Annotated in this window: 98 protein-coding genes and 2 pseudogenes (1 of these 100 running past the window's edge); 52 read left to right on the forward strand and 48 right to left on the reverse strand. The window is 63.0% G+C overall.

Translation table 11 applies throughout. From position 1 onward, the window contains the following. Nucleotides 1-102: 102 nt before the first annotated feature. Nucleotides 103-711, forward strand: a complete 609-nt coding sequence (locus EZI54_RS02640; protein WP_131478759.1) for a Yip1 family protein — start codon at nt 103-105, stop codon at nt 709-711. A 480-nt stretch (nt 712-1,191) separates the two neighbouring features. Here the strand turns inward: EZI54_RS02640 and EZI54_RS25260 are convergent. After that, nucleotides 1,192-1,368, reverse strand: a pseudogene (locus tag EZI54_RS25260) (helix-turn-helix domain-containing protein); the annotation flags it as partial. A 97-nt stretch (nt 1,369-1,465) separates the two neighbouring features. Between EZI54_RS25260 and EZI54_RS02650 the strand changes: the two are divergent. Then, the gene (locus tag EZI54_RS02650; RefSeq protein WP_131478760.1) at nt 1,466-2,308 is read left to right on the forward strand and encodes an SDR family NAD(P)-dependent oxidoreductase; all 843 of its coding nucleotides are present in this window, start codon (nt 1,466-1,468) and stop codon (nt 2,306-2,308) included. Here the strand turns inward: EZI54_RS02650 and EZI54_RS02655 are convergent. Beyond that, on the reverse strand, nt 2,277-4,868 hold the full coding sequence (locus tag EZI54_RS02655) for an EAL domain-containing protein (RefSeq protein WP_131478762.1): 2,592 nt from the start codon (nt 4,866-4,868) through the stop codon (nt 2,277-2,279). The genes EZI54_RS02650 and EZI54_RS02655 overlap by 32 nt on opposite strands. A 312-nt stretch (nt 4,869-5,180) precedes the next feature. On the opposite strand from EZI54_RS02655, the gene EZI54_RS02660 reads away from it, so the two are divergent. From EZI54_RS02660 to EZI54_RS02690, 7 genes are all read left to right on the forward strand, one after another. Continuing rightward, nucleotides 5,181-5,774: a DUF938 domain-containing protein gene (locus tag EZI54_RS02660; protein WP_131478764.1), complete on the forward strand. Its 594-nt coding sequence runs from the start codon at nt 5,181-5,183 to the stop codon at nt 5,772-5,774. Between the two features lie 42 nt (nt 5,775-5,816). Further along, nucleotides 5,817-7,493 (forward strand): dihydroxy-acid dehydratase, encoded by a 1,677-nt coding sequence (ilvD, locus tag EZI54_RS02665; RefSeq protein WP_131478766.1) that lies wholly within the window; start codon nt 5,817-5,819, stop codon nt 7,491-7,493. Between the two features lie 88 nt (nt 7,494-7,581). Continuing rightward, the gene (locus EZI54_RS02670; RefSeq protein ID WP_131478768.1) at nt 7,582-8,211 is read left to right on the forward strand and encodes a TetR/AcrR family transcriptional regulator; all 630 of its coding nucleotides are present in this window, start codon (nt 7,582-7,584) and stop codon (nt 8,209-8,211) included. A gap of 148 nt (nt 8,212-8,359) precedes the next feature. Further along, nucleotides 8,360-8,683 (forward strand): thioredoxin, encoded by a 324-nt coding sequence (gene trxA, locus EZI54_RS02675; RefSeq protein WP_131478770.1) that lies wholly within the window; start codon nt 8,360-8,362, stop codon nt 8,681-8,683. A gap of 120 nt (nt 8,684-8,803) precedes the next feature. Next, nucleotides 8,804-9,268, forward strand: coding sequence for a CopD family protein (locus EZI54_RS02680; RefSeq protein ID WP_131478772.1), 465 nt, complete (start codon nt 8,804-8,806; stop codon nt 9,266-9,268). A gap of 159 nt (nt 9,269-9,427) precedes the next feature. Next, nucleotides 9,428-10,369 carry a D-alanyl-D-alanine endopeptidase gene (gene pbpG, locus EZI54_RS02685; RefSeq protein WP_131478774.1) on the forward strand — a complete coding sequence of 314 codons (942 nt, stop codon included), beginning with the start codon at nt 9,428-9,430 and terminating at the stop codon, nt 10,367-10,369. A 27-nt stretch (nt 10,370-10,396) separates the two neighbouring features. Continuing rightward, nucleotides 10,397-10,888, forward strand: coding sequence for an asparaginase domain-containing protein (locus tag EZI54_RS02690; protein WP_131478775.1), 492 nt, complete (start codon nt 10,397-10,399; stop codon nt 10,886-10,888). Nucleotides 10,889-10,904: 16 nt separating this feature from the next. On the opposite strand, the gene EZI54_RS02695 is transcribed toward EZI54_RS02690, so the two are convergent. Further along, the gene (locus EZI54_RS02695) at nt 10,905-11,597 is read right to left on the reverse strand and encodes a pseudouridine synthase (protein WP_131478777.1); all 693 of its coding nucleotides are present in this window, start codon (nt 11,595-11,597) and stop codon (nt 10,905-10,907) included. Between the two features lie 700 nt (nt 11,598-12,297). Here EZI54_RS02695 and EZI54_RS25405 point away from each other — a divergent pair. Further along, a pseudogene (locus tag EZI54_RS25405) lies at nt 12,298-12,396 on the forward strand (VPDSG-CTERM sorting domain-containing protein); the annotation flags it as partial. 68 nt (nt 12,397-12,464) lie between these two features. On the opposite strand, the gene nudE reads toward EZI54_RS25405, so the two are convergent. Both nudE and EZI54_RS02710 read right to left on the reverse strand, forming a co-directional pair. Continuing rightward, nucleotides 12,465-13,019, reverse strand: coding sequence for an ADP compounds hydrolase NudE (gene nudE, locus EZI54_RS02705; protein WP_131478781.1), 555 nt, complete (start codon nt 13,017-13,019; stop codon nt 12,465-12,467). 4 nt (nt 13,020-13,023) lie between these two features. Continuing rightward, on the reverse strand, nt 13,024-14,214 hold the full coding sequence (locus tag EZI54_RS02710; protein ID WP_423226982.1) for a lytic murein transglycosylase: 1,191 nt from the start codon (nt 14,212-14,214) through the stop codon (nt 13,024-13,026). A 247-nt stretch (nt 14,215-14,461) separates the two neighbouring features. On the opposite strand from EZI54_RS02710, the gene EZI54_RS02715 reads away from it, so the two are divergent. Then, on the forward strand, nt 14,462-15,289 hold the full coding sequence (locus tag EZI54_RS02715; RefSeq protein ID WP_131478783.1) for a response regulator: 828 nt from the start codon (nt 14,462-14,464) through the stop codon (nt 15,287-15,289). Between the two features lie 15 nt (nt 15,290-15,304). Here the strand turns inward: EZI54_RS02715 and phoR are convergent, their stop codons facing one another. The 5 genes from phoR to EZI54_RS02740 all read right to left on the reverse strand — a co-directional run bounded on the left by phoR (nt 15,305) and on the right by EZI54_RS02740 (nt 19,705). Beyond that, a complete protein-coding gene (phoR, locus tag EZI54_RS02720; RefSeq protein WP_131478785.1) occupies nt 15,305-16,618 on the reverse strand; it encodes a phosphate regulon sensor histidine kinase PhoR in 1,314 nt (437 codons plus the stop codon). A gap of 60 nt (nt 16,619-16,678) precedes the next feature. After that, nucleotides 16,679-17,371: a phosphate regulon transcriptional regulator PhoB gene (gene phoB, locus EZI54_RS02725; protein ID WP_131478787.1), complete on the reverse strand. Its 693-nt coding sequence runs from the start codon at nt 17,369-17,371 to the stop codon at nt 16,679-16,681. Nucleotides 17,372-17,604: 233 nt separating this feature from the next. Further along, a complete protein-coding gene (gene ubiA, locus EZI54_RS02730) occupies nt 17,605-18,492 on the reverse strand; it encodes a 4-hydroxybenzoate octaprenyltransferase (protein ID WP_131478789.1) in 888 nt (295 codons plus the stop codon). A gap of 78 nt (nt 18,493-18,570) precedes the next feature. Further along, nucleotides 18,571-19,167: a chorismate--pyruvate lyase family protein gene (locus EZI54_RS02735; protein WP_131478791.1), complete on the reverse strand. Its 597-nt coding sequence runs from the start codon at nt 19,165-19,167 to the stop codon at nt 18,571-18,573. Next, nucleotides 19,148-19,705, reverse strand: coding sequence for a hypoxanthine-guanine phosphoribosyltransferase (locus EZI54_RS02740; protein ID WP_131478793.1), 558 nt, complete (start codon nt 19,703-19,705; stop codon nt 19,148-19,150). The genes EZI54_RS02735 and EZI54_RS02740 overlap by 20 nt, the downstream gene beginning before the upstream one ends. A gap of 267 nt (nt 19,706-19,972) precedes the next feature. Here EZI54_RS02740 and rd point away from each other — a divergent pair, with 267 nt between their 5' ends. Beyond that, nucleotides 19,973-20,140 carry a rubredoxin gene (gene rd / locus EZI54_RS02745; protein WP_123635153.1) on the forward strand — a complete coding sequence of 56 codons (168 nt, stop codon included), beginning with the start codon at nt 19,973-19,975 and terminating at the stop codon, nt 20,138-20,140. A gap of 76 nt (nt 20,141-20,216) precedes the next feature. Next, nucleotides 20,217-21,371 (forward strand): FAD-dependent oxidoreductase, encoded by a 1,155-nt coding sequence (locus EZI54_RS02750; protein WP_131478795.1) that lies wholly within the window; start codon nt 20,217-20,219, stop codon nt 21,369-21,371. A gap of 41 nt (nt 21,372-21,412) precedes the next feature. Here EZI54_RS02750 and EZI54_RS02755 read toward each other — a convergent pair whose 3' ends face one another. After that, nucleotides 21,413-21,787, reverse strand: a complete 375-nt coding sequence (locus EZI54_RS02755) for a hypothetical protein (RefSeq protein WP_131478797.1) — start codon at nt 21,785-21,787, stop codon at nt 21,413-21,415. Nucleotides 21,788-21,941: 154 nt separating this feature from the next. Between EZI54_RS02755 and tesB the strand changes: the two genes are divergently transcribed. Then, nucleotides 21,942-22,808 carry an acyl-CoA thioesterase II gene (gene tesB, locus EZI54_RS02760; RefSeq protein WP_131478799.1) on the forward strand — a complete coding sequence of 289 codons (867 nt, stop codon included), beginning with the start codon at nt 21,942-21,944 and terminating at the stop codon, nt 22,806-22,808. A 30-nt stretch (nt 22,809-22,838) separates the two neighbouring features. Here the strand turns inward: tesB and EZI54_RS02765 are convergent, their stop codons facing one another. The 3 genes from EZI54_RS02765 to EZI54_RS02775 form a co-directional block, all read right to left on the reverse strand. Further along, entirely contained in the window at nt 22,839-25,412 is a 2,574-nt protein-coding gene (locus tag EZI54_RS02765; protein WP_131478801.1) for an EAL domain-containing protein, read from the reverse strand. Nucleotides 25,413-25,647: 235 nt separating this feature from the next. After that, nucleotides 25,648-26,103, reverse strand: coding sequence for a flavodoxin (locus EZI54_RS02770; RefSeq protein WP_131478803.1), 456 nt, complete (start codon nt 26,101-26,103; stop codon nt 25,648-25,650). Between the two features lie 60 nt (nt 26,104-26,163). Next, the gene (locus EZI54_RS02775; protein WP_131478805.1) at nt 26,164-27,252 is read right to left on the reverse strand and encodes a GGDEF domain-containing protein; all 1,089 of its coding nucleotides are present in this window, start codon (nt 27,250-27,252) and stop codon (nt 26,164-26,166) included. A 385-nt stretch (nt 27,253-27,637) separates the two neighbouring features. Between EZI54_RS02775 and EZI54_RS02780 the strand changes: the two genes are divergently transcribed. Continuing rightward, complete coding sequence (locus tag EZI54_RS02780; RefSeq protein WP_131478807.1) at nt 27,638-29,203, forward strand: inorganic phosphate transporter; 1,566 nt, start codon at nt 27,638-27,640, stop codon at nt 29,201-29,203. Nucleotides 29,204-29,307: 104 nt separating this feature from the next. After that, nucleotides 29,308-29,574, forward strand: coding sequence for a hypothetical protein (locus EZI54_RS02785; protein WP_131478809.1), 267 nt, complete (start codon nt 29,308-29,310; stop codon nt 29,572-29,574). 181 nt (nt 29,575-29,755) lie between these two features. Here EZI54_RS02785 and EZI54_RS02790 read toward each other — a convergent pair whose 3' ends face one another. The 5 genes from EZI54_RS02790 to EZI54_RS02810 all read right to left on the reverse strand — a co-directional run bounded on the left by EZI54_RS02790 (nt 29,756) and on the right by EZI54_RS02810 (nt 35,065). Next, the gene (locus EZI54_RS02790) at nt 29,756-30,226 is read right to left on the reverse strand and encodes an Mpo1 family 2-hydroxy fatty acid dioxygenase (protein WP_131478811.1); all 471 of its coding nucleotides are present in this window, start codon (nt 30,224-30,226) and stop codon (nt 29,756-29,758) included. 125 nt (nt 30,227-30,351) lie between these two features. Then, the gene (panP, locus tag EZI54_RS02795) at nt 30,352-32,022 is read right to left on the reverse strand and encodes a pyridoxal-dependent aspartate 1-decarboxylase PanP (RefSeq protein WP_131478813.1); all 1,671 of its coding nucleotides are present in this window, start codon (nt 32,020-32,022) and stop codon (nt 30,352-30,354) included. A 263-nt stretch (nt 32,023-32,285) separates the two neighbouring features. Continuing rightward, nucleotides 32,286-32,624 (reverse strand): DUF503 domain-containing protein, encoded by a 339-nt coding sequence (locus EZI54_RS02800; RefSeq protein ID WP_131478815.1) that lies wholly within the window; start codon nt 32,622-32,624, stop codon nt 32,286-32,288. A gap of 82 nt (nt 32,625-32,706) precedes the next feature. After that, a complete protein-coding gene (locus tag EZI54_RS02805) occupies nt 32,707-34,413 on the reverse strand; it encodes an isovaleryl-CoA dehydrogenase (RefSeq protein WP_131478817.1) in 1,707 nt (568 codons plus the stop codon). Nucleotides 34,414-34,417: 4 nt separating this feature from the next. Continuing rightward, a complete protein-coding gene (locus EZI54_RS02810) occupies nt 34,418-35,065 on the reverse strand; it encodes a TetR/AcrR family transcriptional regulator (protein ID WP_131478819.1) in 648 nt (215 codons plus the stop codon). Between the two features lie 299 nt (nt 35,066-35,364). Here EZI54_RS02810 and EZI54_RS02815 point away from each other — a divergent pair, with 299 nt between their 5' ends. Next, the gene (locus EZI54_RS02815; RefSeq protein ID WP_131478821.1) at nt 35,365-35,595 is read left to right on the forward strand and encodes a hypothetical protein; all 231 of its coding nucleotides are present in this window, start codon (nt 35,365-35,367) and stop codon (nt 35,593-35,595) included. 209 nt (nt 35,596-35,804) lie between these two features. Continuing rightward, nucleotides 35,805-36,761 carry a lipase secretion chaperone gene (locus EZI54_RS02820; RefSeq protein WP_165495656.1) on the forward strand — a complete coding sequence of 319 codons (957 nt, stop codon included), beginning with the start codon at nt 35,805-35,807 and terminating at the stop codon, nt 36,759-36,761. Nucleotides 36,762-36,775: 14 nt separating this feature from the next. Here the strand turns inward: EZI54_RS02820 and EZI54_RS02825 are convergent, their stop codons facing one another. Then, nucleotides 36,776-38,917, reverse strand: a complete 2,142-nt coding sequence (locus EZI54_RS02825; RefSeq protein WP_131478824.1) for an FAD-dependent oxidoreductase — start codon at nt 38,915-38,917, stop codon at nt 36,776-36,778. A gap of 270 nt (nt 38,918-39,187) precedes the next feature. On the opposite strand from EZI54_RS02825, the gene hemB reads away from it, so the two are divergent. From hemB to EZI54_RS02845, 4 genes are read left to right on the forward strand one after another with little or no spacing between them, the layout of a single operon-like run. Further along, the gene (gene hemB / locus EZI54_RS02830) at nt 39,188-40,201 is read left to right on the forward strand and encodes a porphobilinogen synthase (protein WP_278248697.1); all 1,014 of its coding nucleotides are present in this window, start codon (nt 39,188-39,190) and stop codon (nt 40,199-40,201) included. Nucleotides 40,202-40,236: 35 nt separating this feature from the next. Continuing rightward, nucleotides 40,237-42,342 carry a polyphosphate kinase 1 gene (gene ppk1, locus EZI54_RS02835; protein ID WP_131478828.1) on the forward strand — a complete coding sequence of 702 codons (2,106 nt, stop codon included), beginning with the start codon at nt 40,237-40,239 and terminating at the stop codon, nt 42,340-42,342. Between the two features lie 5 nt (nt 42,343-42,347). Next, complete coding sequence (locus tag EZI54_RS02840; protein WP_165495657.1) at nt 42,348-43,253, forward strand: cobalamin-binding protein; 906 nt, start codon at nt 42,348-42,350, stop codon at nt 43,251-43,253. Continuing rightward, a complete protein-coding gene (locus EZI54_RS02845; protein WP_131478832.1) occupies nt 43,250-44,542 on the forward strand; it encodes a DUF945 family protein in 1,293 nt (430 codons plus the stop codon). The genes EZI54_RS02840 and EZI54_RS02845 overlap by 4 nt, the downstream gene beginning before the upstream one ends. Here the strand turns inward: EZI54_RS02845 and ggt are convergent. From ggt to EZI54_RS02865, 4 genes are all read right to left on the reverse strand, one after another. Beyond that, entirely contained in the window at nt 44,535-46,244 is a 1,710-nt protein-coding gene (gene ggt / locus EZI54_RS02850; RefSeq protein ID WP_131478834.1) for a gamma-glutamyltransferase, read from the reverse strand. The two genes, EZI54_RS02845 and ggt, sit on opposite strands and share 8 nt — an antisense overlap. Nucleotides 46,245-46,246: 2 nt before the next feature. Beyond that, nucleotides 46,247-46,495, reverse strand: coding sequence for a YfhL family 4Fe-4S dicluster ferredoxin (locus EZI54_RS02855; protein ID WP_131478836.1), 249 nt, complete (start codon nt 46,493-46,495; stop codon nt 46,247-46,249). A 151-nt stretch (nt 46,496-46,646) separates the two neighbouring features. After that, entirely contained in the window at nt 46,647-47,129 is a 483-nt protein-coding gene (coaD, locus tag EZI54_RS02860) for a pantetheine-phosphate adenylyltransferase (RefSeq protein ID WP_131478838.1), read from the reverse strand. Between the two features lie 147 nt (nt 47,130-47,276). Continuing rightward, on the reverse strand, nt 47,277-48,722 hold the full coding sequence (locus EZI54_RS02865) for a coniferyl aldehyde dehydrogenase (RefSeq protein WP_131478840.1): 1,446 nt from the start codon (nt 48,720-48,722) through the stop codon (nt 47,277-47,279). 268 nt (nt 48,723-48,990) lie between these two features. On the opposite strand from EZI54_RS02865, the gene EZI54_RS02870 reads away from it, so the two are divergent. Further along, entirely contained in the window at nt 48,991-49,686 is a 696-nt protein-coding gene (locus tag EZI54_RS02870; RefSeq protein ID WP_131478842.1) for a TetR/AcrR family transcriptional regulator, read from the forward strand. A 167-nt stretch (nt 49,687-49,853) separates the two neighbouring features. On the opposite strand, the gene yihA is transcribed toward EZI54_RS02870, so the two are convergent. Continuing rightward, nucleotides 49,854-50,516 (reverse strand): ribosome biogenesis GTP-binding protein YihA/YsxC, encoded by a 663-nt coding sequence (gene yihA, locus EZI54_RS02875; RefSeq protein WP_242674326.1) that lies wholly within the window; start codon nt 50,514-50,516, stop codon nt 49,854-49,856. Nucleotides 50,517-50,789: 273 nt separating this feature from the next. Between yihA and EZI54_RS02880 the strand changes: the two genes are divergently transcribed. From EZI54_RS02880 to EZI54_RS02890, 3 genes are all read left to right on the forward strand, one after another. Next, nucleotides 50,790-51,404, forward strand: coding sequence for a c-type cytochrome (locus EZI54_RS02880; protein WP_131478846.1), 615 nt, complete (start codon nt 50,790-50,792; stop codon nt 51,402-51,404). Between the two features lie 195 nt (nt 51,405-51,599). Continuing rightward, nucleotides 51,600-52,232: a thiol:disulfide interchange protein DsbA/DsbL gene (locus EZI54_RS02885; RefSeq protein WP_131478848.1), complete on the forward strand. Its 633-nt coding sequence runs from the start codon at nt 51,600-51,602 to the stop codon at nt 52,230-52,232. 35 nt (nt 52,233-52,267) lie between these two features. Further along, entirely contained in the window at nt 52,268-53,137 is an 870-nt protein-coding gene (locus EZI54_RS02890) for an endonuclease/exonuclease/phosphatase family protein (RefSeq protein ID WP_131478850.1), read from the forward strand. Between the two features lie 91 nt (nt 53,138-53,228). On the opposite strand, the gene rpmG is transcribed toward EZI54_RS02890, so the two are convergent. The 3 genes from rpmG to radC form a co-directional block, all read right to left on the reverse strand. Next, the gene (gene rpmG / locus EZI54_RS02895; protein WP_123635181.1) at nt 53,229-53,384 is read right to left on the reverse strand and encodes a 50S ribosomal protein L33; all 156 of its coding nucleotides are present in this window, start codon (nt 53,382-53,384) and stop codon (nt 53,229-53,231) included. Nucleotides 53,385-53,395: 11 nt separating this feature from the next. After that, nucleotides 53,396-53,632: a 50S ribosomal protein L28 gene (rpmB, locus tag EZI54_RS02900; RefSeq protein ID WP_092020087.1), complete on the reverse strand. Its 237-nt coding sequence runs from the start codon at nt 53,630-53,632 to the stop codon at nt 53,396-53,398. Nucleotides 53,633-53,841: 209 nt separating this feature from the next. After that, nucleotides 53,842-54,519 carry a RadC family protein gene (gene radC, locus EZI54_RS02905; RefSeq protein ID WP_131478852.1) on the reverse strand — a complete coding sequence of 226 codons (678 nt, stop codon included), beginning with the start codon at nt 54,517-54,519 and terminating at the stop codon, nt 53,842-53,844. A gap of 230 nt (nt 54,520-54,749) precedes the next feature. Between radC and coaBC the strand changes: the two genes are divergently transcribed. The 4 genes from coaBC (at nt 54,750) to argB (ending at nt 60,185) form a co-directional block, all read left to right on the forward strand. Continuing rightward, nucleotides 54,750-55,961 (forward strand): bifunctional phosphopantothenoylcysteine decarboxylase/phosphopantothenate--cysteine ligase CoaBC, encoded by a 1,212-nt coding sequence (coaBC, locus tag EZI54_RS02910; RefSeq protein WP_131478854.1) that lies wholly within the window; start codon nt 54,750-54,752, stop codon nt 55,959-55,961. Nucleotides 55,962-55,986: 25 nt separating this feature from the next. Next, a complete protein-coding gene (gene dut / locus EZI54_RS02915) occupies nt 55,987-56,448 on the forward strand; it encodes a dUTP diphosphatase (protein WP_131478856.1) in 462 nt (153 codons plus the stop codon). 66 nt (nt 56,449-56,514) lie between these two features. Then, entirely contained in the window at nt 56,515-59,163 is a 2,649-nt protein-coding gene (locus EZI54_RS25265; RefSeq protein ID WP_131478858.1) for a phosphomannomutase/phosphoglucomutase, read from the forward strand. Between the two features lie 125 nt (nt 59,164-59,288). After that, on the forward strand, nt 59,289-60,185 hold the full coding sequence (argB, locus tag EZI54_RS02925; protein WP_131478860.1) for an acetylglutamate kinase: 897 nt from the start codon (nt 59,289-59,291) through the stop codon (nt 60,183-60,185). 10 nt (nt 60,186-60,195) lie between these two features. Here the strand turns inward: argB and EZI54_RS24340 are convergent, their stop codons facing one another. Then, complete coding sequence (locus EZI54_RS24340) at nt 60,196-60,633, reverse strand: PilZ domain-containing protein (protein ID WP_165495658.1); 438 nt, start codon at nt 60,631-60,633, stop codon at nt 60,196-60,198. Nucleotides 60,634-60,892: 259 nt separating this feature from the next. Between EZI54_RS24340 and EZI54_RS02935 the strand changes: the two genes are divergently transcribed. Genes EZI54_RS02935 through argA form a run of 3 tightly spaced genes read left to right on the forward strand, consistent with a single transcriptional unit; the run spans nt 60,893 to nt 64,768 of the window. After that, nucleotides 60,893-62,272, forward strand: coding sequence for an acetylornithine deacetylase (locus tag EZI54_RS02935; RefSeq protein ID WP_131478864.1), 1,380 nt, complete (start codon nt 60,893-60,895; stop codon nt 62,270-62,272). Then, nucleotides 62,247-63,431, forward strand: a complete 1,185-nt coding sequence (gene argE / locus EZI54_RS02940; RefSeq protein ID WP_131478866.1) for an acetylornithine deacetylase — start codon at nt 62,247-62,249, stop codon at nt 63,429-63,431. Before EZI54_RS02935 ends, argE begins: the two co-directional genes overlap by 26 nt. Nucleotides 63,432-63,460: 29 nt before the next feature. Further along, nucleotides 63,461-64,768: an amino-acid N-acetyltransferase gene (gene argA / locus EZI54_RS02945; protein WP_131478868.1), complete on the forward strand. Its 1,308-nt coding sequence runs from the start codon at nt 63,461-63,463 to the stop codon at nt 64,766-64,768. Here argA and EZI54_RS02950 read toward each other — a convergent pair. After that, the gene (locus EZI54_RS02950) at nt 64,765-65,862 is read right to left on the reverse strand and encodes an aminopeptidase (protein WP_131478870.1); all 1,098 of its coding nucleotides are present in this window, start codon (nt 65,860-65,862) and stop codon (nt 64,765-64,767) included. The two genes, argA and EZI54_RS02950, sit on opposite strands and share 4 nt — an antisense overlap. A gap of 209 nt (nt 65,863-66,071) precedes the next feature. On the opposite strand from EZI54_RS02950, the gene EZI54_RS02955 reads away from it, so the two are divergent. Beyond that, nucleotides 66,072-69,839 carry a DUF1631 family protein gene (locus tag EZI54_RS02955; RefSeq protein ID WP_131478872.1) on the forward strand — a complete coding sequence of 1,256 codons (3,768 nt, stop codon included), beginning with the start codon at nt 66,072-66,074 and terminating at the stop codon, nt 69,837-69,839. A gap of 150 nt (nt 69,840-69,989) precedes the next feature. Beyond that, complete coding sequence (locus EZI54_RS02960; RefSeq protein ID WP_131478874.1) at nt 69,990-70,856, forward strand: phosphoribulokinase; 867 nt, start codon at nt 69,990-69,992, stop codon at nt 70,854-70,856. Between the two features lie 296 nt (nt 70,857-71,152). Here the strand turns inward: EZI54_RS02960 and EZI54_RS02965 are convergent, their stop codons facing one another. From EZI54_RS02965 to EZI54_RS02980, 4 genes are all read right to left on the reverse strand, one after another. Continuing rightward, nucleotides 71,153-71,998, reverse strand: a complete 846-nt coding sequence (locus EZI54_RS02965; RefSeq protein ID WP_131478876.1) for a pirin family protein — start codon at nt 71,996-71,998, stop codon at nt 71,153-71,155. Between the two features lie 38 nt (nt 71,999-72,036). Then, complete coding sequence (locus tag EZI54_RS02970) at nt 72,037-72,639, reverse strand: FMN-dependent NADH-azoreductase (protein WP_131478878.1); 603 nt, start codon at nt 72,637-72,639, stop codon at nt 72,037-72,039. A 154-nt stretch (nt 72,640-72,793) separates the two neighbouring features. Further along, nucleotides 72,794-73,582, reverse strand: a complete 789-nt coding sequence (speD, locus tag EZI54_RS02975; RefSeq protein WP_131478880.1) for an adenosylmethionine decarboxylase — start codon at nt 73,580-73,582, stop codon at nt 72,794-72,796. Nucleotides 73,583-73,863: 281 nt separating this feature from the next. Further along, nucleotides 73,864-74,286 (reverse strand): OsmC family protein, encoded by a 423-nt coding sequence (locus EZI54_RS02980; protein WP_131478882.1) that lies wholly within the window; start codon nt 74,284-74,286, stop codon nt 73,864-73,866. A 323-nt stretch (nt 74,287-74,609) separates the two neighbouring features. Here EZI54_RS02980 and crp point away from each other — a divergent pair, with 323 nt between their 5' ends. Next, the gene (crp, locus tag EZI54_RS02985; protein ID WP_004579976.1) at nt 74,610-75,251 is read left to right on the forward strand and encodes a cAMP-activated global transcriptional regulator CRP; all 642 of its coding nucleotides are present in this window, start codon (nt 74,610-74,612) and stop codon (nt 75,249-75,251) included. A gap of 195 nt (nt 75,252-75,446) precedes the next feature. Here crp and EZI54_RS02990 read toward each other — a convergent pair whose 3' ends face one another. After that, a complete protein-coding gene (locus EZI54_RS02990; RefSeq protein ID WP_131478884.1) occupies nt 75,447-76,511 on the reverse strand; it encodes a beta-N-acetylglucosaminidase domain-containing protein in 1,065 nt (354 codons plus the stop codon). A gap of 60 nt (nt 76,512-76,571) precedes the next feature. Next, nucleotides 76,572-77,138: a helix-turn-helix domain-containing protein gene (locus EZI54_RS02995; RefSeq protein ID WP_131478886.1), complete on the reverse strand. Its 567-nt coding sequence runs from the start codon at nt 77,136-77,138 to the stop codon at nt 76,572-76,574. 126 nt (nt 77,139-77,264) lie between these two features. On the opposite strand from EZI54_RS02995, the gene EZI54_RS03000 reads away from it, so the two are divergent. The 6 genes from EZI54_RS03000 (at nt 77,265) to EZI54_RS24345 (ending at nt 92,966) form a co-directional block, all read left to right on the forward strand. After that, nucleotides 77,265-78,440: a benzoate/H(+) symporter BenE family transporter gene (locus EZI54_RS03000; RefSeq protein WP_131478888.1), complete on the forward strand. Its 1,176-nt coding sequence runs from the start codon at nt 77,265-77,267 to the stop codon at nt 78,438-78,440. A 123-nt stretch (nt 78,441-78,563) separates the two neighbouring features. Next, a complete protein-coding gene (locus tag EZI54_RS03005) occupies nt 78,564-79,280 on the forward strand; it encodes a YebC/PmpR family DNA-binding transcriptional regulator (protein ID WP_131478891.1) in 717 nt (238 codons plus the stop codon). A gap of 119 nt (nt 79,281-79,399) precedes the next feature. After that, complete coding sequence (locus tag EZI54_RS03010) at nt 79,400-79,975, forward strand: NnrU family protein (RefSeq protein WP_131478893.1); 576 nt, start codon at nt 79,400-79,402, stop codon at nt 79,973-79,975. Between the two features lie 120 nt (nt 79,976-80,095). Continuing rightward, nucleotides 80,096-91,879: a putative Ig domain-containing protein gene (locus EZI54_RS03015; protein ID WP_131478895.1), complete on the forward strand. Its 11,784-nt coding sequence runs from the start codon at nt 80,096-80,098 to the stop codon at nt 91,877-91,879. An 8-nt stretch (nt 91,880-91,887) separates the two neighbouring features. Beyond that, on the forward strand, nt 91,888-92,343 hold the full coding sequence (locus EZI54_RS03020) for a hypothetical protein (protein ID WP_131478897.1): 456 nt from the start codon (nt 91,888-91,890) through the stop codon (nt 92,341-92,343). A 467-nt stretch (nt 92,344-92,810) separates the two neighbouring features. Continuing rightward, nucleotides 92,811-92,966: a hypothetical protein gene (locus EZI54_RS24345; protein WP_165495659.1), complete on the forward strand. Its 156-nt coding sequence runs from the start codon at nt 92,811-92,813 to the stop codon at nt 92,964-92,966. A 57-nt stretch (nt 92,967-93,023) separates the two neighbouring features. Here the strand turns inward: EZI54_RS24345 and EZI54_RS03025 are convergent, their stop codons facing one another. From EZI54_RS03025 to EZI54_RS03035, 3 genes are all read right to left on the reverse strand, one after another. Further along, a complete protein-coding gene (locus tag EZI54_RS03025; protein ID WP_131478899.1) occupies nt 93,024-93,668 on the reverse strand; it encodes a SagB/ThcOx family dehydrogenase in 645 nt (214 codons plus the stop codon). Between the two features lie 45 nt (nt 93,669-93,713). After that, nucleotides 93,714-94,145 (reverse strand): GNAT family N-acetyltransferase, encoded by a 432-nt coding sequence (locus EZI54_RS03030; RefSeq protein ID WP_131478901.1) that lies wholly within the window; start codon nt 94,143-94,145, stop codon nt 93,714-93,716. A gap of 94 nt (nt 94,146-94,239) precedes the next feature. Further along, nucleotides 94,240-95,946, reverse strand: coding sequence for a GGDEF domain-containing protein (locus EZI54_RS03035; protein ID WP_131478903.1), 1,707 nt, complete (start codon nt 95,944-95,946; stop codon nt 94,240-94,242). Between the two features lie 195 nt (nt 95,947-96,141). On the opposite strand from EZI54_RS03035, the gene EZI54_RS03040 reads away from it, so the two are divergent. The 3 genes from EZI54_RS03040 to EZI54_RS03050 all read left to right on the forward strand — a co-directional run bounded on the left by EZI54_RS03040 (nt 96,142) and on the right by EZI54_RS03050 (nt 98,747). Further along, nucleotides 96,142-97,242 carry a M14 family zinc carboxypeptidase gene (locus EZI54_RS03040; protein ID WP_131478905.1) on the forward strand — a complete coding sequence of 367 codons (1,101 nt, stop codon included), beginning with the start codon at nt 96,142-96,144 and terminating at the stop codon, nt 97,240-97,242. An 8-nt stretch (nt 97,243-97,250) separates the two neighbouring features. Next, nucleotides 97,251-98,036, forward strand: a complete 786-nt coding sequence (locus EZI54_RS03045; RefSeq protein WP_131478907.1) for an alpha/beta fold hydrolase — start codon at nt 97,251-97,253, stop codon at nt 98,034-98,036. Nucleotides 98,037-98,129: 93 nt separating this feature from the next. Continuing rightward, the gene (locus EZI54_RS03050; RefSeq protein ID WP_131478909.1) at nt 98,130-98,747 is read left to right on the forward strand and encodes a glutathione S-transferase family protein; all 618 of its coding nucleotides are present in this window, start codon (nt 98,130-98,132) and stop codon (nt 98,745-98,747) included. Between the two features lie 471 nt (nt 98,748-99,218). On the opposite strand, the gene trpC is transcribed toward EZI54_RS03050, so the two are convergent. The 6 genes from trpC to rpe all read right to left on the reverse strand — a co-directional run bounded on the left by trpC (nt 99,219) and on the right by rpe (nt 104,804). Continuing rightward, nucleotides 99,219-100,025, reverse strand: a complete 807-nt coding sequence (gene trpC, locus EZI54_RS03055; RefSeq protein WP_131478910.1) for an indole-3-glycerol phosphate synthase TrpC — start codon at nt 100,023-100,025, stop codon at nt 99,219-99,221. Nucleotides 100,026-100,049: 24 nt separating this feature from the next. After that, nucleotides 100,050-101,078 (reverse strand): anthranilate phosphoribosyltransferase, encoded by a 1,029-nt coding sequence (gene trpD, locus EZI54_RS03060; RefSeq protein WP_131478912.1) that lies wholly within the window; start codon nt 101,076-101,078, stop codon nt 100,050-100,052. 27 nt (nt 101,079-101,105) lie between these two features. Next, nucleotides 101,106-101,711, reverse strand: a complete 606-nt coding sequence (locus EZI54_RS03065) for an aminodeoxychorismate/anthranilate synthase component II (RefSeq protein WP_131478914.1) — start codon at nt 101,709-101,711, stop codon at nt 101,106-101,108. Nucleotides 101,712-101,721: 10 nt separating this feature from the next. Beyond that, nucleotides 101,722-103,209, reverse strand: a complete 1,488-nt coding sequence (gene trpE / locus EZI54_RS03070) for an anthranilate synthase component I (protein ID WP_131478916.1) — start codon at nt 103,207-103,209, stop codon at nt 101,722-101,724. 237 nt (nt 103,210-103,446) lie between these two features. Beyond that, nucleotides 103,447-104,130, reverse strand: a complete 684-nt coding sequence (locus EZI54_RS03075; RefSeq protein ID WP_131478918.1) for a phosphoglycolate phosphatase — start codon at nt 104,128-104,130, stop codon at nt 103,447-103,449. Beyond that, complete coding sequence (rpe, locus tag EZI54_RS03080; RefSeq protein ID WP_131478920.1) at nt 104,127-104,804, reverse strand: ribulose-phosphate 3-epimerase; 678 nt, start codon at nt 104,802-104,804, stop codon at nt 104,127-104,129. The genes EZI54_RS03075 and rpe overlap by 4 nt, the downstream gene beginning before the upstream one ends. Before the next feature lie 88 nt (nt 104,805-104,892). Between rpe and EZI54_RS03085 the strand changes: the two genes are divergently transcribed. Further along, entirely contained in the window at nt 104,893-105,939 is a 1,047-nt protein-coding gene (locus tag EZI54_RS03085) for a DUF3530 family protein (RefSeq protein ID WP_131478922.1), read from the forward strand. 2 nt (nt 105,940-105,941) lie between these two features. On the opposite strand, the gene EZI54_RS03090 is transcribed toward EZI54_RS03085, so the two are convergent. From EZI54_RS03090 to EZI54_RS03100, 3 genes are read right to left on the reverse strand one after another with little or no spacing between them, the layout of a single operon-like run. After that, nucleotides 105,942-106,700 (reverse strand): DnaJ domain-containing protein, encoded by a 759-nt coding sequence (locus EZI54_RS03090; protein ID WP_242674327.1) that lies wholly within the window; start codon nt 106,698-106,700, stop codon nt 105,942-105,944. Further along, nucleotides 106,697-107,383, reverse strand: coding sequence for an N-acetylmuramate alpha-1-phosphate uridylyltransferase MurU (gene murU, locus EZI54_RS03095; protein WP_131478924.1), 687 nt, complete (start codon nt 107,381-107,383; stop codon nt 106,697-106,699). The genes EZI54_RS03090 and murU overlap by 4 nt, the downstream gene beginning before the upstream one ends. Before the next feature lie 2 nt (nt 107,384-107,385). Continuing rightward, a complete protein-coding gene (locus tag EZI54_RS03100) occupies nt 107,386-108,402 on the reverse strand; it encodes an aminoglycoside phosphotransferase family protein (protein WP_131478926.1) in 1,017 nt (338 codons plus the stop codon). A 258-nt stretch (nt 108,403-108,660) separates the two neighbouring features. Between EZI54_RS03100 and EZI54_RS03105 the strand changes: the two genes are divergently transcribed. The 6 genes in view from EZI54_RS03105 to EZI54_RS03130 are tightly spaced (at most 50 nt apart) and all read left to right on the forward strand, a layout consistent with a single transcriptional unit that may run on beyond the window. Then, a complete protein-coding gene (locus EZI54_RS03105; protein WP_242674328.1) occupies nt 108,661-110,991 on the forward strand; it encodes an LPS-assembly protein LptD in 2,331 nt (776 codons plus the stop codon). 50 nt (nt 110,992-111,041) lie between these two features. After that, nucleotides 111,042-112,424 carry a peptidylprolyl isomerase gene (locus EZI54_RS03110; protein WP_479724281.1) on the forward strand — a complete coding sequence of 461 codons (1,383 nt, stop codon included), beginning with the start codon at nt 111,042-111,044 and terminating at the stop codon, nt 112,422-112,424. Then, entirely contained in the window at nt 112,421-113,422 is a 1,002-nt protein-coding gene (pdxA, locus tag EZI54_RS03115; RefSeq protein WP_131478932.1) for a 4-hydroxythreonine-4-phosphate dehydrogenase PdxA, read from the forward strand. Before EZI54_RS03110 ends, pdxA begins: the two co-directional genes overlap by 4 nt. Next, entirely contained in the window at nt 113,415-114,221 is an 807-nt protein-coding gene (rsmA, locus tag EZI54_RS03120; protein ID WP_131478934.1) for a 16S rRNA (adenine(1518)-N(6)/adenine(1519)-N(6))-dimethyltransferase RsmA, read from the forward strand. Before pdxA ends, rsmA begins: the two co-directional genes overlap by 8 nt. Before the next feature lie 15 nt (nt 114,222-114,236). Continuing rightward, nucleotides 114,237-115,037 (forward strand): symmetrical bis(5'-nucleosyl)-tetraphosphatase, encoded by an 801-nt coding sequence (locus EZI54_RS03125; protein WP_131478936.1) that lies wholly within the window; start codon nt 114,237-114,239, stop codon nt 115,035-115,037. Nucleotides 115,038-115,044: 7 nt separating this feature from the next. After that, nucleotides 115,045-115,343: the 5' portion of a DUF423 domain-containing protein gene (locus tag EZI54_RS03130; RefSeq protein WP_207389132.1), read on the forward strand. It continues 112 nt past the right edge of the window; only the first 299 of its 411 coding nucleotides appear in the window; the start codon lies at nt 115,045-115,047; its stop codon lies off the right edge, out of view.

The following is a 115,343-nucleotide window of genomic DNA, read 5'->3' on the forward strand; positions in this document are numbered from 1 at the left end:
ACAATTGTTAACCGGTTTTCCCGGTTTGATCTATGCTGAGATAGTGTTAAGGGGCACTGGAGGCCGTTTCGGCATCCGTCGAACAACGAGAGGGAGAGGGCTATGCTTCTCAAACATGCTTTCGGTCTGTTTACGCATCCAGACAGCGAATGGGCGGAAATCCGCAGGGAACACGAGACCCCCTGGCATGTGTTATGGGCTTACGTTCTGGTCCTGGCGGCCATCGGACCGGTCTGCGCCTACATTTCCACGGCGATGTTCGGTTGGACCGTGGGTAATGAGCGTCTGATCAAGCTGTCCAACATCAGTGCCATCCAACTCAGCGTACTGACCTATATCGCCATGCTGGTCGGTGTACTCGCGCTGGGCTGGATGATTGACTGGATGGCCAATACCTACGGCGCCAAGAGTGAAGACGACAAGTCCAATGGCATGGCCCTGGCGGCCTACGCGGCGACCCCGATGTTCCTGGCCGGCTTTGCCTTGCTCTACCCGGTGCCCTGGTTCAACGCCCTGGTCTTCCTCGCTGCCGCGGCCTACGCCGGATACCTGCTGTTCGACGGCTTACCGATCGTCATGGGGATCCAGCGGGAACGGGCCATCGTCTACGCCGGTGCGGTATTGACGGTTGCCCTGGTGATCCTGGTCACCACCCGTATCGGTTCTGTGCTGATCTGGAACTACGGCTTCGCGCCCCAGTTTATCGGTTGAACCGGCGTCAACGTCCTGGTCCGCCTGCGCCAGCCGGTCACGGGCGGCCCGGGCGATGCGGATTTCCTGCTCGGTGTAGTGACCCACCATGTTGGCCAGCCCGTCGGCCAGCTCAGCGAAGCTGATCGGCGGACTGGGATCCGTCAGGTGCCGGACCACCGCGAAGATGCCACCGTGGATCATGATGTAACTCATGGTGGGGATGTTGCGGATCTGCAGCGTCTCGGGGTGGTGCATCAGGTACTGGGTGACCAGGTCCGACAGCGCCTTCTGCAGGGGCTCCAGGTACATCTCGAAATCCAGTGTCATGGCGTGCTGCACGCAACTGAGATAACGCCCGTCGTTCTGTTGCAGGAATTCCCGGAAGGCCTGCAGCAGGGCCTTGACCGCCTCGGCAATCGGCATCCGAACGAGTTGGGGCACCCGGGGCTGGATCATGGCCACCGTGTCGGCCACGAAACGCTGGGACATCTCGCTGAAGACCGCCTCCTTGTTGTCGAAGTACTCGTACAGCGAACCCACGCCAACCCCGGCAATATCGGCGATCTGGCGGGTGGTCGTCGCGGCCGGACCGCGCTCGGCCATGGCAATGAAGCCGGCCTCGACAATGGCGTTGACGGTCGCCCTGGAACGTTCCTGTTGCGGTTTTCTCGCCATATTTTTTCCGAATTGAATCCGAACAAGTCTTCACTTTAGTTTTTCCACAGGCTGGGCTGATCGGCAGCCCTCACATCCCAATCAGTGTAGGTGGCCCATGTTCGGAAGTCGTTTGCCCCAGAAACCGGAGCCTCCGGTTTCTGCAGTCGTAACCGGTGCGGGGAGCGGGATCGGCCGCGCCTTTGCGCTGGAGATCGCCCGCCGTGGCGGTGCGGTGCTGTGTTCGGATATCAACGAGGCCAGCGCCCGGGCAACCGCCGACGACATCCGGGCGTCCGGTGGTGAAGCCCATGCGGTGGTCTGCGATGTCAGCAAGCTCAGCGCCGTGCAGAAGCTGGCCCGGGATGCCGAAGCGCTGCTGGCCGAGCCGGTCAGCCTAGTGGTCAACAACGCCGGCGTCGGCGTTGGCGGCATGCCGGTGGGGGAGACCACCATGGCGGACTGGAAATGGACGCTGGGCATCAACCTGTGGGGCGTGATCCACGGCTGCCATGTGTTTGCGCCGAAGCTGCGGGAACAGGGCTATGGCGGCATTATCAACGTCGCCTCCACCGCCAGCTATTCCGCGGCGCCGCTGATGGGGCCCTACAACGTGTCCAAGGCGGGAGCGCTGGCGCTCAGCGAAACGCTCTCGGCCGAACTGGCCGGGACCGGCGTCAGGGTGACGGCCCTGTGCCCGACCCTGGTCAAGACCAATATCGGCGCCAATGGGCGCATTACCGGCGACACCTCAAAGCTGTTCCATCGGCTGATGGACCGTTTCGGTGTCTCGCCGGACAGGGTGGTACGGATGACGCTGGACGCCCACCGGCGCGGCGATCTCTACGTCATGCCCCAGTTCGACGCCCGCCTGATCTGGCGCACCAAGCGCTTCGTGCCGCGCAGCTACGCCATGGGGGTGGGGTTGGTCAATCGCTTTGGACTGCGTCGTATCCACTGACGGACGACGAGGCCAGCGGTGCCGGCCGGCCCCAGAAGTAACCCTGCCCGCAGAGTCCGGGGTAGCGCCTGAGCCATTGGGCCACGGCTTCGGACTCCACGCCCTCCACCACAATCCGCAGACCCAGGGCCTCGCCCAGTTCCACGGCGGCGTGGAAGATGCGCTGGCGCACGGCATCGGTGGGAATATCGGTGAGGAAGCTGCGGTCGATCTTGAGTTCGTCCAGGTTGAAGGTGGCCAGGGCGCTCAGCGAAGAATAGCCGGTGCCGAAGTCGTCCAGGGCGATGCGGAAGCCGGCATGGCTCAACTTTTCCAACGTCTGGCGGGCCTGGTCCACATCCCGCATCACCGCGGTTTCGGTGATTTCCAGCATCAGGCGTTGGGGCGAGACGCGATGGCGGGCCAGGATCGCCAGGGCATCGCCGTGGAAGTCGGTACGGGCCAGGTCCCGGGCGGAAATGTTCACCGACACCGTAACCGGGCAACCGCTCTGGTGCTCCAGGGCGGCCAGATCCTGCGCCGCCCGCTCGATGGCCCACAGGGTGACGCCGTGGATGGCACCCACCTGCTCGGCGAACGGAATCCACTGGCCGGGGGTGATGGCGCCGTATTCGGGATGCTGCCAGCGGATCAGCGCCTCATAGGCAATCACGGTATCGTTCTGCAGGCAGATCTTGGGTTGATAATGCAACTGGATACCGCCGGTACGCAGGGCCCGGTCCAGATCCAGGATCAGGAAGTGCTGCAGGTTCTGCTTGCGCTCGGTGTAGGGGTCGTACACGTTGATGGTGACGTCGGTGGAGAGGGCGGCAAAGCCGGCCCGGGAAATCAGCTCGCTGCCGCTGCTGCCGTGTTCCGGGGCGTAGGCCAGCCCCAGCCGGGCCATCCAGCTGAAGGCATAGTGATCCTCGCTGAACGCCTGTTCCAGCCAGGTACGGACGTCGTTCCAGGGAATGCTGTCGACGTCGGTCCTCAGGGCGATGACATGGTTGAAGGTATCCACGGTGCCCAGGGGATGGCCGCGGAATAGGACCAACTGGCGCGGGAAGGTGGCTTCCAGGAAACGGCTGAGATGGGCGAGGTACTTGCGCAACAGGCTCTCCGCTTCCTGGTAGCCCAGAGCCCGCTCGATCTCACCGTAGCGTTCCAGGCGCAGCAGCCCCACCACAAACGGTGCATGGGAGGCGGTCAACTGATCCAGCGTCTGCTCGATGGCGGACCGGTCCGGGCGGCCGGTCACCCGGTGCGAGACCATCAACTGGTGGTAGTCCTGTTCCAGCCGGGCCCGCAAACGACGTTCCTCCACCACCTTGAGGGTGGCGTTGAGTCGCCGCCGTCGCTCTTCCACCAGCCGATAGCCGACAACCAGCGTTAGAAAGACGGCCGCGGCTCCGGTGCCCAGATAGAAACCCGAACTGGTGAGGGAGTTCACCGGTATCCAGCCCACCGTGCGCGCCATCGATATCGCCGCGCCGGCCATCAGCAGGAGCAGGGCGATGGTGAGATGGCGCGCCGCGGCGCTGGACCGCCAGCGCAGTAACGACAGGCCCAGGACCAGCGCCAGGGTGGCGCTGCCGGCCAGCAACACGGTCCCCTGACCGACCAGGGGGAGGCGCAGGGGAGCAACCAGCGCCAGCAGCAGCAGGATGGCGGCGGTGCCCTGGCACAGTAGCGTCGCGCGCCCGGTGAGGTGGAGGAAATGCCGGGCAAAGCCCAGCAGCGCCACTGCGCCCAGGGCCAGCATGGGGGTGAGCAGGTTGCCCAGCACCGGCCAGTGGGGCCACACCAGCCAGAGCCCAAAGCCGTCAACGCACAGTTGACTGAACAGGATGCTGGCCAGCAGGCACGTCAGCCAGGCGGCGGCCATGCTGCGCAAGGTCAGCAACAGGGCCAGGTCGAACACCAGGGCAAAGACGAGGACGCCGTAGATGGCGGCTTTCCAGGCAATCACGCTGCCGACATCGCTCAGCAGGTGTTCGGGATGGGACAGGTGCAGCGGGAAGAGCGTGGGGCCGGCGTTGACGACCTCGAACAGGAGCGTTTCCTGGCTGCGCGGCGCAAGGCGCAGGGGCCAGATCAGCGACGGCAGGTCCACCAGACGGTCGCGGAACGGGAAGCGGTCGCCGAGGGTCGGCAATGTGTGCGGCGTTCCGTCACCGGTGATTCGGGTTGCCCTCACCTGATCCAGCGATGGCGCCTGGATATCCAGGAGCAGGGGGATGGCCTCTGCGGTCGGGTTGTCGAGCCTGACGCGGAAAGTGGCGGGGCCATCCAGGTACCCCAGGCCGTTGTCGGTTGGCGCCAGCGTCTGCCAGCCCGCGTCCTGGTGCCAGGATCGATCCGCCAGTACCTGGTCCAGGCTGGCCAGCGTGTAACTGACCGGCGACCGGACCGGCTCCGTCGATGCCGTCGGCAACAGCGGCGGAAGTACAGGGCTGGTGGCCTCCGAGGTGGCAGTCGGCGTCAGGTTGACCAGGTAGCCGTAGGTACCGAGTAACAGGAACAGGGCCAGCGGAAGCCATATCCGGTAGCGATCCCGCGGCGTGTGCGGATCAGCCATGATGGCCTCGCTTTATGTTGGGGTGCTTCCGTTCCGGCATGGGCCCGTCCTGGACAGGGGATGTCCAACCTGTCGTCACCAGTTACCGTTCATTTACACACGGTAAAATGTTGTAACACGCTGAATTTGCGCATATTTTACTTCATTTAATGCTTTCTTGCATTGCCTCTTTTGAAGGGGCCGGAGCATGGCCCGCCGGTTCCGGGCCGTGCCTTTTCCTGTAAACGCCCGGGTGTCTGGCCTATCGGCGTATTAACCCGACGGCACACTGGGGTGTTACCCTGAGGCGATGTCCATTGGGAGCGAACCTGCATGAAGCCGGTTGCCGAACATTGCCTGCGGAACCAGGCACCGATCGCCGAAGCCCTGCACCCCTACCTGGAAGCGGGCGGCCGCTGGCTGGAACTGGGCAGCGGGACCGGCCAGCACGGGGTTTTCATTGCCGGCCGGGAGCCGCAGGTGCAATGGCAACTGAGCGATGTGGCCGAAGCCCATGCCGGCCTGCTGGCCTGGCAGTCGGACGCCGGCCTGCCCAACCTGCCGCCACCATGGGTGCTGGATGTAACCCGGGACGAACCGCCGCCCCGTGACTTTGACGGTGTGTTTACGGCCAATACGCTGCATTTTGTGGGCGGGCCGGTGGTGGACAGCTTGCTGTGCTGTGCCGCAGGAGCCCTGGTCGAAAGTGGCTGGTTTGCGGCTTATGGCCCCTTCAACCGGGAGGGGCAATACACCAGTGCGGGCAACGCCGCACTGGACGGGTGGTTGCGCGGGCGTGATCCCGACAGCGGCCTCAGGGATGAGGCCGAGGTGATCGGGTGGGCCGCGGACCACCACCTGGCGTTCGTGACGGCGCAGGACATGCCGGCGAACAATCGTCTGCTGATATTCACAAAGAAAGGATAAGCGCCGCCCGGACCGGACGGGTGTGGCGCAACGGGGGAGACTATGAGCGAAGACAAGCGTCGCCGTTATTCGGGTCCCGTGGTCGATGGCCTCGGGAAATCCGCCAGCCGCGCCATGCTGCGCGCGGTGGGCTTTACCGATGAGGACTTCAAGCGCCCGCAGGTGGGCATCGCCTCCACCTGGAGCAACCTGACCCCCTGCAACATGCACATCGACGGCCTGGCCCGGGAGGCCGCCAGTGGTGCCGACGAGGCCGGCGGCAAGAGCCTGATCTTCAACACCATCACGGTATCCGACGGCATCGCCAACGGCACCGAGGGTATGAAGTATTCGCTGGTGTCGCGGGAGGTGATCGCCGACTCCATCGAAACCGTGGCCGGTTGCGAGGGATTTGACGGCCTGGTGGCCATCGGCGGCTGCGACAAGAACATGCCGGGCTGCATAATGGGCCTGGCACGCCTGAACCGGCCGTCGGTGTTCGTCTACGGCGGCACCATCCAGCCCGGCGAGAACCATACCGACATCATCTCCGTGTTCGAGGCAGTGGGGGCCTACGCCAAGGGTGACATGGACCTGATCCAGGTGAAGCAGATCGAGGAGACGGCGATTCCCGGGCCGGGTTCCTGTGGCGGTATGTACACCGCCAACACCATGGCCTCGGCCATCGAAGCCATGGGCATGAGCCTGCCGGGCAGCTCGGCGCAGAATGCGGTCTCGGAAACCAAGGAAGCCGACTGCCGGGCCGCCGGCGCGGCGGTGCTCAACCTGCTGGATAGGGACATCAAGCCCCGCGACATCATGACCCGCAAGGCGTTCGAGAACGCCATCACTGTGGTTATCGCCCTGGGCGGCTCCACCAACGCTGTACTGCACCTGCTGGCCATGGCCAGCACTGCGGAAGTGGACCTGGAGATCGACGATTTCGTGCGTATCGGCAAGCGGGTGCCGGTGCTGGCGGACCTGCGCCCCAGTGGCCACTACATGATGTCGGAACTGGTGGCCATCGGCGGCATCCAGCCGCTGATGAAAATGCTGCTGGATGCGGGCATGCTGCACGGCGACTGCCTGACCGTCACCGGCCAGACCCTGGCGCAAAACCTGGCCGACGTGGCGCCCTATCCGGACGGCCAGGCGATCGTGCATGCCCTGGATAACCCGATCAAGAAAGACAGCCACCTGCGGATCCTGCGGGGTAACCTGGCGCCGACCGGCGCGGTGGCCAAGATCACTGGCAAGGAAGGCACCCACTTTTCCGGCCGGGCGCGGGTGTTCCATTCCGAGGAAGAGGCCCAGGCCCGGATCATGGACGGAACCGTGGTGGCCGGTGACGTCCTGGTGATCCGTTACGAGGGCCCCAAGGGCGGACCCGGCATGCGCGAAATGCTGACCCCGACCTCGGCGATCATGGGCAAGGGGCTGGGAAGCGACGTGGCATTGATCACCGATGGCCGCTTCTCCGGTGGCAGCCATGGTTTCGTGGTGGGCCATATTACCCCGGAGGCCCAGGAGGGCGGACCGATTGCACTGGTGGAGGATGGCGATACCATTACCATCGATGCCGAGGCGAACACCATCGAGCTGGCCATTTCCGACGATGAAATGGAGGCCCGCCGGGCCCGCTGGCAGGCGCCGGCCCCACGTTATCCGCGCGGGGTGCTGGCCAAGTACGCGCGGACGGTCAACTCAGCCTCCAAAGGCGCGGTGACCGACGCCTTCTGAGGGGAGTTAGCGGGGTGGGGGGATGGACGGATTCCCCCGCTCACCAATCCATTTGACGATAACTAGACGACTGGTCTAATATAAAAACATGATGAGTACGCTTTCCAGGCCCCAGGCCAAACCCGGCAATGAAACCCGGACCGAGCTGATCCGCGTGGGCAGCGACATCATCGCCCGGCGCGGCTTCAACAACACCGGCATCAACGTGGTGTTGAAGGAAGCTGGGGTGCCCAAGGGGTCTTTCTATTACTACTTCAGCAGTAAGGAAGATTTCGGGCTGGCGGTGATCGACGACTTTGCGGCCGCCTCGGATGCCCGGCTCGACAGCACGCTGGGGGACTCCGGCCAACCGCCGCTGGTGCGGATTCGCCGGTACCTGGACAGCGCCATTGCCGATATGGCGGCCTGCGATTTCTGCCGTGGCTGCCTGATCGGCAACCTGGGGCAGGAACTGGCCGGCCAGAACGAAGCCTTCCGGGAACGGCTGGACAGCATCTTCAGTGCCTGGCAGCGCCGGTTTGCCGACTGCCTGGCCGAGGCCCGCGACCGGGGCGATTTCGAAAGTCCCGTTGATCCGGATGCCCTGGCGCAGTTGCTGCAGATGGGCTGGCAGGGCGCGACCCTGCGGGCCAAGGTGAGCAAGTCGGTGGCCCCGATGGAGCGCTTCGCGACCCTGTTCTTCGAAACGGTGCTTGGCGTTCCCGTGCCCGCGGCCTGACGCTGCCGGGTGTGAGCGGCAGGGTTGCCGAATGAAATGAAAGGACGGTCCACCCTGACCGTCTTTTTTTGACAGAGTTCTGTAGTAGACCGGTCTATAAATCGTCGATGACCCAACGGCATCGGCTCAACACCGAGGAGGAGAAATCATGACTCAACCTGTTGCAGTCACAGTCGACACATTCGACAGCGAAGTCCTGCAGTCGGACAAGCCCGTGCTGGTGGATTTCTGGGCGGCCTGGTGCGGGCCCTGCAAATCCATTGCGCCCCTGCTGGAAGATCTGGCCGATGAACGTGCCGACAGTCTCCGGATTGCCAAGGTGGACGTGGATGCCCAGGGCGAACTGGCGGTGAAATTCGGCATTCGCTCGATCCCCACACTGATGCTGTTCAAGGACGGGGAACCGGTCGGCACCCAGGTGGGTGCGGTTGGCGCCGGCGCGCTCGACGCGTTCATCGCCGAACACGCCTGATCCGGGGCCGGGTAAGCCCCGGGCCATCCCGTGTCCCGGGGTTAGCCGGCGCATCGGCGGCCCCATCTGTCCGTCGCTATCTGGTAGAGTGCGATCAGTCCAAGTGAAGGAGTGATCACCATGGGATACCTGATAGCCCTGCATACCCTGGCGGCCGTGATCTGGGTCGGGGGAATGTTCTTTGCCTACATGGCGTTGCGACCGGCGGCGGCCAGCGTGCTGGAACCGGCCCAACGGGCTCCGCTGTGGTGCCAGACGCTGACCCGTTTCTTTGCCTGGGTCTGGGCCGCGATCGCCGTCCTGCTGGTGACCGGGCTGACGACCCTGTTCCTGTATTTCAACGGCATGGCCGGCGCCGGCTGGCACATCCACGTCATGATCGCCCTGGGTATCGTCATGATGCTGTTGTTCATGCACGTCTGGTTCGCGCCCTTCCGGCGCCTGAAGCAGGCTGTGGCCGCCAACGATATCCCCGAAGCCGGTCGCCGGATCGGGCAGATCCGGCGCTTTGTCGGGATCAACCTGATTCTGGGGCTGGTCGTGATTGTGGTCGCGTCCGGCGGGCGTTACGTATTCTTTGGCTGAAAGGCCCGTTGACCGGGCGGTTTGTTACAAACGCCCGGTCGGGGCTGAATTCTTTGGGGCATCCGTGTATAAACGTTGCCCCAGAGAATCGACAAAACCAGCCATCGAAGTCTGTGCTCCTTCCAACGCGCAGACTCCCAGCCCGGAGGTCAGGTCAGTATGCTATGGGGCGGATGCAGACCGCAGTTTCTTTTTCTTTTCCTGTGGCTGGGCCTGGCAGCCCGCGCCTGGGCCGCGCCGGATCCAGCCAACCTGGAACTGGCGTCGGTCAACGCCGCCGTCGCCTACATGGACGATGGGGACCTGATCTACAGTAAGCATCCCGACCGGTCCGTGCCGATTGCCTCGGTCACCAAGTTGATGACGGCGGTGGTGGTAATGGACGCCGGCCAGCCGCTGGACGAGTGGATCGAGGTCTACAAGCGCCACCGGGCAGCGCCGAACAACGGCTACTCCCGCATTCGCATCGGTTCCAGCCTGAAACGGGGCGACATGCTGCGGATCGCCCTGATGTCCTCGGAAAACCTGGCGGCCTACACCCTGGCCCGCCATTATCCCGGTGGTTTTGACGCCTTCGTGGGCGCCATGAACGCCAAGGCGCGGGAACTGGGGATGACCCACAGTCATTTTGTCGAGCCCACCGGCCTGTCGCCGAAGAATCACTCCTCGGCTGGCGACCTGGTGAAGCTGGTGCGCGCGGCTTTCAGGCATCCCGAGCTGCGCCGGTACACCACCACCGAATACTACACCGCCCACTTTCGCCAGCCGCGCTATTCGCTGGCCTTCGGCAACACCAATGTCCTGGTGCACCGGAAAAGCTGGCAGGTGGAGCTGAGCAAGACGGGGTATCTCAACGAGGCCGGGCGTTGCCTGATCCTGGTGACGCGGGTGGATGGCCGCGAGGTGATTTCCGTGCTGCTGGACTCCTTCGGGACACGTACGCCGATCGGGGATGCCGGCCGGGTCAAGCGCTGGCTGACCACCGGTCACGGCGGGGCCATTGCCAGAGCGGCCAGGGATTATGAGAATCGGCGCAATGCGTACTACGCTAAAGAGTCGACCGGATCGACGGCAACAACGACAGCCAAGGTCGATCCATAGCATGTTGTGAACGGGAGAACCGGGACCATGAGTGATAATGGACTGCTGGTGCTGACCACAGGCGGCACGATCGACAAGGTCTATTTCGATGCCAAGAGTGAATTCACCACGGGCGAGAGTGAATTCCCGGAGATTGCCCGGTTGGCCCAGGTGCAGATGCCCTATCGGCTGCAGTCGGTGTTCCGCAAGGACAGCCTGGACATGACCGATGAGGACCGGGAGGCGATCCGGGAGGCGGTGATTTCTGCCGTGGAGCCCCGGGTCCTGATCACCCACGGCACAGACACCATGGTGGAAACGGCCCGTCGGCTGCTGGATATTACCGGCAAAACCATCGTTCTGACCGGCGCCATGCAGCCCTCCCGAATGCGGCTGACCGATGCCCCTTTCAACGTCGGTTTCGCGCTGGGCGCCCTACAGAGCCTGCCGGAAGGGGTTTATGTGGCCATGAACGGTCAGATCCTCGACCCGCGCAAGGCCCGCAAGAACCGCGAGGCCGGTCGTTTCGAGACCGACTGATTCGCCGCGCGGTGTTTCAGCCAAAGCTGTCGATTTCTTTCCGGGTCAGGGCGCGATAGTCGCCGGGCGCCAGCACCGGATCCAGGCGGACGGCGCCGATGGCTTCCCGGTGCAATGCGTCCACGTGATTACCCACCGCCGCCAGCATGCGCTTGACCTGGTGGTAGCGTCCTTCGCTGATAATCAAGCGAAGTTGCCTGTCTCCCAACACCTCGACCTGGGCCGGCGCCGTCGGTTTCGGTTCCCCCTTGAGCGTCACGCCGTTGCGGAGGGAGGCCAGCATGTCCTCGGTCCAGGCCTCCGCCAGATCCACCCGATAGGTTTTGTTGCACCGCGACCGTGGCGACGTCACCCGATGCGACCATTGGCCGTCGGTGGTGAGCAGTAGCAGGCCGGTGGTGTCCCGATCCAGTCGGCCGGCCACATGCAGGTTGCGGCGTAGATCCGGCGGCAGCAGGTCAAGCACTGTGGTGTGTTCGCTGTCGCGGGTGGCGCTGACCACGTCGAGGGGCTTGTGGAGCATCAGGTAGCGCTCGCCGGTGAGGGCAACCGGCTCGCCATCGAGTCTCACGTCCTCCTCGCCGGAAAGTTGGGTGGCGGCCTTGCGGCAGACAACGCCATCAAGGGTCACTCGGCTGGCCATCAGGGCGCGGCGGGCGTCCTTGCGGGACAAACCGGTGCCGTTGGCAATCAGGAAATCGAGGCGCATGGGGGTATCGCTATTGTCGGTTCTTGGATAGTTGGCGTGGAGTGTACGGCATTCCACCGGAATTGGCAGGGATCACGCCCCTTACAGGGTGCGGCTCTTTTCTGTCTGGATTATTTACACCTGTTACATCAGGGTTTTTTAAATGGCTTATTAAACAATGGTTTAATTTTTGGCCTTCTTTTTGCTACCAGAGTTTTGCTAGCGTTCAGGATAAAAGAACTGCGAGGGAAGATGTATGCAAACGTTAATAAAATTAGTTGGCGCGGCCTTGCTGCTGGGTGCCGCAAGCGTCGTCAGTGCCACACCCATTACGTTGACGGACACAACAACGTTCACAGCGTCCGGCACCAATGCGCCTGAAGATTATGTGGATCACCACTGGGGCGACGTTAACAAGCTGGACGGCTTCAGTGACTGGGTGACCTGGAAGCATCAGTTCACCTTTGATCCTCCTGCCGCCAACCTGATCAGTGCCTCTTTGGCTATCTGGCTCCTGGACGATTCGGGGTGCTGGGATCTCATGGAGTATGGCTTCGGGTTTGGAGAAGACGGTACCTGGGATATTGGTGAGGTCGATTCCGGTGTGTATAACTACACCATCGATGTGGCCAGTCTCTGGGATGGTGTCTTCCAGGTCACTCTGGCCTCATTGGGCGGGGATTTCTACATCACCAAATCCAAGCTGACCATCGAGTACGAAGCGGTTGCCGCTTCCGTTCCCGAGCCCGGGACCCTGGCCCTTTTGGGGACCGGACTGTTGGGGTTAGCAGCTGCGCGTCGCCGGAAATCCGTGGTTTGACGAGTACTGCCTGATGGGAAACCGGTTGGGTGCATCGTAACCGACCGGTTTCCTGTCGTTCTTCCCATCTACCTGCCGCGACGTTGGGCAATAGACTCCCGCACCATATACAGCGCCGCAATCATCCGCGCCTCGGTCACATCCTCGCGCATCACCAGTGATTCCAGATCCGACAGCTTCCAGGTCAGCACCTCCAGCGGTTCGGGTTCGTCGCCTTCGAGCCACTCTTCATAGAGATCCCGAGCAATCACGACACGAATCTTGTGGCCCATGTAGCCGGGTGACAGGCTCATATCCTTGAGATGGGTCAGGGAGCGGGCGCCGTAGCCGATTTCCTCCCGCAATTCACGGTTGGCCGCCTGGCGCCAGTCCTCGCCGTGTTCGTAGGCGCCTTTGGGCAGGGTGAGCTGATAGGCCTCGAGGCCCGCACCGTACTCGCGAATCAGTACGACCGTATCGTCATCCAGCAGAGGGACGCACATGACGCCGGCGAGGGGCGGCGTGCGCAGTCTTTCGAACGCCCGTTCAACGCCGTTGCTGAAACGCAGGTGGACCGATTCGATGCCGAACAGGCGGCTGCGGGCGACCAGTTGGGTGTCGAGGATTTCGGGCTTGTCGTCCATGCCCTCAGCCCGCATCCGGATCGGTGAGTTTGACGTCCAGCGCCTCGAACAGGGTCTTGTCCGGGAAGCCGTCGGCGATCAGGTTCTGGTCTTTCTGGAAATCGCGGATGGCACTGCGTGTGGCCGGCCCCAGAATGCCGTCGGGCTTGCCGGCATCGTAGCCGCGGGCGTTCAGCGCTTTCTGGAGGCCCTCGACTTCAGTCCGGGAAAGGCGCGGCGCGTCCTCCGGTGGTGGGTTCTGCAGACCGCCGGCGCCGGCGATCCGGTCCGCCAGGTGGCCAACGGCCAGCGCGTAGTATTCCGAGCGGTTCCAGCCCATGATCACGTGGAAGTTGTGGTAGACCAGGAAGGCCGGACCCTCATGGCCGGCCGGTACCAGCAGGGCGGCGTTGATATCGGCTTTTGGCAGGGTATTGCCGAAGGCATCGGTCACACCCAGCTTGCGCCATTCGGTCAGGGGCTTGCCCCGTTGCAGGCCGGCCAGGCTGTAGTCGAAATCCTTCGGCAGCCGGACTTCACGGCCCCAGCGATAGTCGCCGTCCCAGCCCAGGTTCTGCAGGAAATTGCCGGCGGACATCATGGCGTCGGGGATGCTGTGCCAGAGATCCCGCTTCCCGTCGCCGTCGGCGTCCACCGCGTAGCGCAGGAATACCGATGGCATGAACTGCACGTGGCCCATGGCGCCGGCCCAGGAGCCTTCCATCTGCTCGCGGTCGATGGCGCCCTCGTCGATGATGCGCAGGGCCGAGATCAGTTCGCCGGAAAAGTAGTTGCTGCGCCGATGGTCGCAGGCCAGGGTGGCCAGGGCGCTGGGTACGGACATCTTGCCGAAATAGGTGCCGAAATTGGTTTCCAGGCCCCAGAAGGCGAGCAGGTAAGGCCCGGGCACCCCGGTTTTTGCCGTAACGCGATGCAGCAGGTCGGACTGGCTGCGCAGCAGCTCCCGGCCCTTGCTGATCCGATCCTCGTTGACCCGCCGGTTGAGGTAGTCGGCAAAGGTCGTGGTGAACTCCGGCTGGCGGCGGTCCAGCTCGATCACCCGGTCGAGCATGCTGACGTGGTCGAGGACATCCGCCGTGGTGTGCGCGGATATGCCTGCTTGCAGGGCGCGATCCTTGAGATTGGCGATACAATCGCTGAATGGGGTGGTTCCCTCATCCGTCTGGGCCAGGGCCGGGGAAAGGAAGCCGGCCATCAACAGACCGCCCAGGGTGCGCATGGCAGGTGTTCGTCGTGTCACAAAAGCGTCCTCTCGCTGCGAGTCCGGGGAATCCGCATGGTAGCCTGTTTTGGGTCGCGGAAAACACCGCCCCTTGCGGCCCCGGGTGACAATTTTTTAAGGAAACCGGGAATAATTCGGGTACGCTGCGGGGAGCGGTCCCGGGGTAGTCGGGGCTGTCTGGTCTATAGTTGTCATCAGTAATTGTTGAAGGGGCCGTAGTATGGCGACACTCAAGGCGCTGGTGGTCGATGACGCCAGCTTTGTGCGGGATCTGGTCAAGCGGACCGTCCGCACGCGTTTTCCGGTCATCGATATCACCGAAGCTGCCAATGGCAAGAAGGCGCAGTTCCTGATGACCCGGACGCCCTTCGATCTGATCCTGTGCGACTGGGAAATGCCGGAAATGTCGGGGCTGGAGCTATTGCGCTGGATGCGGAAGCAGGACCACTACCAGCGCTGTCCGTTCATCATGATCACCAGCCGCGGTGACAAGACCCACGTGATCGAGGCGGTCCAGGAAGGCGTGTCGGAATACCTGGGCAAGCCGTTCAGTCCCGACGGCCTCAGCAAGAAGATCATCAAGGTCATGGGACGTCGGCTGAAGGACGCCATGAGCTCGTCTGGCAAGTCGCTGGAAGGCCCGGCCGATGCGTTCAAGGAATCCGCCGCCCTGCTCACCGGCAAGCCGAAGGAGGCACCGTCACCAGCCCCCGAGCGCTCCGCTACAAGCAAGTCACGCAGTGTGGCCGCGATCCGTTTTGCCGATGCCGTGCTGCGCTGCGTGGTCAAGGACATCACACTCACCGAGATCCGCGTCATTGCCAAGCGCGATCAATCCTTTCCGGGCATCCTGGACCAGGCGGTGGTGGATATCGAAATCAACGAGGGCGAGGTGGCGCGGCTGAACGGCTACGTGCATCAGTTGCAGGCGGTCGAGAAGCGCCAGGACACCGACTTTGTCAGCCTGGTGATTCGTTTCGTCGACGAGGATCCCAAGAAGATGGAGGATCTGTCCCGATTCATTGCCCGCTTCCGCGCTGGCGGCTGATTCCCGGACGGGCCGTCAGGCCGTCTCGATGGGTGCCTCGGTAATGCGCTGGCGCGGGAAGTGGCAGATGAACTCGCTGCCTTCCCCGGGCTGGCTGTTGATCTCCAGCGACCCGTCGTGGTTGAGCAGCACATGCTTGACAATGGCCAGTCCCAGGCCGGTACCACCGGTCTGCTGGTGACGGCTGGGGTCGGCCCGGTAGAAGCGCTCGGTCAGGCGCGGGATATGCACCGGGTCGATGCCGATACCGCTGTCCTTCACTGACAGGTGGGCGCCTTCCCGGTCGGTGTACCAGCGCACCTGGATGGTGCCGCCGGCCGGCGTGTACTTCACCGCATTGAAGATGATGTTGGAAAACGCGCTGCGCAACTGGTTCTCGTCGCCGAACAGGTGATGCCGCTCGCCAATGTCCATCTCGATGACGTGTCCCGAATCGCCACTGACGGCTTTGGCGTCGCTGCAGGTCTGGCGGATCAGCGCGGCCACATCGGTCACCCGGTCGTCGATGTGCTGTTCACCGGTCTCCAGCTTGGCCAGCAGGATCAGGTCGGTGATCAGCGCTTCCATCCGCTCCGCCTGCTGGGACATGGTGCCCAGTGCCCGGCGCCACTTGGGCGGCACCTCATCGGCGTGATCCGACAGGGTTTCCAGGTAGCCGCTGATGACCGTCAGTGGCGTGCGCATCTCATGGGAGACGTTGGAGACGAAGTCACGCCGCATCTGCTCGAGTTGGAACAGGCGGGTGACGTCCTTGGCCACGATCAGGCGGTCATCGTCGCCGAACAGGCTGATCTGGATCTGCAGATGGATGTGCGGTTTGGCCGGTGAGCGCAGCTCCAGCGGGTCACGGTAATCCCGGGCATCGAAGTAGGCCTTGAAGGCCGGATTGCGGATCAGGTTGTGGATCGGTTGACCGCGGTCGGTTTCCCGGCGAAAGCCCAGCAGGTACTCGGCGGACCAGTTCCACCATTCCATGGCGCCATCGGCATCGGTCATGATGACTCCGTCGCGCATGGCATTGGTGGACTCCTGAACGCGGTTGATGCGGGTTTGCAGGAGGTCCAGGCTGCGCTGGTGGGCCCGGTGCATGCGGTGCAGCCCGTCGAAAACCTCGCCCCAGACCCCAATGCTGCCGGGGGCTTCGCTGTCTTCGTCGGGGTTGCTGAGCCAGTGGTGCAGGCGTCGCATCTGGATCAGCGTCCAGATGAAATAGCCGAACAGGCCCGCGGTCAGGCCGATGAAAGGGTGTCCAAACCAGAGGCCGACCAGCAGAAAGGCCAGCAGAACACCAATGATCAGGCGCAGATGATGCGACCAACTGTGCTGCATTGAGCGTTCCTGTCAGGGCGCCGCAGGGCGGCTGGTTGCGATTCGGTGACGGGGTGCCCGTCAGGCCGCCCGGGTGGAAAACCGGTAGCCGGTGCCCCGGACCGTCTGGATCAGGTGATCGTACTTCTCGCCCAGGGCCTTGCGCAATCGACGGATATGGACGTCGACCGTGCGTTCTTCCACGTAGACATTGCCACCCCAGACCTGGTCCAGCAGTTGTGCGCGAGTATACACCCGTTCCTGGTGGGTCATGAAAAACTGGAGCAGCTTGTATTCGGTCGGCCCCATGTCCAGGGCACCCGTGGGCGTACTGACGCGATGACTGGCGGGGTCCAGGTGCAGGCCGTCCACTTCCACCGGGGTCTCCACACCGGCCGGGGTGGTGCGGCGCAACACCGCCTTCAGGCGGGCGACCAGTTCCCGGGGTGAAAAGGGCTTGGTGATGTAGTCGTCGGCCCCGGATTCCAGACCCTGGACCTTGTTGTCTTCCTCCACCTTGGCGGTGAGCATGATGATCGGAATTTCCGCCGTGGTTTCGTCTTTCTTGAGCCGGCGCGCCAGTTCGATCCCACTGGTGCCGGGCAGCATCCAGTCCAGCAGGACCAGGTCCGGTTTCCTGTCCACGATTATGGCGTGCGCATCCAGCGCGTCGGCAGCTTCGAGGTAATCGTAGTCGGCCATCTCCAGGGCCACGGCGATCATCTCGCGAATCGATGCTTCGTCATCGACGATGAGAACTGTTTTTCCCGTCATGACATCCTACCTTGTCATCACCAGCGGTTGTGGAATCGCTGAAACAGGCTGCGCCGGGCTCCTGGACCGCTCGCTGCAGGTGCTGTGCGAAGGCGTGCCTGAATTCAGTCTGTTTCCGGAACGCTGGAGCGGTCGTCGCCCCGGTTCCTTTGTTGCTGGCTTATTACAACCTGACTTTGTTACAAGTATATGACAGATCGGCCGGTCATCGACTCGGGGCGCGCAGTGGCGCCCTAGCGCATCAGGGTGTCGAGGAACAGACCGGCAAACACGATGGCGCCGGCCCAGTTGTTGTTGAGGAAGGCATGGAAGCAGGCTTCCCGCTCACGCAAGCGGATCAGGTGCTGCTGGTAGGCAAAGAACACCGCCATACCGACCAGGCCCAGGTAATAGAGCACGCCCAGTTCCGCCTGGGAGCCGACCATGGCCAGGATCAGGATCACCAGGGCCTGCAGGATGCCCACGATGAGCCGGTCGGCGTCGCCGAACAGGATGGCCGTGGACTTGACGCCGATCTTCAGGTCGTCGTCCCGGTCGACCATGGCGTAGAGGGTGTCGTAGGCCACGGTCCAGAGCACATTGGCGGTAAACAGCAGCCAGGCCAGCCGCGTGACCTCATTGGCTTCCGCCGCCCAGGCCATGGGAATCGCCCAGGAGAACGCGGCACCCAGGAACAGTTGGGGCAGGTGGGTGAAGCGCTTCATGAACGGATAGATAAACGCCAGCACCAGGCCGCCGAACGACAGGTACAGGGTCAGCGTGTTGGTGAACAGCACGACCATCAGGAACGACGCCAGACACAGACCCAAAAACAGCATAACGGCCTCGGCGGGCGCGATCTGGCCGGTGGCCAGCGGCCGCGCCCTGGTGCGCTTGACGTGGCCGTCCACCTTGCGATCGGCAAAGTCGTTAATGGCGCAGCCGGCCGCGCGCATCATGAACACACCCAGTCCGAAGACCAGGATGTTGCCAAGGTCCGGCATGCCAGCGGCCGCCAGCCAGAGCGCCCAGTAGGTGGGCCACAGCAGCAGCAGGGTACCGATCGGGCGGTCGATCCGTAACAGCTGCATGTAGGCGGTCAGCTTGGCTTGCAGGTGCTCGGGCAGGAAATCGAGGGTCATGGCGGCTCGGCTTGTTGGCGTGAAATGGACGTCCGCCTGATTATAGCGAGGGGAGGCGTCGGGTTTGAAGCGCGTCACTCAGCGTGAACAGTGGCTGTTGTTGCCTTGCAGCAGGCGGGGCAGGAAGTATTCGCCGACCAGCAGCGCATCGCTTCCGCGATGGAAGCGGGACCGACGGCCCACCGCGGGCTGGCCGGGGGCGGGCTGGCGTGTCAGGCCGATCTGGAACGGGCCGCGCTGCCAGCGCCGCTGACTGAACAGGAAGGCGCCCAGTGGCCGCCCGCCCAGGTGGCGCAGACGCCGGCCGCGGCCCCGGAGCGTCGCCAGCGGGATAACGGTGCGAGCCATCACCCAGGGCTGGCCGTCGCCGCACAGCTGGACTTCGCGGATCCAGGCCAGTTGGCGGGACGGGATGTGGAGGGTGCGGGCCTCTTCCAGGGTCGGACGGGCGTAGCCCTCGCGCAGGACCTCCACGTGGAAACGCTCACGGCAGCGCAGCTGAAGGGCGCGGGTGAGCGACCCTTCCAGTTCCAGCCAGTAAAGCGCGTCACCGATGGGCTGAGGCCGGATCAACTGGGCGGCGGCGACGCCCGGGTACCAGCGGGCGGTCGGTACGCGGGGCAGCGCCATGGCGCCGGACGGCCGGGCAGAGATGTCAGAGTCCCTTGACGGCATAGATGCCGGGCGCGTTCCGCCAGTAGCCCTTGTAGTCCATGCCGTAGCCGAACAGGAAGCGGTCTTCCACATCCAGTCCGGTGAAGTCCGCCTTCAGGCCGGGCCTGGCCTTGCGGTCGTGTTGCTTGTCCACCAGCACGGCGGTCAGCACCTCGTCAGCACCCTGGGCTATGCAGTAGTCGGCGATGGCGTTGAGCGTGGTGCCTTCATCCAGGATGTCGTCGACGATCAGCACGGTGCGCCCGTGCATGTCCACATCCGGGCGCAGCTTCCATTCCAGGATGCCGCCGGTGGTCTCCTGGCGGTAGCGGGTGGCGTGCAGGTATTCCGCCTGCAAGGGGAAGCACAGGCGTGTCAGCAGTTGACCGGTCAGGATCAGTCCGCCGTTCATGACACAGAACAGCAGCGGGTCACGGCCTTTGAGGGTATCGGTGATGGCGGCGGCCATCCGCTCGATCGCGGCCTGGACCTCCTGCTCGGTGCAGAGACAGTCGGCCTCGTCGAAGACCTGTTGCAGTTCGTCGTGGGAGTCAGTCATACCGTGCACATCCTGTTTGGGGGGGAACACCGCCGGTGGCTCCCCAAAAGCTCGCCATTATACCCAAGCGGGGCGTCCGGGGGGAGGGTCGCCAGGCGCCGGTTTGTGGCCGTCCCGGGGAATAGCCTGTCCTGCTTGGCATTGGTCATCGCGTGGACAACGGGTATCATGTCGGGCCCAATGAATGGCCGTTGATCTGCATGTATTGCATGTCGGATTGTAGAACAAATATCATTCCCGACCCGTTCGGGAATTGGAGGAGTGACGATGAAAAAGTGGCAGTGCGTTGTCTGTGGCTGGATCTACGACGAAGCCGAGGGCTGGCCGGAAGACGGCATTGAGCCGGGAACCGCGTGGGAAGACGTCCCCGAGGACTGGGTCTGCCCGGATTGCGGCGTCGGCAAGGAAGACTTCGAGATGATCGAGATCGGCTGAACGCCGTCGAGCCGGTTCCGGCAGGCCACTTCCCGGCGCCGTGCCGTCCCCCCATCAATCAAAGGAGAGCCGTGGCATGAGTGAGAATGCCCCCATCGTCATTATCGGTACCGGCCTGTCCGGTTATTCGCTGGCCCGTGAGATCCGCAAGCAGGATAAGGAAGTCCCCGTCCTGATGATCACCGCCGACGATGGCCACAGCTATTCCAAACCCATGCTCTCCACCGGATTCACCAAGGGCAAGACGGCGGACGAACTGGCCCAGTCCGACGCGGCGGGCATGACCGAGCAGCTCAACATCGAGTTGCGCACCCACACCACCGTGACCGGCATCGACCCTGATAACCAGTGCGTACTCATCGGTGACGAGCGACTGCCCTACAGCAAGCTGGTGCTGGCCTGGGGAGCCGACGTGATCCGTATCCCGCTGGAGGGTGACGGCCAGGAGTTTGTCTATTCCATCAATGACCTGATGGATTACCGCGCCTTCCGTGGCACGCTGCAGGGCCAGTCGCGGGTGGCGATCATGGGCGCCGGCCTGATCGGCTGCGAATTTGCCAACGACCTGCGCAACGGCGGCTACGAAGTGGACGTGATAGCACCGTCCGATACCGCCATGCCGGGGCTGGTACCACCGGTGGCGGGCCATGCCGTGGTCAACGCGCTGAAAGGCGAGGGTGTGCGGTTCCATCTGGAAACCGTGGTGGAACACATTGCGCACCAGGGCGATGGCGTGCGGCTGACCCTGGCCAATGGCGAGACGGTGGACGCCGACCGGGTCATTTCGGCGGTCGGCCTGCGGCCGCGGGTGGAACTGGCGGAGGCCGCCGGGCTGGCGGTCGGCCGGGGCATCCAGGTCAATCGCCAGTTGCAGACCAGTGCCGACAACATCTACGCGCTGGGCGACTGCGCCGAGGTGGACGGCCACGTCCTGCTCTACGTACTGCCGCTGATGGCCTGTTCCCGGGCCCTGGCCAAGACCCTCACCGGAACCCCCACGGATGTGGCCTACGGCGTGATGCCGGTGATGGTCAAAACGCCCTGCTGCCCCACGGCGGTCTGCCCGCCGGCGCCGGAAGCCGAGGGTGAGTGGGAAGTCGAGCAGGACGGTAACAATGTCCGCGCCCTGTTCAAGGACGCCGAAGGCAATATCCTGGGTTTTGCCGTGACCGGCGACTACGCGCTGGAGAAGCAGGCCCTGGCCAAACAGGTGCCGCCGATCCACTCGTAGTGGGTCCGAATGCCGGGCGGCGTCGGCCGGCGCCGCCCGGATTACCAGCGATAGCGCAGCCCCATTTCCAGCCGATAATCCAGTCCCCTCAGCGCCTCGGGTAAACTGTCCATCAGGACGGGTTCGTGGGCACTGTTGAGTCGGGACTGGTCCTGCGCCTGCTGGTTGATCCGCACCGCTTCCCGCCGATCGACGAAGGCGTCCGGCCGCCCGGTCGTAACCTGGGGGCTTATGAGCGACCAGCCCCGGGAGTCATCGGCGTATTGGGGGGAGGCTAGCAGCGGAGGCAGACTGTCCGTCTGGCTGCCGCTATCGGCCTGGTCCGGCGAAACCGGCTGGATCACCGGTGGCTGGATACCGTCCTGGTGGTAATGCCAGTCGAGCGTGTCGGCCGGGCAGGCCAGGCAGACACCCATAAACGCGATCCCCGATCCAAACTGCTTTAAACTGTGTCCAGGCCAACGGCCGAAAAGGGCGTTTCCGCCGCGCCGGCGCCGCAGACCATTGCGTTGGCGGGACCGCTGAGGTAGAAAAAGCGCCTTTCGAGTTAAAGAATCAACAGGAGCAGGCATGCTGGATGTCACGCGTAAACTGGTCGAATTGCTGGATCTGGCCCCCATCGGTGATGACCACTTCCAGGGCGAAAGTGAGGACCTGGGGTTTCCCGCCGTCTTTGGAGGCCAGGTGCTCGGCCAGGCCCTGATGGCGGCCAGTCGTACGATTGAGGATCGGGCGGCGCACTCGCTGCATGCCTATTTCCTGCGTCCGGGTCATCCTGAGTTGCCTATCGATTACGAGGTCCAGCGGGTGCGCGATGGCGGCACCTTCTCCGTTCGCCGGGTGATCGCCCGCCAGGCCGGCAAGGAAATCCTCACCGGCTCCATGTCCTTCCAGGTGGAAGAGGACGGTTTCGATCACCAGGACACCATGCCCTATGCACCGGGTTTCGATACGCTCAAATCAGAGCACACTCTGTCCCTGATGATGAAGCAGTATATTCCCGAACACCTGAGGGACAAGCTGACCCGGGAACGGCCCATCGAGATCCGCCCGGTGGCGCCGGTCAACCCGCTCAAGCCAGAGCCGCGGCCACCACACAAGCAGGCCTGGTTCCGCGCCCAGGGCGATCTGCCGGACGACCCCGTGCTGCATCGGTGCCTGCTGGCCTATTCTTCGGATTTTGGTCTGCTGGGGACCTCTCTCAATCCCCATGGGGTCAACTTCATGAATCGTGGCATGCAGGTGGCCAGCCTGGATCACGCCATCTGGTTCCACCGGGATTTCCGCATCGACGACTGGCTGCTGTACGACACCGACAGCCCCAGCGCCTCGGGCGGGCGCGGCTTCAACCGTGGCAACATCTTCAACCGGGACGGTGTAATGGTGGCGTCCACCGCCCAGGAAGCGCTGATCCGCCGGCGCCGGGACAAGAAGTAGAGCCCAGGCCTGACGCGGGCCAGGCGTCAGTCAGGCCCGCCGCTGTTCCCGGTCGCCCTGGCGGGACAGCCACTTCAACAACGCTTCCATCGGCTGGGGCGATGCCAGGTGGAAACCCTGGATCATGTCGCAGTCCATGCCGGCCAGCAGCTCGGCGGTCTCCGCATCCTCCACCCCTTCGGCCACCACCTTGTAGCCCAGGTCGTGGCACATGTTGATGGTGGTCTGCACAATCACCCGGTCCTCGGCCTGTAACGTCAGGTCGGTGATCAGGGAGCGGTCGATCTTGATTTCCCGGGCCGGTAACCGCTTGATGTAGGACAGGGATGAGTAGCCCGAACCGAAGTCATCGATGGACAGCGGAATCCCCGTGTAATCGAGGGACCGCAGGGCACGGAGGGAGTTGGCCGGATCCAGCATCATCGAGGTTTCGGTCACTTCCAGGATGATCTTGCCGGTATGCTGGGGATGGCTGCTCATCAGGCGCTGGACGAACAGCGGGAATTCCTGCTCCCGTAGGTTGTTGGGCGAGATGTTGACCGACACGCTCAGCTGCGGGTAGCCCGCGGCCACCAGTTCGCTGCGGGCGACCATGGCCTTTTCCAGGACCCAGCGGGTCAGCGGCTTGATCAGGCCGGTCTGTTCCGCCACGGCAATGATCTGGTCCGCCGGCGTGGGGGTCTTGCGGCCGGGCCAGCGGATCAGCGCCTCGACCCCGACGATGCGCTCGTCCACCAGCGACTGCTTGGGCTGGAAGAACAGGGCCAGCTCGTCCTTGCGCAGGGCGTCCCGCAGGCTGGACGCCAGGGTGAGGCGGTCGGCGCTGTAGGAATCCTGTTCGGGGTGGTAGTACGCCAGCCCCCGGTCCCGGGCAATGTCGCTTTCCTGGGCGACGTAGGCTTTACGGATCAGCGTGTTGGTATCGGTGCCGTGGTCCGGATAGACGGCCACGCCGGCCAGGGGTTCCAGCGGTAACTGCATGCCCAGGTAGTCGATCGGAGTGCGGATGGCTTCCAGGCATTCGATGATCCGGCGTGGCTGGCGCCTGGCCTCGTCGGCATCGACGATAAAACCGAACGCGGCGGACTCCAGCGAGGCGGCATGGAAGCAGCGGCTTTCCCCCAGTTCGGTCGGATGCACGCCGGGCAGATCCCGGAAGATACCGTTGAAGCGCCGTGCCGCCAGTTCCATAACCCGGTCGGCATTCTGGTGGCCCAGGGTGCGGGTGATGGTATCGAGGTTGTTGATCCGGACGATGCCCACGGCATGCCGCTTGCTGCTTTCCCGGGCCAGCAGGTCCTGGAGCTGGAGCTCGAAGGAACTGCGGTTGGGCAGGCCGGTGAGCGGATTGTGCAGGGCCTGCTCCATCATGCGCAGTTCGGCCTTGCGTCGGGCCGCGAGGGCCCGCAACTGGGACTCGCGGGCGTTCACCTTGTCTTCCCGCTCCTGGTAGAGCCGCGCGGCCAGGGCGATGGTCAGCAACAGCGCTTCCAGCGCCGAGCCAATCTCCATGCCGAATTCAGTGACGAAGTTGGTCGGTATCCAGCCGTATTTGTTGGCGGCGGTCATGGCGCTGCCAAGGGTCAGCAGGCCCCAGGCAATGGTATAGAGCTTGGCCGGCCGGTTGCCGCGGAACCATTCCAGCGGTCCGATAAAGGTCAGCAGCAGGCAACTGGGAATCGCCAGTGCTACCGACAGGCGCATGGAGATATTGTATTCCAGCAGGAAGCTGCCCAGGATCGCCAGCAGGTTGATGATCATGCCGGCGCGCACCACGCGGTCCAGCCGCGGACTGCGACGGCGCAGCTCCAGGAAGGAGCGGGCGAACAGCAGCGAGAACAACACGGCGATGGGCACCGACATCATCATCGACTGGTTCTGCAGCCAGGGGTTGTCGGGCCACAGCACGGGGTAGGTGGCGCCGCGCAGGGACGACAGCAGGAACAGGTAGCCGAAGGTCGACAGCGCGTAGTACAGGTAGGTGGCCTCGCGCATGGCCAGGAAGACGAACAGGTTGAAGAAGATGACGGTGATCAGGATGCCGTAGTAAATGGCATGGGCCTGGTCGACTTCCGAGATGTGGTTGAAGAAGGCGTCGCGCTGCCAGATGGATATCGGCACCTGCAGCGCGCCATTGGTCTGGACCCGGATCAGGAACCGGTATTCGTGGCCCGGGTCGACGGTGTAGTGATACAGGAAGTGTGGGTGTCGCAGTTGGCGACTCGACATCGGCAGCCTGTCGCCGGTTTCCATCTCGCCCACCTGTTTCCCGTCACGCATCAGGTAGATGTGAACCGAGTCCAGTTGGGGATAACTGATTTCAAGGATCTGGTGCGGTGCCCCGGCAGGTGTGGGCACCTGGAAGCGGAACCAGGCGACGTCCTGGATATAGCCAAAGTTGGGCGTCTCCCCGCCAGCCAGCGACTGCCACTGACCGAGACGGTCGACCTGGACCGGGTCGCGGATGCCGGGCGCATCATCCGGGAACAGGATGTAGTCGATGGCAGGCTCGACATGGCCATCATGGACAAGGCCTGCACGTGCATCGGGCACAACGATAATCGCAACGCCCAGAAGGGCAAATAACAGAACGGTTCGAAGCACGGGTCTGGATCTTTGTTGTGGTTGTTGTGCTGGGAATAAACCGCTGTGACGGTCTACCCGGGCCCCGTATAGGCCTCAGCTAACGCGTTCGTCCTGACGCTTCAAGGGTGAGCAGGGTGTCTGGGTGCTGCTCTCCATGCCGATCAGTATGATCAGGTTTACAGATCGTCTCAAGTGAAATGACGTTGTGTTCAGTCATCGACCGTGGTTGGTCTTGCGGTCTGGGAAGCCGGTCTCAGATCCGGTCGATCTGCCGGGCCCATTCCCGGGCCCAGGGCAGCGCTTCGGCTTCCGGTTCGGTCGTTTCCAGGGCGTCGATGCGCAACGTTTCCCCCACCTTGCGGCAGGCGACTTCGTAGAGGGCTTCCTCCATCAGTTCGCCGGCACCGCAGAAGGTGTCGCCGTAGGAGCTGTCGCCCAGCACGATAACCCCAAACGGCCGGCCGGTCTGCATCGGCAGGGTATCGCGCAGGTGGGCGTAGAACGGCAGCAGTGAGGCCGGCACTTCCCCCTGGCCCGTGGTGGAGGTGCAGACCAGCAGGGCGTCGTCGTTGCCGGTCAGGTCATCCAGGGTCGGCTGTTCCAGTACGGTGACCTGGTGTCCCGCGGTATTGAGATCGTCGCGAATGGCGCACGCGGTCGTCAGGGCGCCGCCGAAAACACTGCCGACCAGGATACGGATCTGGGCCATGGGTGGGTTGCCTCGTATTACGGACTGGGGGCGCCATGGTAGCGGCTGCCCCGGGCCGGCTCAAGACGAGGCCGGAGAGCGGGTCGAGGGGGTGCGGACCCGGGGCGAGATGCGATTGCGACCGGATTCCTTGGCGTCGTAGAGGTTCTTGTCGGCCTGGCGCAGCAGGTGATCGATCGAGTCGCTCTGGCTGATCGAGCAGACGCCGGCGCTGATGCTGACCGGCAGACGCTGGGATTTATGGATAAAACCGTGCTGTTCCACCTCGTAGCGCAGCCGCTCGCTCAGGGTCAGTGCCTGCAGCAGGGAGGTGTCCGGCAGCAGGATCAGGAATTCTTCACCGCCCCAGCGGCAGGGCCGGTCGCTCTGGCGGCAGATGTTCTGCATCAGCTCGGCAAAGGCCTGGAGGACCAGGTCGCCGACATCATGGCCGTAGGTGTCGTTGATCTGCTTGAAGTGGTCGAGATCGATCAGCACCACGGAAAAGTGGTGGCCCGAGCGCTGGTACCGGGAAAACTCGTTGGCCAGCTGCAGTTGCATGTCACGCCGGTTGGGCAGGCCGGTCAGGGCATCGGTCCGGGCGGCCTGCTCATGGCTGGCGGCCAGGCGCATCAGCTCGTTGCGGGCGTTCAGGCGACTGGTTTCCAGCACGAAGCAGAACACCGACTCGAACAGCATGGTGGTGAAGAAGCGCAGTTGGAAGTTTGTCTCGTAGTGCGCCAGCACGAACGGGAGCTGGGGAAACTGGAACACCAGCAGGGTAAAGGCCAGGCAGGCCGCGAGCAGGATGGTACCGATCCGCAGGCTGGTCAGGTAGAACACCAGTGGCGGGAAGACATACAGCCACAGCGGTCCGGTGTTGCTCTCGCCGCCGGAGGCCACCAGGTAGACGAACAGGCCGCCCACGATGAACAGCATCCCGGTCTTGTTCCGGGCCCGGTTGCGGGTGATCCAGTAACTGACCAGGTTGACCACCACCAGACCGAAAAACAGGCCCAGGACAATGGCGTGGCGATGGTGGCCCGATTGCCAGGACTTAATGCTGATGCCCGCCAGGCAGATCAGGGCTGCCAACGATAGCCCGGTCAGGACACGGGAGACACTGACTTCCTCATTGGCATTGAAGTTCAGGTGCTTGCGTCGATTCATTGCGTCTCTGTTTTATTGTTGATGTCTGTGAAGACGGCGACGAGCAATCCGGGTTTGATAATAAAATGACGCCTTATTCATCGATTGTGCGCCAAGAAACAGTCCGATAAACAGTAGGTTCACGATCTTTCCGGTCATGAATTGTAAAATCTGCCGACCGCTGCGCCTGCCGGGGAGCGCGCACCTACTTTATCGGGAATGTGTCGGTCGAAAAGTGAACAGCGTTGCAATGGCTGACTTCACCGGCACATGGTCTCGGTCACGGGGCCGGTGGAATCCGGACGGCGACCCGGTGTTTGTTACCGCGGTAATGCCCGGATATTTCATTTCTGCGACGAACTCCCTATAGTGGCGCCACCTGACATTGTCTTAATGGTGATTCCGCATGCCCCAGAACGTGTCTTTCATGGACAGCGCCCTGACCAGTAAGCAGACCGAGCGCTTCCGCCTCGGCATCAGCCTGTTCTTCCTGATGATTGTGTGGCTCTTCGTGGGCCAGATCGGCGAAGGAATGCCGGGTAATAGCCTGTTGATGGCTGCCGCTGTGATCGGTGGCTACATGGCCCTCAATATCGGTGCCAACGACGTGGCCAACAACGTCGGGCCGGCGGTTGGATCCGGTGCCTTGTCGCTGGGCGGGGCGATCCTGCTGGCGGCGATTTTCGAGGCCAGCGGTTCCCTGATTGCCGGCGGAGACGTGGTCTCCACGATCAAGAAAGGCATCATCAGCCCGGCCAGTTTCACCGATGTCCAGACGTTCGTCTGGCTGATGACGGCCGCCCTGCTGGCCGGTGCCCTGTGGCTGAACCTGGCGACCTGGATGGGGGCGCCGGTGTCCACCACCCATTCCATTGTCGGCGGGGTGCTCGGTGCCGGGATTGCCGCTGGTGGCTGGGGTGTTGCCAACTGGGGCGTGATGGGCGCCATCGTGGCCAGTTGGGTGATTTCCCCGGTACTCGGCGGGTTGATTGCCGCGTTTTTCCTGTACGTGATCAAGCAAACGGTGCTGTACCAGTCGAACATGGTGGCCGCGGCCCGCAGGATGGTGCCCTGGGTGGTGTCGGTCATGGCCTGGGCCTTCGGCACCTACCTGATGCTCAAGGGCGTCAAGCACATCATCAAGGTGGATTTCCTGGAGGCGGCCCTGGTCGGTCTGGGCTTCGCGGCCGTGGTGTTCGTGCTCATGCGGCTGTTGATTCGCCGTCGGGCGGCGACTATGACCAACGGTGAGGAAGGGGTGAACAACCTGTTTACCTGGCCGCTGATCTTTGCGGCGGCGTTGCTGAGCTTTGCCCACGGGGCCAACGATGTAGCCAACGCCATCGGTCCGCTGGCGGCGATCAACGAGGCACTGGCCCACGGTGCCGTGGCGACGGCGGCCAGCATTCCACTGTGGGTCATGATGGTGGGTGCCATTGGTCTGGCGCTGGGGCTGACACTGTTCGGACCACGCCTGATCAAGACCGTCGGCAGCGAGATCACCGAGCTGGATAAGACCCGCGCCTTCTGTATTGCCCTTTCGGCGGCCATCACGGTGATTATCGCTTCCCAGCTGGGGCTGCCGGTCAGTTCCACCCACATTGCCCTGGGTGGGGTGTTCGGCGTGGGCTTCCTGAGGGAGTATCTCAAGCGCAGCTACGCCAGCCAGCTGCATACGATCATCGAGAACCACGATCCCGAGGATCGGGAGCGCCTGGAAGGTTTCCTGTCCCGTTTCCGGGAGGCGACGGTCGAAGAAATGGCGGTGATGCTCAAGGGCGCCAAGAAGAACAAGTCGGAAGTGCCGCTGTCCAAGAAGGAACGCAAGCGTCTGAAGAAAATCTACCAGGAGGAGCTGGTCAAGCGCTCCCAACTGGTACGCATCGCGGCGGCCTGGATCATCACCGTGCCAGCCTCGGCGGCCATGGCGGCAGTTCTGTTTTTCACGGTTCGTGGCATCATGGTGGGCTAAGCTGTAAGAAACGGCCGGCGCGATTCGCGCTTGCCGTGATAGCGCGGGTTATTTAGTGTGGCAGGATCCCGCTTTGCGGGCGTTGACAGGATCTGGAGTTGTTTATGAGCACTGCATCCGAAAGCCGTCAGGCACGCATGATTGAGGAATTGCGGGTCTTCATCAAGAAGGTCCTGAGTGATCCGACCGTGGCGGTCAAGTGTGTGGAGATCGCCCGGCGTTACAAGGACGATCCCGATGCCAACCGGAAGATCGCCGAAGAGATCAGCGCCAACACCACGGTGCGGATTCCGGAGAACTGGAGTGAAGCGGACCGGATGTTCCTGGATATCCTGCGGGATGTGCTGGACGACGAGGCGGCTCTTTATTGAAGATAGGATCTTTTTGAAGCATAACGGCGCCCATTCGGCGCCGTTTCTGTTTGGGCAGTGTTCTGGAGACTGGTGGCGTGGTGCCAGAAGCGGCCGGATGCCCTCGCTTCCGTCACACGAGAGGGCCGTCCGCGGCCGCCAGGGCGTGGGTTGTGGCTAGCATCGCTTTTGCAACACCCTCTCAATACCGGATGCCCAGACTCCGGTAGATAAACCCCATCAACCAGGCTGGTCCGATCAGCAGGAACTGGATATCCTTGAAAAAAGACGGTTTCTTGCCTTCGATGTGATGGCCGATGAACTGGAAGACCCAACTGACCACAAACAGGATGATTGAGGCCGCCCACACCGGCATCAGACCGGTGTGTTCGAAACCGGCAATCACCAGCGCCATCAGTACGCTGAACAGCGCCATGCCGACACCCAGGGCGGGCGACAGGCGAATGTACCAGAGTGTCGTCACCACCAGGGCCAGGGTGCCCCAGTTCAGGTAGGGCACGCTGTCGAAGGCGGCCGGTGTCGGGATCGACCAGAGCAGGCCGATGATGGTGGTGAAGATCACCGGCACGGCGACCCAGTGGATCGCCTTGTTGGTGGGGTTGCGATGGCTCTCGCCATACTCGTCAAACCACTGGTCCGCTGTCTTGCGCATGGGATCTCCTTGGGCGTTCTTATCAAGCCGTTCGGGCTTTTTCTTATCCCACGAGTATAACGCTGCGGCCGATGGGGACCATAGCCACAGTGACAGGGTGGTCTGGCGGATGGGTGATGGCCGGTTTAAGCCCGGTTGGCCCGGGGCGCGTCGAGTACCGCCCGGGTCAGGTTGTGCAGGACTTCCATCTCATCCCGCGCCTCCTCGTGACCGGCGAGCTCGGCCTGCTCGTCGAGGATGTCGCGCAGGATTTCCTGGGTGGTCAGCGGATTGGCCAGCACCACCCGGAACACCACGCAGGGGTAGCGGTGGTGGCGGGCCGGTTCCAGCCGGGTCCGCGAGACGAAGGCCTTGCCGTGTTCCCGCTGGGTCTTCTGCAGGAACTTGGTGATGCGGTTGAGCGAGGCGTTGATGCGCTCGGACTGCAGGGTGTCGGCGCGGGCGAGGGCTGCCTGGGTCTCGGCCGGGCAATAGCGGTAGGTGAGGATGTTGAGCTCCGGCCGGGTGACCAGCTCGAAATCCGGCCGCTCCTCGATCATTTCGGCAAAGCGCTTGGCTTTCTCGATGCCCTGGTCGATCAGCAGTTCATAACCTTCCCGGGCCAGGATCTTGAGGCCGGACTGGATCAGCATCGCCATCCCCGGGCGCGACCCTTCCAGCGTGGTACTGCCCAAATCCCGGGAGCCCTTGCGGATGATGTACTGGGCATGGTGCTCGATGGCGCCGACCAGGGCCGGATCGCGGAACACCACCAGGCCGGCGCCCATGGGGACATAGAGCTGCTTGTGGGCGTCGAAGGTCACCGAGTCGGCCTTTTCGATCCCCTTCAGCAACGGGCCGTAGGTGCGGGAGAAGAGCGTCGGCCCGCCCCAGGCCGCGTCCACGTGGAAGTGGGCGCCGAACTCGGTGGCGATGTCGGCCATTTCCTCGAGCGGGTCCACGTTGCCGGTCTCGGTGGTGCCGGCAATGCCGCAGATGGCCAGGATCCTGACCTTCTGGGCCTGGAGTTCCAGGCACTTCTCGCGCAGGGCATCGGTCTGGATGCGGTTGTCGTCGTCGGTCGGTACCGAAATCAGCGAGCTGCGGCCCAGGCCGAGCACGTCGGCGGCCTTGCTCAGGGAGTAGTGCCCGCGCTTGGACACCAGCACGGCGGCGCCTTCGTGACCGTAGTAACGCAGCGCCCGGAACAGCCCTTCCTGGTGGATGCCGCGGAAGCTGCCTTCGGCCGGAAACGCATGGTTGCGGGCGACCCACAGGGCGGTCAGGTTGGCGATGGTGCCGCCGGAACACATGGCGCCCAGGGCATAGCGCGGGTCGTGCATCCACTTGCGGTAGTAGGCGCTGTCCTCGTTGTAGACGAGTCGATGGATCATGCCCAGCACCTGGCGTTCCATGGGCGTGAAGGCCTTGGAGGTCTCGGTTTTCACCAGGTTCTGGTTGAGGGCGATCATGATCTTCGACAGCGGCAGCATGAAATAGGGCAGCGCCGAGGTCATATGGCCGATGAAGCTGGGGGACGCGGTGTGCACCGAATGGGCCACCAGCTTGTCGAGCAGGAACTGGGTCTGCTCGGACACGAAAACCGGCTTTTCGGGGACGGCGGACTCGCTGAAGTCCTTGACCACGTCGCCCAGGTCGCGCTCGATGGCGACGATGTGTTCCTGCAGGAACCCCGCCAGGTTGCGGGAAATATCCTGGTCGATCCGGCTCAGGGTGGAATCCGGCGCCTCGGGCACCGTGAAGACCCTGTACATGGCTTCCAGTGAAGCCTGGGCCGTTTTTTTCTTACCGGTCATACGCGCCACACATCTTGCAGTGGTTGATGCGGTTCCGGCCGGATTCCTGCCGGCGGAGACATCGCGATTCGGGGGTTGCCCGTTTCATTATTACAGCGTCGGGGCCGCCGGACGGCTGCTTTCGCGTCCCTGGATAAGGAAGTGTCGCGACAGGAGCCGGACACTACGGGGCTGCGTAGTATAAGACGACGACACATAGGACGCCAGACTGCGGGATGGGCCGGCGCAACGCAAGCGACCTGTCGCTGGGCCGTCAGGGGGTGTCAGAGCATTTCCCGCTGTACATCGAGCACCGGCGCGTCGATGCGCTGCTCGATGGCCTTTTCCACCTGGTCGAGGCGTTGCTGGATCAACTGGGTGGAGGTGCCCAGTGCGGCAATGGACCAGGTGGCGCGGTCGAGGGCGTCAAGATCGCCGGTTTCCACCACGGCCAGGTCCGGCTCCTTGCCCCAGACCGCGCGCATGGGCGCAAAGGTGCGGCGTTTGCTCTTGATGTCGTCGCAACCGTAGAGCTGGAAGTGCAGGGTGAGGACGCCCAGGTGGGGCGTGATCACCGGGTGGTCGCTGGTTTCGGCCAACAACCGGCGCAGGGCTTCGGACATAGGGACTCCGCTACAGCTGGAAACCGGGCGGGCCAGGCGACCCGCCATCGGTGTGGGGCATACCCCTTGGGGGCACCAGCCCTCAGTCTACAACAGGCGTGGCCCGCTCGATAATAGCCGCGGCATCGACGCCGGAGGGCAGGTTGCCGATATTCAGCCCGCCGTGGCTTTCCAGGCGGCCGGCGCAGAACGCGTCGGCCACCGCCGGCGTGCTGTGACGCAGCAGCAGCGAACCCTGCAACGCCAGCGCCAGTCGGTCCACCAGGTTACGGGCGCGGAACTGGGTATCGTCGGTGCGGCCGAAATCGCTCTGCAACTGGGCCAGGAAGCGGTCGAAGCGGGCATCGGATCCCCTGGCCAGGGCCACTTCGGCGAAGAAGGCCTCCAGGCTGTCCGGCGACTTCTGCAGGGCGCGCAGGGTATCCAGGCATTGCACGTTGCCGCTGCCCTCCCAGATGGCGTTGACCGGCGATTCCCGCAGCAGGCGCGGCATGATGCAGTCTTCCATCACCCCGCTGCCGCCGATGCATTCCATGGCTTCGTAGGCGTGGTTGGGCGTGCGTTTGCAGATCCAGTACTTGCCCACCGGCGTGGCGAGGCGGGTGAACAGGCGCTCCTGCTCGTCGTCCTGGTTATCCAGGGCGCGGGCGACGCGCAGGGTCATGGCCAGGGCCGCTTCGCTCTCCAGCGCCAGGTCGGCCAGCACGTTCTGCATCAGCGGCTGCTGGTCGAGCCGCGCGCCGAAGGCCTCGCGGTGGCGGCAGTGATGCAGGGCCTGGGCGGCGGCCTGGCGCATGCCGGCGGAACTGCCGATCATGCAGTCGAAGCGGGTCATGGCCACCATCTCGATGATGGTCGGCACGCCACGGCCTTCCTCGCCCACCATCCAGGCCAGGGCGCCGCGCAGCTCGACCTCGCTGGAGGCGTTGGCGACGTTGCCCATCTTGTTCTTCAGGCGCTGGATCTGCCAGGGGTTCTTGCTGCCGTCCGGGCGCCAGCGCGGCATCAGGAAACAGGACAGGCCGCCCGGCGCCTGCGCCAGGACCAGGAAGGCATCGCACATCGGAGCGGACACGAACCACTTGTGGCCGACCAGCTCGTAGGTCTCGCCGGGACCGCCGGAGCCCAGCGGGAAGGCGCGGGTGCTGTTGGCGCGGACATCCGAGCCGCCCTGTTTCTCGGTCATGGCCATGCCGATGGTGACGGCGGACTTCTGCTCAGCCGGGATGTTGCGCGGATCGTAGGCGCGGGCGGTGATCTTCGGTGCCCAGGTTTTCGCCAGCTCCGGCTGTTTGTTGATCGACGGCATGGCGGCGAAGGTCATGGTCACCGGGCAGCAGTGGGCGGCTTCCACCTGGGAGTGCATGTAGTACTTGGCCGCCCGGGCCACGTGGGCGCCGGGGCCGGGATCGGTCCAGGGGCTGCTGTGCAGGCCGTGGGTCAGGGCCATGTCCATCAACTGGTGATAGGCCGGATGGAACTTGACCAGGTCCTGGCGGTGGCCGAACCGGTCATGGGTGTGGAAGACCGGCTTGTTCTCGTTGGCCAGGAAGCCCAGCTCGATGATGTCGGAACGACCGGTGAGCGCGCCATAGGCGGCCAGCTCGTTGTGGGCCCAATCCGCTCCTTCACGTGCGATGCCCTCCTGCAGGGCCCGGTCCTGCTCGAACAGGCTGTAGTTCTCCAGCGCCGGTGGCTGGTTGCGGACCTCGTGCGTGGTCGCCAGGAAGCGGTCGTAGCCTTCCGGGGCGTCGGTGTGCTGTCGGGCAGAGGAATCGGGTGCGTTCATGGCTCTATCTCCGTTGGCCGGTCACCCCCTGCAGGCAGAACGTGATGATCGGCTCGATCAGGGTCTGTATCTGCCCGTCACTCAGGGTGGCGGGCTGCTCGGGCAACGTCGGTGTCCGCTGTGTCGGCGACAGGGGACCGACGAGGCTCTCGGCAATGGCTCCGACCAGGCAGGTGGCGCTCAGGCGGGCGTCCTGCGGTGGTAGCGAGCCTTCTTCAATACCTTCGCCGATGGCGCGTTCGAAGTGCTCGGCATACGCCCGGCGGTACTCGAGACGCTCTCCCTCGACCCGGGGATCGACCGGCTCGGCAATCAGTGACCAGGCCATCACCGGGCCGTGCAGGGCCCGCTCGGCAAACTGCCGCAGGGCGCGCTCCAGGCGTTCGGCAGCATGGCCCGGGCCGGCCAGGGCCTCCGCGACCTTATCCACCTCGCGCTCGGTCGCCCGGCGGAAAACCTCCGCAAACAGTTCGGTCTTGGACTCGAAGTGGCGATACACCGTCCCGGTGGCCACCCCGGCCATTTCCGCCACCTGGTTGATCTGGGCGTTACGGAAACCGCCCTCCGATACGCTTTGCAAAGCGCAGTCGAGAATGCGTTCACGCACTTCGGCTTTCCGCAGGCGCATCTTTTCTGTTTCACGGTAGGCCATGGTGTCTCCTCACAAGAAGTGAATCACTATTCATTCTTTGTGTCAATCGTTGCCGATAACGCTGCCAGGCGCGTCACTGCGCCACTCCAGCCAGATCGGGCTATGTCCGGATTTTTCGTTTACAAAAAGTTACAAAAAAAGGCTTGGTGGTGAATGGTGTTTGCAATGAATCGGGATTATATAGTCGGCAAGGCACGGCAGTCGCCGAACAGGGCACTGGTTTCCGCGGCCGAGACGGGTCCGATTTCTGAGCTGAAATGCTGGACCACAGGTTTGTTTTCGCTGGTGGAGGTGAAGCCATGAGTGAATTCGACGAAAGCAATCTGGAAAGCTCAAGCAATAGCAGTACCTGGGACTCTGACGCCGAGGATACGCATACAGTCGCCGGTCGAGCCCGCATCCGGGCAAAACTGCAGGCCGACATTGATGAATTCCTGAGCAGAGGCGGCCAGATCACCGAACTGGACACAACACTGCGCTCGGACGCGCCACGGCGGGCGGAACCCGGTTTCAATAACCGCACGGTCTGAACGTCCCCGTTGCCCCGCAGGATAGCCGTCCTGCGGGGTATTTCGTGTCCGGATGCGTCAAACTGTGCACCGTACAACGCTGCCGCGCCGTACCCGTTGTTATGATGGCCGTCATTCCGTGATGGCATAACAACTCGAATGGCACTATGGCTTCCAACCGACGTTATCTTCCTGTTTTTGTTGGCATTATAGCTGTTTTCGGCATCACTGTGCTGAACCTGCGCCCGGGTGGTCAGACCCCGGCTCCGGGCCCGGTCGCCTCATTCTCTTCCGGCCAGGCCCCCGCTGAGGGCGCCGCTTCGCGGTCGGCACAGGCCGGCACGGCGCCGGTTGCCGCCGTGCCGGACACGCTGCCGGGCTCCCTGGAGGGTACACGACCGCCGGGCGACTGGAACCGGGTGGATGACGCGGGTCATCTGTTGCCCACTCCGGACCTGCGAGGCCTGTTCGAATACTATCTGGCGGCGCTCGGGGAAGAATCCCTAGATCAGTTGGTGGCACGCATCCGGCAAGCGTTGCAGGCCCTGCCCGAACCGGCCCGCAGTGAGGCGCGGCAACTGCTGGGGGACTACCTGGACTACAAGCTGGCAGTCGGCGAGCTGGAGGCGCGTACCGGCGCCGGGGCCGATATGGCCACCGCCGAGAACGCCCTGGCGAGCATTCGCGACCTGCGCCGCAAGTATCTGGGGGAGGTGGCCGCGGATGCCTTCTTTGCCCGGGAGGAAGCCGTCGACCGCTACCAGGCGGCCCGCCGCGAGATCCTGGCGCGGGACGACCTGACCGACGCCCAGCGCATAGCCCGTCTGCAGGCCGCGGAAGCGGCACTGCCGGAGTCGCTGCGCCGGGCCAGGGAGGAGAGCCGGAAGTTCATTGATTACGAAACACAGCTGCGGGCCTTGCAGGCCGATCCGGACGCCAACCAGGCGGCGATCAACCGGCTCAGGGAGACCACCTTCGGCGCCGAAGTGGCGGAACGCCTGGCCCGGGTCGAAGCCGCCCAGGCCGACTGGGACCGGCGCTGGTCCGACTACCGGGCCGATCTGGCCCGCCTGGACGCCGCCGGTCTGGCCGGACCGGAACAGAAGGATGCGGTCCAGCGTCTGCGGGACCGGTACTTCAGTGATCAGGAGCAGATTCGGGTCCAGGCGCTGGATTCCATCCAGTAGCCCTTACACTACCCTCATGAGCCGCGCCGCAAGCGATGGAAACGGGCCAGCCACTGCAGGGCGCCTTCCGGCGCATGGGCCTTCTTCCAGTTGCCGGCGGCGAACTTGTTGGCCTCGGACAGGGTGGGGTAGACGTGGATCGTTCCCAGGATTTTGTTGAGGCCGATGCCCTGCTTCATGGCGGTGACGAACTCGGTGACCAGCTCGCCCGCCTGCGGGCCAACGATGGTGGCGCCCAGGATCCGGTCCTTGCCCGGCGGCGTCAGCACCTTCACGAAGCCTTCCGCCGCGCCTTCGGTGATGGCCCGGTCCAGTTCATCCAGGCCGTAACGGGTGACTTCCACGGCGATGCCCTGTTCCCGGGCTTCCTGTTCGTTCAGGCCCACCCGGGCCACTTCCGGGTCGGTAAACGTGGTCCAGGGCAGGACCCGGTAATCCACCCTGAAGGTCTTGAAGCGGCCGAACAGGCTGTTCACCGAGGCGTACCAGGCCTGGTGCGCGGCGGCATGGGTGAACTGGTAGGGCCCGGCCACATCCCCGCAGGCGTATATGCCCGGCAGACGGGTTTGCAGGGTCTCGTCCACGGCGACGGTGCCGTTGGGGTTGCGCTCAATGCCCAGGGCCTCCAGCCCCAGGCTGTCGGTATTGGCCTGGCGGCCGACGGCCAGGAGGAGGGCATCGAAGTCGAGCCGCAGGGTATCACCGTCCCGCTCACACACCAGGACCGACATGTCCCCGTCCTTTTCGAAGCGCACCGCCCGGGTGCCGGTATGCAACTGGACGCCCTCGCGCTGCAGGCTGTCGGCCACGATCCGGGCGGCATCCTCGTCCTCCCGGGGCAGGATGCGCGGCGCCATGTCCACTTGGGTCACGGGAACACCCAGTCGCACAAAGGCCTGCGCCAGTTCGCAGCCGATCGGGCCCCCGCCCAGGACCAGCAGCTTCCGGGGCGCCTCGCGCAGCTGCCAGATGGTGTCGGAGGTGTAGTACCCGACCGTCTCGATACCCTCGATGGGCGGGACGAACGGCCGCGCTCCGGTGGCGATCACGATGTTGCGGGTGGTCAGCGTGCGGCCGTCCACCTCCACCCGCCACGGATCGACGATGCGGGCTTCACCCTCGATACAGTCGACACCCAGTTCGGTGTAGCGTTCCACTGAGTCATGCGGCTCGATGGTCCGGATCACCGACTGGACCCGCTCCATGACGGCCCTGAAGTCCACACGGACCTCGCCGGTGTGGACGCCGAAACGCGCCGCGTCGCGGGCGTCGTGGGCGGCCCGGGCGCTGCGGATCAGGGTCTTGCTGGGCACGCAGCCGGTATTGAGGCAGTCGCCGCCCATGCGGTGCTTCTCGACCAGGCTGACGCTGGCGCGGGTGGCGGCGGCGATGTAAGCGGTCACCAACCCGGCCGAGCCGGCGCCGATGACCACCAGGTTGCGGTCGAACGTGGCCGGTTTGCTGAACGGTTTGAGGGACCGGCGGCGCTTGATGCCGTTCATGACGCTGCGGGCGAGCAGGGGAAAGATCGCCAGTAACGCGAAGGAGCCGATCAATCCCGGTGACACGATACCGCCCAGGCTGTCCACCTGGCCGAGCTGGGTGCCGGCATTCACGTAGACGAACGTCCCCGGCAGCATGCCCAACTGGCTGACCCAGTAGAAACGGCGCACCGGCATGGGGGTGAGCCCCATTACCAGGTTGATGACGAAGAACGGGAAAACCGGCACCAGTCGCAGACCGAACAGGTAGAAGCTGCCATCCCGCTCCACGCCCCGGTTGACCGCCCGCAGGGAATCGCCGAAACGGCGCTGGACCGTGTCGCGGAACAGCACGCGGGACGCCAGGAACGCCAGGGTGGCGCCGATGGAGCTGGCGAAGGACACGATCACCAGGCCCGCCCCCAGACCGAACAGGGCGCCGCCGAGCAATGTCAGCACCGCGGCGCCGGGCAGCGACAGGCCGGTGACGGCAATGTAGGTCAGGAAGAAGATCAGGCCGCTGAGCCAGGGATGGGACGCAACCTGAGCCTGCAGCAGATCGCGCTGGTGGGTGATGTAGTCCAGACTGAGATAGCGGCCGAGATCGAAGGCAAAGTACGCGACGACCAGGGCGACAATAGCGACCAGCAGCAGGGTCTTGCGGGACGAGAGCATGTCTTCGGGTTCCTTGTGATTGACGCGGATAGGTGGACACCACCTACAGACCAGCAGTTGCTGTCAGGCTAAGGTCAGACTGTCACGATTCTATCCGGATTCCTGAACTTTCCCGTAGCCTGTGGCGACCGGTTGTCCTAAGACGGTCACATTTCACCGGTACGCTCGCTATAATGCGTTGAAATAGTGCGGGATACGACCCGATGGTATTCCAGGATCAGGTCCGGAGGAATTCCCCACTGCCGTAGCATGCATTCAGGAGGTCTCGCTGTGTTTTCATCGAACCAACGTCTTTACCCCGCCACCCGCCTGCGCCGTAACCGGAAAGACGATTTCACCCGCCGCATGGTTCGCGAGTACCGACTGAGTGTCGACAACCTGATCTATCCGGTGTTCGTGCTGGACGGCGAGAACCAGCGCGAGGCCATTCCCTCCATGCCGGGCATCGAGCGCCTGAGCATCGACCTGCTGGTGGAAGAGGCCCGGGAACTGGTCGGGTTGGGGATCCCCGCCATTGCCCTGTTTCCGGTGACGCCCCCCGAACTGAAGAATCTCGACGGCTCCGGTGCCTGGGATCGCCATGGCATCGCCCAGCGCGCCACCCGCGCCCTGAAGGAAGCCTGCCCGGAGCTGGGCGTGATCACCGACGTGGCGCTGGATCCGTTCACCTCCCACGGCCAGGATGGCATCCTTGACGACGACGGCTATGTGCTCAATGACGTGACCGTGGAAGCGCTGGTGCGCCAGGCCCTGTCCCACGCCGATGCTGGTGCCGACATCGTGGCCCCGTCCGACATGATGGACGGTCGTGTCGCCGCCATCCGCGAGGCACTGGAAGAGGCCGGGCACATCAACACCCGCGTATTGGCCTACTCCGCCAAGTACGCCTCCGGCTACTACGGCCCGTTCCGGGACGCGGTGGGCTCCGCCGCCAACCTGGGCAAGGGCAACAAGGCGACCTACCAGATGGACCCGGGCAACAGCGACGAGGCCCTGCATGAGACCGCCGTGGACCTGGCCGAGGGCGCCGACATGGTGATGGTCAAGCCGGGCATGCCGTACATGGACATCGTCTACCGGGTGAAGCACGAACTGAAAGTGCCCACCTTTGTCTATCAGGTCAGTGGGGAGTACGCGATGCACATGGCCGCCGCCCAGAACGGCTGGCTGGACGCCGACACCGTGATGATGGAAAGCCTGCTGTGCCTGCGCCGGGCCGGGGCCGACGCCATCCTGACCTATTTCGCCAAACGCGCCGCGCAACTGCTCAAAGGGAGCGGTTGAGCCGACACACCAGATCCAACGGGACACCGAACACCATGACCACCGAAACGGAAGCCACCACGGAAGCGGCCCTGCCGGTCGAACAGCTGCCGGACCTGAACGCCAGCGAGAATTACTTCAACCGGGAGCTGAGCCACCTGCAGTTCAACTACCGCGTGCTGCAGCAGGCGATGGACGAGACCCATCCGCTGATCAACCGGCTGATCTTCTGCTGCATCTTCAGCAGCAACATGGACGAGTTCTTCGAGATCCGGGTGGCGGGTCTGCGCCAGCAGATGAAGTACGGTCGCGAGAGTGTCGGTCCCGACGGCCTGCTGCCCGAGCAGTTGCTCAACGAGATTTCCCGGGTGGCCCACGACTACATCCACGAGCAGTACGACATCCTCAACAACGTACTGATACCGGCGATGGAGCAGGAGAACATCCACTTCGTCCGTCGCCGCGACTGGACGCCAGCCCAGGCCGAGTGGGTGGCGCGCTACTTCGAGGACGAGATCCTGCCGGTGGTCAATCCCATCGGGCTGGATCCCTCGCATCCGTTCCCGCGACTGGTCAACAAGAGCCTGAACTTCATCGTCGAGCTGGACGGCAAGGACGCGTTCGGCCGGGAAACCGGCATGGCCATCGTGCCGGCGCCGCGCTCCCTGCCGCGGCTGGTGCGCCTGCCGGACGATATCTGCGACGGCGGCGACAACCTGGTGTTCCTGTCCTCCATGATCCACGCCCACGCTGACGAACTGTTCCCGGGGATGGAGGTGGATGGCTGCTACCAGTTCCGCCTGACCCGGAACGCCGACCTGGAGCTGGAAGACGACCTGGAGGACCTGGCCTCGGCCCTGCGGGGTGAACTGCTGAGCCGCCGCTTTGGCGATGGCGTGCGGCTGGAGGTGGCGGACAACTGTCCGGAAGAGCTGACCGGTTTCCTGCTCAAGCAATTCGGCCTGACCGAACGCGAGCTGTATCGGGTCCACGGACCGGTGAACCTGACCCGGCTGATGGCCGTGGGCAGCCTGGTGGACCGCCCCGATCTGACCTACAGCGGTTTCTCGCCGGCGGTGCCGCGCCAGATCCGCAACAAGGAAATCATCTTCGACGCCATCCGCCAGCAGCCGATCCTGTTGCTGCACCCCTATGAAAGCTTCACGCCGGTGATCGATTTCCTGCGCCAGGCGGCGAAGGATCCGCAGGTGCTGGCGATCCGCCAGACCCTCTACCGCACGGGTGCGGACTCGGAAATCGTCGAGGCGCTGATGGACGCCGCCCGGCGCGGCAAGGAAGTCACCGCCGTGATCGAGTTGCGGGCCCGCTTCGACGAGGCGGAAAACCTGGAGCTGGCCAGCCGCCTGCAGGAGGCCGGTGTCATCGTGGTCTACGGCGTGGTGGGCTACAAGACCCACGCCAAGATGATCCTGATCGTGCGCCGGGAGGACGGCAAGCTCAAACGCTACGTGCACCTGGGCACCGGCAACTACCATGCCGGCAACGCGCGCCTGTACACCGACTACAGCCTGCTGTCGGCGGACGACGCCCTGGGTGACGACGTCAACAAGCTGTTCCAGCAGCTCACCGGCATGGGCAAGGCGCTGAAGATCAAGAAGCTGTTCCATGCGCCGTTTACCCTGCACAAACGCCTGATCGAGCTGATCGACCGCGAGGCACTGATGGGCGAGCACGGTCATATCATCATGAAGACCAACGCCCTGACCGAGCCGGAAGTGATCCGCGCCCTGTACCGGGCCTCCCGGGCCGGCGTACGGGTGGAGCTGATCATCCGCGGCATCTGCTGCCTGCGGCCGGGCGTACCGGGACTGTCGGAGAACATCCACGTGCGTTCGATCATCGGCCGTTTCCTGGAACACACCCGGGTCTATTACTTCGGCCACGGCGGCAAACCCGAGGTTTACTGCTCCAGCGCCGACGCCATGGTCCGCAACCTGATGAACCGGGTGGAAGTGGCCTTCCCGGTGGACGACAAGGAACTGGCCGAGCGGGTGCGCGCGGATATGGAAACCTACCTGGCCGACAACTGCCAGAGCTGGGAATTGCAGGCGGACGGGTCCTATATCCAGAACAGTCCCGGCGAGGGTGAAGAGCGTCTGGCCTCCCAGTTGTTGCTGCTTGATCGCCTGACGGCCAAGTGATGGCCATGCCGGCCCGGATCCCCCCGGTGCTATGGGGGCTGTTGCTGTGGGGCTGGGCGAGCGTCTGCCTGGCCCTGTCGGCAACCGACGATGGCGGCGCAACCGTCACCCTCGAGGCGCCTCCCCAGCGCATCGTCAGCCTGGCACCGCACACCACGGAACTGCTGTTTTCGCTGGGCCTGGGCGAGCGCATCGTCGGCGTCAGCGAATACAGCGATTACCCGCCCGCCGCGCGCGACCTCCCCCGTATCGGCAGTCACGACCGTTTTGACCTGGAGCGCATCCTGTCGCTGCAGCCGGATCTGGTGGTCGCCTGGCAGAGTGGTAGCGGGCCGGACGTCATCAACCGCCTGCGCGATTTCGGCCTGCCGGTGTTCGCCCTGGAGCCTGACTCCCTGGCCGCTGTCCCTGACGATCTCGAGCGCCTCGGCCGCCTGGCCGGCCGCGACGACATCGCCCGGGACAAGGCCTCGAACTATCGTCGCGAACTGGCGCGCCTGACGCAGACCTATCGCGACCGGTCCCCGGTGCGGGTGTTCTACCAGGTGTGGGACAGTCCGCTGATGACGCTGGCCGGGGACCAGTATGTAACCGACGCCATCCGCCGCTGTGGCGGGCGCAACATCTTTGCGGATCTGCCGGGCAAGACCGCGACGGTCAGCGAAGAGGCCGTGCTGGAACGCCGTCCCCAGCTCATCCTGGCGGCCGGTGACGATACCGGGGCCGATCTGTTCCAGCGCTGGCGTGCGCTTGGCGCGCTCCCTGCGGTAGAGTACGATCAGCTCGTCCTGTTACCCCCGGATACCCTGTCGCGGCCCACGCTGCGACTGGTGGACGGCCTGGCGAACCTGTGCCGGGCCATCGACGGGGCCAGGCAGACGATTCATGAATCAGGAGACAGCAGTACATGAAAAAATGGATTTTAGCTGGCGTACTGGTGCTGGTTGTTATCGTGGCCGCCCCTTACGGCGTGGGCGTGCTGACCCAGCAGCAGTGGGGCGAGGCGGTGAGCCGCGTGAACCATGACCAGCCCCTGGTGCATATGGTGACCGACCGTTACGACCGGCACTTCTTCGGTGCGGATATCCACGGTGAGATCGAGGTGATGGATCCGGAGACCGGGGAATCCCATCGTATTCCCTATACCGGTGACGTGTCCCACGGCGTGCTGAGCAGTTCCGTCGAGCTCAAGCCGGTAGCGGACAGCGAGCCGATGCTCAAGACCCTGTTCCCCAAGGAGCTGCCCAAGGTCACCCTCACCACTTGGCTGTGGGGCACGCTGGAGGCGGATTTCAGCGTTCCGGCGATCGACCTGGTTGATGACGATACCGGCGAGACCCTCAACTCGGCCGAAGCCTACGGCTGGGCCAAGGTGACCGACGCCGGCGATCACGTGGAGCTTAACCTGAACTGGCCGGGCATGGTCGTACGCAGCGATGCCATCCGCGCCAGCTTCGACAACCTGCAGCTCAGCCAGGAAGGCGACCGGGTGGCGGGTAGCCTGTGGTCCGGCGATGCGGCGCTGACGGTGGAGAAGGTCGGTTACGTGGAAGGGGACCAGGCGGACGTCAGCCTGGAGAACCTGCAACTGACCGGCAATACCCAGCCGGAAAAGGACGACACCCGCGTGTCCTCCCACTCGGCGCTGACCCTCGATGCGGTCAAGGTGGGCGATGCGAGCTACGGACCGCACCGGATTGAGTTCAACCTGGATAACCTGGATGTGGACGCCTGGCTGAACTTCCAGTCCGTGGCCACCGAAATCCAGATGATGCAGGCCCAGCCGGACCCGACCCTGTCGCAGCAGGCCCTGTTCCAGAAGCAGATGATGCTGATGCAGCGGTTCAGCAGCGCCGCCAAGGCGGTCGCGGCCGCCGGCCTGACGATCGGGATGCCCACCATCGACCTGAAGTCCGCCGATGGCGACATCCAGGGGCACTGGTCGCTATCCCATCCGGAGGTGCCCAAGGCCAAGCAGGCGGACATGCCCCTGATCGTGCAGCAACTGACCGGTGAGCTGGAGCTGTCCGTGCCGGTGGCTCTGCTGGAGGAGGATCCCGACCTGTCCCGCAACCTGCAGGGACTGGTGCAGCAGGGTATCCTCAAGCGGGATGGCGACGTCTATCGCATCAACGCCAGGCTGGACAAGATGATGCTCGACATCAACGGCCAGTCCTACCCGCTGCCGCCGCTTATCTGACCGGCTTCACCACCGCCTGGCCGATCCCGCGCGGGTCGGCCGCGGCGGTGGTTTCCCCGCTCTCCCGATCCCGCAGGATCAGCTGCATATTGCCGTAATGCCGGCCCACGTCCCGCAGCTCATACCCCATGGCTTCCAGTGCGGTCTTCTGTTCCGGCGTAAAGGTGTCCGGTTCGTGCTGGATCACGTCCGGCAGGTACTGGTGGTGGAAGCGCGGATCCGACACCGTGGCTTCGGCCGACTTCCCATCCAGCACATCCAGTAACCCGAGATAGACCATGGTAATGATCCGGCTGCCACCGGGTGTGCCGATAATCGCCGTGCGGTCATCGCTGGTCATGATGGTGGGGGTCATGCTCGAGAGCGGGCGCTTGCCGGGCGCGATGCTGTTGGCCTCGCCGCCCACCAGACCGTAGGCGTTGGGGACGCCGGGTTTGATCGCAAAGTCGTCCATCTCGTCGTTGAGCAGCACGCCGGTGCCCGACGACAGGAACGCCGAGCCGAACGGCAGGTTGATGCTCAGGGTGGCGCTGACCTTGCGCCCGTCGGCGTCCATCACCGACAGGTGGGTGGTGTGGGTGCCGCTGTCCAGGTCGCCTTCCAGGGACTGGCTGGGGGTGGCCTGCCCGGGCTTCAGGTTGGCCATGCGCTTGCCCAGGTAGGCGGGATCCAGCAGGTGTTTGACCGGGATGTCGGTGTAGTCCGGATCGCCCAGGTAGATCGCCCGGTCGCGGTAGGCCCGACGCATGACTTCCACCAGGTAATGGGTGCGGGCGACCGGATCGTCCGCCGGCGTGTCGGGAAACACCTCGTCGAACGGGCGTTGCTGCATCATACCGAACATCTGGGCCAGGGCGATGCCGCCGGAGGAGGGCGGCGGCGTGGTCCAGAGGGTGGCGTCGTCATAGTGGATGACCACCGGCTGGCGCTCGACGATGGTGTAGTCCTTCAGGTCCTGGAGCTGCCAGATACCGCCGGCGGCCTGCACGTCGGAGACCAGTTGCTGCGCGACCGGCCCGTCGTAGAAACCGTCCCAGCCGCGATCGGCGAGAGCTTCCAGCGTATCGGCCAGGGCCGGCTGGCGGATCAGGGCGCCTACGGGAGGCACCTTGCCATCGACCAGGAAGGTCTGCCGGGTGGCGGGATAACGCTGCATGACCTCGCGCCGCCACTCGGCCAGTTCGTGGTAGCGCTGATCCACATGGAAACCCTGGCGGGCGATGCGGATGGCGTCCTGCAGGTTGGCCCGCAGGGGGCGCTCGGCGTAGTGCTCGTTGATGTAGGCGAAGGCACCGGGCTGGCCGGGGATGCCGGCGGCCAGCGGGCCGTTGATCGACAGCTTGTCGGGGTGGACCTCGCCGTTGGCGTCCAGGTACATATCACGGGTGCTGGCGGCGGGGGCCTTCTCGCGGGCGTCGACCAGGGTGGTTTGCTGGTCGGGTTGCTGCAGGAGCCAGAATCCGCCGCCGCCCAGACCGGCGCTGTAGGGCTCGACCACGGAAAGGACGGCGGCGGTGGCAATGGCCGCGTCAAAGGCGTTACCGCCTGCTTCAAGGGCGCGCAGCCCGGCCTGTGTGGCCAGGGGGTGAGCGCTGGCGACCGCCAGGCTGCCCGGCTGCTGTGGGTTGGTCGCGGCACAGCCGCCCAAGAGCAGCAATACCGTGAAGAGAATGCTTATCCGTGGCGTCCGTGCCAGTGTCATGGTCAGGCTCCTGTCAGGCGATGGTATTTTTCCATCAGTTGATCTTCGGATTCCTTGTGCTCGGGATCCAGTGGAATGCAGTCCACCGGGCACACCTGCTGGCATTGTGGCTCATCATAGTGGCCAACGCACTCGGTGCACTTGTTGGGATCGATGATATAGATCTCGTCGCCGGGTGAGATCGCCTCGTTCGGGCATTCCGGCTCACAGACGTCGCAGTTGATGCATTCGTCCGTAATCATCAGGGCCATGGGTTTCCCTCGAAAATGCGGCAGATAAGGATGGGGCGTCGTGACAACCGCATACGGCCGTCACCTCACCTTGAATGATGACGTTATTTTACCGGAATTTGGCGATAACTGTGAGTGTCGATGGCGGCTGCCCCGGACAGCCGCGCGGCCATTACGACGTGGCGAATTTCTTTTGCAGGGCCTCCGCCACAACCGGCGGTACGAACTCGGTCACATCGCCGCCCAACGAGGCAATCTCGCGGATCAGGCTGGAGGAGATATAGGACAGGTGGTTGGCCGGCGTCAGGAAGATGCTTTCCACGTCCGGCGCCAGCCGGCGGTTCATGTCGGCCAACTGGAATTCGAATTCGAAATCGGACACGGCACGCAGGCCACGGATCAGGATGTTGGCGCCCTGTTCCTGCACGAAATCGGCGAGCAGCTTGCTGAAGCCGACCACACGGATATTGGGCATGTCGCTGGTGGACGCCTCGATCAGGCGGATCCGTTCATCCAGGGACAGCAGGGGGTTTTTCTTGGTGCTGGCGGCCACCGCAACGATGACGGTGTCGAACAGCCGCGAGGCCCGGGCGATCAGGTCGACGTGGCCGTTGGTGACCGGGTCAAAGGTCCCGGGGTAGACAACAGTGTTCATGGCATGCCCTCGCTGACGGTAATGCTGCGCGATAGTAGCCCGACTCTACAGGCTTGTTCAAATCCGGGCTAGCTGCGCGCGTCGGAAGCGCGTCAGGGAAGGATGTCCGGGCGCCGCGGTCCGGGCCCGGAAGGGTGTCGACGTCCCTCAGCGGATAAACATCCGGTACACCATCTTGTGGAACGGGGTATTGTAGGGCGGATAGACAAAACGGCCGCTGTTGATTTTCTGCCGGCCGTAGACGGATTTGGCGTGGGAGAAGGTGAGGAAGCCTTCCTTGCCGTGATAGTGCCCCATGCCGGACTCGCCGATGCCGCCGAAGGGCAGGTCGTCCTGGGCCACATGCATCAGGGTATCGTTGATGCACATGCCGCCGGCGTGGGTGTTGGCGATGACATGGTCCTGGGCGTCCCTGTCGTAGCCGAAATAGTAGAGGGCCAGGGGCCGGGGCCGTTCGTTGATGAAATCCAGCGCCTGGTCGATGCTGCCATAGGTGACCACCGGCAGGATCGGCCCGAAGATCTCCTCCTGCATCACCAGCATGTCCTCGGTGGGATTCAGCACCAGGTGCATGGCCAGCTTGCGGGTGCCGTCGCCCAGGTTTTCCGCCGCCGGGTTCACCTCGATGACTTTTGCCCCCTTGCTGCGGGCGTCGTCGAGGTAGCGCACCAGGCGTTCGTACTGGCGTTCGTTGATGATGGCGGTGTAATCGTTGTTGTCCCGCAGGGTCGGGTACATGTCGGCAAACCGGGTGCGGAATTCGTCAACGAAGGTCTGCAGACGATCCGCGGGACACAGCACATAGTCGGGGGCCACGCAGGTCTGACCGGCGTTGACGGCCTTGCCGAAGGTCAGCCGCTCGATGGCATCGCGCATCGGGACATCGTTGGAGATGATGGCCGGGGACTTGCCGCCCAGTTCCAGTGTCACCGGTGTCAGGTTCTCGGCGGCCGCGCGCATGACGTGGCGGCCCACGGCGGTGGAACCGGTAAACAGCAGGTGATCGAATGGCCGGGCCGTGAAATCGGCAGCCACGTCCGCCTCGCCGGTGATGACGCTGACCAGGTCCAGGGGGAACTTGTCCTCAATAAGTTGCTTGAGCAGGGCCGAGAAGTGGGGCGTGTACTCCGACATCTTCACCATCACCCGGTTGCCGGCGGCCAGCGCGGAGGTCATGGGACCGATCGACAGCAGCATCGGATAGTTCCAGGGCACCACGATGCCCACCACGCCGACCGGCTGGTAGACCACCTTGTTGCTGGCCGGCTGGAACAGCATCGAGACATGGCGTTTGGATGGCTTCATCCAGTCGCTCAGGTGCTTGAGCGCGAAGTTGATGCCCTGGACGGCGGGCATGAGTTCCGCGATCCGGGTTTCGTCGGCGGAGCGGCAGCTGAAATCCTCGTCGATGGCCGCGATCAACCGATCCTCGTTGGCCAACAGCAGGCGCTTAAGCCGCTTCAGGTTCTCCTTGCGCTCCGTGAGCGAGGGCGCTGGGTTCCGGCGGAAGGCCTGGCGCTGTTCCTCGAAAATCCGGGCGGTCTGCTGGATCTGCTTCTTGCTTTCGGTCAGGTGAACGACGCTTGCGGTCATGGTGACTCTCCTCGCCTCAGTGGCCCGATGACAGTCCGGTCAAGGCCGGAACAGGCGGCCTGAACGCGGTGCGGCACAAGGCATGCGTTGAGGCTGATCGGGTGTTCAAATATTGTTCGATTTGTGTTTGAGGCTATTATTAGAGTATATACTCTAGGGAGTCAAGGATCTCATCTGGCCGCTTGGGCCAATGTGTTATCCAGCGCTTGCGGCATAGCATGAGTGCCGAAAAACCAGTGCGTTCCATACACAACAATTAGCCTGCTTCATGAAAACACGCGACAAGATTCTGTTAACCAGCCTGGACCTGTTCAACGAGCGGGGTGAACGCAACACCACCACCAATCACATCGCAGCACACCTGGGCATATCGCCGGGCAATCTCTATTACCACTTCCGCAACAAGTCGGACATCATTTACGAGATCTTCCAGGAGTACGAAAAACTGGTGGATTACTACCTGGAAATCCCGCAGGACCGGCCCCTGGGGCTGGACGACATGATGTTCTACCTGGAGTCGGTGTTCGACGGGCTCTGGAGCTACCGTTTCCTGCACCGGGACCTGGAGTTCCTGCTCGGTAACGACGCGCGCCTGCGGGAGGACTACCGCCAGTTCACCGGCCGCTGCCTGGCCTCGATCAAGCAGATCTTCTCCGGCTTGACCGACGGTGGGTTGTTCGAGGCCCAGGCCGACGAGCTGAAAGACGCCATGTCGCTCAACGTCTGGCTGGTGATTACCAACTGGATGGCTTTCCTGAAAACGGCCCATGCCGGCGACAGTACCGACAGCATCACCAAGGACCAGCTCAAGCAGGGAATATTCCAGGTGCTGACCCTGGAGATGCCCTACCTGCGGGACGCCTACCGCGAAGAGGTGATGTCGATCCGGGAGCGCTATCGGCCGGAACTCATCGGTACCGGTGACGAGGACAGCGTGTTGTCCGGGTTTTCACGGATGAGATAGGTGCAGATCGCAAGGAACTAACGGGAGAACATCCGGTCTCAGTTATCGGACGTGGACCAGAACGGATTACTGGTTGCGTCTTCCTGAGCGCCAAGCTCAGGTTTTAGCTGAAAGCAAAACCCTGACGTTCTCCCGGCTCCTGCAAGCCGGGAGCTTTTTTTGTCGGCTCACGGGGCCACCGTCAGAGGTTGTTCCTGCGCTTCCAGCCAGTCCGTCAACGCGTTCCGCGCCTGGTCCAGCCCCTGTTTCTTCAGGGCCGAGAACTGAATCAGGTGTTCCAGGCAGTCCACGCCTTCCAGCGCTTTGCGAATCTTCAACATCGCCTGTTTGGCCTGTCCCGACTTCAGCTTGTCCGCCTTGGTGGCCAGGATCATCAGCGGCAACTGGCTCTGCTCGCACCACTCGATCATCATGCGGTCAAAATCCTGCAGCGGGTGGCGGATGTCCATCACCAGCACCAGGCCACGCAGGCTCTCGCGGCGGGACAGGTAGTCGTCCAGGTGCTTCTGCCAGTCCTCCTGCATCTCTTTCGCCACCTTGGCGTAGCCATAGCCCGGCAGGTCCACCAGCCGGCAGCCCGGACGGTTGAGCGAGAAGAAGTTGATCAGCCGGGTGCGCCCCGGGGTCTTACTGGTGCGTGCCAGTTTGCTGTTGACCGTGATGGCATTGATGGCGCTGGATTTGCCGGCGTTGGATCGCCCGGCGAAGGCGACCTCGCTGCCATCGTCCGGCGGACATTCCGACACCCGGGAGGCGCTGGTCAGGAAGCGGGCGCTGTTATAGGCAATGGGCTTGAGCTCGGGGGCGTCGGGAGAAACGGAGTCAGACACGATCAGAAAGGTTCCGGTCATTGGTTCATGGACGGGTGGACCGCTTTCGGTGGTTCAGGTTCGTTAGCATCACTATTGAATTGAACGGTGCGGTTCCAGCAACTAATGTATAGTATCACACCAGTTCAGCGGGAACGGCGGAGGCTGGCACTCTGCCGGAAGTGCTGCTATTACAAGAAGCTAAGGAGCCTTTTGGGGCGTTCTGGCCACAGGGGCTCGCAGGGCGCTTGCAGAAGCGCCACAGGACTTCCTGATTGAGAGAGCGGGGCGAGCATGAAGAAACGGATCACAGGCATCGTTCTGGGCCTCGGCATGGCCCTGGCGACTGCGGCGCATGGCGCCGGTGACCCCAAGGCCGGCCAGTCCAATGCGGCAGTCTGTGCCGGATGCCACGGCCAGAACGGCGCACAGCCCGTGCAGCCGGTCTATCCCAAGCTGGCGGGACTGGGTGAAACCTACCTGTACAAGCAGTTACAGCACATCAAGGCGGGTGAGCGCCAGATCCCGGAGATGACGGGGCTGCTTGCCAATTTTTCGGACCAGGACCTGCTGGACCTGGCGACCTACTTCGACCAGCAGCAGACGCCGATCGGCAAGGCCAACCCGGATCTGGTAAAGAAGGGTGAGCAGCTCTATCGGGGGGGGAACCTCGCCAGTGGCGTGCCCGCCTGCGCCGGGTGTCACAACCCGCAGGGGCTGGGCAACGAGCCGGGCGGTTTTCCCCGCCTGAGCGGCCAGCATCCGGATTACGTCGTCAAGCAGCTCAAGGCCTACCGTGCCGGCGATCGCAGCACTGGTTCCATGAGCCAGATCATGATGGATGTCGCCTCGGGCCTCACCGAGGAGGAAATGGAAGCCGTGGCCAGTTACGTCTCCGGCCTGCACTGACAGGCATCGGTTGACCACCGCTACCGGGACCCTCGCCACGGCGGGGGTTTTTCATTTCCGGCGCCGACGTTGCGTGACCCCGGCTCAGCCGTAATAATGCCCTCGACTTCATCGGTCCGTGCCTGCGGTACCGGACGAACTTTTCCGCGGGTCTGTGGTCTCAAGCCCCTGCGACGACAACTACAGGAGTGAATAATGTCGACATTCTGGAAAGGCTGGCTTTGCGCACTGCTTCTCCTGCCGCTGGCGGCGACCGCCCAGGCGGCACAGTGGCAGGAAGGTCAGGATTACGAGCGGCTGAGCTCGCCGCTGCCCACCCAAAATCCCGACCATATCGAAGTCACCGAAGTTTTCTGGTATGGCTGCCCCCACTGTTACGCGTTCAAACCCCTGATTGAAGACTGGGCCTCGAAGAAGGCGGACGACGTCGATTTCGTGCTGGTGCCGGCAGCCCTGGGTCAACTCTGGGATGTCCACGCCCGCGCTTTCTTCACCACCAAGGCCATGGGGGTGTTCGACAAGACCCACGATCTGCTGTTTGACGCCCTGGCACGGGATCACAAGCGTCTCACCAGCGGCGAGAAAATCGCCGATTTCCTGGCCGACCACGGTGTGGACAGGGATGACTTCATGAAGACGTTCAACAGCTTCGGCGTGAATGCCAAGATGCAGCAGGCGGAAGCCTATGTCCGGGGTGCACGGATCACCGGTGTTCCGACTATCATTGTGAATGGGAAATACAAAGTCAGTGCATCGATGGCCGGCAATCATGAGAACATGATCAAGGTGATCGATTACCTGGTCGACAAGGAGCGTAACGCGCAGTAACGCCTTGTCGCAGGCGGCTCGAAGGTCAGCAGGGCATGTACGAGCGAATCCGCAAACAGTTCAACGAGTTGCTCGGTAATACGCCGGTACGGGGTACCACTGTGGGTGCCTGTTCCGGCACCGATCACGTGCCTGATTTCGAGCCGCACCGGCACATTCGCCTGCTGACCTACAACATCCAGGTCGGCATCAGCACCTCCTCCTACCACCATTATTTCACCCGCAGCTGGCAGCACATCCTGCCCCACCGCCGGCGTATCGAGAATCTGGACAAGATTTCCCAACTCCTGCGCAACTACGACGTGGTGGCACTGCAGGAGTGTGACGGCGGCAGTCTGCGCAGCGGGTTTATCAACCAGGTGCAGTACCTGGCCGAGGCCAGCGGCATTCCCTACTGGTACCAGCAGCTCAACCGCAACCTGGGGCGGCTGGCCCAGCACAGCAATGGGCTGCTCAGCCGCTTTCGCCCGCTGGATGTGACCGAACACAAGCTGCCGGGACTGATTCCCGGACGGGGGGCCATCGTGGCCCGCTACGGCGATCCCGGGGACCCGCTGGTGCTGGTGATGATGCACCTGTCCCTCAGCGCCCAGGCCCAGAACCGGCAATTGGGTTTCATCCGCGACCTGATCAGCGAATACCAGCATGTGGTGCTGATGGGGGATATGAACAATCACGCCGAACAACTGCTGGGTAACACGCCACTGTCGGAAACGGACCTGGTGCCGCTACCGGAGACCGCCCACAGTTTTCCCAGCTGGCGGCCCGAGCGGGCGCTGGACCATATCCTGGTGAGTCCGTCGCTGGAAATCCGCCGCGCCGAAGTGATCAACCACCCGGTCTCGGACCACCTGCCCATCGCCATGGACATTGCCCTGCCGTCCGGTTACGTTGCGAAGTTCTGAGGCGTTCATCGGACGCGCCCTGATTCATACGGGCACAAAAAAGCCGACGGTCACCTGGTGAGCGTCGGCTTTTCCTGGAAGCGGATCAGAATTACTTGATCTTGGCTTCCTTGTAGGCAACGTGCTTGCGAACAACCGGATCGTACTTCTTGATCTCGATTTTCTCAGGCGTGTTGCGCTTGTTCTTGTGGGTCGTGTAGAAGTGACCCGTACCTGCAGATGATACCAGCTTGATCTTTTCGCGCATGATGCGGCTCCTTATACCTTCTCGCCGCGGGCACGGAGGTCGGCCAGCACAGCGTCAATGCCTTTTTTGTCGATGATACGCATACCCTTGGTAGACACGCGCAGCTTAACAAAGCGCTTTTCGGATTCTACCCAGAAGCGATGGTTCTGCAGATTCGGCAGAAAACGACGCTTGGTGTGGTTCATCGCGTGAGAAACGTTATTACCGGTGACCGGTCGCTTACCGGTAACCTGACAGACTCTGGACATGTTTGCCTCCGACCTGAGCTCTTAAGTCCTGAAATACAGAATTCGTTATTTCGCGCCTCTGGGTGCTCGCCAGACGCCGCCAGAAAGGGACGCTTTTATACCAGAACGACCAGCCCAACGCAAAAAATTGTTGGGAATTTGGCCAGTTTTTTCGGGCATCACTCATAAGGCCCCGTCAAACAGGCTCGAACGGCGGTATTTGGGCGACCTCACATGAGGCCGCGTTCGGCCAGCGACACCACCTCACCATGCCCGACCACCATGTGATCCAGCACCCGGATGTCGACCAGTTGCAGGGCTTCGGACAACCGGCGGGTCAGGCTGATGTCCGCCTGGCTGGGCTCGGCCACGCCGGAGGGGTGATTATGGGCGAAAATCACCGCCGCTGCATTATGGTCCAGCGCCTGGCGGATCACTTCCCGGGGGTAGACGGCGGCACCGTCGATGGTCCCCCGGAACAACTCTTCGTAACGGATGATGCGGTGGCGGTTGTCGAGGAACAGGCCGGCAAAGACTTCGTGGGGGTAATGGCCCAGCCGGCTGCTGAGGTACCGGCGGGTATCGTCCGGTGAACGCAGCGGATCGCCCTGGTGCAGGGGCGCGTCCAGGACCCGCCGGGCCATCTCCATGGCCGCCTGGACCTGCGCGTACTTGGCCGTGCCCAGGCCATGGATCTGGCAGAAACGGTTGGCCGAGGCCGTCATCAGTTCCCGCAGGCTGCCGAATTCGGCCAGCAACGCGCGTGACAGGTCCATCACCGGCTGGCCGGCCGTGCCGGTGCGCAGGAAAATGGCCAGCAGTTCGGCGTCGCTGAGGCTGTCTGCGCCGTGTTTGAGCAGGCGCTCCCGTGGCCGTTCGTCCGTCGGCCAGGCGGTGGTTGTGGTCATCCCGATTCCCTCCGGGTTAGTTCGCCCTTGGTTCGCGCCCGTCCCGCCCGATTGTCAGGTGGTCGATCCGCAGGCGGCGTGGCTTCCTTTATTGATAGACACAGATGGCGAATCCGTTTCCGCCGGGCAGCTTACCACGGCTGCCGGACTGTCGGGAGGGTGGCTGTGGTGCTATCTTATGGCGTTCACGGTGGCCCCGTTGTGTGAACCGGAAAGAGATGGGAGAGGGCATGGCGCAGAAAAACATTCTGCTGGGCGTTACGGGCGGTATTGCCGCGTACAAGAGCGCCGAACTGGTGCGGTTGCTGAAAAAGGCCGGACATGCGGTGCAGGTGGTGATGACGCACGGCGCCGAAGCCTTCATGGCGCCGCTGACCTTCCAGGCCCTCAGTGGTGAGCCGGTACGGACGTCGTTGCTGGATCCCGAGGCGGAAGCTGGCATGGGCCATATCGAGCTGGCCAGGTGGGCCGATGTGGTGATGGTGGCGCCCGCCTCCGCCGACTTCATGGCCCGTCTGGCCCAGGGCATGGCGGACGATCTGCTGACGACGGTGTGCTGTGCCACGACGGCGCCGATCATCCTGGCCCCCGCCATGAACCAGGCCATGTGGGGCAATGGCCGGACCCAGCGCAACGCCCGTCTGCTGGCGGACGATCCGCAGGTGGAACTTTGGGGGCCGGATGCCGGCGACCAGGCCTGCGGCGACGTGGGACCGGGGCGGATGCTGGAGCCGGATGCCCTGGCCGGTCGCCTGCTGGACCGGCTGGATGGCCCGAAGCCCCTGGCCGGCAAGCGTGTGGTGATCACCGCCGGCCCCACCCGGGAGCCGATCGATCCGGTGCGTTATATCACCAACCACAGCTCCGGCAAGATGGGCTACGCCCTGGCCGGCGCAGCCCGTGACGCCGGTGCTGACGTGGTACTGGTCAGCGGGCCGGTCACGCTGGATTGCCCGCCGGGGGTGCGCCGTGAGTCGGTGAACACCGCCGAAGAGATGCTGCAGGCCGCTGAGGCCGCCGTCGAGGCCGGCTGTGACCTGTTCATTGCCACCGCCGCGGTGGCCGATTACCGACCCGAGACCTGTGCCGGCGACAAGATCAAGAAGTCCCGTGGCAGCATGAGCCTGGCGCTGGTGCGCAACCCGGACACGTTGGCCACCATCGCCGCCCGCGCTGACAAACCCTTTACCGTCGGCTTCGCCGCCGAAACCCGGGACGTCGAGCACTATGCCCGGGACAAGATGGCCCGCAAGCAGCTTGATATGATCGTTGCCAACGACGTCTCGCGTCCGGGCCTGGGTTTCAACAGCGATCACAATGCCGTCACCGTGTTCTGGCAGACTGGCAGCCGGACGTTCGAGCCGGCCAGCAAGCCGGCCCTGGCCCGCGACCTGCTTACGCTGATCGCACAACAGGCGTTCCCTTTGGACGCCAACGTTTAACGAACGACAGATTAAGGTGTACTGAATGACCCGACAGACCTTCCAGGTCCGCATCCTCGACGAACGCATCGGCCGCGACATCCCGATGCCCACCTACGCTACCGAAGGCTCTGCCGGCCTGGACCTGCGGGCGTGCCTGGACGAGCCGCTGACGCTGGAACCCGGCGACACCAGCCTGCTGAAGACCGGCCTGGCGCTGCACATCGGCGACCCGTCGCTGGCCGCGATGATCCTGCCCCGATCCGGGTTGGGGCACAAGCACGGCATCGTGCTGGGGAACCTGGTGGGCCTGATCGATTCCGACTACCAGGGCGAGCTGATGGTGTCCTGCTGGAACCGCGGGCAGACCACATTCACGATCGAGCCCGGCGAGCGGGTCGCCCAACTGGTGCTGGTGCCGGTGGTGCAGGGGGATTTCGAGATCGTCGCCGATTTTGACGAGAGCCTTCGCGGGGACGGTGGATTCGGCTCGACCGGGACCGCCTGAGTTCGCTGGTCGCGACGGCGATCTATACTGGCTACATCAGGATTCAAGAAGAACAATGGGATAACTATGAAGCTTGGCAAGAAGAAGACCCCAGAAGCCGAGAACGAGGCAGCGCAGCCCAGGGAAAAAAGCAAGAAGGCCAGCAACTCCAAGGCAGGTAACGGCCCCAAGCTGAAAGGTCTGGCCAGCGTTGCCGGCCAGCAGGCCGCGGTCGTGCTGCTGGCGGGGATCGCTGCAGCGGCGCTGCTTTATTACCTGGTCCTGATACCGGCCCATTCGGAGCGTCAATCCCTGCGCGCCGAACACGTGGCCGACATGGCCAGGGAGCGCATCGATCAGCGCCTGGCGATACTGGAACAGGTTGTTACCGGGTATGCCCGTCAGAGCCATGTGCGCCAGGCACTGAGCGATCCTGCCGCGATGCCGCAGGTCGTCGGTGACCTGAAGCAGATGCTGCCCGGGACCCGGGCGTCGTTCCTGTTCCCCTATGGCGGGATCAACCGCCGGCCCGGTCAGGGCTTCGAGCTGAGTTTCGTCAACCTGGACCTGGCCAAGCAGGCCGAGTCCGGTCGTGAGGTCCATCCCGATGCGTTCCCGCGGGACGGCCAGTGGTACATCCAGTTTGCCGCGCCAATCACCGATCCCGGCAGCCATGCGGTCAAGGGCACCTTGCTGGTGGTGTTCGACCCGTCCGTGATGACGCCGGCCCTGGCCGTGAACGATGCTGAACTGGGCGGCCGTCTGGAGTTGGTGCAGAGCGTATCCGGCAGCAGCAAGACGGTGGTGGCCAGTGGCAGCGGCGGCGGTCAGGCGATCAGCCGGACCCTGTCGTCGCCCAACTGGTCGGTCGAATTCAAACCCCAGCGCGATCTGCCCCCCCTGGTGGATCCGCTCCTGGCCCTGATTGTTGTGGTGGTACCGTCGGTGATCGCCATGATCCTGGTCTGGGTGCTGCTGGGGCGGGCCCGATCCGATCTGCGCCGCGATGCGGCCAGGCTGATCCAGTGGGCCCACAAGGCATTCGCCGGCGAACGGATCAAGGCGCCGCCCTACACGTGGGATCTGGTGGCCACGATCGGTGAAGTCCTGGGCCGCCTGGCGCAGGCGGTGGACAAGCGCATCGCCAAGGCCGATGAAACGGCCCGGCAGGCGACCCGCAAGGCCGCGCCGGCGACCGGGCAGAGCAAGGCCAAAGCCAAGGCCAAGAGCAGTGAAGAACCGCTGTTCGAGGACAACGACATGCTCGATATCGATATGTTGGACAGCGACGAGGATGTGCTGGGCCTCGGCGGCGGCAAGGGTGAGGATCCCTTCTCGGTGGAGGAGGCGCCGGCGGTTTCCGTCGAGATTTCCCCGTCCATCTTCCGCGCCTACGACATCCGCGGCATTGTCGGTGAAACCCTCGACGGCCAGGTGGTGCACGAAATCGGCCGCGCCATCGGCAGCGAGGCCCAGAGCCGCCAGGTGACCGACATCTGCATCGGCTACGACGGCCGCCATTCCAGCCCGGAACTGGCGGATGCGCTGGCCCGCGGCATCATGAGTACCGGCTGTAACGTCATCAACATCGGCGCCGTGCCGACCCCGGTGCTGTATTTCGCCACCCACGAACTGGGCACCGGTTCCGGCGTCATGGTGACCGGCAGCCACAATCCGGCCAACTACAACGGCCTGAAGATGATGCTGGCCCAGGACACCCTGTCCGGTGACGACATCGAGAAGCTGTATACCCGTATCCAGACCGGCGACCTGGTCCAGGGTCAGGGGCAGTATTCCGAACAGGACGTGCGCCGGCCCTACCTGGATCGCATCGTCGGCGACATCGCCGTGGCGGCACCGCTGCGGGTGGTGCTGGATGCCGGCAATGGCATCGCCGGCGAGCTGGCGCCGATCCTGGTGGAGGAACTGGGTTGTGAGGTGATACCGCTGTTCTGCGAGGTGGACGGCAACTTCCCCAACCACCATCCGGATCCGGGCAAGCCCGAGAACCTGACGAGCCTGATCGAGAAAGTGAAGTCCGAGAGGGCCGATATCGGCCTGGCCTTCGACGGCGACGGTGACCGCCTGGGTGTGGTCACCAACACCGGCAAGGTCATCTGGCCGGATCGCCTGCTGATGCTGTTTGCCCGGGACGTGGTCTCGCGCAATCCCGGTTCGGATATCCTCTATGACGTGAAATGCACGCGCCGGCTGGCGTCGGTGATCAACGAGGCGGGCGGCCGCCCGATCATGTGGAAAACCGGCCACTCCCTGATGAAGGCCAAAATGAAGGAAACCGGTGCCCTGCTGGCCGGGGAAATGTCTGGCCACATCTTCTTCAAGGAGCGCTGGATGGGCTTCGACGACGGCCTGTACGCCGCCGCCCGCCTGTTGGAGATCCTGGGGGTGGAAGACCGGGACAGCGACGACGTCTTTGCCGAATTCCCCGAGGACATCAGCACCCCGGAGCTGAACGTCACCGTCACTGACGAGAACAAGTTCGGCATTGTCGACAAGCTCAGTGCCGAGGGCGAATTCGGCGACGGCAGCGTGTCCAACATCGACGGCGTGCGGGTGGACTATCCGGACGGCTGGGGCCTGTGCCGGGCGTCCAACACCACGCCGGTACTGGTGCTGCGCTTCGAGGCGGAAACCGGCGAGGCGCTGGAACGCATCAAGACGGTGTTCCGCGAGCAGTTGCTGAAGGTCGCGCCGGACGTCGTCCCCGAGTTCTGATCGGCTGCCCGGCTGCGGACCCATTGCGTCGCCGCAGCCGGGGTTTACAATAGTGCCCTACAAACCCTGTGACGCCGGCCGATAAGCGCCGGCGCATTCCCCGCAGCGCAAGAAGGTTGATTTCCATGGCATTGGATCGTGATACCGCAATGCAGGTGGCCTCGGTACTGAGCAAGGGCCTGCCCTACATCCAGCGTTTTACCGGCAAGACCGTGGTGGTCAAGTACGGCGGCAATGCCATGGAGAACGATGACCTGAAAAGCAGCTTCGCCCGGGACATGGTGCTGATGAAGACCGTCGGCATCAATCCGATCGTGGTCCACGGTGGCGGCCCGCAGATCGGCGACCTGCTGGAGCGGCTCAACATCAACGCCCGGTTCGTCAACGGCATGCGCGTGACGGACAGTGAGACCATGGACGTGGTGGAAATGGTCCTGGGCGGCCAGGTCAACAAGCAAATCGTCTCGCTGATCAACCAGCACGGTGGCACCGCCATCGGCCTGACCGGTAAGGACGCGAACCTGATCCGGGCGCGCAAGCTGGAAGTGGTCGACCGCTCGCCGGAAGTGACCCGCACCGAGATCATCGACATCGGCCACGTGGGCGAGGTGGAGTCCGTCAATACGGAAGTCATCAACCTGCTGACCCGCAGCAATGTGATTCCGGTGATTGCGCCCATCGGTGTCGGCCGCGACGGCACGTCCTACAACATCAACGCCGACCTGGTGGCCGGCAAGGTGGCCGAAGCGCTGGACGCCGAGAAGCTGATCTTGCTGACCAACGTGTCCGGCCTGAAAAGCAAGGAGGGTAAGGTCCTGACCGGCCTGAAGGCCAAGCAGGTCAACGACCTGATCGAGGACGGCACCATTCACGGCGGCATGTTGCCCAAGATCCGCTGTGCGCTGAGCGCCGTGGAGAATGGTGTGGCTACCTCGCACATCATCGATGGCCGGGTCGCCCACGCCACGTTGCTGGAAATTTTTACCGATGAGGGCGTGGGGACGCTGATCTCCCGCAACTGACCGGTTCGGCCTACTCGTCGGACCAATCGCCCTGGGCAAACTGGTGGGCGTAACGGTCGATCCATTCCCGCGCGGCCTGCTCGATGGTCAGGTCGCGCCCCTCCCGGACCCGCATATCCCGTCGGTACTGCTCAATCTGGCAGATCTGCTCGACCATCCGCACCTGGTAGGCGTCGCCCGGACTGTAGAAGGCGATACCGATTTCGAAGTCGCCGTCTTTGGGTTCGCACCAGACCACCTGGCCTCGCACATGGAGCGGATTGGGGCAGCAGCGGATGATCAGGTCCACCTCCTGATCCCGCGAGTAGGGCACGGGGGACGAGAAGGACAAGCCGCCACGGCTGAGGTTACGGACGGCACCGGCGCAGACGGAATGGCTGGCCGGGGAGACTTCCAGGGGAATGTCGGCGGGATGCCGGATGTAGGCGCGTTCGTTATTGTGCCTCATGGACAGAGTCCGTCCTGTGTCGCGTTGATGACGGCAAAACCGGTGTACCGAAAAGCCACGGCATTCCCTGTCACATCGATCCGGGTTTTTTGAGCGATTCCCTTGCCAAAGTATAGGACCTGGGACAGTCTGGTGTCTTGTGTCTCTGGTGTGAATAGGATGATGGCGCCTCTGGTATATGCAGAACCGACTCCGGCACCCGACCTGTGCGGAGACGGGCCGGGCATGGATCAAAGGCTCCCAGGAAAGAGTAGTCGGCATGAAAAAGCTGTTGTTGTCCCTCGTTTGTCTTCTCCTACTGGCTTATGTCGGATTCAAGGGGGCTGCCTGGTACCAGGTGCACAGCCTGCTGGAGCGGGCCCACGATGCGTTGGAAGAGCAGGGCGTCCTCACCTGGGGACGGATCGGTTCCAGTTTGTCGGGCCATGTGTCGGTCTACGACCTCGAATTCCAGCCTTTCCTGTTGACCCAGCCGGTGCGCGCCACTCGTGTGACCTTCTCGGCGGATGCCGTCCCGGAGCTGCTGGATGCCCTGAGCGGTGGTCCCCTGCCGGGGCACTGGACGCTGCGGGCCGAGAACCTGCGCCTGCAGCTGGCGTCGCCACTGCTGCGGGACTGGGTGGGGCCGCGTAATGCCGCCATTAGCGCCGGCCTGATCAACATCCCGTGCGGCCATGGATCGCTGGGCCTGGCGAGCCTGATGTCCCTCGGCATCGGGCAGGTGGCCGGCGACCTGAAGGTGGAGCAGGACAACATGCTGGATGACGCCGGTGGCCTCAATGTCGATATCCAGGCCGGTAAGCTGGGCAGTGCCGACATCCGGCTGCCGGGCCTGCGCCTGGATCGCACGCTGGACGAGGGCGGCAGCCTGCAGGATTACAGTGGCCCGGTGGCCGTGGAACTGCGTGACGGGGGCTTCATGCGCCGCCTGGCCGCTTACTGCGCCCGGGCGGCGGATATCGGTCCGGAAGAGTGGGCTGAACAGGCGACCCGGACGTTCAGCGAGCAATTGCAGGCGACCGGTTACCAGCCCAGCGACCAGCTCAGGGCGCTCTACAAGGTCTGGCTGCGTGACGGGGGCGAGCTGAAAGCGACATTGACCGCCGGCGAGCCACTACTGGGCCTGCCCGAACGTGACCGGCCGGCGGGCAAGGGGCCGGTCGACCCCAACATTGGCGGTTTTGACGTGTTCTACAATGGCGCTCGGGTGCCGGACCTGTTCGTTCGCTACCTGCCGCCGGCGCCGGTCCAGCCGGTTGTGGCCAACGGGGCAACTGCCCCGGAGGATGGTGACGGGACCGACAGCGCAGCCTTCCGGCCGGCCGACCCCGAACAGGCGGCCCGCTGGCCGGACCGTCGGGTCCGGGTGACGCTGAAAAGCGGCCGGGTGGTGGATGGCCGCCTTTCCGGCGTGACGGATAGCCAGCTTGAGGTCACGCGCCTGGTGGATGGCGGCGAGGTCGCCTATCCACTGGCCCGGTCAGCCATTACACTGTTTGAAGTATGGCGTCGTACGGGCGATGCCGGTATCGAGCCGGCGCCCGAGACCGAGGGCGCGTCACCGCTCCACGCGGTGGCGCCGACGACCACCGATGATGCCGGGAATACACCCTATGACAGCGACCAGAGCCAGCAGTGAATCGAATGTGCCGGGCATCCAGGGGATGCTCGAACGCCTGATTTCGATCCCGTCGATCAGCAGTGCCTCGCCGGAATGGGACCACAGCAACGAGGCCGTGGTGAACACCCTGGCGGAATGGCTGGAGCCGCTGGGCTTTGCGGTCGAGATCATGCCGGTGCCGGGTATGCCCGGCAAGTTCAACCTGATCGCCACGCTGGGCAGCGGACCGGGCGGGCTGGTGCTTTCGGGCCACACCGATACCGTGCCGTTCGACGACCAGCGCTGGCAAAGCGACCCGTTCACCCTCACCGAGCGGGATAACCGCTGGTACGGCCTGGGAACCTGCGATATGAAGGGGTTCTTCGCGTTGGTGATCGACGCCGTCCGGGGGATGGCCGACCAGCCCTTGCGCCAACCCCTGATTGTGCTGGCCACTGCCGACGAGGAAAGTTCCATGAACGGCGCCCGGGCGCTGGCCGAAGCCGGACGACCCAAAGGCCGCTATGCGGTGATCGGCGAGCCTACCGGACTGAAGCCGGTGCGCATGCACAAGGGCATCATGATGGAGCGGCTGGTGTTCGAAGGGCAGTCCGGGCACTCGTCGGACCCCGCGCTGGGCCGCAACGCGATGGAAGGCATGCACGCCGCCATCGGCCAGTTGCTGGCCCTGCGCAGCGACTGGCAGGCGCGCTATCACAACCCCAACTTCAAGGTGGAAATCCCCACCCTGAACCTGGGCTGCATCCACGGTGGCGATAACCCGAACCGGATCTGCGCCAACTGTGAGTTGCATTTCGACCTGCGGCCCCTGCCGGGAATGGATATGGCGGCCCTGCGTCAGGCCATTCTGGACAAGGTCGAGCCGGAAGCCCGCAGTCGCGAACTGGGCCTGCGTTTCGAGCCGCTGTTCGACGGTGTGCCGCCGTTTGAGACGGCCGCGGATGCCGAACTGGTGAAAACCTGTGAGCGACTAACCGGCCACACCGCCGAGGCGGTGGCGTTTGCCACCGAGGCGCCCTGGCTGCAGAAGCTGGGCATGGAAACCCTGGTGATGGGGCCGGGCCACATCGACCAGGCGCACCAGCCGGACGAATACCTGGACCTGTCCCAGGTAAAGCCGGCGGTGGACATCCTCAGTCGTCTGGTCCGGCATTTCTGCCTGGATGACACTGAATAGACCGTACATGACATTGGGAGACAACGCGTTTGAAATCGAATGACTGGCTGCACGGATTTCGCCATTCATCCCCTTACATCAATGCCCACCGGGGGCGAACCGTTGTCCTGACCCTGGGCGGGGAAGCGCTCGCCCATGAGAACCTGATCAACATCATCCACGACATCACCCTGCTGAGCAGTCTGGGGATCAAGCTGGTGGTGACCTTCGGCGCACGTCCACAGATCCAGCAGCGGTTCGACCAGGCGGGCCTGGACTCCCGTTTCCACGACGGCCTGCGGGTGACACTGGAGGACCAGCTGCCGCTGGTGATGGAAGCGGTCGGCGCCCTGCGTGCCCACCTGGAAAGCCGTCTGTCCATGGGGCTGATCAACTCGCCCATGCACGGCGCCCGCATCCGCGTCAGCAGTGGCAACCTGGTCACGGCGCGGCCGGTGGGGGTGCTCAACGGCGTGGATTTCGGCTATACCGGCCGGGTACGGCGGGTCGACGTGGAAGGCATCGAGACCCTGCTGCGGCTGGGTCATATCGTGCTGCTGCCGCCGCTCGGCTACTCGCCGACCGGGGATGTGTTCAACCTGTCCTACGAGGACGTCGCCAGCCAGGTGGCCTCGGCACTCAAGGCCGAGAAGCTGATCATCTTCACTGGCGAAGACGGCGTACTCGACGAGTCCGGCCAGCTGATCCGCGAACTGACCGTGCGCCAGGCCCGGGAACGGCTGGCGGACGGCGACCTGGAAGGCCACGCCGCCGACCTGTTGCGAGCCGCCTGCGAGGCCTGCGTGCGCGGCGTGCGGCGCAGCCAGATCATCAGCTACACCCGCGACGGCGCGGTATTGCAGGAACTGTTCACCCGGGACGGTTCCGGCACCCTGGTCAGCGACGACAACTACGAGCAGATCCGCGGGGCCCGGGTGGAAGACATCGGCGGCATCCTGGAGCTGATCCAGCCGCTGGAAGAACAGGGCATCCTGGTCCGCCGGTCCCGCGAGCTGCTGGAAACGGAGGTCGACCGCTACACGGTGGTGGAACGGGACGGCACCATCGTGGGTTGCGCGGCGCTCTACGAGTACCCGGCGGAGAAGGCGGGCGAGCTGTCCTGCTTTGCCGTCGATCCCTCCTACCGGCGGGCCGGTCGGGGTGACGACATCCTCGCGGTGGTCGAGCGCAACGCACGCAGCCGGGGTCTGGAGCGCCTGTTCGTGCTCACCACCCAGACCGAGCACTGGTTCCGCGAGCGCGGCTTCGAACCCTCCAGCGTCCAGTCGCTGCCGGGCCCCAAACTGGCCAGCTATAACACCCAGCGTAATTCCAAGGTGTTCGTCAAACGACTTTAGTGCCCGGTCTGATGGCCCCCTGATTCGGCCACCGCCGGCTGCCAGCGCTGGTCGAGGGCGTCGAGCTGGTCCCGGCGGGACGCCCCGGACGCATCCGCCAGGGCCTGCACCCGCCGATAGAACGCATGAAAGTCCCCGTGGCTGTCCGCCAGCAACTGGCGGAAGGCCGGCACGTCGCTGTTGTATTGCCGGAACAGACCCAGGACCGCATTGTTGACGTGCGCGATCACCCCGCCCAGCGGACCCGGTTCCGGCCAACCCGCCTCGAGCTGACGGTACGCCGCTTTGAGGTCACCCAGCAGGGCGGCCTTGCGGGCCCGCATGGCCCCTTCCGCCATCTCGTGCCGGGCATACAGGGCTTTCAGCTGGTCGGCCGTCTTCTCGATCAGCGCCAGCGTCTGGGCCCGCCGCTCCAGCCGCGCCTGGGCCTGCTGATACTTGTCCGGCTGCCCGGTCGCCCTGAGCCAGCGCTTCAACCCCTCCAACTGCACGGCCGTGGCGAAGCTCTCGTTGAAGCGGGTATCGCCGGCGACGTAGACCTGCTTGTGGGCCAGTTCGTGGAAGATCAGTTCCACCATCCGGTCGTCCGGCAGGCGGGTAAAGCCCGAGTGGATGGGATCGTCGAACCAGCCCAGGGTGGAGTAGGCGGTCACACCGCCAATGAACGTGTCGTCGCCTTGCCGGATGAATCGCTTCTGTGCGGCGCGGGCGTCCTCCAGGTGGAAATAACCCCGGTAGGACTGGCAGCCGACGATCGGATAGCACCAGGTGTGTGGGTCCAGTGAGAATTCCGGTGCCACCATGAGGTTGTACACGACGTAGGGTTGATCCAGCGCGACGTAATCGGAGAAGGTGTCCCCTACGGGCAGGGCCAGTTCGTCCCGGGCAAAGTCGCGGGCCCGCTGGGCCAGCATCAGTTTATGGCGCAGCTCCGGGGTCGTTGCCGGGGCGTCCAGGACGTCCTCGATGGGTTCGCGCTGCCAGAGTAGGGACATCTGCCCGCTGGCGGCCTGCCGGTAGTAGTTGAACGCGTTGCAGCCGGACAGGCCAAAGATCAGTAGCAGAAATAGATAGATCTGGCTAAGCTTTCCCATGTTGAGTCCTGTTCGTAACGATCGACCGAGCCAGAGATGGCGCCGGTTTGTAAAAGCTTGTCAATGCGACCGGCAGGCCCCGTTCCAGACACTATAATGGATCATGGATCGACTGCTTCATGATGTGAAGCAGGAGCCGATGGCAGGCGGAGTATCCTACTCGGGCAGTCGGACGCCCCCTGCTTCTACTTTTGTATCTTAGGGATTTGATGGAACGACGCGCCAGTCCTCGCCGACCGATCAAACTTGCCGCGCAGTTGCAGGCCACCCCGGACCAGGCGTGGCCCTGCCAGATTGCGGACTTCTGCGCGGAAGGCCTGTTTATCCGGTTCTCCGCCGACACGGACCGCCGGGTCCGACGCGCCCTGTCCGAACAGTCGCCCGAGGAACTGGTTGTCCGTTTCCGCGGTGCCGACGGGCGCAGCTCCCATAGCCTGCATGTGCGAGTGGCCCGCATGATCGAAGGTGCCATTGGTGTGTCCTTCACCCGCTCCAATCCGGATGCGGTCAATGCCATGCTGACCCAGTGCAGCACTCACCGGGAACAGGAACGCGCCCATCTCAAGCCGCCCAGCGAACGGGTGCAGTTTGTCCTTCACCAGTGTGCCAGGACGGTGGTCCAGCATATCGAACCGTTGATGGCCGAATGCCTGCCGCGGATGGTCAGCGCCCTGAAGGAGGCGGCCCAGCACGCGGGGTCCGACCAGCAGGCTAACGAGCTGATGGACGCCTCCGGCCAGTTGGCGGCTCGTCAGCGCGCGGTCTGGCACCAGATGATGCTGGCCCTGGAATCGCCCCTCAAACCGGAACGTCAGGGGATGCCGGGCTCCGAGCTGTCCCTGGTGGACAAGGGCGAGTTCGAGGACTGGCTGACCATCAAGGTGATGGTGACCAAGGCCGATACCCTGTACCGGGGGGATCTGCTGCAGCTGCGCATGCGGCTGGACAAGCTGGGTGTGACCAACGCCACCGGGCACCATAATCCGCTGGGGCCTTCGCTGGTCTGCGAGGCGTTCCACGGCAGCCTGCAGCACCTGAAGGTGAGTCGCGAGGTGGAGAAGGTCTGCCTGCGTATCTTCGAGCAGGCTGTGCTCAAGGCGCTGGGGCCCCTGTACCAGGAACTCAACCGGATCCTGATCCGCCATGGCATCCTGCCGGATCTCGACCTGAGCAAGTACCTGAGCGACCGCGCGCCCCGCCAGGACGATGCCCAGCCCAAACCGGCTCCGCCGCCAACGCCCGAGTCCAGGCCTGAGGCCGGCGCGGCAGCACCTGAGGGCACTGCCGGACGGGAACCCGCGGCGCCTGGGACGGAGCGATCCCGCGCCGGTACGGACAGCTTCCGCAGCCATTCCCAGAGCGCCCAGAATGCATTCGCGACGGTTCGCAACCTGTTGGCCACTCTCAGCGCCAGTCGTCTGGAGCGCGGTGACCGGCAACCCCTGCCGTTTCCGGCCAACGCCCGGCCATTGTCGGCCGGCGAATTCCAGCGCGAACTGCAGGGGCTGCAACGGATCCAGGCCGAGGCGCCGGAGTCCGAACCGGCCGAATCCCTGCGCGAGCGCGTGGTGGAGCAGGTCAGGGCTTCGGGGGAAGTCGGTCTTGACGAACAGCAGCAGGAGTCGCTGGACGTGGTGGACCGGTTCTTCCGCAGCGTGACCGACAGTCCGCGCCTGAACGACTCGGCGCGGCGTCAGTTACGCCAGTTGGAAGTGCCGGTGCTGAAAGTGGTGTTGCGGGACAGAGCCTTCTTCGATGATCAGGCCAGCCCGGTGCGTGGCGTGATGAACCGCCTCGCCCAGCTCGGGGTGAAAGGCGGGCGGCTCAACCCGGTGGTCCAGCGCCGGGTGGATGAGATGATCCAGCGCATCGTGACCGAATTCGAGCAGGACACCCGGGTATTCGAGACCATCCAGGGTGACCTCGACAACCTGATTGAACGTCAGAACCTGGTCTACCGGCGCAACGTCGAGCGGGTCACTGCGGCGGCGGAAGGGGCGCAGAAGGTTTCCGAAGCCAAACGGGCGGTCAGCGAACTGCTGGATCAGCGTCTCGGCGGTAAAAGGGTGCCCAAGGCGGTGGTCAGCCTGCTCAATGGCGGCTGGCGGGATCTGCTCTCGCTGACCTGGATTCGCCAGGGGGCGGACAGCCCGTTGTGGCAGGATTACCTGTCGGTCCTCGATTCCCTGCTGGCCTATGGGGAGGACCCCGAGGCCAATGTCAATCTTCCGGATCTGCTGCGGGTGATCCAGGACGGGCTGGCGTCCATTTCCAGCAATCACATGCCGTCGGCACAGATCCGGGATGAGCTGAAAGCCTTCCTGGTCAAGCGCGGTGTCGAATCGTCGGAATGGGTGGATTTTCCCAAAGCCGAGACTCCGGAGCTGGCACCGGAGGACAAGGCCAGCGAGCGTCAGAAACGCAGCCTGCAACGCTGGATCGGCCGGGCCCAGCGACTGCAGCCCGGCGACTGGCTGCGCAACCAGGAAAATCCCAAAGAGCCATTCTATGTGCGCCTGGTCTGGATCGCGCGTGAGTCCAGCCGCTTCGTCTTCGTCAATCACCAGGGGATGCGGGTCGTCGAATTGGAACTGGAGCCGCTGGCGCGCCAGCTCCAGCAGGGTATCCTGGTACCGGACGGCCAGTACGAGCGGCCGTTGGTGGATGAGAGCATCGACCGCATGGTCAAGCAGGTTTACGACCAGCTGTCCTGGGTCTCCACCCACGACGAACTCACCGGCCTGCTGGCGCGGCGGGAATTCGAACGCCTCCTGGAGCAGCAACTGAGTCAGCCTTCGGATACGGCCCGGGCACTGGTGGAAATAGACTTGCGGCAATTCCGCCTGCTCAACGACACGGCTGGTTACAAGCGGGGCGACGACGCCCTGGCACGGGTTGCCGAGTGCCTGCGCCGCCATGTGTCAGAGGACCAGCCACTGGCGCGTCTCGGTGGCAATGAGTTTGCCTTCCTGTGCGGCGAAGACCAGGCGGAACGCCTGGCCAGGGGCATGATCGAAGACATCGAGGCGCTGGATCTCGGTTTCGACGGCCGCCATTACCGGGTCAGTGCCTGCGCTGGAATCGCGCCGGTGCTGCCGGCGCTGGTGACGGCCGAGCGTTGGCTGCGAGCAGCGGATGAAGCCACCAAGGAGGCCAAGCGCCAGGGTAATGGTAAGATCGCCACCTATCGCCTGGATTCGGAGGTGCAGTCGCAACAGGAGCAGATTGCCGCACGCATTGCCGGCCTGGGCAACCTGGACGACGAACAGGTGCTGCTGCGCTGCCAGAAGATCATCCCGCTGCACCCGGCAGCGCGCATGCCGACCCAGTATGAAATCCTGATCAGTATGTACGACGATGCCGGCAACCTGATCACGGCGGCCGAGTTCGTGCGCATGGCCGAGCGCTACAACCGGATGCAGGCGGTGGACCGCTGGGTCGTCGGCCATATGCTGGACACCCTGCGCGACAGCCGTTCCGGTGCCGGCAAGCTGGAGGGGGTGTGCATCAACTTGTCCGGCTATTCGCTCAACGACGAATCGCTGCTGGAATTCATCTACGAGAAGCTGAGCGAAAAAGACGCACCCATCGAACGCTTCTGGTTCGAGATCACCGAGGCGGCGGCGATCCACAACCTGCAGGAAGTGGCGGATTTCATGGCGGAGATGAAGGAACTGGGCTGCCGGTTCTGCCTGGGCAACTACGGCAGTGGGCCGACATCCTACCAGTATATGCGTGCCCTGCCGCTGGACCTGATCAAGCTCGATGGCGCCTTTACCCGCAACGTGACCCACAACGAGGCCGACCGGGCCATGGTCCGGTCCATGGTGGACATGGCCCACTACATGGGGCGGGAGGTGATCGCCTCGCAGGTGGAAGACCGGGGCACCCTGGATGCCCTGCGGGGGCAGGGTGTGGACTACGCCCAGGGCTACATCATCGAGAAACCCCAACTGCTGCATAACGTGCTGAGCTGACAGCGCGCTCCATCCCCGCTATGCTGCCCACCTTGGGCGTTGTCGAAAACGCACTGGTGCGGACATCGACCCGGCGTCGATAACACCCGGATTCCACAGACCTGTACAGGCCCGAGACGTCCCGCAGTGCGCTGCCGGGACCGGAGCGATATGTCAAAACGTCATCCCATTATTGCCGTTACCGGTTCGTCCGGCGCCGGTACCACGACCACCGGCCGGATCTTCAGCCGGATCTTCGCCAGCGAGGGCATCCGTGCCGCGCGGGTCAGCGGTGACAGCTTCCACCGTTACACCCGCGACCAGATGACGGTGCTTGCCGAGAAAGGCCGATACGGTCAACGCAACCACTTCTCCCTGGACGCCAACCATGTCGATCGCCTGGAAGGGCTGTTCTACGACTACAGCGTCAGTGGCAGCGGCCAGTACCGCACCTACGTGCACGACGAGGATCTGCACCTGATCCGCCAGGGGTACGAGCCGGGCACCTTCACGCCCTGGGCGCCGTTGCCGTCCGACACCGACCTGCTGTTTTACGAGGGGCTGCATGGCGGCATCGTCAGCGAGCACTACAATCTCGCCCAGTATGTCGACCTGCTGATCGGCGTGGTGCCCATCGTCAACCTGGAGTGGATGCAGAAGATCTACCGGGACACCAACGAGCGTGGCTATTCCCAGGAGGCGGTGGTCAAGACCATCATTAACCGGATGGACGCCTACGTCACCGACATCGTGCCCCAGTTCTCCCACACCCACGTGAACTTCCAGCGGGTGCCGATGGTGGATACCTCCAACCCGTTTGTAGTCCGTGAGGTGCCCAACGACGACGAGAGCCTGATCGTCATCCGCTTCCGCGATCACCGGGATATCGATTTCCCGTACCTGTTGCAGATGATTCCCAACAGCCACATGTCGCGGCACGACACGCTGGTGATTCCGGGGACCAAGTTGCCGCTGGCGATGGATTTGATCGTGCGGCCGATGGTGCTGGAGCTGATGGCGCACAAGCAGTTCGCATAGGGGGGAGGAGCGTCTGAGGCAACGAAGGGCTGCGTTGTGCAGTACTCGCTCGTTCACCTACCAGGTAGGTATGCCTCACTCGCTGTGTGCTGTACGCCTTGCCCTTCGTCGCCTCAGACGCTCCCGGAACTCACGATAGGGCAACAGGCCAATGCGCCTCCTTACTTCTCGTTCCCTGAATTTCTATGACGCACAAAAAGCGCACAGGTCGAAAACCTGTGCGCCAAGGGGGATCACGCAGGGTTCGTGATCGACCATGAGCGGTCAGGCGGTCAGGCGGTCAGGCGGTCAGGCGGTCAGGCGGTCAGGCGACCGTCGCGGTAGTCCTGCAACGCCTGTTCGATCTCCTCCCGGGTGTTCATCACGAACGGCCCGTACTGGACGATCGGTTCACCGATGGGCTTGCCGGCGATGAGCAGCAGTTGCGCGCCGTCTGCGCCGGCGGTGACGGTGATGCGGTCGCCGTCGCCCAGCACGTTGGCGGCGCTGCGCTGGAGAGCGGTGTCGCCCAGGCGGGCATCGCCTTCATACAGGTACAGCATCCCGTTGTGGCCTTCCGGCACCGGCAGCGTGACCTGCCCACCGGCGTCCAGGTGGATGTCGGCATAGATCGGCTGGGTGCTGCGGTCGGCGACGGCGCCGCGACGGTTTTCGCCGTCGATCGTGAGCTCACCGGCAATCAGCTTGATGCGGCCGCCATCGAAGGCAATGTCCGGGATCTGCTCCGGCTGGATGTCGCGGTAGCCGGCATCGGTCATCTTCTCCGCCGCGGGCAGGTTCAGCCACAGCTGGAAGCCGCGCATGATGCCTTCTTCCTGCTGGGGCATTTCCGAGTGGATGATGCCGCGGCCAGCGGTCATCCACTGCACGCCGCCGTTGCGCAGGTCGCCCCGGTTGCCCAGGTGATCTTCATGGAGCATGTGTCCCTCGATCATGTAGGTCACGGTCTCGAAACCCCGGTGCGGATGCGACGGGAAGCCGGCGATGTAATCCGCGGCGTCGGCCGAGCCGAACTCGTCCAGCATCAGGAAGGGGTCGAGCCGTACCGAGGGATGCTGGCCCAGCGACCGCTTGATGCGCACGCCAGCCCCGTCGGATGTCTCGGCACCCGGAATAACCTGTCTGAGGGTACGTTCTGTCATGACTGACCTCCTTCCGCGAGGGTAAAGGACGGCCTGGATCAGGCCGTCAGGGTTTCAATAGTACGCCCGGCTTCCTGCAGGGCACTCTCTTTCTTTTCGTCACCCATGTTCAGGCCCTCGGCGTAGACGAAATGCAGGTCGGTCAGACCCAGGAAGCCCAGGAACGAACGGATGTATGGCGTTTGCGAATCGTTCGGCGTGCCGGCATAGATACCGCCGCGAGCGGCCAGTACGTAAACCGGACGGTCTTCCAGCAGACCCACCGGGCCGTTTTCGGTATAGCGGAACGTCACTCCGGACCGGGCGATGTGGTCGAAGTAGGCCTTCAGGCCGGATGGGATACCGAAGTTGTACATCGGCACACCCATGACGATCACGTCCGCGCCCCTGATTTCCTGGATCAATGAATCTGAATAATCCACCACCTGCTGCTGGTCGCCATCGCGGTCATCGGCACCGGTCAGGAAGGCACCGAAACGGGATGCGTCCAGGTGCGGGACCGGCTCGGCGGCCAGGTCGCGATAGGTGGTCTGGATCTCGCCGTGGGTTTCACGGAGTTGATCCAGCGTGCGTTTGACCAGTTGGGATGACTGACCGTCCTGGCCAAAGATGCTTGCGGTAATGACAAGAATGTTTTTCATGTTCAATGCCTCCGGTGCGATGCGAAAGGTACGAGGCTATTGAACTGCGCGAGGGCAAAAGATGAAAACGGAGAATTCTGGAAGGTTTATTCAGAAAATTTGATGGATGAGGTCGCGCGCCCCGGAGGGCGCGGCATAACCGGTGTGGCGGCGCTTACTCCACGTTGCGGGAGTAGAAGATTTCCAGCATTTCCCGTTGCAGGCGCTCGGAGATGGACTGCGCTTCCTCCGGATCCAGGTCGCTGGCATTCACGCCGAACACGTAGTTGTCCAGGTTGAAGTTCTTGAGCTTCATCTTCGTGTGGAACAGGTTTTCCTGGTACACGTTGACGTCGATCATCTGGTACGCGTTCTGCGTATCCTCGCTCAGGTAGTTCTGGATCGAGTTGATGTCGTGGTCGATGTAGTGCTTCTTGCCGTTGACGTCGCGGGTAAAGCCCCGGACCCGGTAGTCCACCGTCACCACATCGGAATCGAAGCTGTGGATCAGGTAGTTCAGCACTTTCAGCGGTGAAATCAGGCCGCAGGTGGACACGTCGATATCGGCCCGGAAGGTGCTGATGCCCTCGTAGGGGTGGCTCTCCGGGTAGGTGTGGACGGTCACGTGGCTTTTGTCCAGGTGCGCCACGATGGCGTCCGGCAGCGGTCCCGGGGATTCTTCGTTGTCCGTGGAACCGCCGATCTCGTGCTCGGCGATCAGCATGGTGACCGACGCGCCGTGTGGCTCGTAGTCCTGACGCGCAATGTTGAGGATGTTGGCGCCGATGATCTTGACCACGTCCGACAGGATCTGGGTCAGGCGTTCGGCGTTGTACATCTCGTCGATGTAGTCGATGTACGCCTTGCGTTGCTCTTCGGTCCGCGCGTAACAGATGTCGTAGATATTAAAGCTCAGAGACTTGGTCAGGTTATTGAAACCATGCAGCTCAAGTTTGGTTTCCATCACAGCCCCCCCGGTTAAGGAGATGAATGACAGCGGACACAAGCGCAACTGTGCCGCCAAGGCCGCCACCGGTGTCTGACCAGGATTGCTCACCTTTTGCGCAGACCGGCGGAGAGGGAGCGTATTATGCCTATCCGGTCTGTGGATGGATAGATCGCCCGCCCCCTTTTTTGTAGCGGTTTCCCGCAGTCCGTTCCCGGGCCGTTCAGCACCCGGTGACGGTCATCAAACTGTCAGGAAAACAGTGTAGTACCTGTTTCGGTATTTCTTCGATTCGGCGTTCAATCCGCCTCACGGATCTCGTAATCGTGGGTGATTTCCACGCCGGCCTTTTCCAGCATGATGGAGGCCGAGCAGTACTTTTCGGCGGACAGCGCCACCGCACGTTTTACAAGATTTTCCTTCAGGTTACGGCCAGTCACGATAAAGTGAAGGTGGATGCGTGTGAACACGGCCGGTACCGCGTCGGCCCGCTCAGCGGACAACTCCGCGTGGCAGTCGGTGACGTCCTGGCGGGATTTCTGCAGGATGCTCATGACATCGAACGACGAGCAGCCACCCAGACCCATCAGCAGCAGCTCCATGGGCCGCGGGCCCTTGTTCTCGCCACCGTGATCCGGCGGGCCGTCAATCTGGACGCTGTGACCGGTGCCACTGGTGGCGCGGAAGCTGACACCGCCGGTCCAGTCGATGGTTGCTTTCATAGTTCGCTCTCCTGTGGATAAAGGCGCATGCTACCACAGCCGCGGCAACAGGCGAGCGATCGGGCATGCCCGGCGCAAGTGGCGGAAAGTCTGGACATTTGTTCTATACTCGAAGAGCAGCCCCATCGGGCCAAGTTGCCGGACCACAGCCTTCCTGTTATAAGTGGCTCGCCACTATCGGCATGCCGGCCGGATCGTCAGAGCAAAGACTCTGGACAGGGGAGATCCGGGCACACCGGGCAACATAACAACGATCAGCCCACATGGACGCTGGGTTATTACAACAACACCGGGATTGGCCATTAAGGAGGCACAACAGCATTATGGCAACTATTCTCAGACCGGTTGAGCAGAAGACCAAGCACCTCGACTATTTCCTGTCACAATGCCACCGCCGTCGTTATCCGGCGAAGAGCACCATTATCTACGCTGGCGACAAGAGTGATTCGCTGTTCTACATCGTCAAGGGTTCCGTCACGGTCATCATCGAAGACGACGACGGCCGCGAGATGATCATGGCGTACCTCAACGCTGGGGATTTCTTCGGCGAGATGGGGCTGTTCGACAACATGGATTCGCGCAGCGCCTGGGTCAAGGCCAAGACCGAGTGCGAAGTGGCGGAGATCAGCTATACCAAGTTCCGCGAGATCGCCCAGCAGGACCCGCGCGTGCTGTACTTCATCGGCGAGCAGATGGCCACGCGGCTGCGTCAGACCACCCGCAAGGTGGGCGACCTGGCGTTCCTCGACGTGACCGGTCGCGTGGCGCGCACGCTGCTGGACCTGTGCAAGGAGCCGGATGCCATGACCCATCCGGACGGCATGCAGATCAAGATCACCCGCCAGGAAATCGGCCGCATCGTCGGCTGCTCGCGGGAAATGGTCGGCCGCGTCCTCAAGACCCTGGAAGACCAGGGGCTGGTGCAGGTCAAAGGCAAGACCATGGTGGTGTACGGCACGCGGTAGCGCCGACCCATGGTTTTGGGAAAAACGGGCTACGGCCCGTTTTTTTGTGGGTAGCTGTCGTGGGAGCCTCTGTACATCTCCTGATGTAGCAGACGCTTCAGCTTCTGAGCAGGCCGCAGGCCTGCCGATACCGCCAGGGGGCCTGCGGCCCCTCCGAAGCTAAAGCGTCGGCTACACAAAACGGCGGCATTTCCCCTACTGCGTCTGCACCGCCTCGTCGCTGATCCGGTAATACCCATCCAGCCAGGCGATGATCTCCTTTGCACCAGGGTGGTCGCTGTCACCGAAATGGCGCCGCAACCGGGCTTCCCGCTCCCCCAGTCGATCCAATCCCACATCCTGCAGGGCCATGATGTCCTGCTCCAGGTATGCGCCCAGTTCCTCGCCCATGACTTCCCGGGCGGCCTTGCGAAACGCGGCCATGTAGCGGTAGTTCTCCCGCTGGCGGTAGCTGGCGGCCAGGGTGATGGCGGGGATGCAACTGAGCGTTGGCTGCAGGGCCGGGTTGATGGCGTGACCGGCCAGGTGCTCGCCAATGCTGGCGTGGCGGCCGGTAAACCCGCGCAGGTGCAGGAACCGGGACATGCGCGGACCGTCGTTGACCGGGTAGTTGTCCCACAGCAGCGGCTTGCGGTGCAGCAGGCCGGCGACCTGGAGCAGGTTGCCCGGCGAGATTTCCCGGGAACACACTTCTTCGCCGGTCCAGAAGACCTCCACGGTGGATGGCAGGTTTTCGCCCAGGGTTTCCAGGTAGCGGGCCGGGCGTTCGCCGAACACGCGGTCCAGCACCGGATCGTCGGAATAGTAGGTGGGGCAGACGATCAGCCGCTCGGCGCCGGAGCGGTGGTGGATCCAGTCGATAATGTCCAACTGTCTGCGCGCCAGCTCGGGCGTGCTGCCGTCCATGTCGTCAAACAGGATGGCCAGGTCGTCGATGCCCAGGCTGTCGAGGAAGGCCAGTTTTTCGGTCAGGGCCTGGCGGGCCTGCTCGTCGAACTGGCGATACACCTCGAACGGGCTCAGGCCCACGCCAAAGCGCATGCCGTGGACCTTGCAGTGGCGGGCGAACCGGCGCAGGGCGTCGGCCTCCTCCACCGGATGCAGCTCGTCCCAGCGCCGTCGCAGGAAGGCGTCGGCCTTGGGCGCGTAGAGATAGAAGCTGTAGCCGTGCGGGGCCAGCCGGGCCACCAGGTCGGCGCGGGCCTTCCAGCTCCAGGGCCGGCCAAAGAAGCCTTCGATGATCCCGAGGGGTGTTTTCATGCCATTCCTTTGTCGTGCCGTATCCGTCTAGGTTAACAGGCCGCCGGTCTCCGTGCGCTCCTAACGGGTGCCCGCCGGGTAGTGGATCAGGTTGTGGAACACGGCCGGTGTTTGATGCGGATTGCGGTAGCCGTGCGGCCGATCGGCCGCAAACCGGCTTGCCTCGCCGCTGGCCAGTGGATGCCAGTGACCCTCCACCAGGACCTCCATGGCGCCATCGATAACGGTGACATGCTCGATCACGCCGGGTTCATGGGATTCGGACAAGTGCTCGAGACCTGGCGGCAGTGTCAGTTCCATCAGCTCGAAACCAAAACGGGCCTCGAAGGGAAACAGCGCCCGTACCCGAAGATCATCCCCGGTCAGGTCGGCATCGCCCTCATCGTTAGAGACGAACACCGGTGCATCCAGGGGCGCGGGCAGGGGGCTGATGAGCCCGGAGAAGGCGGTGTTGAAGCCGGTGGCGATTTTCCACAGGGTCGCCACGGTCGGGCTGGATTCGCCCCGTTCGATCTGGCCCAGCATAGCCTTGCTGACACCGGTGGCCTCGGCGGCCCGGTCCAGGCTCCATTGCCGCTGCCGGCGCAGTTCGCGCAGGGTGGTGGCCAAGTGGCTGACAATGTCCATGGTGTCGCGTCCTTCCTTTGCGGTATGCCATCGGGTTCCAGTTGTGCGTTATAGCGCACAAGTGCTAATGTCACCGCAATCGTGCGCTATAACGCACGCGTTGTCCATCCAGCAGAGGAACAGAACGTGTCCCGGCCGTCTCCATTTTCGGATCTGTCGCTGTCTCACCTGACCGCCGGCTTTGTCGCGGTGCTGGTGGGTTTCAGCAGTTCGGTGGTGATCATCCTGCAGGCCGCCGAGGCGGCCGGTGCAACGCCGGCCGAGGTGAGTTCCTGGATCTGGGCGCTGGGGATCGGCATGGGCATCACCAGCGCCGGGCTTTCCCTGTATTTCCGCGAGCCGGTGCTCACGGCCTGGTCGACCCCGGGGGCGGCGCTGCTGGCGACGGGGCTGACCGGCTATTCGCTGGCGGAAGCCACCGGGGCCTTTATCTTTGCCGCCATCCTGACGGTCATTGCCGGCTGGACCGGCTGGTTCGAGCGGATCCTGAAGCACCTGCCCCAATCCCTGGCGGCGGCGATGCTGGCGGGCATCCTGTTCCAGTTCGGCCTGGATGCCTTTGCGGCCCTGCAGGGGGATTTCATGCTGGTGTCTCTGATGCTGGTCACCTATGTGATCGGCCGGCAGGTGCTGCCCCGATACGCCATCCTGCTGGTGCTCGCCGTCGGCATGTTGATCGCCGGCTGGCAGGGGCAGTTGCACTGGGACGGTCTGTCCCTGGCGCTTGCGACCCCACAGTGGACCACGCCGGACTTCTCCCTGTCGGTGCTGATCAGCGTTGGCATACCGCTGTTTATCGTCACCATGACGTCCCAGAACGTGCCGGGCCTGGCGGTGTTGCGGGCCAATGGCTACCGGACGCCATTGTCGCCGGTGCTGACCGCGACCGGTCTGGTGACGCTGGTGCTGGCCCCATTCGGCGGTTTTGCCTACAACCTGGCGGCGATCACCGCGGCGATCTGCATGGGTGAGGAGGCGGGCGATAAGCGCTCGGCCCGTTACCTGGCGGCGGTCTCCGCGGGTGTGGTCTATGCCATCGTCGGGTTGTTCGGGGCGACGGTGGTCGCCCTGTTTGCCGCGTTTCCCCAGGCCTTTGTGGTGGCGCTGGCGGGCCTGGCCCTGCTGGGCACCATCGGCAACAGCCTGCATGCGGCACTGGACGATCCCGGTGATCGGGAGGCGGCGTTGATCACGTTTCTCGTTACCGCATCCGGGCTGTCCCTGTGGGGCATCGGGGCGGCTTTCTGGGGGCTGGTTATCGGCGTGCTGGTGCGGCTGTTCCTGCAGGCGACCAAAGAATAGAATGCGGGCGGGTCTGCGTGTAAAATCGGCGCTCTTTCGAACGCCATTTTCGACAACAGGCCCCACGCATCGCGCTGTTAGCAGCCAGTATTGTGGAGCCGCCAGACACATCGGGGCACGGGTATGGGCAGAGCCTACCAAAACCGCAAAGATTCCATGGCCAAGACGGCCAACGCCAAAACCAAGGTCTACAGCAAGTACGGCCGAGAGATCTACGTCTGCGCCAAGCAGGGCGGACCGGATCCGGACGGCAACCTGTCGCTGCGCAGCCTGATCGAGCGGGCCAAGAAGGACCAAGTGCCGACCCACGTCATCGACCGGGCGATCGACAAGGCCAAGGGCGGCGGCGGCGAGGACTACTCGGCAGCCCGTTACGAAGGTTTCGGTCCGGGCCAGGCCATGGTCATCGTGGATTGCCTGACCGACAACCCCAACCGCACCTTCGGCGACGTACGTGCCTGCTTCACCAAGACCAAGTGCAAGATCGGCACCCAGGGCAGCGTCAGCCACATGTTCGACCACTGCGCCATTTTTGCCTTTGCCGGTGACGACGAGGAAGCGGTGCTGGAAGCGCTGATGGAAGCGGACGTGGACGTCACCGACATTGAAGCCGAAGACGGCAAAATCACCGTGTTTGCGCCTAACACCGAATACGCCAAGGCCCGCCAGGCCCTGATCGATGCCTTCGGTGAGATCGACTTCGACGCGGATGAAATCCAGTTCCTGCCCCAGACCACCACACCGGTCACCGGCGAGGACGCCGAGATGTTCGAGAAATTCCTCGACATGCTCAACGACCTGGATGACGTGCAGAACGTCTATCACAACGCCGAACTGTAAGCCCCGTAGACCGGATGGCTGCGACGGTGGCCATCCGGTTCCGCAACGCTGTCATGCCCTTTGTTTGCAATGACATAGCGCTCGACTAAGCTCCATTCGTATCCAGATGGAGTGTGAGCATGAGCGTACTGATTATCGGGCTCGTCATTTTCCTTGGCGTTCATTCCGTGTCGATCTTCGCGGAGTCCTGGCGTGACCGGACACTGAAAAAACTGGGCGAAGGGCCTTACAAGGGGCTCTATTCGCTGGTCTCGCTGCTGGGGCTGGTGCTGGTGATCTGGGGGTATGGCCTGGCGCGCCAGGAGCCGGTGGCGCTCTACACGCCGCCGATTTGGACCCGCCACCTGGCCATGGTGCTCCTGCTGCCGGTTTTCCCGCTGCTCTTCGCCACCTACCTGCCGGGCCGTATCCAGCACACCGTCAAGCACCCGATGCTGGTGGCGGTGAAACTCTGGGCCGTCGCCCATCTGCTGGCCAACGGCATGCTGGCCGATGTCCTCCTTTTCGGCGCCTTCCTGGCCTGGGCGGTGATCGACCGTATCTCCCTGAAACGTCGGGTTCCGAGAGCCATGCCGGAGTTACCCTATCGTCCGAGAAATGACTGGGTCGCCATCGGCGCCGGGCTGGTGGTCTATCTGCTGTTTGTGGTCTGGTTGCACCGGGTGTTGATTGGGGTTTCGCCGATAGGCGGATAACGACGTATAGTAAGTTGCAAAATCAACTGTTGTGATCTTTTGTAAAAAAATGAATATTTGTTAATTTTCACATAGAGAAACAGAAAAGCTCTCCCTATACTCATCCCAAAATTTGGAACTGTGCCGAGCCGGAGCTGGGCATATTTGGATAGGGATGTTGCGATGAATAGGGTCGTAGGGCTTTTGGCTGCCCTGAGTTTTGTCTTTGCTCCACTGGTTCAAGCCGAGACTTTCAGCGAAACGGACGATATTACGATTGGTCCGGATTTTTGCTCACTCTATCCGTTAACCGTTTCCCAATCCCTGCTCGCCAATGCCGCACCCGGCCAAATTTTTCAGGGCATCGAACTTGGAACTGGCCCTGGCAACTACAGCTGGCTCTCCTGGCAAGGGAAAAATGACACGCCGACTCTCGCCTCGGCGCTGATTCCTCCAGGAACCAGCCGCAGTTACCGGCATCCCGCGAATGACTTCGATAATCAACTCAACATTGGTGATGCTGTCCAAGGCGCACCCGGCGTAAAAAATGCCAAGGCCATTCGTAACAACATGGATGCCCTGCTGGGGCGCAATATTATCGTTCCGGTCTGGGGGGACCATGCCGGGCAGGGAGCTGGCCTGAACTACAGCGTTGCCCGTTTTGCGGTTATTCGTATTCAGGATTACAAGCTCAACGGACACGGCTATGTCAGCTTTGAGTTTGAGCGCTACACCCGCTGTTACAACCACCGTCCCGAATCGTTTGATAGCCAGGTCACCACGGATGAGGACACCGACGTTGAATTTGATCTGCAGGCAGAGGACGAAGACGGTAACACGCTGCATTATGAGATTCTGACCCCACCGCAACACGGTGAGATTGATCAGTCAGACGGCCACATTACCTACTCACCTGGCCTGAACTACGCAGGTGACGATTCACTGACGTTCCGCGTGCATGATGGTGAACAGCTTTCCGGGGTTGCAACGGTCTCCATCGATGTTTTGCCCGTTAATGATGCGCCGGTCGCCGATCCAGGTGCGGCCACCGGGCCAGAAGATACTCGTATTCCGCTGCACTTCTCCGGCAGTGATATCGAAAAGTCGCCCCTCGCGTTTTCGGTTGTCACTGCGCCTGAGCATGGCACCGTGGTTCAGTCCGGCGATGGTTTTGTCTACGTGCCCGACGTCAACTATGCGGGTAAGGATCGTCTGAAATATGTGGCCAATGACGGTGAACTGGACTCTCTGCCGGCTGACTACGAACTCTCTGTTACACCGGTCAACGATCCGCCGACGGCCAAGGATATTTTCGCCGAAACCGAAGGCGGCGATACCGTCGCCATCACACTCGTTGGCCATGACATTGACAGTGAGGACATCCAGTACTCGCTGGCAGATCAGCCCGCGCACGGCGTATTCTCTGGCACGGCGCCGAACCTGGAATACAAGCCCTTCCCACAGTTTGAGGGGCAGGAGTCATTGGCCTATCAGGTGACTGACGGTGAGCTCTTTGCGACAGCAACCATCACGATCACAGTCATTCAACCTAACCTGCCGCCGGAAATTACCAGCCCACCGCAAACTGAAACACCAGAGCGAGATACCTATACCTACCTTGTGACGGCATCCGATCCCAACGAGGATGTGTTGACCTTTGGCCTCGATCGGGGTCCGGATGCCATGAGCCTTGATGCGCAGACCGGCGAAATCAGGTGGTTTGCGAGCCCGGAATTTACCCAATCCGTCCCGACGTTCAACAAGCAGTGCTATGTCGTGCCGACCGGCTCGGTCAAGGAATACGAGGACGGTGATGAGACTTCAGGCGCCGCCTATATTGCACCGCTTTTCTATCGGGTTAGAACCGCGATTTCCGACGCAAGTGATTACGTTGCGCCACAGGCTTTGGCATGGCACAAGCAGAATCGTTGTTTGGGCTGTCACATCCAGACGCAGTCACTTCTCGGGATGGAGTCGTCCAAGGAAAAAGCCGATGTTGATGAAGAGGCTGCTGAATATCTGCTGACCGAAATTCTTGGGAGTCAGTTGTCCGATGGAGCGATCCGGCGGTCTCACCCCAACTATGCCAAGAACCAGACTGCATTTGCGCTATGGGCGCTCAATGCGGTCCCGGATCGTGACCGGACCTTTGCTGTTCGCGAAAAAGGCTTGGAGTTTTTCAGTAATCGCGTCGTTATTGACGGCAAACGCGCCTATTGGACCACAGACCACAACAGCGGCTGGCTCCGGACCTCGCTGGCCATGACTGCCCTGGTGGCCCAATCGGCGTCAGACTATCTCTCCGATCTGGAGAAGCTGAAGTCGCTGACGGCAAAGCAGCAGGAGCTATCCGATTTTTATCGCATGTTGATGCCGTCCATCGCCGAACACTTGTTGGCCGGCATCACAACGAATGAGAACGACAGCCTCCGCCGCGTGTTCAGATTGGTCGGTCTGGCAGAAATTGAACCATTTATAGCAACCGATGCCATGCAGCTTCGTGTCGCCGACGCGATCGAGCTGCTGGATACGCAACTTCGCAGCCGACAGCGGGCTGATGGTGGTTGGTCTCGCAACGCAACAGGAGACGCCAGTGATCCGTTGACCTCGGCCTGGGTTGGTCTGGCCCTGGATTACCAGGATCCGGAAATCACCGATGCCGCCATTACCGCCAACATCGAATACCTGCTTGATGCCCAGCAGGCAAACGGGACCTGGGACACCAACAGCGGCCTGTTTACCACCAAGCTGGCGACGACCAGTCTGGTCATGGCCTACCTGCCAGTCGCGCTTGATCACCTGGGTAATCCGGATGTCCGCCTGGGTCACGTCCTGATCCAGGAAAGTCCAGATGGCTCCCAACAACTGAGCGTGCAATTGACCAACCGCGGTCTGGCGAATGTGACGGCGCCGCTGGAGGTTGCTTTTTATGCCGGTAGCCCTGAAGAGGGTAAGTTGCTTGGTAAGGCCGGTGTGGATGGACTGCCCAGTGGTTCCGATGAATACCCTGCGATCAGGGTCGCCGAGAGTGACCTGACCGGCGACATCAGTGTTGCCCTGGAGTCTGCGGATGGCATTGAAGAATGCGAGATTGGCAATAACGCGACGCGGGCTGCGCTGGTCAAACTCCATGTCACGGATCCTGATGGCCTGTCGGATGCCCAGATCTACGCGCTCAACGTCGAGGACGTGAATGCGGCGCCCTCAATCGACAGCGAGCCGCAAACGGTGCTGGAAGGCGGCCAATCATTCGACTATCAGGTTGAGGTTTCCGACACCGACGTTGGTGATGCCCACACGTTCACCCTCGTGTCCGGGCCCGAAGGCCTGTATCTGGATGAGCGCACCGGTCGCTTCACCTCCGCACCGGGCGCGCTGGCACCTGGTGAATACGATGTCACCGTGCTGGTGACGGATCTCCGGGGTGGCACGTCCGAGCAAACGTTCACGCTCGTCATCCACGAAAACCTGCCACCGCAGATTGTTACCCCGCCGGTGGTGGCTGGCAGCGAAGTTTCCGGTTACCAGTACGATGTTGATGCCATTGACCCCAATGAGGGGGATGTTCTTGCCTATGGGCTTGAGCATGCGCCGGAAGGCATGGGAATCGCCGGCGATACCGGTCGGATTTCCTGGAATGCAGACAGTGAGTGGGTGGACAACCGGACGGACAGCAACAAGTTCTGTATTGGGGAGCCCGAGCTGGCGCTAGGTGGCCTGGAGCCTGTTGAAAAGTGGCGGTGGACCTCCAGTGGCCTGCCTGCTTCATCATACAACCAGGTGATGCACGCGCCGATTGCGGTGCCGCTGAAGGATACCAACGGCGATGGAAAGGTCGATTCGCGCGATGATATCGCGATTATCTTCCAGACGTTCTATAGCTCTCGCTATAACAATCCGGGATACCTGCGAGCAATCTGGGCGAAGTCCGGGGAGCATATTTGGACATCAGCTTCTGCATCCATTCTCCCGGTCAGTTCCCCGGCCGCTGCCGACATCGACGGTGACGGTGAAATTGAAATAGTCACTGGCCGCGCAGGCGGCGGGATCATCGCATTTTCAAGCAGTGGCAAGGTCAAATGGCAGTCATCCAGTCGCTTGTCCGTTCGATGGGGTGGTCCGAGCATCGCGGATCTCGACGGTGATTCAGTGCCGGAGATCATCGTTGGCAACACGGTTTTCGATAATACCGGGCAAGTTCTGTGGCAGGGCTCGGGCGCGACTGGCGGCAACGGTGTTGGCCCATTGTCTTTTGCCGCAGACATTAACAATGACGGTTATCAGGAGGTCGTCGCCGGCGCAACGGTTTATTCGCACGATGGACAGAGGTTGTTTAGCAAGGGCGACGGATTTGCCGCTGTTGGAAATCTCATTGGCGATGAATCGCCAGAAATAGCTGTCGTTAACAGGGGATACGTCAGTCTGTATCGGAACGACGGCTCGACCATCTGGTCTGGCAAAAGCATCCCCGGTGGCGGTGTCGGTGGTCCACCGACGCTGGCTGACATGACGGGTGACGGCATTCCTGAAATCGGCGTGGCAGGCGCCAACGCCTACGTGGTATTCGACGCTGAAGGGAAAATTGTATGGCAGTCGCCAACCCGGGATCGTTCCTCCAACAAGACCGGCTCGTCAGTCTTCGATTTTAATGGTGATGGTCGAGCCGAAGTTGTCTACGGGGATGAACAGTATTTTCGTGTTTATGATGGCCCCACTGGCAACATTGTTTACGAAATCAGAAACACAAGTGGAACGACGCACGAGCTGCCCGTAGTTGCCGATGTGGATAACGACGGTCATGCCGAAGTTGTCGTCATCGCAAACAATTACAGTGGTGGGAGTTTCGCGGGCATTCGCGTCTTCGAAGACGCCAACGACTCGTGGGCGCCGACCCGCAGTATCTGGAACCAGCACGCCTACAACATCAACAACATCAATGACGACCTGACGGTTCCCGCCAGACCGGCACTGAGTTGGCTGACCCATAATACGTTCCGTCTGAACACCTTCCCCGACCGGGATGCGTTGTCGCTGCCGGATATCACCGTGTCCGGCATCACCTACGATCAGGCGACCAGTACCGCCCGTGTCACTGTTCTGAACCGGGGGCTTGCGCCGGTCGACGGTCCGTTGAGCGTTACGTTCAGCCATGACCATTTCTGGACGGGTGAAGAGACGCTAGGCACCGTTACCGTCGACGGCCTGCAGCCGGGTGAGAGCACCCAGGCATCGCTCGTGGTCGATGATGCAACGATTATCCAGGCGCTCAAGGCGACTGTTGCCGGGAGCGAAGATCTCGTCGAATGCGCGACCGACAACAATGAGACCCGGGCGGCCATCGTGGACACCCGTGTTTACGACGAAGCCGGTCTGTTTGATCGCCAGAAATTTGCGGTCTCAATCGCCGATGACAATGACCTGCCTGTGTTTACCAGCCCGACGTCCAGCACGGGCGTCGTGGGTGACGTCTACAGCTTCGACTTTGAAGTCAGTGATCCTGACAAGGGCGATGCGCACCGGTTCGAGCTGACGGATGCGCCTGACGGCTTTGAGCTCAACGAACGCACGGGTCAGTTGAAGGCCGAAGGTCTGTCTGAGGGCATCTACAGCCTGAATGTGCGGGCGACCGACTTGTCGGGCGCCGTGGCCGAGCAGACCCACGTGGTCACCATCACGCCGCCGGACAATCTGGCACCGGAGTTTGACTCCGAACCGCCGGGGGCGATCCAGTCCGGTGAATCGTTCGCCTACACGGCGCACGCGAGCGATCCGGATGGCGACGAGGTGGTCTATCTCCTCAGCCGCTCGCAGCCGGGCATGACCATCGATGGTGTCAGCGGCGCGATCCGTTGGACGCCGGGCACCGATGTCGTCGGAGTTTTCTCCGCAGAAGTCACGGCGCTGGATACCCGTGGCGCTTCCGCCAAACAGTACTTCCTGGTCGAGGTCGCGGACCCGAACGAAGACAATCAGCCGCCAACCATTACCAGTTCGCCCCAGGGTGCGGTCTACGCCGGCCAGCGTTTTGATTACCAGGTGACCGCCAATGACCCGGACGGCGACGCGCTGACCTTCTCCCTGACGCAGTCAGAAGCGGGCATGACGCTCTCTGAATCCGGATTATTCTCCTGGCTGGCGCCAGCCGAAAGCATCGGCGACACCGCCATTGTCGAGATCCAGGTGGACGACGGGCGCGGCGGTCTGGCGAGCCAGAAGCTCACGCTGCCGGTCAACGAAAGCGCAAATCACCCCCCGCTGATTACCAGTACGCCGGAAACCCAGGCGCTGGCGGAAAGCCTGTATACCTACCCGATCACGGCGTCGGATAGCGACGGTGACGGCTTCAGCTTCTCTCTCGATCAGGCCCCCAACGGGATGACCCTGGCGGGCAGCCAGATCAGCTGGACGCCGGCGAGCAGCCAGGCAGGGCAGGCCCATGACGTGGTCGTACGCGTCACCGATACCCGTGGTGCAGCCTCGACCCAGAGCTACAGCATTGGCGTCAATGCCCCGGTTGCGGCCAACGAGACCCCGGAAATCACCAGCCTGCCGACATCGCCCGCCATTATCGGTGAGGTCTATCACTACGATGTGGTCGCCCGTGATGCGGACGGTGACAGCCTCAGTTATGCCCTCGACACGGCACCGGCGGGCATGACCCTGTCGGGCGATGGTGCAATGCAATGGTCGCCTGCCGCCGACCAGATCGGCGCCCATGACGTCAGAATCCGCGTGTCCGATGGCAAGGCCTATGTGACCCAGAGCTTCGTGCTGGATGCGGTCGACGCCAGCAGCAACAACTATCCGGAAATAACCAGCCGGCCCACGTTTGAGGCCGTCGCAGGCGAGGTGTACCAGTACCAGCTGGTCGCCACGGATGCCGACGGTGATGCCCTGACCTATGGCGCGATGACACAGCCGGACGGACTGACCGTCAGTGCCGAAGGCCGGGTGACTTGGACGCCGAGGCAGGACCAGATCGGTCTGCACGATGTCGTTTACTTTGCCGATGATGGCAAGGGCCGGACGCTCCAGAGCACCAGCATCCGGGTCCAGGAAGACGCCCTGCCGCTGGATGCGACGGTGCTGGTCACCCCAGATAGTGTCAACGCGGGCGAGACTGTGGTCATCGACGTCTTTACCGAAGGCGGTCGCGGCGACTTCACCGTTGATGTCGATGTGGATGGCCAGCCGCTACCGGTGAATCCATACGGGCGGACCTACTGGACTGCAGACGGCTCGGGCCGTCATACCATCACGGCCACGGTCAGTGACAGCGAGACCACCGTGACCCGGCAAGCCTTTGTCACGATTGAGGATGACAGCGATACTGTCGCGCCGGTCGTGACCCTGGAAGGACCGGAAAGCGGCACCATCGTGACCGCGCCGACGGATATCATTGGCACCATTACGGACGACAATCTTGTCGCCTACCAGGTCCTCATCGCGCCGTCCGGGGATGACAACTGGCAGGTCATCGCCGAAGGCGACACCAACCAGACGTCGGCGCCAGTGGCACTTTTCGATCCTAGCCTGCTGACCAATGGTCAATGGGATGTGGCCGTCATTGCCCTGGACGTCAACGGTCAATCCGCTTCCGACATGCTGTCGCTGCAGGTGGAGGGCGATCTCAAGGTCGGCAACTTCAGCATCACCCTTGAGGATCTGAACATCCCGATGGCGGGCCTGCCGATCCGGGTGACCCGCACCTACGACAGTCGCCGCCGATTCGAAGACCTGGACTTTGGCCATGGCTGGAGTATCGGTTATCAGGACGTCAAGGTTGAGGAGTCTCGGGTTCCGGGCAGTTACTGGACCATCAACCAGTACAAACGGGGGCCAATGAACCTGATTGTCGATTTCTGTGTCGAGCCCCTGGGTGCGCCGGTCGTGACCGTGACCCTGCCCACCGGCGATGTGGAACGGTTTGAAGTCGGCGCCTCGCCGCGCTGCAACACCTACCAGGTCATCAAGGACGTCGACCTGGTGTTCACGCCGGTCGGTGATACCCAGTCCGAACTGGTAGCGCTGAACGAGAGTTCGGCCCGCTATGAGAATGGCATCCTGCTGGAGAAGGGCACCTTTGGGCGTGCGGTCGATCCAAGCCGCTATCGGCTCACCACGGCCGCGGGTTATGTCTATAACCTGAACCAGGATTTCGGTATCGAGACCGTGGTGGACCCGAACGGGCACACCCTGCGCTACACCAACGACGGCATCTTCCATTCAAGCGGCAAGGCCATCACCTTCAACCGGGACAGTGACGGCCGCATCCGCTCGATCACGACGCCCAATGGCGATGTCCTGAATTACCAGTACACCCCGGAGGGTGACCTGGTGGCCAGCGCCGACGCCATGGCGAACACCACCGAGTACACCTACAACCGCAGCCACGGCCTGCTGGAAATCATCGATCCGCTGGGACGCCGTCTGGTACGGAATATCTACGACGACAGCGGCCGATTGGTGGCCCAGGAAGATAACGAGGGCAACCGAACCGAGTTCAACCACGACATCGAAGGCCGCCAGTCCGTAGTCACTGACCGTAGAGGCAACACGACCCTTTACTATTACGATGACCGGGGCAACGTCACCACCAAGGTGGACGCCGCCGGCCAGACCTGGCAGTACACCTACGACGCGCACGGTAACCAGCTCAGCCAGCTCGACCCGCTGGGCCACACCACGTCGGCGACCTTCGATGATCGCAACAACCAGCTCACCCAGACCGATGGCCTGGGCAATACCGTGGCTTACACCTACAACAGCCGGGGTCAGGAGCTAACGATCACGGATGCCCGGGGCAATCAGCACAAGAACACCTACGACAGCGTGGGGAACCTGCTGAGTGTCACCGATCCTGACGGCAAGACCGCCGGCAACAACATCAACGCCGACGGCCAGGTGTCGAAGAGCATCGATGCCGGGGGTAACGCCACCACCTACACCTACGATGGTGATGGCAACAAGCTGACCGAGACCAACCCGCTTGGCGAGACGACCCGGTACACCTATGACGCCAACGGCAACGTGCTGACTGAAACCCGCGAGCGTGAGGTTAGCGGTAGCCCCGTTGCGGAAACCACGAGCTACGTCTACGACGCCAACAACCGGGTGACCGAGACCCACTACCCGGATGGCTCAACGGTTTACTCCGAGTACGATGTCGCCGGCAACCAGACCGCCACAGTCGATGCCCTGGGTCGCCGTACCGAATACGTGTTCGACGCCTTTGGCCGGGTCACCGAGACGCGCTACCCGGACGGCACCGTCGCCTACAAGTCCTACGATGCCGAAGGTAACGTTGCGACAGAGACGGACCGACTGGGTCGCATTACCCGCTACACCTACGATGCCCTGAACCGGGTGATCCGTACCGACTTCGCGGATGGCAGCCACACCAGTACCGCTTACGATGCCGCCGGGCGCGTGACGAGCGAAACCGACGCCAACGGCAACGTGACCCGTTATGAATACGACGCCGCCGGCCGCCGCACGGCCGTCATCGACGCGCTGGGCAACCGCCACAGTTTCGACTATGACGCGAACGGCAACCTCGTCGCTGAAACCGATGCCAATGGTCATACCACACGGTATACCTACAACGCACTGGACCAGCGCACCGAGACGGTGTACCACGATGGCAGCAAAGTGACCGAGGCCTACGACGCGCTGGGCCGTCGCACGTCAAGCACCGACCAGAATGGCCGGGTAACCCAGTACGACTACGACGCCCTTGGCCGTCTCACCACCGTGACGGATGCCCTCGACGGCACCACCACCTTCAGCTACGACGCTGCCGGTAACAAACTGACCCAGACCGACGCCGAAGGCCGCACCACCCGCTGGACCTACGACAGTCAGGGCCGGGTGCTGAGCCGGACCCTGCCGCTCGGACAGACCGAGACGTTCACTTACGACGCGGCGGGCAACCGTCTGAGCCACACGGATTTCAACGGTCAGACCAGTACCTACCAGTACGATCTGAATGACCGGCTGATCCGCGTCACCTACGGCGACGGCACGGTGGAAACCTTCAGTTACGACGCCGCAGGCAATCGCGTCTCAGCGATGACGCCGGAAGGCACGACGACGTATCAGTACGATGCCATGAACAGGCTGATCGAAGAGAGTCAGCCCGATGGATCCGTCCTCGCCTACGGCTACGACGAGGCGGGGAACCGGGTACAGTTGGACGTCGTTACGGCGGACCAGACCCGGAGTACCGGCTACACGTTCGATGCCCTCAACCGGCTGGCGACGGTCGATGCGGGCCTGGGCGACACCGTCTACCGCTACGACAACGTGGGCAACCGGGCCAGCATCAGCTACCCGAATGGTAACCGTACCGCGTACGACTACGACGCCCTCAACCGGCTGGTAGCCCTGACCACGACCGATGGCAGCGGTGCGGTCGTGGCCGACTACCGCTACGAGCTGGACCCGACCGGTCGTCGCATCGGCATGCAGGAGCGCCACAATGGCCGCAGCACGACCTACAGCTATGACGAGCTGTACCGCCTGACTGGCGAGATGATCACGGATCCGGTCAACGGTGACTACAGCGCCGAGTACCAGTATGACAAGGTGGGCAACCGGACCTACAGCATCATCGACGGTGTCCACACCGCCTATACCTATGATGCCAATGACCGCCTGACCCGGCAGGGTGGGGTGAGCTACAGCTACGATGCCAACGGCAACACCCTGACGGAGACCGAAGACAGTCAGGTCACCCGTTACCGCTATGACGGTCGCAACAAACTGGTCGAAACGACCCGGCCGGGCTACACCGCCAGCTACGGCTATAACGCCGATGGCATCCGTACCCGCAAGACCGAAAATGGCGCTACCATCCAGTTTGTGGTGGACAGCAACCGGGATTATGCCCAGGTACTGGCGGAAGTAAGCAACGGCACCACCGACGTCAGCTACACCTACGGCGACGATCTGCTGGCCCAGGAGCGCTCAGGCGGAACGGCGTACTACCTCTATGACGGCCATGGCTCCACCCGGGCCCTGGCGGACGAGAGCAGCACTGTCACCGACACCTACCACTACGACGCCTTCGGCGTTGAGCTGGCCAGCACCGGCGACACCGAGAACGACTATCGGTACACCGGCGAACAGCGGGATGCGGGGCTGGAGCAGTATTACCTGCGGGCGCGGTACTACGATCAGGGCGTGGGGCGGTTTACGCAGATGGATACGTGGATGGGGCGCAATGTTGACCCGGTGACTTTGCATAAGTATATGTATGCCGGCGGAAATCCTATTAACAATATTGACCCAAGCGGAAACAGCTTCATGAGTTTGGGCATACGGCTGAGTATAAGTGCAGAATTGTCAAACGTGGCTGTAAATACAGCTGGGATCGCTTTTGTATCAGCACTTCGGTACAGCTTTACAGACGTTGATGTAAATTTAATGAGGAAGGAGCGCACAGCGGCGGACGTTAGGATAGGTACTATCGCTGCAAATATATGTGCAAAATCTCAAGATCCAGACTGCCGTGCTAGCATCCCCTTGTTATTCTTGGGAAACGATGTCCCTCAATCGACTCTGCATGTTCTTGATGCGCAGATGATGGGTAAACCGGTAGTGTTGAGCAGATTAAGCCCAAAACATCCTTCTGGTTGGTACGAGGGGGCCGTTGAATGTGCTGGGGCTACCGGATTGTTTTCTAGTTTGGATTGCGATGAGTATCCTTTCAGGAGTACTCATGAAGGCGGCCCAGGAAATTACGGTTTTAATGGTGTATCTCTTAGACCTATTCTGTCTTCGGATAATCAGAGGTCGGGCCGCCACTTGGGTGAGCTATATCGCAAGTGCAATGTTAAGGCTAACGACCCTGAAGATATGTGGTTTGGTGTGATCCCTATCCCGACGGTATCTTCATCAAAATCTGTATGTCCAGGAGAGTGATTTTTGATATGCGAATATCTCGCAAATTCAGTAAATTATTTGTTCTATTTTTTTTGTTTTTAAATGGCTGTTCTGATCAGGAGTCATCAAAAATGTATGTTCCGGGACCTGATTTTCAACAATCTCTGAAAATCACAATTGCAGAAGACCAAGTTTCGGTAGGTAACGAAATTCTATTGACTGCAGAGCGACAAAGTAGCGGGTTTGTCGAGGTACAAGAAGCCGAGACTAAAGGTGCTTGTTCTTTTACTTCGAAACCCCCTGAATTAGAGACCAATGTTGCGCTGAATATACAGTGGATAGTTGAGCCTAGTAACGCATCCTATGAGTTCAGTTTCAGCAAGGCCGGGGATAGAACGATAGCGTTCGCTAGGCCAGGTGTATACACAATACAGGCTCGCTCATCACTTTGGTGTCCACCTGGAATATTGAGTAATAAAATAGTTGTTGAAGTATCTGGATAACTATTTGCGGGAAAACGGAAAAGGTTTACTTGAATTTTGTATTTGTATGAATGAGTTAATATTTATTTTACAAAAGACGGCCAGATAATTAATCCTTTCAGCAGCAGCGGGGTGATCCACCAAAGAGATATTGAAGTCAATTTTTGGGGTCAGATCGATTTTAATTTGATCAGTTCGCCCCGCCTTTTCCATTCGGTACGCTCTCCTGATGAGTAAACGGATCGGCTCGCCACCTATCAACTGAAGGGAACAACCATTAGCCAGCCCACTCTACAGACGGACTTTGGGAGATTGGCTTGGCGACATGATTTCAGGTTGTTTATTTTAAAATCGATCTGACCCCTTTAGCTCTGACCCCTTTAGCTCTGCCTTTAGCTCTCCTGAGGCATAAGTATTTTCAACGGATATCTGGCAGGGCAGTCGGAGCAGGTCTATGATGCAGGCTCAACCAACAGAGGAGCCCGCTTATGGCCCGTAAGAAGCGAACACCCACCCAACACAGTCAGGTCGAGCGCGACCTGCGTTCACCGCTGTATCGCATGCAGGTGGTCAAGGACAAAACCCGTTACAACCGCAAGCGCGACAAGGCCGTCCGGTCCGAGGATTTCCGAAAGGCAGCGTGAATCGCTGTTTTCCGCAAATCCTCGGCCCTGTGCCGTTAGCCTGGGCCCGCTCCCGTCTCAGTGGGCGGGGTGGCCCACACAGACCAGCGCCGTCGGCGCAAAGCCGGCCTCCAGGTCCAGTGCCTGACCAACACCCCGATCGTTGAATGCGCCGACAATCACCGACCCTAACTCCAGGGCGGTCGCCTGTAATTGCAGGTTTTCGGCGACCGCGCCCGTTTCGATGTACGCGTAGCGGATGCCCCGCTCGCCCTGTGGTGGCTGCTCGCCAAACAGGTGGGTCATCATCGACAGGTTGGCGCTGATCGCCAGCACCAGCGGCGCCTGGGCGAGCCAGGGCTGATCCTCGGTCGCGAGGCTTTGCAGGGTGGCTCGGACATCGCCGATCCCCGTGGCGTGCAATTGATGGTGAAGCGGGTCATAGCGATAGACGTCCGGCACCAGTTCACCCACCTCGCCGGTAACGACCTGCAGTTGCAGCGGATAGGCCTGTTTGGCGGAAGGCGCGGTGCGCCGATGGGTTTCCGGGTCGTATCCCTGTCCGGCCCAGAGCAATTGTGACAGGCTTTCCAGCGGGATAAGGCGCCGGGCAAACCGGCGGCAGCTGCTGCGCGAGGCCAGGGCCGTTTCCAGGGGCACCTGGCTGTTGTGGGGTGGATGGGGCAGGCCGATAGCGGATTGGGCAAGGTTGGCTGTTTCCATCGGTCGTCAGTTCCTTTTGCGAGTCGAGGGAAGTCTTAATGGATTTCAGGTTAGGGGCTTGAGGTAGACGTGTTGGGTCTTGGTCCGTTTGAAGCCCTGATGCTCGTAAAAGGGGTGTGATGCCAGGCGCGCTTCGTTGGAGCGCACCACGATCTTGCCGAGACCCCGGGCGCGGGCCCAGTCCTCGACGGCGGTTACCAGGGCCGACCCCACGCCTTTGCGGTGGCTGTCGGTGCCCACGATCAGGCCGACGATTTCCGCCTTCTCGCCGGACTCCAGTAGCAGGCGCCGTTCGGCCGCAATCCAACCCAGAAGCCCTTCACCCTTACCATCAGCGACCGCAACAAACCGATCCGGTTGTCCCAGCAGGCCGTCGAGCCGGCTGACGATGTCTTCCGTGGATGACGCATACCCCAGGGCCGTGGCGAGACGGGCAATGTCCGGGGCATCCTGGATCGTGGCCGGGCGAATCAGCATGGTGGTCTACCTGTCGGTGGATCGGTACGATTCATCCTGCCCCATTGCCAGGATGACGGCAAGATGACAGCCCAGCGACGAGGCCCGGTTGACGCTAGCTGATGCGGGTCAGCTGGCCGCCTTCGGCGATGTAGAATTGATTGCGCCCGTTGTCCTTGGCCTGGTAGAGGGCGTCGTCTGCGCGCTGCAGGATATTCTCGATCGTGTCATCCGGGACCGCCAGGGCGCCGCCGATACTGACGGTGATGGCCGGCGTTTCGACAGCGCTTTCTACCGTGCGCCGGATGCGTTCGCCGATGCCCTGCAGATGGTCGCCATCACAGGGGGCGAGCAGCACCAGGAATTCATCACCGCCCCAGCGAGCGGCGTGATCGTAAGGCCGAATACAGGTGCGCAGGCTGGCGGCGATCTGCCGCAGGACGCCATCACCGACGGCATGCCCCAGGGTGTCGTTGATGTCCTTGAAGTTGTCGATGTCCAGCCAGACGATGCCGAATGTCCGATGCTCGCGTCGAAAACGCTGGAACTCCTCGGCGAGCAATTCGTTCATGCCGCGTCGGTTGAGCAGCTCCGTCAGGTGATCTTTGCGGGCCAGACGGTTCAGGGCGTCGGTGCGCTCGCGGACGGTCTCCTCGAGCTGGCGGGTGTGCTCACGAATGCTGGAGGCCATGACGTCGAAATGCTGCTCCAGCCGACCCATTTCATCCGAACGAGGCGATGGCTTGCGAGGTGACAGGTCACCCAGGCGAACCCGCTCCATGGCGGCTTCCAGGGAGATGATCGGGTCGATGATCTGGCGGCGGATGGCGATGTTGAAGACCAGCAGGGTCAACAACAGGGCCACAGAGAAGACCCCAAGCATTGGCGCGAAGGTGGCCAGCGGCAGCAGCACATCCAGGTCCAGCAGTGTGATCTCATACCAGCCGATCGACGGCAGGTAGGTCACGCCCGCCAGGTGGCTTTTGCCGTCGACGGTGACAAAGCCGGTTTCCACCCGATACCCCTGTTCCGGCCCCTCGCGCAGCCGGTCCAGCGTCTGGCGGATCCAGGACCGGTCGGCGGGGCGGTCCAGCAGCAGTTCGATGGTTTTCTTCTGGCCTTCGGGTTTGACGAAGCTGGCGTAGTCGATGTAGCGGCGGTCCCGATAAAGCTGGATGGCCCCGTTATAGTCCACAAAAAGGGTGTTGATGCCCGGCTGCTCCAGGTCCACGATGTTCTGCAGGAAGGGCTCCAGATCCATCCCGGTGCCCGCCACGCCGACAATCCGGCCGTCGACTTTCAGCAGGACGTCAATCCACAGCTTGGTGACCCCGAGCGCTTCGTCCGGGTTGACGTTGAGGTGGAAGTCACGGCGTTGTTCAATCAGTTGGTAGAACCAGGCATCGGCCGGCTTGTTGGGATCGAGGTGGTAGCGCAGTTGTTTGCCGGCGAACCCGTTGGCGGCATTGTTGTAGAAATAGGCGCCGCTGTCCTTGAGGGCGAGGAAGTAGTTGTGGTCGGCAAAATTGTGGCGGAAGCGCTCCATCTCCTCAATGGCGGCCGCCTTGAGGGTGGCGTTTCCGGGCTGGCGGGCCCAACGCTGGATAACGTCGGAGTCCGACATCTGCTGTGCCAGACCCACTTCGCGCTCGATATTCTGCAGCAGGCGGGCACTGTCATAGCGCACCTGGATCTCGGCGATATTGGCGCCCCAGCGTTCGATGATGCGCTCGGCAATACGCTCGAAGACGACCCATGACGCCAGCGACGAGGCCACGATCAGTGCCGAGGCAAGCAGCAGGAAACGGCTCTTGAGGTTCAAAGTCCTTAAATCTCTCTGAAGGGAGGCTGGGCTGCGACGGTGGAAAGACCGGCCCCTGATCAATCCCTGAACCGCCATCATAAGTTAAGTTAGCAAACGATGACCACAGGTGGCGGCCTTTTCCGGTGTGATGTCATCGGGTTGTAGCAATTCGCCGCTAGACTCGGACCGTCGTTTACAGACCGGGAGTCCGCCATGACGGAGCTGCGGGATCTCACGCCCCACGTCGCCATCCCCCTGGAACAATCCACCCGCGATCGCCGTCAGCGGCGGCTGCTGCGGGACTACCTGCCCGAACTGGTGGGCCTGGAGCGCATGCTGGCCGAGGCACCGGTACAGGTGGAAACCCGCGTGCTGGAACGGGTTGCCCTCAAATCGGTCACCGTTCCGATCTACCGTGTGGACATCGGAGCCCAGTCGACGGAAGCGCCCGCCCTGCTGCTGGTCGGTGGGGTGCACGGCCTGGAACGGATCGGTGCCCAGGTGATCATGGCCTGGCTGCAGAGCCTGCTGAATCGTCTGCGCTGGGACCAGGAGTTGCAGAACCTGCTGTCCCGTATCCGCATCACGCTGCTGCCGATCCTCAACCCCGGCGGCATGTTCCTCAACCAGCGCAGCAACCCCAACGGGGTGGACCTGATGCGCAACGCGCCGATCGAGGCCCAGGGAGGCAGTGCCTTCCTGCTCGGTGGCCAGCGCCTGTCACGCCGACTGCCGTGGTACACCGGTACGCCGGAAAAGGGGATGGAGGCGGAGAACCTGGCGCTGGAACGCGTCATCCAGGATCTTCTGCCCGGCCGGCCCTTCAGCCTGGCGCTGGATTGTCATTCCGGGTTCGGCTGGCAGGACCAGATCTGGTTCCCCTACGCCTACCGGCGCCGTCCCATGCGCAAGATCGCGTCGGTGATGGCGCTGAAGCTGCTCTGGGAGCAGGCTTATCCCAACCACACCTATGTTTTTGAGCCGCAGTCGCGCCATTACCTGACCCATGGCGACCTCTGGGACTACTTCTACAAGCAGATGAACCGGACGGAGTCCGGCGGCTTCATCCCGCTGACGCTGGAAATGGGCTCCTGGCGGTGGATCCGCAAGCGCCCGCGCCAGCTCCTGCGCCTGGAAGGGCTGTTCAACCCCATGGTGCCCCATCGTCATCAACGGGTCTTGCGCTCCCATCTCAACTTCCTCGACTTCCTGATGCGGGCGACGGCGAACCACAAAAACTGGTTGCCAGGGTCCGAGCAGGAGCCCATGCTCAGGGAAGCGGCGATCATGCACTGGTATCGCGAATCGGGCTGAGAGGTCATATGCACTGGATTTTGTTGCGGGGCCTGACACGTGAGCAGGCGCACTGGGGTGTAATGCTCCAGCGACTGCGGGAGGCGTTTCCCGGGCACGATTTCCACCCGGTGGACCTGCCCGGTACGGGTACCCACTACCGGGAGGCAAGTCCGGCGGCGATCCCCGCAATTCGCGAGGCCATCCAGCGCCAGTGCCAGCACATCCCTGCGCCGCTGGGGCTGATCGCGCTATCCATGGGCGGCATGGTGGCCCTGGATTGGGCCCAGCATGTCCGTGCCGGTGCCATCCAGCACCTGGTCCTGATCAACACCAGCAGCGGATTCAACCGGCCCTGGCACCGGTTGCGTCCGAAAACCTGGCCCACCCTGATGCGCCTGCTGACGCTGCGCGACCTGCGTGAGCGCGAAGCCCAGATCCTGGCACTCAGTTCCAACCGACAGTTGAACCCCGCCACCGTCCAGCGGTGGTACAGCATCCAGGCGCAGCGCCCGGTCAGCGCACGAAACGCCGCCCGTCAGCTTTGGGCGGCAGCCCGGTTCCGGCCCGCCGAGGAGCGACCATTACCCGATGCCCTGGTGCTGGCCAGCCGGGACGACCGGATTGTTGACTGGTATTGCAGTGAACGCCTGGCCGAGCGCTGGCAGTGGACCCTGCGTCTGCACCCGGATGCGGGTCATGACCTGCCACTGGATGATCCGGACTGGGTGATCGCAGAGATCAAGGCTTACCTGGAAGCCCGGGGCGTACCGCTTGACGCCCCGGCGCCCCCGAGGCAATCTCTGGGCGCATAGTTGGTTTCGCAGAAAGCTGTTTTGCACGGCAAAACAGCTTGCAACCCATAACCCAACAACAAGAATCCACCCAGTCGACAGACAGGAGTCCCCATGAAGATTTTCGAAACCAAGACGGCCCCGAACCCGCGTCGGGTCCGCATGTTCCTGGCCGAGAAAGGCCTGCTGGATGAGGTCGAGTTCGTCCAGGTCGATATCCAGAAAGGCGAGAACCTGACGCCGGAATACGCGGCCATGAATCCGATGAAGAAAGTACCGGTGCTGCAGTTGGACGATGGCACCAGCGTGGCCGAAACCATGGCCATCTGCCGTTACTTCGAGGAACTCCATCCGGATACCACGCCGCTGCTGGGCGAGGGCGCCTTGGGGAAAGCGCATGTGGAACAGTGGCTGCGCTGGATTGAGTTTTTCTTCTTCCTGCCCACCGGCATGTGCTTCCAGCACACCAGCGGTTACTTCAAGGACCGCATGAACCCGATCAAGGAATGGGGCGAAGAGTGTGGCAAGAACGTCGAGAAATTCTTCCACTTCCTCAACAAGCACCTGGAAGGCCGCGAATACATCTGCGGCGACACCTTCACCGCCGCCGACATCAACGCCTTCACCACGATCGATTTCAATAAAGTGAACGATATCCGGATCAAGCCGGAGCAGACGCACCTGCAGGCGTGGTACGACCGGATCAAGGCGCGGCCTTCGGCGAAGGTTTGACGTGGTCAATGCCCCCTGACTGCGTGGCCTGCCGTCAGGGGGTGTTATCTGGCCGTCTCTTCTATTTTCCGACCCAGGCACGTCGAGCAATCTTGGTTATTAGTGAGCGTTGACTGGCTCTGGATCAAACACAAGCCGGAGCCAGGAATAATCAGGGCAGGGGCTTAGATCGGTACACTCCGACCGGATTAGGTGGCCATGGATGGCCCTCTAAGACGGCGCAGGGCCCTGCCGCTGCCCCGCTTCCGCCCCCGAGAATCCAGTCTAATAAAAGCCAGGGTCCAAACAGTGCAGTAGGGAAACCGGGCCCCAGCCAGAAGCCCCGGACACCCTCCGCTTCCGCCGCCTCCGAGGGTCATCCCTGACCGCCGGATGCGGCGCGGGACGTCCTGTCCCGCTGCGGAAGCGGAGGGTGACCAGGGCTTCGGTCCAGCCTCGCGATGCCGCTGGAAAGGACTGGGGGAGAGGAAGTTAGAAGAACAGTTCCTGCAGTTTTGCACCCGGATCCGGTGCGCGCATGAAGGATTCGCCGACCAGGAAGCCGTAGATGCCGTTGTCGGTCATCGCCGTGACATCGTCCCGGGTCAGGATGCCGCTCTCGGTGATGGTCAGGCGCTCGTCCGGGATGCGCTTGTGCAGTTCGAAGGTGGTGTCCAGTGACACCTCGAACGTATGCAGGTCGCGGTTGTTGATGCCCACCAGCGGCGTGTCCAGCGTCAGCGCGTCGTCCAGTTCCTCGCCGTTGTGGACTTCCACCAGCACATCCAGGCCGATTTCGCCGGCGATGCCCGCCAGTTCCTGCATCTGGTCCTTGGTCAGGCAGGCTGCGATCAGCAGGATGCAGTCGGCTTCGATCATCCGGCTTTCATAGATCTGGTAGGGCGCAACCATGAAATCCTTGCGGATGACGGGCAAGCTGCAGGCCTGACGTGCCTGGGCCAGGTAATCCTCGTGACCCTGGAAGAAATCGTGATCGGTCAGCACCGACAGGCAGGCTGCGCCGCCCGCCTCGTAGCTTTCGGCAATGGCGGCCGGCTCGAACGGGTCGCGAATCACGCCTTTGCTGGGTGATGCTTTTTTCACTTCCGCGATGACGGCTGGGGACGACTTCTCGATCCGCGCGCGAAGAGCGTTGGCAAAACCCCGCGCTGCCGACTTGTCGGCGGCCCGGGCGCGCACGTCGGCCAGCGGTTGGCGCCGCTGGCGGTGGTCGATTTCCTCCCACTTGCGATCAACGATGCGGCGCAGGATAGTCGGGGTGCGGTCGGTATCAGTCATCGGTCAATCCTGTGCAAATCGGTCTCAGAAACAGTGGGAGAAGTCGGACAGTTCGGTCATCTTGCCCTTGGCCAGGCCGCTGCCGATGGCATCCAGGGCCAGTTCGACGCCTTCCTGCATGGTTTTGGCAATGCCCGAGACGTAAATGGCCGCACCGGCGTTCAGGGCAATCAGGTCCCTTGCCTTGTCGGCATTTTCGCTGTGGCCGATGCCAAAGGCGGCATTGATCAGCTCCAGCGACTCTTCCGAGCTTTCCACGGACAGGCCCAACAGGCTCTGGCTCTTGAGGCCGAAGTCTTCCGGCGAGATGTCGTACTCGGTGATCTCGCCGTTCTTCAGTTCGGCCACATGGGTCTTGTTGGCCAGGCTGATCTCGTCCAGGCCGTCCTTGGAATGGACCACCATGATGTGCTCGCTGCCCAGGCGATTGAGCACTTCGGCCATCGGCCGGCACAGGCGTTCGGTAAACACGCCGATCACCTGGCGTTTGACGCCGGCCGGGTTGGTCATTGGGCCGAGGATGTTGAACATCGTCCGCATGCCCAGTTCCTTGCGCGGGCCCACGGCGTGGCGCATGGCGCTGTGGTGGGCAGGCGCGAACATGAAGCCGACGCCGATCTGTTCAATGCACCGACCAACCTGTTCCGGCGTCATTTCCAGGTTGATGCCCGCCTTTTCCAGCAGATCGGCGCTCCCGCTGCGGGAGGACACTGCCCGGCCCCCGTGTTTGGCGACCGTGCCGCCCGCTGCCGCGACCACAAAAGCCGCGGCAGACGATACGTTGAACAGGTTGGCGCCATCGCCGCCGGTGCCGACGATATCCACCAGATAGTCGGCGTTGATGGTGACCTTGGTGGCCAGTTCGCGCATGACTTCGGTGGCGCCGGTGATCTCGTCGATGGTTTCGCTCTTCATGCGCAGACCCATCATCAGGGCGCCGATCTGGGCATCCGTGGCCTCGCCATTCATCACGATGCGCATCACCGATTTCATTTCCTCGGTGCTCAGGTCCAGGTTCTCGACGATGCGGTTCAGTGCAGCTTTGATATCCATGGCAGTCTCTCTCTGGTCCTTATGCGCTCAGGCCGCTTTGGTCGGGGCCGTGGACGGGATTCGCAGGAAATTGCGCAGCAACTCGTGCCCCTGCTCGGTCATGATGGATTCCGGATGGAACTGGACGCCCTCGATCGGCAGCGTCTTGTGGCGCACGCCCATGATCTCTTCCACCGAGCCATCGCTGTTGCGGGTCCAGGCGGTGACTTCCAGGCAGTCCGGCAGGCTGTCCTTGTCGATCACCAGGCTGTGATAGCGCGTGGCCTCCAGCGGGTTATTCAGGCCGCGGAATACGCCGGTATCCGCATGGAAAACCGGGGACGTCTTGCCGTGCATCACCTGACCGGCGCGGATGACGTTGCCGCCGTAGACCTGGCCAATGGACTGGTGGCCCAGGCAAATGCCCAGGATCGGCAGCTTGCCGGCGAAGTGACGGATCGCCTCCATCGAGATGCCCGCCTCGTTCGGCGTACACGGGCCCGGGGAAATGACCAGGCGCTCCGGGTTCAGCGCCTCGATCTGCCCGACGGTGATCTCGTCGTTGCGGTAAACGTGGACATCCGCACCCAGCTCGGCGAGGTACTGCACCACGTTGTAGGTAAAGGAATCGTAGTTGTCGATCATCAATAACATGGTGCAGCCCTCAGCGGTCGAATTCGTTCAGTGCCATGCCCACCGCGCGGAAAATGGCGCGGCCCTTGTTCATCGTCTCCTTCCATTCGAGACGGGGCACTGAATCGGCGACGATGCCCGCGCCGGCCTGGATGTGCAGGGTGTCGTCCTTGATGACCGCGGTGCGGATGGCGATCGCTGTGTCCATATTACCGTTCCACGACAGGTAGCCGACAGCGCCGCCGTAGACACCGCGCTTTACCGGCTCCAGTTCGTCGATGATCTCCATGGCGCGGATCTTCGGGGCGCCGCTGAGGGTGCCCGCCGGCAGGGTGGCGCGCAGGACATCGATACAGGAGGTGTCCGGCTTCAGTCGGCCGGTGACGTTGGAGACGATGTGCATGACGTGGGAATAGCGTTCCACCGCCATCTTCTCGGTCAGGCGAACGGTGCCGGTTTCCGAGACGCGACCGGCGTCGTTGCGCCCCAGGTCGATCAGCATCAGGTGCTCGGCGATCTCCTTGGGATCGGCCACCAGTTCCGCTTCCAGGGCGCGATCCTCCGCCTCGGTGGCGCCGCGCTTGCGGGTGCCGGCAATCGGACGGACGGTGACCTGCTCGTCTTCGACCCGTGCCAGGATTTCCGGCGAGGACCCGACGATGTGGAAATCCTCCAGATCGAGGAAGTACATGTACGGCGACGGGTTCAACACCCGCAGCGAGCGATACAGGTTCAGCGGCGGCGCGGCAAACGGGATCGACATGCGTTGGGAGATGACGGTCTGCATCACGTCGCCGTCCAGCACGTAGTTCTTGATGGTGTTGACCGCGTCCTTGAAGCGATCCTCGGTGAAACCGGAGACGAAATCCGTCTCGTCGATCTGCGTACCGCGCAGCGCTTCCGGGGTGACCGGGGCGTCCACGGTGCTGTGGTGGAGCTGATCTTCCAGGGCGTCCAGCCGGGCTTCGGCGTCGGCCAGGGCGTTGGCGTCGTTGGGATTGACATGGACGATCAGGTGCAGCTTGCCGCGCAGGTTGTCGAACACCACCACTTCATCGGACACCATCAGCAGGATATCCGGCGTGCCCAGCTTGTCCGGCGGGCAGGTGGCGGCCAGGCGCTTCTCAATGTAGCGCACGGTGTCGTAGCCGAAGTAACCCACCAGACCGCCGTTGAACAGCGGCAGTTCCGGCAGGTCCGGCGAATTGAAACGCGCCTGGTACTGCTCGACGAATGCCAGCGGATCGTCGCTGGTGGTTTCCTCGATCACCTGGCCGTCGCGGGTAATGGTGATGTTGTTGCCTTCGACGCGCAGGATCTCGCGGCAGGGCAGGCCGATGATCGAGTAACGGCCCCATTTCTCACCGCCGGTCACGGATTCGAACAGGTAGGTATACGGGCCGGTCGCCAGCTTGATGTAGGTGCTGAGAGGGGTGTCCAGGTCGGCGAGGACTTCGCGTTGGACAGGGATGCGGTTATAGCCGGCCTGGGCCAGGTCGGCGAATTGTTCGGGCGTCATGCTCTGGTTTCCTGAAATCTGATCTGCTCAATTCCCCACCGGATGCCAACACACAGGGCCCCGTGGAGTCGTTCAGGCAAGCGCGGATCGACGTGCGCTTACCGGGCTGACAATCAGCCGGTGCGCCATCGCCACCATCGAGTTGCGCGTGTGCTGAGCACGTTGCGCGTTTTTGCAGTCAGTTTCAGTCCCCGCACGGCAGGAAGCTCCATCAAGAACGTTCAATCTGCGATGAGGTTACAAAAGCTCCACCAGCGAATCAACCACAATATCGGCGCCCATCTCGTCGATACCGCCGCCGTAGTTGTATCCGTAGCGCACAGCGACCACCGGAACACCGGCGCGCTGGGCGGCTTCGATGTCGTTGATGGAGTCGCCCACCATCAGGGTGCGGCCGGCATCGCCGTCCAGTTGCTCGATGGCATGGTGCAGTTGGGCCGGATCGGGTTTCTTTACCGGCAGCGTGTCGCCACTGATGGCCACGTCGAACCAGTGCGCCAGGTTCATCTTTTCCAGCAGCGGACCGGTGAAGGCCGTCGGCTTGTTGGTCACCACGGCCAGTCGGGCACCCGCCGCTTTGGCCGCTTCAAGGAACGGCTCGACGCCGTCGTAGATGCGCGCCAGGCCGCCGTTCAGGTCGGCATAGGCGTCGAAGAAGCGCTGCTGGGCGGCGTGGAATTCGTCGTCGCTCAGGTGAGGGCCGTTCTCATGGTCGAACCGGCCCGCCAGGGCACGGCGGACGAGCACACCGGCGCCATTGCCCACCCATTGGCGGACTTTTTCAGCGCCCGCCGGCGACCGGCCCAGGCCTTCCAGCATGGCATCGATCGCCGCGGCCAGGTCCGGTGCGCTGTCCACCAGCGTGCCGTCCAGGTCGAACAGGATGGTGTCCGGCCACCGGCCGTTGAAGAGCTGCTTCATACCGAGCGCGCCAGGTTGATCTGCTCGCGCATGGCGTCGATGGTGGTCCTGTAGTCTTCGGTGTTGAAAATCGCGGAACCGGCCACGAACGTGTCGGCACCGGCCGCGGCGATTTCGCGGATGTTGTCCACTTTCACGCCGCCGTCGATTTCCAGGCGGATCGCCTTGCCGCTGGCGTCGATCCGCTGGCGGGCCTCGCGCAGTTTGTCGAGGGTGCCCGGAATGAACTTCTGGCCGCCGAAGCCGGGGTTGACCGACATCAGCAGGATCATGTCGATGCGATCCATGACATGATCGAGGTAGTGCAGCGGGGTGGCCGGATTGAAGACCAGGCCGGCCTGGCAGCCACCGTCCTTGATCAGTTGCAGGGAGCGGTCGATGTGCTCGGACGCTTCCGGGTGGAACGTGATGTAGGTGGCGCCGGCATCAATGAACATGCGGATCAGGTCGTCCACCGGTTTGACCATCAGGTGGGCATCGATGGGGGCGGTCACGCCATGCTTGCGCAGCGCCTCACAGACCATGGGGCCGATGGTCAGGTTGGGAACATAGTGGTTGTCCATCACGTCGAAGTGGACGATGTCGGCCCCGGCGGCCAGGACGTTATCGACTTCCTCGCCCAGTCGGGCAAAATCGGCTGACAGGATCGAGGGGGCGATCAGGTCGGGCAACATGGATTGGTCTCTCTCAAGGATCGTTTTAGTGCGAGCGGAAACGGATTGGTAGTCTATCAGCTTGAACAGGCATATCAGAGGGGTGATTGTGCGTAGGCATATGGTGAACGCGCGTGGGGTTGTGCTGGTCCTGCTCTGGATCATGACGTCGGCGGTCTGGGCCCAGGAGGCCGGGAACGCCGGATCGGCGCCGGACCCGTCGGCGGAGGGAGCTTCTGCCAAGGATGCCGGCGGCGACACGAAGCAGGAGCGCCCCTTTATCTCCACCGGCCAGGACTACGAGGCGCTCGCCGACATGCGTCCGGAGAAAACCGTCTGGCTGGATACCGGTGCCAACGGCCGGGTGGTCGGGCTGCTGGAACAGGAACAGCAGATGCCGGCCCAGGGTGCCGTCCTGATCCTGGCCGACGAGGGGCAGAGTGCGGACGCCGGTCTGGCCGGAGCCCTCAGGGATCCGTTGGCCCGGGACGGCTGGGCCACCATGAGCCTGGGGCTGGAGGCTCCGCCGTACCCACTGGAGCAGGCCCGCCATGAGCGGGATCTGCCGGGCAGTGAACAGCCTGGGCCGGCCGATGCGGCCGGGAAAGGCGAGAGTGGGGCCGCGGATCCGGGCAAGGCCTCCGGCGCGGCGAAACCGGGTGTCGGCGCCGGTTCGATCATCGATGTCCTGTCGAATACGGACCTGAACCAGATGCGCAAGGACTACCAGCACAAAATCGGCGCCCAGATCAACGCCGCCGTAAGCCACCTGCGTGGTATGGGGTACCAGCGGGTCGCGCTTGTGGGCGTGGGCCGGGGAGCGCGGGAAATGGTGAGCCAGGCTCTCAAGGGAAGCGGGGCCGGTCCCGGCGAACCACAGATGCTGGCCTGGATCACGCCCACATTGCAGCCGTCGGATCTGGATGCGGTGGCAAAAGCCAGCGCCGGTCAACTGCGGATTCTGGACCTGCGCTCCAGTCTCGCGAAAACGGAGTCCATGCACGACCAGCGGGCGGTGATCCGCCGTGGCGGTTTTCAGGGGTACCAGCAGCAGCGGGTGGCCATGGCGCGTCACCCGGGGCGGGACGATGCGGGGCTGGTGGCCGGTCGGGTCAGCAGCTGGCTGAAACAGACCCTCGAGCCGGCGTCGGAGTAGCACTACCGACGGCGGGCCCGCTCCCGCTTCTTGATGATCTCCCATGCCTGCTGGTAACGCAGCAGGCGATCCTTGGCCCTGGCGTATTCATCGTCGCTCAGGCCCGATCCCAGTTTGTCCGGGTGGCATTCCGACACCCGCCGCCGGTAGGCCTGCTTGATGTCCTTCAGGCTGGCCCGGGCATGAACCCCGAGGAGTTTGCAGGCGTCGTCGTAGGAGGTTGGGGCCGGCCTGAGTTCCGGACGCGAGCGCCGGGTGTGGCTGGCGTAACTGTTCAGCACGATTTCCATGGCGTCCACCGGAAGCCCGGTCCGGTCCACCGCATCTTCACAGCGATAGCGCCGCTGTTTGCTGGGCGTTCCTTCAATCTGGGTGGCGTGGCACAGGCAGAACATCACCACCAGTGCCGGTTCCGGATTGAGGGTGTTGTGCAGGCGCATTCGCAGTCCCCGCGAGCCGGGCAGTTCCTCCATGTCCTTGCCCCGCTGGAAGGCCCGGATCGCTCGTTGTCGCTGCCCGGGTGAGAGCTGCAGGGCGCGCATCAGGCTCTCGGCAAAGCGGATCTGCTGCTCGGTCACCCGACCGTCCGCCTTGGCCACGTACCCCAGGAAGAAGAACAGGTGCTTCCGTGCCCAGCCGGGCAGGGAGGTGCGTTCCAGCAGCTTGGTGGCCTCGTGGTTGCTGGCGCTGAGGACGCTGAAGAGCGTGTTGAAGCTGCGCTCCAGGCGACCGGACAGACCGGATGGCGCGGCCTCGCTCACGACGGCGCTCCTCCGTCCTGCCGCAACTGCCGGTCCAGGCTGGCCAGCCGTTCCGGCGTGCCGATGTCCTGCCACTCGCCCCGGTGATGCACGCCCGCGACCCGGTCGTTCGCCATGGCTTCCCGCAGCAACGGCGCCAGCTTGCGATAGCCGGGCTCAAGGTGCTCGAACAGGCTGCGATGGAGCAGGCTGATGCCGCTGAACGTCAGGCGTGGATCGCCGCTGTCGGTGACCCGGCCGGTTGCGGTCAGGTGAAAGTCGCCGTCGGGATGTTGGGGCGGGTTGTCGGTGAGCACCAGGACGGCCTGGTCGTTGACCGACGGTTCCAGGCTGCCCAGGTCGAAATCGCACCAGATATCGCTGTTGACCACCAGGAACCAGTCGTCATCCCCGGTGAGCCAGGGCAGGGCCTGACGGATACCGCCGGCGGTTTCCAGGGGCTCGGGTTCCGGCGAGTAGTGGATGTGCACGCCGTATTGCCGACCGTCACCGAGCGCCGTCTGCAGTTTGTCGCCCAGCCAGGAGGGGTTGATCACCAGTTCGCGGAAGCCGGCGCCTGCCAGCTTCCCGATCTGGTGTTCGATCAGGGCCTTGCCGCCGGCCTGGAGTAGCGGTTTCGGGGTTTCCAGGGTCAGCGGCCGCATCCGCTCGCCCTTGCCGGCGGCGAGGATCATGGCTTTCATGGTCAGGCCACCTGTGGTTCCAGCAGCGGAATCACCCGGGTGGCCAGCCACTCGTGGAAATGACGCAGCGCCGGCTGGCGATGACTGGCCTCCAGCAGGTAGTTGACGGTTCGCGGGATGTCATCGAGGTAGCGCCGCTTGCCGTCACGGATGGCCAGGCGGGCGAAGATGCCGGAAGCCTTCAGGTGGCGCTGCATGCCCATCAGCTCCACCCACTGGCGGAAGGTGTCCCGATCCGCCTGGTGCAGGCCGGCGTTGCGGGTCATCTGCCGGAAATCCTCGACCCAGCGGTCGATCTTCTCTTCCGGCCAGCGGATGTAACAGTCCTTGACCAGCGACACGAGGTCATAGGTGACCGGGCCGCGAACCGCGTCCTGGAAATCGATAATGCCCAGATCCGCGTTGTCGCCCAGCACCAGCAGGTTGCGGGAATGGTAGTCGCGATGGACCGGCACTTCCGGTTGAGCCAGGGCTGCTTCCTTGAGCAGGGCAAAGGTGGTGTCCAGCAGGCAGTGTTCCTGGTCGGTCAGTTCCAGCGCCAGGTGCTGCTCCAGCAACCAGTCGCGGAACAGGGCCATTTCCCGGTCGAGTAGGGCGGCGTCGTAGGGCGGCAGTGGGTAGTCCGCCGGCTCGGCGGTGGCCTGGATATGACTCAGGGCGCCCAGGGCCAGACCGTACAGGTGATCCACGTTGTCGTCGTTCAGGTGGTCCAGCAGCAGCTCGTCGCCGAAGTCCTCCAGCAGCAGGAACCCCTGCTCCCGGTTTTCGGCATGGATGGCCGGTACGTGGATGCCTTCGGCGTGCCACTGGCGGGCGATGGCCACGAAGGGGCCCACGTCCTCCTTGCCCGGCGGCGCGTCCATGACGATGAACGGGCGCGGAGCACCGGCATCGGGCTGGCCGAGCACCCGGAAGTAACGACGGAAACTGGCGTCACCGGAAACGGTCTCAGGGTGAGCCTGGGTGAAGCCGGGCTGCTGGCGTACCCAGTCGGTCAAAGCGGTGAGTCTGCTGTCCATGAAAGTCGTCTTGTTGATTGGAAAGGGCCCGCCACACGACCTCTGAGGACGCGGGGCTCAATCTCCGGAAAATATCAGAAGGCCGGGTTGGCGGCAAAAGGATGAAGCGTCTGTTTTGCCCGCCCGTTGCCGCTTGCGTCGTTAACAAGGCTGCCCCGGGCGTGTAAACTACCGGCGGCCTTCTAGACAGTACGGGATCCGATTATCGTGCCATTGCACCGTTCCTCCAAATCGCACCTTCGCAATAGCAGTGGCCCGTTGTGGATTGGTATCGCCGCCGTGCTGGCTTCATCTTCACAGGCGCAAGCCCAGAGCGCCGCGGAAATCGACTGGCGTCCCCGCAGCGAACTGCCCGAATCCCGACTGGCGACCCTGCCGCCGGCCTGCAGCGGAGCCTATGTCCAGCCGGATTTCGGGGGCGGGGCCTCGCCCCTGCTCGGGACCGGTACCAACAATACCGACCTGCCCATCCAGGCCAGCGGCCTGAATGCCCGCTATGAGATGGATACCCGGATGACCCTGGAAGGCAACGTCAAACTGCGCCAGGGCACCTTCTCGGCCAGCGGCAGCCGTGCCGAGTATGACCAGTCCACGGGCGAAATGACGCTGAACGGACCGATGGTGAGCCGGGGGCAGGGTTTCCTGCTGACCGGGGACAAGGCCCACTACGATGCCAACAGCGGTGAGTTGCAGGTGAATTCGGCGACGTTCCTGATTCACCAGGCGGAGATGCGTGGCAGTGCTGACTTCCTGTCGCGCCCGTCGGAGAACATCGTCGATATCCGGGATGGCCGGCTGACCACCTGCTCGCCGGAGAGCAACGCCTGGGCGATCGTCGCGTCGGACATCGAACTGGACCGGGCCGAGGGTTTCGGCTCGGCGACGCACGTGCGCCTCGAAGTGGAGGACATCCCGGTCTTCTACTGGCCCTACATCACGTTCCCGATCGACAACCGCCGCAAGACGGGGTTCCTGTACCCGACCTTCGGCACGTCCAACACCGGCAGCGGCATGTTCCTGTCGGTGCCGTATTACCTGAACCTGGCGCCCAACTACGACGCCACGCTGACGCCGCAATACATCAACGGCCGCGGTCTGTTCACCGAGGCCGAAGGCCGTTATCTCAGCCAGTACGGCCAGTCGGTCCTGCAGCTCGGGTATATCGGCAACGATCAGTACTTCAGGGATGAGAACCCGGGGGAAGGCGGCGAACGCTGGGGCCTGGATTTCACCAGTCGCGCCAACTTCGGCGCCGGCTGGAACGGTTACGCGGACTACTCGGTGGTCTCGGACAACGACTACCTGAGCGACCTCAACCGTTCGCTGGATATCAACGAGGCCACGCACCTGACGCGCCGGGCCGGCGTCCGCTACAACAGCCGGAACCAGTATTTCGAAAGCTACGTCTACGGCTACCAGACCATCAAGGACAGCATCAGCGACGCCCAGAAACCCTACGCCCAGTTGCCTGAAATCCTGTACGGCGCCGACACCGAGTGGGGCGTCGCCCAGGCGGCCGTGGAATCCCAGTACACCTACTTCTACCGGGACAATGGCAACCTGACGGGCATCGACAGGGCCAACGGCCACCGGCTGCGGGTAGCTCCGGAACTGGCCCTGGATTTCCGGGAAGTCTGGGGCTACTCGCGCCCGTCGGTCACGCTGGATTTCACCGAGTACCAGCTGGAAGACTACAACCTGCGTGACGACGACCGGTTCAGCCGTTCCATCCCCATCTACGAGTGGGACAACGGGCTCTACTTCGACCGCCGCGACACGCTGTTCGACATCCCCTACAACCAGACCCTCGAGCCGCGGCTATACTACGTCTATTCCGATTACGAAGACCAGAGCACTATCCCCGACTTCGACTCCGGCCTGAAGGATTTCAGCTTCGACTCGCTGTTTTCGCCCAACCGCTTCAGCGGCGGCGACCGGGTCGCCGACAACAATCGCCTGACGGCCGCGGTGACGACGCGGTTCAACGACCTCAACACCGGTCTGGAGCGCGCCCGCTTCAGCATCGGCCAGGTCTATTACTACGACGACCGGCGGGTGAGCCTGAACGGCCAGGGCGCCGATACGCGCAGCGATTCGCCGCTGGCGGGCGAGGCGGTGGTACGGCCGACGGAAACCCTCGACCTGCGGGTGTCCGGGCTGTGGGACCCCCGCGAGCAGCGCACCGAAGAGGGCCGCAGCCAACTGGTCTACCACTCGCCGGATTACCGTTATCTGGCGACCTTCGGGCACACCTACGATCGCGATGATTTCGAACAGATGGATATCGGCGCGGTTTTTCCTGTCACAGACAACATCAGTCTGATCGGCCGCTGGCTGTATGACGCCGAATCGGACCGTACCGCCGGTTCCCTGGCCGGTTTCGAGTACACCGACTGCTGCTGGAGCTTCCAACTGGTCAGCCAGAGCTACCTGACGAGTGACCGCGAACTTGACCACCGTATCCTGTTCCAGATCCAGCTGAAGGGGCTGGGCGGCAGCGGCGGTTCCAGCGAGCGCATCTCCGACGCCATCTACGGATTTAGCGAACGCGAGAAACGGATCTTCGGTCAGAACGGTTCAACCTATTGAAATCAGTCTGAGCCGGCCCGTATGGACCGGTTCGCCATTTGACAACTGAGGTGATTATGAAGGCATCCCTGCGCCTGTGCGCACGTGTCATGGCCCTGCTGATGCTGGCGGTGGCCGCCCAGAATGCACTGGCTGAGCGCAAGCCGCTGGACCGCGTCATCGCCATCGTCGATGACAGCGTGATCCTGCAGTCCGAGCTGGACAGCCGGGTGCGCACCGTCAAGGCCCGGCTCAACGCCCAGGGCACTAGCCTGCCGCCCCAGAACGTGCTGGAGAAACGGGTGCTGGATCAACTGATCCAGGATTCCATCCAGTTGCAGATGGCAGACAAGATGGGGATGCGGATCAGCGACAACGAGCTGAACGACACCATGCAGAGCATCGCCAAGCGCAACGGCTACACGCTGGCGCAGTTCGAGGACGCCCTGGCCAGCGAAGGGCTCACCTATCGCGAAGCACGGGAACAGATCCGCCGCGAGATGCTCATCAGCCGGGTGCAGCAGCGTCGCGTGGACAACCGGGTACGGGTCACCAAGCGGGAAGTGGACAACTTCCTCCAGGCCCAGGCCGGTCGTGAGAAGAGCGGCGAGGAATACCTGCTGGGCAACATCCTCGTTGCGGTGGACGACTTCAACAACAGCGAAGAAGTGGACGCGGCCCAGGCCAAGGCCGAGAAACTGCGCCAGGAAATCGCCAACGGTACCGACTTCAAGCAGGTGGCCGTGGCCGAGTCCGACGGCTCCAACGCGCTGGACGGCGGTGTCCTGGGCTGGCGCACCGAAAACCAGCTGCCGTCGCTGGTGGTCGACGTGGTTCCCGAGCTGAAGGTCGGCGAGCCTTCCAAGGTCCTGCGCAGTGGCAGCGGCTTTCACATCGTGACCGTGCTGGACAAGCGCGGTGGCGATAACGGCAAGCTCGTCGAACAGTCCAAGGTGCGTCATATCCTGATCCGCCCGAGCGACGCACGGACCGATGCCCAGGCCCAGAAGCTGATCAACGAGATTTACGACAAGCTCAAGGACGGCGCCGACTTCGCCGCGCTGGCCAAGGAATATTCGGACGACAGCGTATCCGGTTCGGACGGCGGCAACCTGGGCTGGGTCAGCCCGGGGGAGATGGTGCCGGCGTTCGAGCAGGCCATGAAGGAAGCGAAGGTCGGCGAGCTGAAAGGGCCTTTCCGGTCCCGGTTCGGCTGGCATATCCTGCAGGTTCAGGATCGCCGCCAGAAGGACATCGGCGATCAGTTGAAAGAGAACGAGGCCCGACAGGTCCTTTACCGCCGCAAGTACGAGGTGGAACTGCAGAACTGGCTGCGCGAGATTCGTGAAGAGGCCTATGTCGACATCAAGGGCGAGGATGGCGACAAGTCCCAGGCCAAGGGCAGCGGTAGCGACCAGACGGGCGACAATCCGGAGGGTACCGACGCATCATGACCCAGCCACTGACCCTGGCCCTGACTGCCGGCGAGCCGGCGGGGATCGGTCCCGACCTGTGCCTGCAACTGGCGCAGGAAACGCGGGATGCCGGTGTCGTTGTGGTTGCCGATCGGGAGCTGCTCCGGTCCCGGGCGGCGACACTGGGCCTGGATGTGGCTTTACTGGACTGGCGGCCGGGTGAGCCGGCGGAGACGGACGCCGGTCGTCTGTCCGTGCTGACCGTGCCGGGCCTGCAGACCCGCGAGGCCGGCCAACTGGATGCGGCCAACAGCCGCTATGTCCTGGCCACCCTGGAAACCGCGGCCCGCGGCTGTCTCGACGGCACCTTCGACGGCATGGTCACCGCGCCGGTGCACAAGGGCGTGATCAACGATGCCGGCATCGCCTTCAGCGGCCACACGGAATTCCTGCAGGCGCTTTGCGGTGTGGAGCGCGTGGTGATGATGCTCGCGACCGAAGGCCTGCGGGTCGCGCTGGTGACCACCCACTTGCCCCTGAAAGACGTCTCGGCGGCGATCACACCCGAACGCCTGGGCCAGGTCGCGCGAATCCTCGACCACGACCTGAAAACCTTCTTCGGCGTGGCCGAACCCCGCATCCTGGTGGCCGGGCTGAATCCGCACGCGGGCGAGGGCGGTCACCTGGGCCGGGAGGAAATCGAGGTGATCGAGCCCACGCTGGACAGGCTGCGTGGCGAAGGCCTCCGCCTGACCGGCCCGCTGCCGGCCGACACCCTGTTTACGCCGCACTGGCTGGCAGACGCCGATGCGGTGCTGGCCATGTACCACGACCAGGGCCTGCCGGTGCTCAAGTTCAAGGGCTTCGGCAATGCCGTGAACGTGACGCTGGGGCTGCCCATCGTGCGTACCTCCGTCGATCATGGCACCGCCCTGGACCTGGCCGGCAAGGGCAGTGCCGATGCCGGTAGCCTGCACACCGCCATAATTACCGCAATCAAGATGGCGCGTTGTCGCCGGGGTACCGCTCATGTCTAAACCCGCCGGCCACCAGGCCCGCAAACGCTTTGGCCAGAACTTCCTGCACGATCCCGGCGTGATCGAACGCATCGTGCGGGCGATCCACCCGCAACCGGACGACGTGTTGGTGGAAATCGGTCCGGGCCTGGGGGCGCTGACCGAAGAACTGCTGGCGGCCAATCCGTCCCTGCAGGTGGTGGAGCTGGACCGGGACCTGATCCCGATCCTGCGCACCAAGTTTTTCAATTACCCCGATTTCCGCATCCATGAAGCGGATGCGTTGCGTTTCGATTTTGCGCAACTGGCCCGGGACAAACCCCTGCGGATCGTGGGTAACCTGCCCTACAATATTTCCACGCCGCTGATCTTCCACCTGCTTGAGCAGGCGGGCGTGGTGCAGGACATGCACTTCATGCTGCAGAAGGAAGTGGTCCAGCGCCTGGCGGCGACCGCAGGCGACAACCACTATGGCCGCTTGGGGATCATGGCCCAGTATTTCTGCCAGGTGCAGCCGCTGTTTGAGGTCGGCCCGGGGGCCTTCCGGCCGGCGCCGAAAGTCGACTCGGCCATCGTCCGGCTGGTGCCCCACAAGATGCTGCCGTTTCCGGCCAAGGACCTGAACCTGCTACAGTCTGTGGTGCGAACGGCCTTCAACGCACGGCGCAAGACCCTGCGCAAGGCCCTGGGCAGCCTGATTAGTGCGGATGACCTGCGCGCGCTCGATATTGACGATGGCCTGCGCCCGGAGAACCTGACCCTGCAGGAGTACGTCCGCATTGCCGACTTCCTGGCCGGTCCGGTTGTGCATCGAGAGTAATGGATTCCTAGTCCCATGACCGATTACGCCGTAGGTGACATCCAGGGTTGCTACGACCGTTTGCAGGATGTCCTCGATATTGTCGATTTCTCGCCCTCCCGGGACCGTCTGTGGGTGGCGGGTGACCTGATCAACCGCGGGCCGTCGTCGCTGGCGACCCTGCGCTTCATCGAGAGCCTGGGCAGTTCCGCCCGGGTGGTGTTGGGTAATCATGACCTGCACCTGCTGGCTGTGGCCCTGGGCGGCCATGCGGTCAAGCGCAAGGATACCCTGCAGGAAATCCTCGATGCCGAGGACGTCGACTACCTGATCGGCTGGCTGCGCCGCCAGAACCTGGCGATTTATGATGCGGATCGGGACCTGTTCATGAGTCATGCCGGGCTGCCGCATATCTGGTCGGTGGACGAGGCCCTGGGTTACAGCCGGGAGCTGGAGGCCGTGCTGCAGGGCGGCGACGCCGAAGGCTATTTCCGCGAGATGTACGGCAACGAGCCGGCGGGCTGGCAGCCGGGACTAACCGGAATGGACCGCTGGCGGGTGATTACCAACTATTTCACCCGCATGCGCTTTATCGCCGAAGATGGCCGGCTGGACCTGGCCACCAAGGATTCGGCCAGCAATGGCCCGGAGGGTTTTGCGCCCTGGTTCCAGTTTCCGCGTCAGGACCAGACCCGGGTCATCTTTGGCCACTGGGCCGCGCTGGAAGGACGCACCGGCGTCGATCGTTACATTGCGCTGGACACCGGCTGCGTCTGGGGCGGTAAGCTGACGCTGATGAATCTGGACAGTGGGGAACGCGTGCACTGTGACTGCTGAGCGCGGCGTGATTCGCTGGATCCTGCTGGCCGGTGCCCTGTTTGCACTGACCGGCGTCATGGCGGGCGCCTTTGGGGCCCATGGCTTGCGCCACGTGGTTTCCCCTAGGAGCCTGGAAGTCTTCCAGACCGGCGTGACCTACCAGATGTACCACGCCCTGGCCCTGCTGGCGGTTGCCACCCTGAGCGGGCTGGGGCTGGCGCGCCGCTGGCTGACGGCCGCGGCCGGCTTTTTCGTGGCCGGCATCCTGCTGTTCAGCGGCAGCCTGTACGGCCTGGTGCTGCTGGAACTGAAGGCATTGGGGCC

The organism is Marinobacter halodurans, assembly GCF_004327985.1.
Classification (GTDB): domain Bacteria; phylum Pseudomonadota; class Gammaproteobacteria; order Pseudomonadales; family Oleiphilaceae; genus Marinobacter_A; species Marinobacter_A halodurans.

Excerpts from the sequence above, each read along its gene's own strand:
- EZI54_RS02640 (WP_131478759.1), top strand. The coding sequence starts at position 103 with ATGCTTCTCAAACATGCTTTCGGTCTGTTTACGCATCCAGACAGCGAA.
- EZI54_RS02650 (WP_131478760.1), top strand. The coding sequence starts at position 1,466 with ATGTTCGGAAGTCGTTTGCCCCAGAAACCGGAGCCTCCGGTTTCTGCA.
- EZI54_RS02655 (WP_131478762.1), bottom strand. The coding sequence starts at position 4,868 with ATGGCTGATCCGCACACGCCGCGGGATCGCTACCGGATATGGCTTCCG.
- EZI54_RS02660 (WP_131478764.1), top strand. The coding sequence starts at position 5,181 with ATGAAGCCGGTTGCCGAACATTGCCTGCGGAACCAGGCACCGATCGCC.
- ilvD (WP_131478766.1), top strand. The coding sequence starts at position 5,817 with ATGAGCGAAGACAAGCGTCGCCGTTATTCGGGTCCCGTGGTCGATGGC.
- EZI54_RS02670 (WP_131478768.1), top strand. The coding sequence starts at position 7,582 with ATGATGAGTACGCTTTCCAGGCCCCAGGCCAAACCCGGCAATGAAACC.
- trxA (WP_131478770.1), top strand. The coding sequence starts at position 8,360 with ATGACTCAACCTGTTGCAGTCACAGTCGACACATTCGACAGCGAAGTC.
- EZI54_RS02680 (WP_131478772.1), top strand. The coding sequence starts at position 8,804 with ATGGGATACCTGATAGCCCTGCATACCCTGGCGGCCGTGATCTGGGTC.
- pbpG (WP_131478774.1), top strand. The coding sequence starts at position 9,428 with ATGCTATGGGGCGGATGCAGACCGCAGTTTCTTTTTCTTTTCCTGTGG.
- EZI54_RS02690 (WP_131478775.1), top strand. The coding sequence starts at position 10,397 with ATGAGTGATAATGGACTGCTGGTGCTGACCACAGGCGGCACGATCGAC.
- EZI54_RS02695 (WP_131478777.1), bottom strand. The coding sequence starts at position 11,597 with ATGCGCCTCGATTTCCTGATTGCCAACGGCACCGGTTTGTCCCGCAAG.
- nudE (WP_131478781.1), bottom strand. The coding sequence starts at position 13,019 with ATGGACGACAAGCCCGAAATCCTCGACACCCAACTGGTCGCCCGCAGC.
- EZI54_RS02710 (WP_423226982.1), bottom strand. The coding sequence starts at position 14,214 with ATGGCCGGCTTCCTTTCCCCGGCCCTGGCCCAGACGGATGAGGGAACC.
- EZI54_RS02715 (WP_131478783.1), top strand. The coding sequence starts at position 14,462 with ATGGCGACACTCAAGGCGCTGGTGGTCGATGACGCCAGCTTTGTGCGG.
- phoR (WP_131478785.1), bottom strand. The coding sequence starts at position 16,618 with ATGCAGCACAGTTGGTCGCATCATCTGCGCCTGATCATTGGTGTTCTG.
- phoB (WP_131478787.1), bottom strand. The coding sequence starts at position 17,371 with ATGACGGGAAAAACAGTTCTCATCGTCGATGACGAAGCATCGATTCGC.
- ubiA (WP_131478789.1), bottom strand. The coding sequence starts at position 18,492 with ATGACCCTCGATTTCCTGCCCGAGCACCTGCAAGCCAAGCTGACCGCC.
- EZI54_RS02735 (WP_131478791.1), bottom strand. The coding sequence starts at position 19,167 with ATGCCGTCAAGGGACTCTGACATCTCTGCCCGGCCGTCCGGCGCCATG.
- EZI54_RS02740 (WP_131478793.1), bottom strand. The coding sequence starts at position 19,705 with ATGACTGACTCCCACGACGAACTGCAACAGGTCTTCGACGAGGCCGAC.
- rd (WP_123635153.1), top strand. The coding sequence starts at position 19,973 with ATGAAAAAGTGGCAGTGCGTTGTCTGTGGCTGGATCTACGACGAAGCC.
- EZI54_RS02750 (WP_131478795.1), top strand. The coding sequence starts at position 20,217 with ATGAGTGAGAATGCCCCCATCGTCATTATCGGTACCGGCCTGTCCGGT.
- EZI54_RS02755 (WP_131478797.1), bottom strand. The coding sequence starts at position 21,787 with ATGGGTGTCTGCCTGGCCTGCCCGGCCGACACGCTCGACTGGCATTAC.
- tesB (WP_131478799.1), top strand. The coding sequence starts at position 21,942 with ATGCTGGATGTCACGCGTAAACTGGTCGAATTGCTGGATCTGGCCCCC.
- EZI54_RS02770 (WP_131478803.1), bottom strand. The coding sequence starts at position 26,103 with ATGGCCCAGATCCGTATCCTGGTCGGCAGTGTTTTCGGCGGCGCCCTG.
- EZI54_RS02775 (WP_131478805.1), bottom strand. The coding sequence starts at position 27,252 with ATGAATCGACGCAAGCACCTGAACTTCAATGCCAATGAGGAAGTCAGT.
- EZI54_RS02780 (WP_131478807.1), top strand. The coding sequence starts at position 27,638 with ATGCCCCAGAACGTGTCTTTCATGGACAGCGCCCTGACCAGTAAGCAG.
- EZI54_RS02785 (WP_131478809.1), top strand. The coding sequence starts at position 29,308 with ATGAGCACTGCATCCGAAAGCCGTCAGGCACGCATGATTGAGGAATTG.
- EZI54_RS02790 (WP_131478811.1), bottom strand. The coding sequence starts at position 30,226 with ATGCGCAAGACAGCGGACCAGTGGTTTGACGAGTATGGCGAGAGCCAT.
- panP (WP_131478813.1), bottom strand. The coding sequence starts at position 32,022 with ATGACCGGTAAGAAAAAAACGGCCCAGGCTTCACTGGAAGCCATGTAC.
- EZI54_RS02800 (WP_131478815.1), bottom strand. The coding sequence starts at position 32,624 with ATGTCCGAAGCCCTGCGCCGGTTGTTGGCCGAAACCAGCGACCACCCG.
- EZI54_RS02805 (WP_131478817.1), bottom strand. The coding sequence starts at position 34,413 with ATGAACGCACCCGATTCCTCTGCCCGACAGCACACCGACGCCCCGGAA.
- EZI54_RS02810 (WP_131478819.1), bottom strand. The coding sequence starts at position 35,065 with ATGGCCTACCGTGAAACAGAAAAGATGCGCCTGCGGAAAGCCGAAGTG.
- EZI54_RS02815 (WP_131478821.1), top strand. The coding sequence starts at position 35,365 with ATGAGTGAATTCGACGAAAGCAATCTGGAAAGCTCAAGCAATAGCAGT.
- EZI54_RS02825 (WP_131478824.1), bottom strand. The coding sequence starts at position 38,917 with ATGCTCTCGTCCCGCAAGACCCTGCTGCTGGTCGCTATTGTCGCCCTG.
- ppk1 (WP_131478828.1), top strand. The coding sequence starts at position 40,237 with ATGACCACCGAAACGGAAGCCACCACGGAAGCGGCCCTGCCGGTCGAA.
- EZI54_RS02840 (WP_165495657.1), top strand. The coding sequence starts at position 42,348 with ATGCCGGCCCGGATCCCCCCGGTGCTATGGGGGCTGTTGCTGTGGGGC.
- EZI54_RS02845 (WP_131478832.1), top strand. The coding sequence starts at position 43,250 with ATGAAAAAATGGATTTTAGCTGGCGTACTGGTGCTGGTTGTTATCGTG.
- ggt (WP_131478834.1), bottom strand. The coding sequence starts at position 46,244 with ATGACACTGGCACGGACGCCACGGATAAGCATTCTCTTCACGGTATTG.
- EZI54_RS02855 (WP_131478836.1), bottom strand. The coding sequence starts at position 46,495 with ATGGCCCTGATGATTACGGACGAATGCATCAACTGCGACGTCTGTGAG.
- coaD (WP_131478838.1), bottom strand. The coding sequence starts at position 47,129 with ATGAACACTGTTGTCTACCCCGGGACCTTTGACCCGGTCACCAACGGC.
- EZI54_RS02865 (WP_131478840.1), bottom strand. The coding sequence starts at position 48,722 with ATGACCGCAAGCGTCGTTCACCTGACCGAAAGCAAGAAGCAGATCCAG.
- EZI54_RS02870 (WP_131478842.1), top strand. The coding sequence starts at position 48,991 with ATGAAAACACGCGACAAGATTCTGTTAACCAGCCTGGACCTGTTCAAC.
- EZI54_RS02880 (WP_131478846.1), top strand. The coding sequence starts at position 50,790 with ATGAAGAAACGGATCACAGGCATCGTTCTGGGCCTCGGCATGGCCCTG.
- EZI54_RS02885 (WP_131478848.1), top strand. The coding sequence starts at position 51,600 with ATGTCGACATTCTGGAAAGGCTGGCTTTGCGCACTGCTTCTCCTGCCG.
- EZI54_RS02890 (WP_131478850.1), top strand. The coding sequence starts at position 52,268 with ATGTACGAGCGAATCCGCAAACAGTTCAACGAGTTGCTCGGTAATACG.
- rpmG (WP_123635181.1), bottom strand. The coding sequence starts at position 53,384 with ATGCGCGAAAAGATCAAGCTGGTATCATCTGCAGGTACGGGTCACTTC.
- rpmB (WP_092020087.1), bottom strand. The coding sequence starts at position 53,632 with ATGTCCAGAGTCTGTCAGGTTACCGGTAAGCGACCGGTCACCGGTAAT.
- radC (WP_131478852.1), bottom strand. The coding sequence starts at position 54,519 with ATGACCACAACCACCGCCTGGCCGACGGACGAACGGCCACGGGAGCGC.
- coaBC (WP_131478854.1), top strand. The coding sequence starts at position 54,750 with ATGGCGCAGAAAAACATTCTGCTGGGCGTTACGGGCGGTATTGCCGCG.
- dut (WP_131478856.1), top strand. The coding sequence starts at position 55,987 with ATGACCCGACAGACCTTCCAGGTCCGCATCCTCGACGAACGCATCGGC.
- EZI54_RS25265 (WP_131478858.1), top strand. The coding sequence starts at position 56,515 with ATGAAGCTTGGCAAGAAGAAGACCCCAGAAGCCGAGAACGAGGCAGCG.
- argB (WP_131478860.1), top strand. The coding sequence starts at position 59,289 with ATGGCATTGGATCGTGATACCGCAATGCAGGTGGCCTCGGTACTGAGC.
- EZI54_RS24340 (WP_165495658.1), bottom strand. The coding sequence starts at position 60,633 with ATGAGGCACAATAACGAACGCGCCTACATCCGGCATCCCGCCGACATT.
- EZI54_RS02935 (WP_131478864.1), top strand. The coding sequence starts at position 60,893 with ATGAAAAAGCTGTTGTTGTCCCTCGTTTGTCTTCTCCTACTGGCTTAT.
- argE (WP_131478866.1), top strand. The coding sequence starts at position 62,247 with ATGACAGCGACCAGAGCCAGCAGTGAATCGAATGTGCCGGGCATCCAG.
- EZI54_RS02950 (WP_131478870.1), bottom strand. The coding sequence starts at position 65,862 with ATGGGAAAGCTTAGCCAGATCTATCTATTTCTGCTACTGATCTTTGGC.
- EZI54_RS02955 (WP_131478872.1), top strand. The coding sequence starts at position 66,072 with ATGGAACGACGCGCCAGTCCTCGCCGACCGATCAAACTTGCCGCGCAG.
- EZI54_RS02960 (WP_131478874.1), top strand. The coding sequence starts at position 69,990 with ATGTCAAAACGTCATCCCATTATTGCCGTTACCGGTTCGTCCGGCGCC.
- EZI54_RS02965 (WP_131478876.1), bottom strand. The coding sequence starts at position 71,998 with ATGACAGAACGTACCCTCAGACAGGTTATTCCGGGTGCCGAGACATCC.
- EZI54_RS02970 (WP_131478878.1), bottom strand. The coding sequence starts at position 72,639 with ATGAAAAACATTCTTGTCATTACCGCAAGCATCTTTGGCCAGGACGGT.
- speD (WP_131478880.1), bottom strand. The coding sequence starts at position 73,582 with ATGGAAACCAAACTTGAGCTGCATGGTTTCAATAACCTGACCAAGTCT.
- EZI54_RS02980 (WP_131478882.1), bottom strand. The coding sequence starts at position 74,286 with ATGAAAGCAACCATCGACTGGACCGGCGGTGTCAGCTTCCGCGCCACC.
- crp (WP_004579976.1), top strand. The coding sequence starts at position 74,610 with ATGGCAACTATTCTCAGACCGGTTGAGCAGAAGACCAAGCACCTCGAC.
- EZI54_RS02990 (WP_131478884.1), bottom strand. The coding sequence starts at position 76,511 with ATGAAAACACCCCTCGGGATCATCGAAGGCTTCTTTGGCCGGCCCTGG.
- EZI54_RS02995 (WP_131478886.1), bottom strand. The coding sequence starts at position 77,138 with ATGGACATTGTCAGCCACTTGGCCACCACCCTGCGCGAACTGCGCCGG.
- EZI54_RS03005 (WP_131478891.1), top strand. The coding sequence starts at position 78,564 with ATGGGCAGAGCCTACCAAAACCGCAAAGATTCCATGGCCAAGACGGCC.
- EZI54_RS03010 (WP_131478893.1), top strand. The coding sequence starts at position 79,400 with ATGAGCGTACTGATTATCGGGCTCGTCATTTTCCTTGGCGTTCATTCC.
- EZI54_RS03020 (WP_131478897.1), top strand. The coding sequence starts at position 91,888 with ATGCGAATATCTCGCAAATTCAGTAAATTATTTGTTCTATTTTTTTTG.
- EZI54_RS24345 (WP_165495659.1), top strand. The coding sequence starts at position 92,811 with ATGGCCCGTAAGAAGCGAACACCCACCCAACACAGTCAGGTCGAGCGC.
- EZI54_RS03025 (WP_131478899.1), bottom strand. The coding sequence starts at position 93,668 with ATGGAAACAGCCAACCTTGCCCAATCCGCTATCGGCCTGCCCCATCCA.
- EZI54_RS03030 (WP_131478901.1), bottom strand. The coding sequence starts at position 94,145 with ATGCTGATTCGCCCGGCCACGATCCAGGATGCCCCGGACATTGCCCGT.
- EZI54_RS03040 (WP_131478905.1), top strand. The coding sequence starts at position 96,142 with ATGACGGAGCTGCGGGATCTCACGCCCCACGTCGCCATCCCCCTGGAA.
- EZI54_RS03045 (WP_131478907.1), top strand. The coding sequence starts at position 97,251 with ATGCACTGGATTTTGTTGCGGGGCCTGACACGTGAGCAGGCGCACTGG.
- EZI54_RS03050 (WP_131478909.1), top strand. The coding sequence starts at position 98,130 with ATGAAGATTTTCGAAACCAAGACGGCCCCGAACCCGCGTCGGGTCCGC.
- trpC (WP_131478910.1), bottom strand. The coding sequence starts at position 100,025 with ATGACTGATACCGACCGCACCCCGACTATCCTGCGCCGCATCGTTGAT.
- trpD (WP_131478912.1), bottom strand. The coding sequence starts at position 101,078 with ATGGATATCAAAGCTGCACTGAACCGCATCGTCGAGAACCTGGACCTG.
- EZI54_RS03065 (WP_131478914.1), bottom strand. The coding sequence starts at position 101,711 with ATGTTATTGATGATCGACAACTACGATTCCTTTACCTACAACGTGGTG.
- trpE (WP_131478916.1), bottom strand. The coding sequence starts at position 103,209 with ATGACGCCCGAACAATTCGCCGACCTGGCCCAGGCCGGCTATAACCGC.
- EZI54_RS03075 (WP_131478918.1), bottom strand. The coding sequence starts at position 104,130 with ATGAAGCAGCTCTTCAACGGCCGGTGGCCGGACACCATCCTGTTCGAC.
- rpe (WP_131478920.1), bottom strand. The coding sequence starts at position 104,804 with ATGTTGCCCGACCTGATCGCCCCCTCGATCCTGTCAGCCGATTTTGCC.
- murU (WP_131478924.1), bottom strand. The coding sequence starts at position 107,383 with ATGAAAGCCATGATCCTCGCCGCCGGCAAGGGCGAGCGGATGCGGCCG.
- EZI54_RS03100 (WP_131478926.1), bottom strand. The coding sequence starts at position 108,402 with ATGGACAGCAGACTCACCGCTTTGACCGACTGGGTACGCCAGCAGCCC.
- pdxA (WP_131478932.1), top strand. The coding sequence starts at position 112,421 with ATGACCCAGCCACTGACCCTGGCCCTGACTGCCGGCGAGCCGGCGGGG.
- rsmA (WP_131478934.1), top strand. The coding sequence starts at position 113,415 with ATGTCTAAACCCGCCGGCCACCAGGCCCGCAAACGCTTTGGCCAGAAC.
- EZI54_RS03125 (WP_131478936.1), top strand. The coding sequence starts at position 114,237 with ATGACCGATTACGCCGTAGGTGACATCCAGGGTTGCTACGACCGTTTG.